Here is a 114,540-nt window from a genome sequence, read left to right on the forward strand (position 1 = left end):
GCCTCCGGCAGCCGAATACTCGCTTCGCTCGTTTCGCGCGTCCCCGCGCGAATTCCCGCCTCCGGCGGGCGGGTTATGGAATTGGCCTCCGGCCATTCCATAACCCTGCGTTCCTCCGGAACGGAAAGACGAGCGGAGATGGTTTGTGCCTCCGGCACAAATTGTGGTGCTGATTTTGGTTGTATGGGCGGGGAGTTCGGGTGTGAGTTGGGGTTTGAGTTGAGGGTTCGTCATGAGCCTTTCCCGAGGCCTGGTTTAGGTGAATCTCCGATTACCCTAAACCAGGCGGTACTTGATTGGTATTCCGTGAAAAAAAGTAAATCACGGAATACAAGGAATGGGCAACAGGGCCCCTCCGGGGCCCAGTTGCCCACGGAGGGAGTGCTGAGATCCCTGCCTTGGGCAAGAGACGGGAGAAGACGGGAGGTGGGGCCACAGGCTGAGGAGCTGACCGAGTACCGAGGACCGGTTGAGTGCTGACAAGCTCAACCCCCACATGTGGGCGGTACCGACAGGCTTGCCAACTTGCCTTAGAGCAGAGGGAGTTGAGTAGAACAGGAGAGGTTAGGGGGCCATGGTGCTTGGTGCACAGGGTCTTTAGTTAAGAGGAGCTCCGGGAAACAGGCGTCTGACCTGCGGTTTTGTGGATCTGAATGTCGGCCACCACCGACATTCAGATCGTCTGGGTGTCGGTGGCTGTCGGCCGCAGACAGTAAAAGATGCGCTTGCTCACAAGATTCGCCCGGAACTTGCGCCTATCCACAAGTTTTGCCTGCATGGGCTCCGCGTGCTCGCCTATGGGGAGGGCGGACGTTTCCGCCGCTTGGACTGCTTCCGGTGGAGAGGTCGTGGCAGCCGTGTGAGGACTTCCTCGACCACTGCCAGGCGCTGGGTGTCCCCAAGTTCACGGAGGATGTCAACGGCTTCAGTGAGCACCCACCGGGCCGCCTGGGGCCGGCGGCACTCCATCAGCACCCGGCCGAGGCCGAGCAGCACCTCCACCAACTGGTTTTCCAGGCCGGGTTGCTTCACCGCTTCCCCCAACGTGTCCACTGGGTAGGTGAATTCCCGCGCCAGCTGTTCCGCCTTTCGGAGCTCCTTCAGGGCGGCCTGTGGTTGGCCAGCGCGGTGGAACGCCATTCCGAGCTGGTACAGGCTGTCGATGTAGATGCTCAGATCCGTGTGTGATGCGTACTGCGTCGCGGTCTCGAGGAATTCGATCGCGTCCCGGTGATGTCCCGCCCCCGACTGTGCGACACCGAGCGAACCAAGCGCCATTGCTTCTCCGCGCTTGTCAGCGTTAACGCGGTAATACATCAACGCGTTTTGATAGGCGGATACGGCCTTGTCGAAACGGTTGCAGCGAACCCAGATATCGCCGATATGACGCAGGGTATCCGCTAAAAATAATGGTTCGCCGGCCCGATCAAAGACAGCGGCCGCCGTCTCATAGCAGTTCCTCGCCTCCTCAAGCCGATTTGCCCGTTCCAGGACCACACCCCGCTCCTGGGCCAGCAGCGCGCCAAGCCGGTAGTCGAGAGGTGCGGCAGCCTCGACGGCATCGTTCAAGGCGGTCAGGGCCTCATCGAAACGGCCCAGTCCTGTCAGCGCCTTCGCAAGGCCACGGAGCGCCGCCGCCTTCGTGCCTCGATCGCCTTGCCCAGACCGGCACGCGTCGACCGCAGAGGACGCAAGGCGTGCCCACTCCGCGTAGTAGCGACGGGTGCCGAAGAACTCGGCCAGTTCCAGGGCGAGATCCACCAGCCACGGGGAGGCAAGCGCGGAGGTGGCCGCTGCTACGACGTTGACTCGTTCCATCTCCAGCCAGACCACTACCCAGCGATGGAGCTTGAGCGTCTCGATCGGGTTGTCCGCTGGTGTGATGAGGGGGCGGGAGGCGGCTGCCTGGGCTATCTTGCGGTAACGGTGCAGAAGCCTGAGCACCGCGTCTTCCCGTTTGTCCTCGTCCGCGTGGGCGCGCCCAAGCTCGTCGGCGTACAGCCGGAGGAGGTCGTGCATCGACCAATGCTCGATTTCGGTCTCCGCCAGTCGGTCACTTCCCCTTTGGGATCGTTCGAGCAAGTGCATACCAGCGAGGCCGCGCAGAGCCAGACGGGCAGCGTCCGTGGAGACTCCGAGCAAGACCGACGCTGAAGCGGTGGACAGGTCGGGGCCGGGAGCCGCCGCGAGCAGCCGGAATGCCCGTGCGCGAGCTGGCGTCAGATGCCCGTAGCAGAAGGAGAAGCACGCCCGTACCGTCAGCGGACGTCCCTCGGCGTCGGTGTCGTCGTCCTCCATGCCGTCCAAGAGGGTGCGCGCCAGCTCATCCACCCGCTCGCGCAGCGATCGGTCGGGTTCGGTCCGCAGCACGGCGACAACGATCCGCAGCGCAAGAGGCAGCCAGCCACACAACTCTGCGACGCGGCGCACATCGTCACCGTGAGCGGCTTCAACCGCTCGGCCGCACTCCGCGACCTGGCCGTGGCCCGGTTCCGCGAGGCGGAGGCGGACGAACTGCTCAGCCTCCGCCGGAGGGAACGGGGACAGGACGATCCGGTGCCGGATCGCGTCGGTGTGCGTGTGCCGGGACGTAACCAGTGCCCGGTGCGGAAGGCACGGGAACAGCTCGGCGAGCTGCCCGGCCTGGCGCACGTTGTCCAGCACGATCAGCAGCGGTTTGTCCTGTCCGGCCAGTTCGTCCAGCAACGTGCGCCATCGACGGACCTTCTCGGCCGGCACCGATGGCGGCTCCTCCCGCGGCCGCAGCGTGCGCAGGAACGCATCGACCGCCTCCTCCGCAACGACGTCCTGGCCCGCACTGTGGCCCCGCAAGTCGGCGAAGAGGACGCCTCCCTCAAACCAGCCCTGCTTCGCTGCCCGCCGGGCAGCCTCCACCACCAGCGCCGTCTTCCCCACCCCGCCCATACCGGTGACTTCCAGAACGGACGCTGAACTCGACGCCCGGGCAGTCGCCTCACGCTCCCGCTGAGGGCCCGGAGCTCTCGTGTCCTGACCTGCCGGCGCCAACCAGCCCATGAGCCTGCGCAATGGCTCCTCACGGCCCACGAACACAGCACCAGCCGTCGGCAACTGCACCGGCCCAGCCACCGATCGCGGCGCCCGCTCGGCCCGCGCCGCGGTGAGGATCCGCTCCCACCACGCCTGGTCCCGCACGGTCCAGAAGCCGCCCCCACCCCTCGCCCGCTCAGCAGCACGTCTCTCCAGCTCGGCCACCATCAGCAGGAAGAACGCCCTGCTCGCCGGGCCGGGAATCGTTTTGCCCAACAACCAGTCGTTGACCGTGGAGGGCGACGACACCACCGGCGGATCGCCGGCCCTGCCCCACGCCAGCATTACCTCCAACGTGGGCGCCCCTGCCGCCCGATGCGTCCGCGACAACTCTTCCCAGAACCTGTCGGACTGACCGGCCATGCTGCCCCCCCGACTGCCGGGACACCCCGCCCGCACCCGGCCCTCGCGTTCCGCCTTCCGGCCTTAGGCATCCCCGGAAAACCCGGAAAAGACCCCTTTAGCAGGCCAGAGCCCCTGTCCCTCCTCAACAGGCATCGCCGGAAGGCAGGTTGATCTGCAGCACTGGAGGCCACGCCGACCCAGACCGCGGGCCGGCCCGTTCCTGGAGGCCCCCATGCCGAACCCCACCACCACCCCAGCCCCCCGGCCCGGACGCGGCCAACTCCTGCCGGCCCTCACCCGCATCGCCGCCGCAGCCGTCAGCGGCGCCGTACGCGCCTGGATCAGCTGGCTCCTCGACCACTAGACCGCAAGATGGCCCTCACAAACGCCATCTGGGCACGGTGCGGTGCGACGCCAGAGCAGACGTCCTCCAGTCGCCTACCTGCAAGGTGCCGGGGAGCCGTACGAGACGGACCACTCGGTGTACCGAGCCGCGTGATTTGCCGACCCAGACCGGCTTCTGCCCGTCGTGCGTGAGCGGCTGCGCCCGGGCGGCGGTACCGCACGCGGAGACCTCGTGGCCGAGGGTGGGGGAACGTGTGAGACGTCGGACCGTGCTGTCGACATCGTCCTCCTGGTCCGTGCATAGGACGAAGCGCGGCGGGCGGCCGTGTAGTGGGCGATCATCGCGCGGGTCCTCGGCACGCGGGGCCGCTGGCAGGGCGTTCATCCTCCTGTACAGCAGGTGTCCGGATCTGCGTGCCGCGCAGGACGGTAAAGCAGGCAGGTGCTGCGGCTTCCGCGCCCACTGGCCCTTTGGCATCGGACAGGGCGCAAGGTTCCTGCCAAGCCACCGCGGCCCAACGCGCAACCACGTAAGCCTCCTTGGCCGTTTTGATCGGCGGACTCGTGGTGCCGGGGTCTACTACGGTTTCCTAACGGGCTGCCGAGGGGGCGCTCGTCGGTGAGGAGTTGTCATGCTGCCGCATGTGGGGCTGTACTACCCGTTCATCCACTTCCGTGACGAGCGATGGCTGAAGACGGCCGCGCTGTACTGGCGGGAGCTGGCGCGCGTCGTGCCGCAGGGATACCCCCTGGCGGATTCGCGGACCGCCCGTGTGCTGCGTGAGGAGCTCAAATTCGTCACACCGGTGGATCCGACGGAGACCGCCAAGCAGGTGGCTCCCCTATTCCTCAGCGTCCTTACCCGTCACGGCGAGGCCCTGCGCGCCGCAGGATACGCAGCGTCGCCGGCTTGGGACGACCGGGACCACCACGCGACAGACTCCTTCAATCCCGCACCACCGCTCACACAGGGGCATACAACGAGGCACCACAGCGGGATGTCCGCGCGTGCGGGCGTTGCCGCCTCCTACGAGGAAGAATTCACCCCCGAGCTGCGCGAGACGCTCATGGAGTGCGGACTGGCGGCCGATGTGCGGCGCAGGCCCGGACTGCGAGAGCGGCAGTCCCTCGCCTACGGACGCTGGATGGCGATGGACGCCAGACTCACCTGGGTCTACAAGTGTGCCTTTGTCGAAGTCCTCGCGCGTCAGGGCCGCTACACGCCCACCACCGACCAGCCGGATGCGCATCTGGCGTCGGACGGCTGGGATGTGGACCGCATCGCCCAGAGCCTGCTCGACGCTCCAGACGTGGCAGCGGCCGCTCGGCCGGACGACCTCACCGACGCGGTGGGACTACTGGCCATCCGACTGGCTGTGCCGGCCGGACTGGACAACGTACCGGTCGAGAAGATCGTCAAGCTGCGCAAGGAGCACCGCGAGGAGTTCGCCGCGTTCAACGCCGTCGTGACGCAGACCGTAGAGGAACTGAGGCAGGAACTGAGAGGGGTGACATTGCAGGAGGCGCGCGTGCGCGATGTGCAGATCGCGGTCGAGGACCGTTTCGATCGTCCCTTGAGGGCCCTGCGGGAAGCGATGAAAGCACAGGGCATGGGTACGGCGTACGGGCTGGCCAACGTGAAGTTCGATGTCCCCGCCCTGATGAGCCTGGCCGGTACGGCCGCAGGCGGCTTCCTCGACCAGCCCGTGGCAGGTGCGGCAGCCGGAGCCGCTCTCGGCTTCATGAACGTCCGCCACACACACAAGCAGCAGGTCAAAGGCCTCAAGGCCGGGAACCCCGCCGCCTATCTACTGTCGGTGCAACGTGGCCTGAAACCGCAGTCCCTCCTGCGGCAGATCACCCGACGCGCCTGATCCGCCCGGCGGCACCGTGCTGGCCGCAACCAGCTCGTCCCGCGTGAACGTGCGCGGCCGTACAACCCGCAGCGCCGTCGTACGGGCGCCGCGTCAGGAAGAGACACGGCGGTCAGTTCCAGTCCGCCGCCCCGGTCCACCCAGACCCGGTCCCGCGCCGACACGAGGACGTCCGTCACCCACGGGTCGGCGAGCAACGACTCCAGCGGGCCACTGCCGACCAGTTCGGACCGCAACCGCTCGGCCGCTACCGTACCCCGTCCAGCAATCCCGCAGCCATGTCCGCACCGGCCGCCGAGGACCGGGACTGAAGCCGCAGCCCTAGCCGGCGTGCCCGGTCCGACGGCCGGTGAACGCGTGCGCCGCAGACCAAGCGGCTCGCCGCTGAGCAGCGCCGCCGCCCCCAGCAGACACAGCGACCGAGGCCGACCCCCCTAGCAGCCTCACCGGCGGACGAATGTCGGTGGCCACCGACACAAAGTTGCGGCGATCAGCAACTCTCCGGCGTGGAAGGGCGCAGCCGTGCCAGCGACTGGCGGACAGCCGGTCCTCGGCTGATGATCTGCGTATGGCTGTCGGAGGCGAGGTGGTCGAATGACTCGGGTGTGTCGTGTCCTCCAGTTCAGAACCGGGTGTCTGCGGCGGAACCATATGCGGCGCCGCCCACGGATCCGCAGGCTCGGGACATCCGCACGGCGTCCCTGGCGATGAACGAGGATCTGCACGCGGCCCTCGTCCTGGGGCGGGAAGCCGTCGATGAGTTCGTGACTGCGTCCCTGCTCATCACTGGCAAGTGGGCGGAAGAAACAGTCACTGACATTCTGTACACCAGGGCGGCTCCCCGGCTCCGCCCGGTTCCGTTCAATCGGAACCAAGAGGGGCTGATCGGCGCCGACTGGCTCTGGTGGTGGGTAGAGGAGAGCACCGGTATCTGCTTTGGAATGCTCTGCCAGGCCAAGAACCTCAAGCGGACCGGGACGACCTGGTCCATAGGCTATGGCCAGTCGAACCGGACCTGGGGTGCCCAGCTGCCCAACCTGCTCGCCGCAGCGGACTACTTCGAGGTGCCCGCCGTCTACATGCTGTACTGCGGGGACGCTGCCTACCGGCGGGGGCTGTCCTGTGGCGGCGACGCCTGCGACGCCGACGACCCGGACGCATCTAGCCCTTGCCCGGACTGCCCGAGGATGGGTGTTTCGGTGCTCAGCGGCCTGGCCGCGGCCTACCTGTACGGTCGCGATCCCCGCGCCGCGGCCGCGGACTCCTTCCGCTACGCCACCCCACTCGAAGACCTCGCCGACCCGGGGGTGTGGCAGCAGCGCTGGGACATCAACTTTCGCAGCTGCGGACTCGAACTGCAGAAGTTTCTCCTCACTCCCCAGTACGGGGCGGCATTGGCGGCAAAGAGAATCTTCATGCAGTTGTCGAGCATCCGCGAGATGCATTTCGCGGCAGCGGCCCCGGCGCCCGTGGTACCGCGCTTCGACGATGACCTACCGCGTGCCGTGTTCCCACCCAGTTCCGTGCCGCAGGACAAGGGACACTTTTCCGTCCCGTACTTCCTGCACGTCCTGCGCGGGCTGAGAACGGCACCGCCCCCGTATGTCCAGGCCGCCCTTGAGGGCGGAAGTGACGCCGTGCCGCGGCCGGTTGCCGACCAGTTGGCCGGCTTGGTGGTCATCCAGGTATAGCCCCGGCCAGCGAATTCCTCATGACTACGGCTTGCTCAGCCGCCGAACACCTGTCGCCCACTGGGCGCGGCGGGGCACGTGGCGGGGAAGTTGCTCGTGGACTCGGCAACGCTTGGTTAGGGCGCCTCGTAGACCTTGGGCATTTTGATCTCTCGAATGGTCTGTGGGTCGCGAGGAGTGGGGAGGGCTTGGGTGCTGATGATCTGTGTCCCGGTCATGTGGGCGGCACTGGCCATGTCTTTCAGGATTGCGCGGACGACGTCCGGTTCGAGTCCTTGCTGGTATGGGTTGTCGAGCATCAGCAGTCCGGGGAAGGCGCACTCTTCGTCCAGGTCTGCGGCGATGAAGAGAGTGGCGTAGCTGTATGCCAGGAAGAACAGGACTTTTGGCTCTGCTCCGAGGGCCTGGTTCCAGGGGCGGGTGCCGACATAGAAGGTGAGGTCGCTGTCGCTGATCGTGACGTCCCCCCTGACCCAGTTTTCGCGATAGCGCTGGAGGAAGCTGTTCATGCGGTCTGCGAAGACTGCACATCGTTCGCTCGGGGAGGGGCCGTGCAGCGCGGGGCCGGCGGGCTCGTTATCGATGGCGTCCAGGGCCTGTTGTGCTGCGGTGACGGCCTGGCTGGCTTCGACGCGGCGCTGCAGGATGTCTTCGATGGCTGGGAAGGCGGTCATTTTCTGTTCGAGCTGGGCGATCTGGGCGGCGAAGCGTTCCAGGGCGGTCATGAAGGGGGCCAGTTGAGCGGCTCGCTCTTCGTTGAGTCGTTCGGCAAGTTGTTCTTGTCGGCCTTGGAGTTCGTCGCGACGGCGCCGTGCAGTGTGAAGGTCGGCTGCGGTGCGCGCAATGACGTCCTGGAGGTCGGCCAGTTCGGATTTCAAAGACCGGATCTCGATCTGTGCTCTGCGGCGGCGCTGATCGTCGTCGACCGGCTGGAAGCACAGGTAGCAGGCGTCTTCGTCGTGCCCACGGCGTGGGTCGACGTGCTGCTCGCAGGCCGGGCACAGCCGTACGGGGAGCGCGTCGAAGAATTCCACCGAGGTGATCAGCCGCTCCATCCGGCTGATCTCCGAATTGACGGTCTTCGCCGAGTGGCTGTGCTCTTCGTGGAGCTGTTGGAGGGCGACTACGTCTTCGGCGGCATGCTGCAGGTGACGGGAGGTTTCTTCGTAGGTCGCCGTCAGCGATGAGTCGTAGCCTGCGGCCGCGGCCGATTCGGCGCCGCCTTGAACGATGCTGTTGATCTCGGCCGTGAGCTGCTGGCGCTGCTGGTAGATGGCATCGAGTTGGGTTCTGATCTCTTCCCGGGCCGTGTTCACCTGTTCCATGGAGCCTGCGGGCGGGAGCTGGAGGCGCTCGGCGATCGCGGTGACGGCCTGGCGGGTGCTTTCGTGCACCTCGCGCTCGATGGCCTGGGCCTCGGCCAGGCGTCGTTTGGCCTGGGCGAGCCTGAAGTCCTTGTTGGAATACCTGGTGCGGGCAAAGCCGAGGAGCTGGCTGACGACGGCGCGTCGGATGAACTCCATTTCCTTGTCGGCGAAGTCTGTCCAGGAGTCTTCGTTGCGGTAGATGTGTCGCAGAGTGTTACGGAACGACAAGGGGGTCAGTTCGGTCGCGGTCGCGGCGATGCGGCCCTTCGGGATGTGCAGGTTGGGCCAGCCCAGTTCGCTCAGGATCCAGTCAGAGAACGTGTCGACGGCGCGCTCGTCACCGTCGATGATGACTTTGTTCATGCGTCCGTACTGGAGCGACCTTGCCAAGGTGTGGGGAGTCCCGTTGAGTCTGAGCGAAGTGCTGATTTCGACGTATCCGTCGGCGACAGCCGCGCCCAGGGCGTCGGTCGGGCCGTCGCGGTCGCCCAGGCAGTAGTCGATGGCTTTCAGAGTTGTCGTCTTCGAACTGTTGCGGACGCCGGTGAGGATGTTGAGCATGCCGGAGGTGAAGGCGTACTCCTCGAACTCGCCGGAGTGGTGGACCATCGTGACCTTCTCGATCCTCAGCCCCCGGTTGGGATGTGCGGTCACGTTCTTGGTCATGGGCGGATCTCCTGACGGAAGGACGCGTTGCCGACCTCGTCCGGGAACAGGTCGTAGATCAGGTCTTTGAGCTCGGTGCCGGACATGGCGGCGAGGTTGCCGCGCATGGCCTCGCAGCGCCGGACCAGCGGCTGGAACTCGCTTGTTTGCATGAGCCGCTCTGCTGCTCTGTTGCCGGCGGCTTTCAGCTTTACCCGTTCGGGAGTGTGACTGGTCGTGATGGTGACCAGGTCGCGGGAGACGAGGAAGGCCAGGAACTGGCGGTAGCGGTGATCCCAAGGGCCGTACCTGTAGCGGATCATCGGTGCCTCGACCTCGCTGGCGTCCTCAGCGAGGAAGGCGTCGCGCAGCTCGACCACCTCAGGAAGCGCAGCGTGCGCCCGCTCGAGGAATCCCGGATAGCGCAGGAAGAAGTCGAGTTTGGCGAACTTGGTGCGTCCTGCGATGTAGGGGCCCGGTTCCTCGCCGCACAGATGGATCATCAGCAGCAACCGTGCGGCGTGAAAGTCCGGCGAATCGTCTGGATCCCAGGGCCGGTGCAGCGGGGGTACCACCCGGCTACCGATCTTCGCTCCGGGCGCGGGTGTTCGGGTACGCCTCGTCTCAGGCATCGGCGTACCTGTTCTGACAACGTGCTGTGATGTCGCACAGCACCGCCAAAGCGTCAGTGAGACTGACGTGACCGCCGGCTACTTCCGGCATCTCGCTGACCGCCGAAATTGTTGCGAGGTAGGCAGCCGGGCCGGCCTCAAGGAGACCGCCGCGGCGCTTGGCCATGGTGACCGTGCAGATCGAGTTGATCTTGTCAGCCAGATCGTCGAACTGCTGACGGCGTGCACCGATGCTTGACCGGCGCCTACGCCGGAAGGCGAGCATGGCGTCGTGCTGGCCTTCCGCTTCGGTGTCCGGGACGCCGGCGGGCCGCAGTTTTTGCTGCAACGGCATCAGCAGCTCCGTCGAACCGTCCTGCCTGCGACCGGTGACCTTGCGAACGCATTCTTCAAGTGCTGCCCGGAATTCGTCCGCTGTGAAGTGCCGGGGGCGAAGGGCTCGAGCCTGGCGAGAGATGCAGTCCGCGATGAGCCACGTCATCACGTCCACCACCTCTGTGATGCACGGCTCCTGCCCCAGACAGGCTCTGACCAACGGCGCCAGACGCTGGAGCACTTCCCCTTCGACATGCTCGATCGTGCGCGCCTCGACCAATACATCAAGGCGGTCGATGCACCACGCGACATCACGGCCGTCGGGCAGGCTCAGGCCCTTCAACCGGCTGATGGCGTCATCCCGGACAGCCGCGCTGACCGGCTCACGGGACTGACTGCGTTCCACGGCGAACTCAAACAAGTCCCGCTGGGGCGTCTCGTTGACGATGAACGTAAAGCGCGTGCCATCAGGCAGAGGCTTACCCAAGAAGAGCTTGCCCAGATAGCTCGTGTCCACCGACTTCTTCGGGCTTTCAGGCCGGCAGACGCTGGCCACGCTATGCCGCACGCCGGCTTCCTCGATCGTCTTGACCTGCCGGTAGACGGGCGCGTCACCCCGATGGCAGAGGATGTCCTCCAGGTCCTCCCACGAGACAGCCGTCCAACATCCATCCAGCATGTCCAGGCAGTCCAGGAGAGTTACCACGTCCTGGTAGGCAAACCCGCGTCGGCTTCGCCGCCCTCCATCAGCAGGTGCGAGGCTCACCGGCACCCCCGAAGCGCCACGGTTGACTTCCTTCCGCCGTACAGACGGCGCGAATGCCTATTCGCACAGCACCCCCAACCACACTCTGCGAGACGGCAGTAGATCACCACTCAACCCGAGACGGCAACGGTGCGCGCAGCACGCATAGCAGCGCGTGTTCGGGACCGAAGCCCTGCGGCACTCCGGCAATGAAGTTGATGGCCGGATCCTCGACTCGATCCTCGCCCAACAGCCGCTGGCCGCCGCGTTGGCCGAGATGCCGTGGGTGCCGGCCACACTGACTGTGATCGACTTCCCGGACGTCACCGGCCGGTGACACCCCGGTGCCGTTTCGTGTGTCGAGCACGCGGACGGGGCTGACGGGCGCGTAGGTGTGCCTGTACTGGGCGTGGCTGAAGATCCCGGCGGTATGGCTGCTGCTCAACCTGCGTTCCCCGACGGCCTGCACTGGCGACGTACGAGGTACCGACCTCTCGTGGTCTCGCTGTGAGACTGAGAGGTCGTCGGGCCACGGTGACCAGGCGGCGTGCAGCATTTCCGATGGTCGTGACGGTGTGATGGGAGTCCGGATTGTGCTTGAGGCCCTCTGGATTAGTTCGGCGCGCTGAAGGGGCGGTTGCTGGGTATAGTGCGGGTACGACCTCTTACTCAGGCACAGGGGCCCCGCCGATGCTTCGGCGGGGCCCCTGTTTTGTCTGCTCGGGTCAGGCGACCTGCAGGTTGGGCCGTCCGTCGGCCGCGGGCGGGACCGCGCGGTAGGCGGGCAGCTTGAGGTTGGGCATGTCGCCGGCCTTGATGCTGGCGATGGTTGCCCGGAAGGCGGCCTCCATGTCCTGGTGGCTGGCGTACTTCGCGGCCAGGGGGTGGAGACGGTAGGAGTTGCCCTTGCCGCGGTTGCCGTCCTCGTTCTGCGGGCGCAGGACGATGTTCAGTTCGCATAGCGGGGCCATGAGGTTGCTGATGGCCTGCGGGGTCACGCCGTACTCGGTGGCCATGCCCTTTTGCCGCACAGGCAGGTGGCCGCCGAAGTCTGAGCGGTAGAGCAGGTACTGCAGGAATTTGACGGTGGCCCCGGAGACGGGCAGGGCCCAGATGCGTTCGGACACGACCGGCGACATGACCTCAGCCATCGGTCTCCCTTCCTCGTATGGGCCAGCAGGACGGTTGGTGGTTGCGTGTCACCCTGTACGCCTTCCCGTTCCGTAGTCAGGGCGCTCGGTGAAGTCGAGGTCGAGCTGCTCCTGGTGGACATCGGGTCCGATGCCGTTCGGGAAGGCCTCGGGGTCACGTTTGTGCTGGACGGCGATCTGTTCCAGGACGGCATGCTGGGCGGCGCTGTTGCCGTGGAACCACAGGCGGACGTTCAGCTGGATCAGGCCGTTTCCGAGTTGCTCGACCCACTTGTAGCCGACCAGGGCCCTGATGGCTCGGTTGACCGTGGAGCGGGTGATGCGCTTGCCGCCCTTTTTCTCGGCGAGCTTGTTGAGGCCGTCGGTGATCTCCTGCTGGGTGTACTGGGCGATGCCGGTGCCGCGCTGCTGGCCGCCGGCGACGTAGAGGAACACGCACAGCTGGGACTTGGTGATGGAGTTGGCGACAGCGAGCTGGGCCAGGAGCTGGGTGAACCAGTTCGAGGCCAGGCTGTATCCGGCGTCGCCCGCCATGTCGTGGACGGCCGTGGGGTGGGACTCGTACTCGAACGTGACGTTCTTCAGCTTGCGGCGGCCGCGGGGGTCGGTGTTCTGGGGGACGTCGCCGAGCTGCTCTCCAAGGACCTGGAGGAGGTCGTCGAAGCCCACATCGTCCGATGCGGCGTCAGGGACAGCTCGGGGCCGTCGGCGTGCTGGTGGATCAGATGTCACAGGACCTCCTTCGTTACTCAGGCGATCCAGAGACTAGCCCAAATATCAACCAGGACTTGTCTTTTGCTGCAGCGGCGCGCCGGATGGTATCTCGAAGAGGTGTCTCTCGCATCGGGCGGTCGGAGAATCAACTGCAGCTTGAGATTCAGGACGAGCCCGCAGCAGAAATCAACCACAGCTTGATTTCATGTGTCGCAATGGAGGCACATTCCCTCGGTCAACCTCTCACTCCCCCAGCACCCTCACGCCGGGCGACCATGCCTGTGACCTGCGACGTTCCCCACGGGGATGCACCCGGGCAAGAATCAAGCACTGCTTGAGTTTCGGACTTTGATGTGCCCGCCAGGTTGACATTTCCGACCCTCAAATGTGCTCCCGAGAGCACTCCCGGACCCGCAAAACACCAGGTCAGAGGACTGTTTGCCCGCGCTCTTCTTAAAAAAGAGGGATGCCGGGTGCAACCGTGACGCCACCACTCAGAGGGCAGTCCGACGACCGTCGAACGACCAACTGGTGCTCCCACCCGCCAAGGTGACCACTCACTCAGCCCTCACGTCGCCGCACCACAGAACAGCACCCCTGCCAGCCTCGAGCATGCCCACTCTCAAGCGGAGGTACCCGCACCACCCACTCGATCAGCCACGCCTCTTCATTGAAGTCGTCACGGTCGTAACCACCCGAGACTCAGCACCGTTGATGCTGTCCACCACCTGCACAGCTACACAACGCCGCACGCGAAGCGAGCGAACCACCCAGTGGTTTCCCATATGAGCCGACAAGAGCTGCACTCTGCTATAGCCGCAAGACCGAGGCCGCGAAGCCCGCGCAAGCCACCGACTCGACCACCTGGGCAAGACGGCACGCTTACTACCCGCTTTGGGCGGGTTCGTGTGCGGTAGAGGTTGGCCCTCCAAGCAAGGTTCATGAACAGTCGACGGTGGACGACTCGCATGGCAGATACTCGGTAGACGGCCGGGACTCTGACGTCTGACTGCGTCTGAGCCCGGGGGACTCGGGGGGATCATGAGCGAGCTGGACCGGATCTTCGATCCGGAGTACACGGCGACCGACCTGTTCACAGACCGCGTGCCCGAGCACGCGGCGTTCGCTGCCGCGCTGCGCCACCAGCACGGCAACGTCGTCTGTGGTGAGGCAAAGGTGAGCACGTTGTTCCGCCGTCGCCGGCCGATCCGAGCGCGGCCCAGGTAATCGAGGATTCCGAGTGCTGGATCAGCCGTTCGTAGTCACGGGCGTGACGGCCACCCTTCAGTCAACCCAGCTCAGATTCCAGCCCTCGAAGCCACTGTCCGGGCCCACCGTCTTGTCGCTGGTGTTCCTCGCGACCACCGCTGAAGAAGCTGCGGGCGGCGAAGAAACGCGACTCGTCGCGGGTGGTGATCAATTCCTCTCAGTCCGGGCGGCCCGCAGGGGCTCGGAAGCGGTCCCAGCGCAGTGGACCGCGCACGTCCGGGCAGCAGGCACCGCGTCCTCACCGACGGCTAGGGCATCCCGTCGCGGTGTCGCTGACCGGCGGCAACCGCAACGACGTCCCCGAACTGCCGCACTTGCTCGACAAGGTCACGGCAGTAGCCGGTGTCGTCGGCCACCCGCGCCGGCGCCCTGATGCCCTGCTCGCTGATTGGGGCTACGACCGAGGCCGAGGGTGAAGTCCCAGCCGCCGAAACGGCCGATCTGCCCCTCGACCCCGCCCTTCCATGGGCGCCGCGGCTTCCGGGCCGGCAGTGGAGGGCTTCCCATTCGCAGTGGGAGCCGAATGCCGTTCAGCGCTCGGCCTCGACGCGATGCCGGGTGAAGCCCCACCTGGGCGACCGCCGCCCCAAGATTGTCGTAGCGGACCTTCCCGGTCGACGGCCCGCCCCAACCCATGAGACCGGCGCACGCGCTGCACGCCCCACCGGGCAGTGCCGTGGTCCCCGTAGCCGGTACGGAGCTCCTGTGCCCGGCCGGAAAAACATCGCCCACCCGCACAACCCTTTGATCACCCCAGGAGTCTTGCGAGCACTGTCCATGACAGCGCCATGTCACGTTCCGCTGCACGCTCCCTGGAGTAGCCCGTGCGTAAACGCACTCTGCTGATGTCTGCGACTCTGCTGGCCTCCGGCCTCACCCCCCTGGCCATGGCGAGCGCCGAGGCTGCCGTCGGCACACCGGGCGACGTGAACAAGGACGGGTACCGCGACGTGGTCGTCTCCGCCCCGAACGCCACCGTGGCAGGGCGCGCGAAGGCCGGTGCCGTGCTGGTGCTCTACGGCACCGCGCACGGCATCGATCCCTCCCGGCGCACCGTGCTCACACAGAACTCCACCGGCATCCCGGGCGCGGCCGAGGCCGGTGACCTCTTCGGCGCGGCCGTCGTCGTCTCCGACCTGAACCGGGACGGTTACAGCGACCTCGTCGTCGGTTCACCCGGCGAGGACGTCGCGGGCGACGACGGCGGAGGCTCGGTCACCGTCGTTTACGGCACGTCCTCGGGCCTGACGAAGGCGAAGCCGGTCCAAGACCCCTGGCCGTCGTCCCACGACGCGTACGGGCGGACGCTGGCCGTGGGCACCTACAACGGCCTCAACCCGGTCAACGACGGCAAGCTGTCGATCGCCGTGGGTGCCAACGACGCCGAAGTCGCCTTCGTACCGGCCGACCTGACGGCGCAGTCCGGGACTTCGGGCAACGGCTTCGCGTTCAACCCGGCCTACGGCATCGTCGCGTTGACGGCGATAGATCTGCCGAACACCGACGACGACCGCCTGATCGTCCACGGCCGGGGCGTCGGGGACGGCGGCTGGGGCTACGACGGGACGGGTGACGACCCCGGCACCCGCTTCGCGGACCCGGCCGGCTTCGAGGGCGGCGACCTGCCCGCGGGCACCACGTCCGCGGTGGGGGACCTGGACGGCAACGGCTCCCCCGATCTCGTCATCGGCAACCCCGAGGACCCTTCGCAGAGCCCGGACGCCTCCCTCGGCGGCGAGGTCACCGTCTATTACGACGCCGGCTCCTCGGGCTCGCCCAGCCGGGTCCAGACCATCACGCAGGACACGGCGGGCGTGCCCGGTGCCGGTGAGGCGAAGGACCGCTTCGGTGCCTCCGTCGCGATCGGCGACACCGACAAGGACGGTCGCGCCGACCTCGTGATCGGAGCCCCGGGCGAGAACGGCGCGAGCGGCGCGGTCACCGTCGTACGCGGCACGGCCGGACTGCTGGATGTCGCACACGCTCGCGTCTGGACGCAGAACACCGCGGGTGTGGCAGGCAGTTCGGAAACCGGCGACGCCTTCGGGTCGGCCGTGCGGATCGTCGACACGAACAAGGACGGCTACGGCGACCTCGTCGTCGCCGCCTCCGGTGAGAACGGCGGCGCGGGTGCGCTGTGGTCACTGCGCGGCTCGGCCGCGTCGGTCACCGCGGCCGCCTCCGTCAACGTCGGCACTGGCGGCGCGGGCCTCGGCTCCGCAGGCGCCGCCCGCCTCGGAAGCGTGGTGACCGGCCCGTGACCCGCCTCCGCCCCGCCCCGCACGCCCCCGAACCCGGAGCCGTCATGCCGCACCCCCCGCAGGTCCGCACCTCCCGCGGATTCTCCTCCCGCTTCCTGAGCGCCGCGATCGCCGTCAGCGCGACCACCACACTGACCGCGGTCGTCCTGCCGGCCGGCGCGGCGGCCGCCGCCGCGCCCTACCGCGGCGCCAACACCGCCGCCGTCCAGGATGACTTCAACGGTGACGGCTACCGTGACCTGGCCGTCGGAGCGCCCGGAGCGGCCGACGGCACGGTGGACGCCGCGGGTGCGGTCGTCGTGCTGTACGGCTCGGCGAGCGGAGTCTCGGCCGCCCGCCGCACGGTCATCACCCAGGCCACCACCGGGGTACCCGGAACGCCGGAGGAATGGGACGGGTTCGGCACGGCCGTCACGTCGGCCGACCTCGACCGCGACGGCTACGCCGACCTGCTCGTCGGCACACCCTCCGAGTCCGCCGGCACCATGGGAGGCGTCGGCTCGCTGACCGTGGTGTGGGGAGGCCCGACCGGCCTCAAGGGCGGAGCCTCCATCTCCCCGCCCACCGGGCTCGACGAGGGCTGCGGTTTCGCGGCCGGTCTGGCCGTAGGTGACGTCACCGGTGACGGTGCACCCGACCTCTCGGTCACCGGCAACTGTGGCGCCACCACCTACACCGGGCCGTTCACCCGTACCGGCGGCGCCGCGCAGCGGCACTTCGTCAACGAACTCGGGACCAACCGCGGTGTCGTCATGGGGGACGTCGACGGCGACGGACGCGCCGAGCGCTTCTGGCTGCCCGGCCCCACCGACGGGGACGTGAGCGGACCCGTCTACGCCGAGGGCGACGACGGCCGCTACACCGAACTGCCGCTCGCCGACGGTCTGTCCGGACAGATCGGCGACATCAACGGCGACGGCTACGGTGACCTGGTCACCGGAGTGCCCTACGACGCCTCCCTCACGTCCGGGGCCACCCCCGCCCACCGCGGCGGCGAGATCCAGGTGCTCTACGGCAGCGCGCAGGGCATCAACCCCACGCAGAAGCCCCAGACCATCCACCAGGACACCGCGGGCGTGCCCGGCGCCGGCGAGGACGGCGACCTGTTCGGGATCTCCCTCGCCGTCGGGGACACCAACGGCGACACGTACGCCGACGTCCTCGTCGGCACTCCGGGAGAGGCCATGGGGTCCGCCCACTACGCGGGCAGTGCGACCCTGTTGCGCGGATCGGCCTCCGGTCTCACCACGGCCGGAGCGAAGGGCTACACCCAGAACACCACTGGCGTGCCCGGGGCCGCCGAGAGCGGCGACAGATTCGGCGCCGCCACCCACCTCGTCGACGTCACCAAGGACGGCAAAGCCGAGGTCATGGTGGGCGCGCCCGGCGAAAACTCCGACGGTCTGCTGTGGACCGCCAGGGGATCCGCGGCCGGGCCCATGACCAGCGGCTCCACGGCCACGGGCGGAACCGGCGCCGGACTCAAGCGCAGGTACGCCGACATCGACTTCGGTGCGGCCCTGCCGGGAGCCCAGTCCACCACCTGACGGGCCGATCTGCTCTCTGACTCTCGCGGGCCGCTCACGCACTGCATTGCCGTACCGGCCCCCTGTTCTGACTGGGACTCACATGCGTATACGTGCTGCGGCGATGGCCGGGACCACGTCCGCCGCCCTGCTGCTGACCGCTGGGACAGGTGTTCCGGCGCACGCCGACGGCCAACCGGTCATCACCAAGGTCGTGGTCAACAAGGGCAAGAACATCGTGGTCGGCCCCACCACCGTCACCAAGTTCAGCGCCCAGGTCACCGCCACTGATCCGTCCGGCGTGATCGTGGCAGACGTGCAGCTGTGGCGCGGCCCCTCCTTCGACGACCGCACGGGCGCAATCTCCTACGACGCCCCCAACTGCCATGCCGACAGCTCCACGACCACCACCTGCACCATGAACTTCCAGGTCATGGCCGACACCCGCGACATGACCAACGCCCTGTCCAACGCGAAGGCCGGCACCTGGCACATCTACGCCAGCGCCTTCTCCAAGGACCGCGTCCAGACCACCATCGACTCCTGGGCGACCGTCAACGTCCAGCGAAGGTCCCAGCTGACCGCGAACGCGGCCCCCGAGCCGGTGAAGAAGGGCAAGACCCTCACCGTCACCGGCAAGCTCTCCCGCGCCAACTGGGACACCCGCAAGTACGCCGGCTACAGCGGCCAACGCGTGAAACTCCAGTACCGGCCCAAAAACAGCAGCACCTACACCACCCTCAAGACCGTCACCACCAGCAGCACCGGCGAGTTGAAGACCACCGTCAAAGCCACCGCCGACGGCTACTACCGCTACTCCTTCCCCGGCACCACGACCACCCCGGCCATCAACGCCGCCGGCGACTACGTCGACGTGACGTAAAACCCGCCTGAAGGGGTCGTTCCCGGGGCCCTCTCGTGACGGCCATCGAGGTAGGACCGCAGGGAAGCGAGCCCTGGACGTGCCATGGTCAACGCCCGATGAAGTGGCACCAGGGTGCCGCACAACTGAGTCGTGCCGGCCCTTGCCTCCGCTCCGCCTGGGGCCGGTGTCTTCGTGATGAAGACGGCCTGCCGGACCCAGGCACGCCGGCAATGCGCGCGGGGGTGGCACGACTGGGCCGTCTCTTCGCGCTGGTGTCAGTGCCGCGTGCCACACTGCCGGCCATGTCGCTCGCTGATCTCACTCTCGACCTGTGGCGGACCTTCGACGAGGTCACCGCCCGGCGGATCGCCCAGGATGCCGCTGCCCACGTCGGCGGCCGGGTATCGCTCGTCGAGGCCACGGAACACCTCGGCGCTTCACTTCACCGCGTCCGAATCGAACGGGACGGGCAGGAGTTCGCCCTGATACCCGGAGGCCGCGTGTGCGTGGGCTTGGACCTCAACACCTGGCAGCCGACCGCGCAGCAGGCCGCAGACTACGCCGGGAGCCTGGAACAGGGCTACGGCTACGGGCCAGATCTGCGGAGCCACCTCGAGCGGATCCTCAGCGCTCGCCGCAGCGTTGACCTGGCCACCGTCCTCATGGCCGTGGAGGACGAGAACCTGACCGAACCTCCAGCGGACATGCCGGCCGCCCTCTCCCTGCGTGGTCTGCGCATGCCGAGCTCAGACGAGTGGGAACACGCCTGCGGCGCCGGGGCGGACACCCTGTTCCGCTGGGGCGACGACTGTCCCCTCGACCGCATCCCCTACGGGGACGACACCGGCCCCCACAACCAGCTGAACGCCTTCGGTCTGCACATCGCCTACGACACCTACCGCGCCGAGCTGACCAGCGATGTCACCGCCGTCCACGGCGGCGACGGGGGCGAGTCGGTGTGCGGCGGCTACGGCCACCTGCTGGCCTGGCTCCCCTTGGCGACAGCCAACCGCAACCCCGACATGGCCGAGTTCGTGTACGGACCAGACGGAGAGGACATGTACGAAGACTTCTCCACGCGACCGGTGCTCACGCTCTGAGTAATCGCGTGCAGACGGCCCGATCGTCGACCATCTCACCTCTGGCGGGACGGGCTCGCTCCCCCGCCCCACGGTGAGGGCGAAGAGTCCGCGCTGCCAGGCCGACTTCCTAGGACAGGTGTGTAATGGGAGGTGAGGTGGTCCAGGCAGAGAGCAGAGCCATGAGCGACCGCACACACAAGCACCAGCTGCCGCCGGTGCACACCACGGCGGACTGGAGGACACCCCAGTGGGGTGCCAGCGTTCCGGCCCGGGAGGTGTTCCCCGGCTACGGCGGGCCCATCGATCCCGGGCAGCGGGAAGCGGAGCTGACGCGGTTTGTCGGCGCCATGACGGCGCGCGGGTGGACCGAGGTCCACCGCATGCCTGGCGCCGTCCTCCTCGCCCAGGTGCAGCGCCCCAACAGGGCGGCGGCCGCCGGTGTGGGCGCGACTGGCGTCGCAGCCGGCGCAGCGGTCGGCGGGGCTGGCATCCTGGGCGTGCTCGGCGGCATCTGCGTGATCATTCTGGGCTTGGTTCTGACCCTCACGATCATCGGTGCCATCATCGGCATCCCGCAGCTGGCGCAGCCATGATCACCGGGGGTACGGCCGCGGTCACCGCCGGCGGTGCGGTCGGAGCGACCGGAGCGGCGGTCGGCATCAGCGGTGTCGCCTCCCGCGACCAGACACAGCGCGTCCAGGCATGGGTCGACGAGACAGGGCGCATCTTCACCAAGGACATGCCCCCCGGTCCCTGACGGTGTCCGTCGCATCCTGCTGGGCCGTCAGACACCGGCTGGCCGTCGCGCCGTGCACCGGTCCCCCGACGACGAGGTCGAGCTGACAGACCTCGGCGGTAGGTCCGCGATCTCCAGGGCGGGACAACAACCGGCGTTCAGTTCCCTGACCGACCGGATCCTTGCAGTCGGAGTGCTGTTCACCGGTCCGGCTCGTACGGCGGGATGGTCCAGCGCAGCACCGCCTCGCCTGCGCGGGCTTCGAGGGTGGCGGGGTAGACCTGACCGTAGGCCCGCTCTCCGTGGTGGCGCATGGAGTGATCCCCGGGATCCCAGCCCAGGCCGAGGACTTGGCAGGCGTCGAAGTCGATGGTGCCGGCGAGCAGAGGGTGGCTCCATCCGGCCCGGGTGAACCGGTGGAAGTCGGTGTGAGGGTCGACGGCGACCATCAGGCCCTTGCCGGGCCCTTCGCGCATCCAGGTCCGCAGCCGTTCGGCGACGGCTTCGGCCTCCTCGAGCGGGAGGTCGAGCCATCCGCGTGGGCCGTGTCCGCTGGAGTGCTGCGGGATGCGGTCGCCGCCGAACTCGGCATGGACGGTGTCTTCGTACTTTCCCCAGTAGGTGACGTCCGCCAGGCCGTCGGTGGACGGGCCGCCCAGGCCGGTGAAACCGTCCAGCGCCCGGGCGTCGCCGAGGACCATGCCGCACCGGTCGACCGGCAGGTCTCCGAATTGCAGGGGCTCGCCCGCATCGGGGCCGGGCCAGGGCAGGCCGAGCTCTACCTCCAGGACGGCGATCGTCGGTGCCCCGTCGAAGGGTGAAGGTGAGGTCCGGGCCCGTACCTGCAGGGGCCGGTCGGCGGCTGCGGCTACGGCGATCGCCTCGCACATCCAAGCCGATGGCTCGGTGCCGTCAGGTCCGTGCAGGTGGCCGCCGCCGGCGGCTATCGCGGCCCGGGCACGCTCGGACAGCGGTCCCCCGACCTGCGGCCAGTAGTCGATCCAGCCCGCCATCCCCAGCACGAGCATCCCGGAGGGCGCGTTGACAGTGCCAAGGTCCACACCGGTCTCAGTCATCCGCTGATTCAACAGGCTCGGAACCGAAAGGATCAAGGTGCAGTCGCGTCCGACGTACGCGTGGAACCGCCATGCGGGGCGCGCGCCGGTAGCGGCGGGCGAGAGGTACGCAAGGAAGCACTACTAGGCGCTGCGCGGCCTGCGCCCGGTCGTCTTCTTCGCCGTGGTCTTCTTCGCGGCCGTCTTCTTGGCCGGCTGCTTCTTCGCCGTCTTCTTGGCGTTGGTCTTCTTCGGGAGTTCGTGTACCTCGGCGTCCTCGCCGCGGGAGGCCTTGGCCTTCTGTACGGACTCCTGCAACGCGGCCATCAGGTCCAGCACCTGCCCCTGCGGCGCTTCCTGCTCGGGTTCGGCGGGCAGAGGCTTGTCCTCCCGCTTCGCCTCGATCACCTTCGCCAGGGCCTCCGTGTAGGTGTCGCGGAGGTCGTCGCCGTCCAGGTCGTCGCGGGTCATGGAGTCCATGAGCGCCAGGGCGCCCTCGATCTCGTCCTCGTCCAGTTCGACGGCCGGCGGGAACAGCTCGGCCGGGGAGCGGACCTCGTCCGGCCAGCGCATGGCGTGCAGCACGAGCACGTCCCCGCGCACCCGCATCAGCCCGAGCCTCTCCCTTCCGGACCACGCGTACTTGGCGACGGCCACCTTCGAGGAGCGGCCGAGGGCCTGGACGAGGAGTTTGTAGGGCTTGGCTGCGACAGCGCCGTCGGGGGTGAGGTAGTAGCCGTCGCCGATGCGGAGCGGGTCGATGGACTCCAGGGGCACGAACGCGGCGACTTCGATCGCCTTCGCGGTGGGCAGCGGGAGGTTGCTGAGGTCCTCGTCTGTGATCGCGACGACCTGGTCGCGGGCGTACTCGTAGCCCTTGCCGATCTCCGCGTTGGCCAGCTCGCGGTCCTCGAGCTCACACACCTTCTTGACCCGCACCCGGCCCATGTCTTCGAGGTGGTACTGGTGGAACGCGATCGAGTGGTTCTCGGTGGCACTCACCACGTGGATTGGTACCGTGACCAGGCCAAACGAGATGGCGCCGCTCCACACGGTTCGGGGCATGGCTGACCTCCGCGACGACCCCGAGCCCCATCAGCCTACGAGTGCCACTCCTGTCCCGCATGCGCGCCGGCATCCCGGGGCGCACGCTGGTGGCATGGCCACGCCTCAGCCAGTGGTGATCTAACCGCCCGGTTCGGACGGCGGCCGCCGCGTCCGCGTAGACGATCGGTTCGTGGGGCTGGCGTACCGGGTGATCGATGTCGTCGAGTTCCTGCGCCAGGCGGGCCTGGACGACGTCGACGACGTGTGGGTGGAGCAGTCGGCGCTGATCGAGTGGCGTGGGATCGGCCCTGAAGAGTGGGGTTCGTGATGCCCCGGATGGCTGCCTTTCACCTGACCTGATCGAGCGTGCTCAGCAAGAGTCGGCAGTTGGTGACTGCCTCGTAGCTGCCGCCCAGGGGCTGAAAGCGATAAGAGTGGCGCCGGGCCGACCACAACCCTTTCCATGCGGCGTATGGCCGCATCGCGTCCACCCATGTGCACTGCCCGAGCCATGCCCGGGCATGCGCGGTACTGCGGAAGTATCGCCGCAGCTCGCGCTCCAGGACGCCATGGTCGAAGGCTGCGTTATAGATGAGGCAGCGGCGGTGGTGCAGGAGCTGGCCGAGGTGATGTGCAATCGCGGCGAAGGATGGCGCGTCTGCGACCTGCTGGCGGGTGATGCCGTGCAGTGCGGTCGCCGCGGGGGCGATGTCGGCGAGCGGGTTGAGGTGTTCGTTGAAGAGCACGGTGCCGTGGCGGTCCGTCACGCCGATCTGCACCGCCCACGGTTCGGTGAGCGCGGTGGTCTGCACGTCGAGCACGACCAGGCGGGGGTCGGCGAGGATGCCGTGGACCCACCGCCGGACCCGTTCGTGCTCCGTCCGCCAGGAGGCGGGGCGCCGCAGCGCGCGGACGGCGTCGTCCAAGTGGGTGTGCTGTTCCCGGAGTGTCTGGACGTGCCAGTTCCGGCCGGAGTCGAACTGGGCGTGGACGGTGCCGAGGTAGCGGGCATCTTCGTAGAGCGCCCAGGTCGGCCGGTCGGTGTCGCCGGGCCGGACGAAGCAGACGGCTCTGGTGTCGATGGTGCGGGTGAACAGATGGCCCAGGCTGGGTGTGAGGTCAGGCGAAAGCATGCGCAGGGGCCTTGGAGACGAAAGGGGTCAGGGGCAGGCCGTGCGCCATCCAGTTGTGGAAGGCCTCGGCGGTGTAGAGGACGCCGCTGCCCGAGAGGCGACCGGGTTGTTTGGGATGGCAGCGGTTGATCCGCAGGACCAGGTGCAGGCCGTCGGCCTGCTGTGACTCCCCGAGGTCGAGGTGGACCGGGCGGCGGCAGGCGTCGAGGGTCTCGCGGGGCCTGCTCCAGGCGAAGTTGACGTGTTCTCGCCCGGGTGTCATGGCGAGGCGCAGGCGACCGCTTCGGTGGGCGTCGCAGGCGTCGAAGAGCCAGACCATCGTGCCGTAGACGCGCTCGCGCAGTTCGATATCGACGCGGGACAGGTGCCCGTACTGCAGCTCCACGATGTGCCCGCACGGAGTCAGGACGTCGCCTTCCAAGTCGCCGCGCGGAACGAACTGCTGGTTGCTGCTCAGCCCGGCACGCCAGCCTTGGTTCCAGGGCCCCTCGCCGCGTACGCGGGAGGGGCCGAGGTGGGCCCCGCACTTGGGGCACCTGGTGTGGGAGGGCACTAGACCGCCTTGAGCTGGGTGTCCAGCCAAGTCACCGTGTCCGTGGTGAGACCGAGGTCCTCCGGTGACCGGCCGGCGGCGCGCAGCACTCCGGCGATGCTCGTTTCGGTGCGGTACGTGTTGATCAGGTCTTCCAGTACGGCGTCGGCTGCCTCGGCGCGGTCGAGGAAGTCCAGCTCGTCCTGCTGGACGCGCATCTGCCGGGACGCGTCCGACTGAATGTCGTAGAGGCGTCGGTGCTCGGTCCTGGCTTTGGTACGGCGTGCGGGGATGCTGGCCCTGAAGTCGGACCAGTGGACGATGAAGAGGGTCCCCTGGTGGCCGATGCCGGTGTTCTGGTCGTCCTGTGTGGTGCGGCCGGTGCCGCAGCCTCCGGTGACCGTCACGGTAGTGCCCGCCTTCCCGGTGGCCGGTCCGGGGCTGCTCGTGCCCGTCGTGTCCTGATCGTCTGTGCCGGGTGGCGTGGGGCCCGGCGTGCTGTCCTGGGCATCGCCCGTGCCGGTCTCGGCGTCGGTGGTGTCCGGGCCGGTCACGATGACCGCAGAGCGGGCCTGGTCGTACTTCTGGTACTGCTGCTCGAGGTACTTGCCGGCGGGCGCGTTCGGGGCAAGGTACTGCTCGGCCACCCGGAAGGCGTGGCCGATGCCGTCACGCAGGTTCATGAGGATCAGCTCGCCCATGATCTTGCGAAACTCGTAGGGGCTGTCGCCCGTTTTCGCGCTGGCCTGATCGCAGATGCCGGCCAGCCAGTGAGCGGTGTCGGGCGGGTAGCGGTCAAAAAAGAACGGCGCGTTGTCGCCGGGAACGTCGTTGGTCATGCGGTCGTGCTCTCTACGAGGCGCAGGCCGCCGGGCCTGCGCGCGTGGGTGATGGTGGCAGCCCACTGGGCCACGTCGTCGGCGAGGTAGGTGACAAGCCGGACAAGGTCGTCGTCGGCGTCGGCGGCGACCTTGTCGGCGGGGTACCAGTCGGTGACGAAGGCGTTGAAGCGACCGACAGCACGGGCGAAGTCCTGCCGCCATTCGGCCAGTAGCAGTTCGTCGCTGGGCCGGGTGCCCCCGAGGACCTGGACGAGCTCACGGAAGACGGCCTCTCCCGGCTCTTCGTCCGAAGCCTCGTCCGCTTCGTGCAGGGCCGCTGCGTGCGCCGTCGCCTGAAGCAGTTCGGGGTCCTCGCGCAGCACGGCGCGGGCCAGTGCGGGACGCTGGACGAGGTAGGCGGCGGTGACGGCGCGGGTCGCATCGTCATCGGCCCTGACTGCGCCGAGGATCGCCTCGCGGACCTCGGGCTGATGGGCTTCGAACTGATGGACTGTGGTGGTGAGCGCCTTGCGTTCGGACTGGGCACCGGGGCGGCGGCTGGGCGGGATTGCCTTGCGGACGGCCCTGAGGTAGTCGGCCTCTGTGACTTCGAGGACGTCGTTCTGCTCGGCCAGATCCATCAAGCCGCGTAGAACGGCGACCTTCTCAGCGAACTGCTCCTGGTCAAAGTCGCCCGGGCCACCGCCGAGGACAACCTGGTACAGCGTGGTGAACGAGACGTACACCTTGGAGTCCAGGACGGGCTGGCGCTGCTGCGGCTTCCACCGATGGGCCAGCAGGCGGCATTTACGCAGTGTGTGGGGCGACCACTCGAGCCGCGCGGTGAGCACATCGAGCTGCGCCTCGGTGACGTAGCGGGAGCCGGGCTTCGCCGGCGGCCCGTACTTCGCCACGAGCCAGTCGCCGACCGCGAAGCGCGTGGCCCGGAACTCGCGGCCTGTGGTGGAGCCGCGAGTGACGATGCGTACGATCTCCTCGAACTCCGCCGGCGTACAGCCTGCTTCGTCCGCTTGGGGCTTTGTCCAAAACGACGGGGACGGCGTGGTCATCCTCATGCGCTCCGTGTGGGAAGGCCACCCACACTGAGCAGCCGGGCACGGAGAGTAGCCACATTCGCGACTCGCCTACTTTGAGTGATGATCCGGTTGGGGCGGCGCAAGGGCGTCATCTTGCGCGCATGGCATCAACTCCGCGCGCGGGAAGATCACCTCCGAGGGTGAACCGGCGCCTCGGCGCCAGTGTGCGCCGCACGCCGCGCGTAGTCACAGGCCGTTGCCCAGAGCCAGCGCTTCGCCATGGGGTGCTCAACCGTCGCAGCCGCCTCCGCGTTCGCCGCGGCGTACCCCCATCGCTCCCGCCGCAACCCCGAGCACTGCTGCTCAACGGCACGCAGGCACATGGCAAGGTGCAGGATGCGCCCCCGCAACCCGCACAAAGGGTCCCCCGCGGAAGTGGCTGCGGAGTCAACGAAATCCTCGGACATAAGGGCAACCCTGCCCCACCGACGAGGCCACGCCGACACGGCCGGGCCCAACACCGGAGCCCGTGTTAGACCTACTGGCGGGCGTCGAGGCGGTGCTGGAGCGCGCCGTCCGGGCCAAAGACGTCCATCAAATAGCCCCGCCTCAGCGAAAGCCCTTCCTCCCGCTCCAAATACCCCGTGATGGACCCCTTGAGGTCATCGAAGATCTCGGCGTCTTGGTCCGGATCGTGCGTCCACACAATCAGCAGGGGCACGCCGTCCGGATCGGAGCTCCGCTGTATCCCGTACACATCTTTCTCTCCGCCGGACTTGCGGTAGCGCGCGGCCACCCGGACTGCGGCATCGGGCGCGACGGTAGAGGTGATCGTGGGACCAGGCGTGACGGATGAGCGACCTGGGCTCGGGGCGCCGACCGTGGTGCAGCCGGCCAGGAACGCGGCACTTCCGAGGCAGGCCAGTGCAGTTAAGCGGGTTGTCGGATTCATGACGCCATTCTCGTCGGTCCCCGAACGGCCGACTTCACCCCCCTGGGCGAGGCGGCGCACGGCTCTCTTGCCCACAGGGCTGAAGCAGAAGACTCGTGTGCGGGATCGGTGTCAGTGCTGCCTGCGAGCATACGGATCATGAAGCGATCCGACGATCTCCTGGCAGGGCTGGACGACATCAACTGGGCAGCCCTGGGCCACGCCTACGGCAGCGCCGAGGACGTGCCTGGCCAGCTCCGGACGCTGTGTGGACCTGCCCAGGAGGCCCGGGAGAACGCCTTCCGGAGCCTGTTCGGCAACATCTTCCACCAGGGCACCCGGTACTCGGCCTCTCCGTACGCCGTGCCGTTCCTCACCCGGATCGCTGTCGCAGGCCCGGCCGGCGCCCGAGTCGACGCCCTGAGGCTGCTGACCCGGCTGGCCGTCGACTGGCACGACGAATACGACCTCCCGCTCGGCATCAACACCGCCGCCTGGCGCGCCGCGGCCATCAGCCCGGAAGACACTCTGCGCTGGTACGACGCGCAAATAGCCGCCGAGACCGACGAGGAGCAGCTGAAAGGCTTGCGCGAGGGGCGGGCGTACTGCGCGGCCGGGCACCCCGTCGATGCCCGCGAGGGTGCGCTGCGCTCCTATGACGCGGTCCGCGCCCAGCTGCCCGTCCTGCTCGAACTGCTCGGCGACCAGGACCCGGAGATCCGCGCCAAGACCGCGTACCTCCTCGGCTGGTTCCCCGAGGAGGCCGCCGCCACCCTGCCCCCGCTTCTGGCCTGCCTCGACGGCGAGCGGGACCCCGTCTGCCTTGCCACGGTCCTCGTCGCGGTCGGGCTGCTCGCCGACCACGACCCGGACGGCCAACTCCGGCACCACCTCGACCACGAGCACCCCTTGCCGCGCTGGGCCGCCGCCACCGCACTGACCCGCCTGCTCGTCGCGCACCCGGTCGCCGAGTCCGGCATGCCGCCGGTGGAGCGCATCGCCGCCGAGCTGGCAGCCTTCGGCGCCGGAGCAGCCCCCGAGTCCGCCACCGCCCACCACGCCGGCGACCTGCACAGCTACACCGTCCGCAGCCTGCAGCTCCTGATGGGCTTCGCCGAGGACCCGAACGGGGTAATACGGGACATCGTCCGCGCCCTGTCCCATCTCGAGAAGACCGGAGTCGTGCCCCACCCGCTGGCAGCCCGCACCGCGAACCTGCTGGAAGCCCTGTTCGACCCCGCGGACACCGCACCGGCCTTCGCTGAACTCTCGTCTGGACGCCGGGAGTTGCTGAGAGCCCTGGCCGAGCTGCTCACCGCCGAGGACTTCCAATCGCTGCCGTTCGGCTCCGACCTCCACGAGCGGTTCACCCAGTACGGTCTACCCGGCACCCGCCCCGCTCTCCGCGCCTACGTCGGACTGTCCACCGAAGGGGAGGACCCGAGCTCCCCCCTCCCGGACCCCTGGGAGCCATTTCGCAACCACTGAGCTTGCCTGCCATCTCGGTCACAGCTCCAGGGCCCCTCCCACGGCCGGGCTCCCCCTCGCTCAAGGCCTTGGCGCGTGCCCGATGAGCTGGGCGACGTTGGGGGGAGTCACCGTCCAGTCGGATCCCCAAGCGATCTCTTGCATGATGTCCACCAGGCGTTGCCGGTCTTCTTCGGAAGGCGAGGCATCTTCCAGGTACACGACGAGGTAGGTAAACAGAGCGTCGTAGCTTGCCTGCAAGGTTTGCAGTGTGGTCGCCGCGTCACGGGCGGACAACCGACCGAATACCCTGAACCAGGCGCGGAACCAGGGCGCCAGCGACTCGTCGTCGATCCCGCAGGCTTGCAGGAAGGCGACGTACTGCCGGAGGTCTCGGGGAACGCGGCCGGTGGTAATGGCGTTGGCGGTGCTGCGCGGCAACCACCGTGAGGACAGCGCCATCGTCCGAGACTCCGGGCGGCCCTCCTGCGCCCAGGCGTTACGCAGCGCGTGGCTGAGACCAGCGACGTCTCCGACGCTCTGCAGGTCGGGCTGGACACCGGACCGGCGGAAGTCCCGCTTGGCCTGCTCAACAGCTCTCACAGCTCGTCCGTAGATGAGCTCGGTGTACATGCAATGCCTGGAGTCCCCCGTACATCCCCGCACGTACGCGAGCATCACCGGGCGGGCGGGCAAGGTCCTGCCGCTGGCGGCCCGCTTGAGGTGGGCAGCTGAGCATTTGCTTCGTACGGCGAGTTCGCCGTACGAAAGGCCTGCCGAGATTCGCAGTCGGCGCAGGTACTCGGCGAGCATGCCCAAGGCTGGCACCGTGTAGTCGACCGGCGATTCCGGACGTGCCATCATCGACCGCCCGTCAGCTGCCAGAACCGGGCGTCAGCGCGGCGTTCAACAGGCGCCGCAGCAGACCGCGTTTCCTGCTGCCGCTAGGGAAGGCGACAGTGAGCAGCACAGCGACCGCAACCGCGCCGGCGGCGGCCAGCAGGGTGACGGAGTCGCGCAAGCTCATGCCCGCGACCAGGCGCAGCACGACAGCGGCCGCGACGAAGCCCAGGACCACCATGGCCTGAGGCATACCGAAGCGCGCCGGAGCCGCTGGGTCTTGCGGCGCAGCGTTTTTCTGGGACATAGCCCTCCAAATCCAGGAGGCGCGGCCACGACGGCCGACACCCTGCAGCTGACATGGCGAATCCGGATACCGGAGCGGTTCGGCATGCCGCCCCGTGCGTGATCGGGATCCGGGCAGTCTGTACGGCTCGGGCTGTTGCTGCACAGCCCCGCCAGCGGCGTGCTGACCGCCCGGAACCAGACTTCCGTAAGGGAGAGTTGGCTCCAACTTCGTCCCAGTTGCCGCGTGCTGCTACCTGACTTCGACGGAGTACGAGGCGCCGGTGAACTCCCAGCCGTCAGTCCCTTCGCCGATGTCCTCGACGATGACGTCGTCGATGAAGTGGTCCTCGAACTCGTCGTCGGTCAGTTCGCCGGCGAGCCAGAGTTCCTCAATCGCGCCCCAGTTGCCCCGGCTACCGTCGATCCGCAGAGGCGCGGCGTCCACGGTGCCGCGCGTACGTACGTCATCGCCGGTTTTGACAACGCCGCTGATCTCGTACTGGCCGTCTGTGATGTGGTCGGGGAGCGGTTCGGCGGGGACGATGGCGACGTTCTCGTAGGCGGTGTGGATGAGGTCGCGGTAGGTGCGGCGGATGTTGTACTCGGCGTCGGACAGCCAGTTGATGAGGGTCTTGGTCGTGACGTTCAGGCCGGCGTCGGCGAGGGCCTGCTGGCCGCGGTGGGTCGCGGTGAGCTGGGAGAGCTGGGCGTGCCAGTGCTTGGCGCTGTAGGACGACAGGCGGTGGCGTGGGGTGACCTGGGAGCGCAGGAGGTCGTTGAGGGCAGCGCCGAGGGAGGTGCCGCGTCCGGTGGGGCCTGCCATCAGTCGTCACCTTCGAGGATGGTCTCGCCCGCTTGGACGAACTTCGCTTTGACTTCGCCGAAGCCGGTCCCGATCCGGTAGGTGGAGGGCGGGGTGCCGGGTGGGGTCCAGAAGATGGCCTGGTCGACGTTGCGCAGTGCGATGAGGGTGTGGCCTTCCTGGACGGCTTTGAACGCGACGGTCCAGTGCCGGACGGAGGCCTCGGCGACCATGCTCATGCGCCAGTCCGGCCGCCAGAACGGGGAGCGCTGGGAGGGACGTTTGGGCCACAGCAGGCGCAGCGCGATGGACAGGCGGGTCTTGTAGGCCTTGTAGGGGTCGCCGCCGATCTGGACGAGCTCGGTGCGGGCCTTGCGGGTGGCCTCGTAGAAGGTTTTGAAGAGGGACTCGTTGTACTTCCCAGTCCAGGAGTCGTAGATGGTCGGCATGGCGCCGAGGTGGTCGTCCCGGACGAGCTTCTCCAGCTGCTTGATGTGAGGGGTGGTGACCCACACCCGGCCGTCCTCGTCGGGACGGTCGATGATCCGGCCCAGGGGGTGCGGCACGTCGGTGCGGGGCCACTCGGGGATGTCGATGAGATAGATGCCGGCCTGCGTCTTGTCGTAGGCGTCGAGGGGGCCGGTGTGCAGGAGCTTGTTCGGGGCGAGCGGGACCGCCGAACAGGCCGAGGGGAAGGAGCCATTGCGGTCGATCAGGCACAACACGCCCTCTCCGAACGAGTCGGGTACCTCGATCTGGTCGCGGCGCACGCGCCTGCCGTTCGCCCGGATGTGGGGCACGCGGGTGGCGGTGACGTCGGGGTGGACCCAGCGGGGCTCGCCGTCCATGTGCTCGCTGATCAGCGGCCAGGGGCCGTGGTCGCGCTCCTCTTTGCGGATGACGCGGATCGGGTGCATCTTCGACCGGCCGACGGAGTCCTTGAGGATCTTCAGGGCGGGGAAGACGTGGCCCTCGGGCTCGTCCTCCTCATCCTCCGGCGTCAGGGGGTCCTCGTCCTCGTCGTCTTCCTCGTCCTCGACCACGTCGGCCGTCGCCTGCTGGTTGTCCGCCGGGGTCCGGCCAGCGGTACCGGCGGCACCGGTAGCGGGCGACTGTCCGGCCGCTGGGGTGGTGTCGGCGGACTCGGGCATGCCGTAGGGGCGCAGGGCGGCGGCGAGACGGTGCCCCTCAGGGGTGTCCGGCCACTGGGAGACCGTGGCGGCGGCCTGGAGGAGCGAGGGCAGGATCTCCTTCAGGGCCTCGTGGTCGCCGCCCGCGACCGCGGTCCGCCACGCGGCGAGCTCGTGGGTGAGGGCGGCGGGGATCCCCTGCTGCCCGCCGGACGTGTAGGGAAGGGCGGCTTCGGCCAGCTCGCGTGCGGCTGTGGCACCGGCGATCGCCGCGGGCCCCGGGCTTGCTGGGCTGTCGGCGCGATCGGCGGGCGCGGTTCCGGCGTCGAGGAAGCGGGCGTGGACCAGGTCGGGCTTCAGGTGCGCGGAGCCGATGGTGCCGAAGTCGCGTTCCGCGACGGTCACCTGGACCCGTGCGGGGTCGTCGGTCGGGATGAGGGTCAGTGTGATGTCGGCGTCCAGCAGGGCCAGGAGTGCGGGATCGTCGCTGTCCACGATGGCGAGGACCGGCACGTGCAGCGTCCGCGCGAGAGTGGCCAGGACCTGGGAGGCGTCCGGGAGACGGTCACCGGACAGCGGCAGACGGGCGCTGTGGGCGGCCTGTAGACGGTCCACGACCACGAGGGCCAGGCCCTGCATGTGCGGGGCGGTGTCCGCGATGTCCTCGGCCCGCAGATCACTACCGTCATCGATCATCAGCAGGTCCCCGGCCTGGACCAGTTCACGGGCTACCTGCTGTTCATGCTCGGTCAGGCGGCCCTGCTTCAGACGCGCGTACTCGCCGCCGGTTTCGGCGGAGATGATCCGGCGGAAGATGTCGTCCCGGTTCGGCCCCGAGGCCGCGTACAGAACCACGTGGTGGTCGACAAGCGCCGTCGTCCGTGCGGCCGCCAGCCCCAACAGGCTCCCGCCGACACTCGGACGAGCGGCCACCAGCGTCAGCTTGCCCCGCTGCAGACCGCCCGTGGCAGCGTCCAGGCCCGCCAGCCCGAAGGTGGGACCGCCGGAAGGCCCGTCGGTGAGGACGGAACCGATCGCGTCGCCGAGCGTGGCGAGCCTGCGGGGAATGCCGCCGCGGTCCTGGCTGCCTTGGCTGTTCACCGCACCTCCTGCGGTCGCCGCGCCGGGGTGCGCGGCCGTGTCGGACGAGGGGACATCAGGAGAGGGGTCGGCGGGGAGCAGCACCGCGACCGGAGTGGTGTTCCGCAGGAGCACCTGCGGCTGGCCCTGGGACGCCAGCGCGACAAGGTCGCCGAAGTCCCTCTGCGCCGTACTCAGCACGTGAGCCGGGAAGGCACCGATCTTCCGGGCTGCCGGAAACCGGTCCAGTGGCGCCAGCAGAGCGCGCACCTTGTGCTTGGTGATCACCGTGGCGCGCCCCTCGTCTTCGACGAGCTTCACGAGCGCGTACAGCGTGTTCCGCGCCGTGGTCGCGTTGATCGCGCCCTCTTCCTGTGGCGACTGACTCACTCACCCTCCCCGAGACTCAACTACCCATCAGCATAGCTGAATCCACCCTGTTATTTCGAATAGTCACTATTTTCCAGAGTAGTTTTCACTCATTGTTGGTTTCCCTGCTGTGTGGGTTGACGGGTCGGAGGTCCGCGTCCGATCGGTAGCGGAGAGCAGGAAGGCCGGGATCGCCGGCCCCGGCCTCCGCTCCGCACCGTCCGCAGATGATCACCCGCCGAACCAGCGGACTCAGCTTCCCGTCGTCACTCCTGCTCCTCGGGGCCGTCCTTGTACGCGACGTGCCCAATGGCGGAGTAGGCCGTGTTCAGCCTGCCGTGGAGCGCACCCACGAGGTCCTTCGCCGCGGCGGAGGACTCCGTGAAGCGCTGCAGGACGTCATCAAACGGTTCGCCCCGGGAGTCGCTCATCAGCCGACCCCGGTTCTGCAATTGCTGCACGGAGGCCTCGATCAACTCGACGGCGGTCCGCAACTCGCCGGCGCAGCGGGTGAGATAGCTGTGAACCCGGTACGCCTCCACCGGGCGCTCGATACCGCGGTCCTGAAGGGCGCGGACGAGTTCGACGAGGGAGCGGGCCGCGCCCTCCGCGTGCTGTTCGATGTTCTCGGTCATTGATCCGGTTCTCCTCGGAGGGGGCTGATCACATGCGGTCGGTGAACCGGCAGTAGGCGTGGACGGACACCAGCCGCTCCCAGTCGGGAGGCGTCGCTGCGCCCGCCTCCCACTCAGCAGGCGTAACTGCGCCCGCGTCGAGCGGGCCGTACAACAGGACCGTGTCCTGGCGGCGCGCGGCCTCCAGCCACTCGGCGGATGCCGACACCGGGGCTGGCACCGGTGCGCGCCACAGGATGCGGTCGTACACGTTCTGGCGCCATTCCCACGGCTGCCGTTCGGGCAGCAGGGTCGCGTCCAGCAGGCGGACGACGCCCAGCAGCGCGCCGCCCGTGCGGTCGATCTTCAGCACCCAGGCCGGATCCACGCTGGGCAGCCCCTGGAAGATGTAGGGCTCCCAGCCGCAGCGCCAACGCAGGTCGTCGTAGCCGGCCTCGGGAGACTCCGGGACCAGAGCCACCGACGGCACCAGGCCGGACCCCGTCCGCGTCATGTCGGTGCGCACGCTGTACGCGGCAGGGTGCGCGAGGGCGGAGAGGTCGACCACCACACCCGGGCCTGTCTGCGGATCGCTGCCCTCCACAGTCACGGTGACCGTCGACAAACCGTTGGGGCTGGGGTACCGCTCGCGCAGCAGAGCGGCGTCGACGTGCCCGTAGTACGTCCACAGGTCCAGCGTGTCCTCCAGGAGCTCCGCGCGGTGCTCCCGGGGCAGCATCTCGACCACGGGAGGCAGATGCCCCGGATCCCGGTATTCGCGGGCCTGCTTGACGAGCCCGAAGAAGGCCTGCGTGGCCCGGGATGCCTGGGCACCCGCGTCCGCCTCGCTCTCGGCGTGCAGGGTGTAGACGGACCCGGCAAGCACCGCGAGGACGACAGCGGCCTCGTCGAGGAGCTTGTCCGCCAGCAACTGCTGGCACGGTGCGCACCGTTCCATACACGCGCCGATCAGCGCCGACGCGGTCCGCATGTCCGGCGCGGTGTCGATGCCCCACCGCTTGGGGTCGGCCGGCTGAAGGTCCGCGGCCGACGGGCCGCTGCTGTGCTGATGAAGGGTGCCGGCGTTGGCGGAGGCGAACGCCGCCCCTCGGGTCCGGCTCGTGTTCCTCGCCCGGCTCTTGCGGCCATGGCTCTTGGTCATACGGCTCTCGCTTCCCGCGCCCCGGCCCCATGACCCGATGCGCGCGACGAAGAGCAGCATGCGGAAGGCTTCAACAGCTGTACGGTCGTTGGGAGTTGATGTTCGCCTCGCACTGATGCGCACAGTCCGGGCCCCGTTGTACGGGACCCGCGGGCACCTCTGCCGTCATGCGCCCCAGTCATGGGCCAGGCCGCTGGCTTGGGCCGATGCGACGGCCACTGCCAGCAGCCTACCGGTCGGCGGACCGCCCCCGTAGCCGGCGTACGAAAGTGCCCGCACTCGGCTGAACCAGTGGCGTGGCCAGGACACTTGCCAGCCTCCGGACTCGGCGAGCGCCGCGGGCGGAAGCGCGAGGTGCGGACTGCGGAAAATCCGTGCACCCCTCTCCGCGCGCGGGCCTACGCTCCCGTCATGTACAGCAGCGTCTTCGACCGCCCGCTCAGCGGCGGCCTCCGGATCGGAGTGTTCGACACCTCCGTTCTCACCCAGGACATCACGGCCACGCTCAAGCGTCGCCGGCCGTCTTCAATCCTGGACGGGATGCGTTACGGGACGCTGCGCGGCTTCATCCCCCACTACGTGTGGGCGGAAGTCCCGCGCGTACTCAGCGACCTCAAGAACGAGGGCCGTACCTTCGACCTCGCCGCAGCGGAGCAACTGTGGTGGCGCCACTACATCCCGCTCCTGCACGTCGTCAGCGTCAACGGACTGCCGATGACCCCGGCTGCCGACAAACTCGCCCAGGAGGACCTCAGCGACGTCGGCATCCTGCAACTGGCCGGCGTCCTCGCCCCCGTGGTGCTGTTCGCCGCCGACCCCGACCTGATCCGCCACGATGTCGCCGCACGAGACTGGGGCGCCCTGCGGGCCCTGCTCGGCAAGATCGGCGCAGCCGAAAAGGCCGTACGGAGCACCACCACCACGGTGGAACTGTCCGGCCGCTCCCTGCTCGCGACGGCCCGCCTGGCGCGCGCCCACCCGCTGGCCACCGGCGCCCTGGCGGCCGCCGCCGGACTCTACGCCTACCGCAACCGCACCCGGCTTCCGCAGGCCCGCACCACGCTCTCCCGCCTCGGCATCGAGGCCTTGATGGCCCTGAGCGAACCCTTCGACCGGCACCAACAGCACGTACGCACGTGGACGGACGCCGAACGCGGCACCGCAGGAGACGACGTACTCTCCCTGATCGCCCGCCTGCTCGCCCAGGCACCGGTGCCGATGACCCGCACCGACATTCTCGCGGCGCTCCCCCGCAGCGTGCGAGAACCCCACCGTCGGCAGATGGACGGGCTCGGCCGGCTCCTGCACCGCGTCCCCGCCTTCCACCAGCCCACCCCCGGCACATGGCAACTCGGCAGGACGAACATGCAGATCACAGCCCCGCCCTGGACGTAGCACGCCTGCCACCAGCACGTACACGAAATCGCTGACGTCCTGCCCGCTGTCGAGTTGAGGAGGGAGCATTCAGCGGAACGCACCCGTACGAGGTGCAGCGTTCAGGGGCCAAAGACGGCAGGCTCAAGAGGAGACAGAACAAGCTGATGCGGAACGAGCGAGGTGTTGGCATGGACGATGACTTCGGGCCTGTGGTCGCCTCCTACACGTGGGACGAGGCCTTTGAGGACGGCGCCTTCATCAAGGTCCCGCCCGCGGCGGCAACCGCGGCTGGCATCGACATGCCGCTGGCTATCACCCCCGGTGCGCGGAAGGAGTTCGTGGAGGGCGGCGACGGCGATGAGGACGACCGGCTACGGACGGTGCTGTCCGCGGTGGCGCGGGCCGTCAAGCGGGGACCCGACGACGAGGTGTGCTTCGTCGTACCGGCTGAGGAACTGCCTTCTGGGCAGACGCCCGGCTGCGGCAGTTCATCGACAGCCATGACTGGATCAGCCGCTACCTCCTGCCGGCCTATGCACCCGACCTCAACCCCGTCGAGGGCGTCTGGTCGCTGCTGCGACGCAGCCACCAGGCCAACACCGCCTTCACCGACCCCGACCACCTGCTGAGTGCCCTTCGGCAAGGGCTCCGGCAGATTCAGTACCGCAGTAACCTCATCGACGGATGCCTCAAGGAAACCGACCTCACCCTCACGACATCACGCCAGCAAGGTCAGTAATGTCTCGTGGCGCGGCCGTCGTACTCCTCACGGGCGGCGAGGACGTCCTCGATGTACCGCACCGACCACTCCGTGAGCGCCTTCAGGGGACCGCGCAGCGTCTGGCCGAGCGGGGTCAACTCGTACTCCACGCGGATCGGCACCTCCGGGTACACCGTCCGCAGGACCAGTCCGTCGCGTTCGAGGGTGCGCAGCGTCTGAGTGAGCATCTTCTCGCTCACTCCCGCTAGCCGCTGCCGCAGTTGGGTGAACCGGCACGCTCCGTGCTTGCCGAGTTCGCCCAGCACGAGAACCGCCCATTTGCTACCGATCTGGTCGAGTACGTCACGCGACGGACAGCCGCGCGCGTACGGGTCCCACGACGGTATGGGCTCGATCACATCCTTAGCGGTCGCCACACTACTCACCTCGATACTTTCTCCCGGGTTATCACCTTACCGCGAAGTGGTCCCTTACCAAAAGAGAGTGACCAGGTCATCCTGAGGTTCGTGCCGCGGGAGGTCCGCGGCAGGAAGGAGCGACCCCATGTCAATCGTTGTCACCGGAGCCTCCGGCCAGCTGGGCAGGCTCACCGTCGAAGCACTGCTGGCGCGCGGAGTGCCGGCCTCGGACGTCGTGGCGACCGGCCGGGACATCGCCAGGTTCAAGGATCTCGCCGACCGCGGTGTCGTGGTGCGTAGGGCCGACTTCGCGGACCCGGACAGTCTCGCGGCGGCCTTTGAGGGAGCGGACAAGCTGCTGCTGATCTCGACCACGACCGTGGACGAGCGGGTTGCCAACCACCGCCGCGCCATTGACGCCGCGGTGGCGGCGGGCGTGTCGCTGGTGGCGTACACGAGCATGTCGCACGCGGACACGGCCACCACGATCCTTGCCGACACCCATCGCGCCACTGAGGAGTACCTGCGGGAGCGCCCGGTCCCCAGCGTGATGCTGCGCAACAGCTGGTACCTGGAGAACTACACCGCCCAGCTGCCGTTGTTCCTCCAGCACGGCGCTGTCATCGGGGCCGCAGGCGAGGGAAGGGTCAGCGCCGCGTCCCGCGCCGACTACGCCGACGCCGCCGCGGTCGTGTTGTCCACCGAGGGTCATGCCGGCGCGGTGTACGAGCTGGGCGGGGACGAGGCGTTCACCCTGGCCGAGCTCGCTGCGACGGTGTCCGCCGCCACCGGAAAGCAGATCACCTACACCGATCTGCCGGCGGAGAAGCTCGTCGAGGCGCTCACCGGCGCGGGCCTGCCGACCGAGCTCGCGCAAGTCCTCGCCGACTCCGACCTCGGCCTGGGCCGCGGCGAGCTGTTCACCGGCTCCGGCGACCTGAGCCGTCTGATCGGACGGCCGACCACGTCGCTGGCCGAAGCGATCGCCGACGCGCTGCGCTGACGGGCCGACGACCACCGATTCGCTTCTTCCATTTGCCCACGTCCCTCCCGGTCCCCCGGGGGAAAGGTCCTTCACAATGTCCACCCGCACCACCGCGTACGCCACTTGGCGGTGCGCGCTCCTCACTCTCACCGCGACTTCCGCCGCTCTGGCGGCTCTCGCGCTTCCCGCCGCCGCCGCGCCCGCCCAGGACCTCGAGGGCAACAACCACACGATCACGGTCAACGGCAGCCGGGCCTTCCCCGAGAGCGTCGCGGCCGACCGCCACTACGTCTACACCGGCAGCATCGCCGACGGCACCGTCTACCGCGGGCGCCTGGGGGCGAAGACGCTCGAGCCCTTCCTGCCGGGCGGCCAGGACGGCCGTACCCAGGCCACCGGGATCAAGACCACCGGCAACCGGCTGCTGGTCGCCGGCGCCTTCACCGGACGCTTCTTCGTCTACACGAACACCGGCAAGCTGGTCTCCTCCTACACCGTCCCCGACACGGGCGAGAAAACCCTGGTCAACGACGAGACCGTCACCCCCGACGGGGACGTCTACATCACCGACTCCTTCCGCGCCGTCGTCTACCGGATCCCGGCCGCCGAGGTGAACGCCCCCGCCACCGGCGTCCATCGGACCCTGGAGGTCGCCTACCGCCTGCCGGACTACGTGGCCGGCCAGTCCAACGGCAACGGCATCGTCACCACCCCCGACGGCAAGTCGCTGATCATCGGCTACTGGTACAGCGGCGCACTCTACCGACTCACCCTCGCCACCGGCGAAGTCCGCAAGATCGCCGCACCCGCACTTACCAGCGCCGACGGCATCACACGGCGAGGGAACACGCTATACATCGCCCGTTCTGTGAACAACGAGGTCGCTACGGTGCGGCTCTCCGACCACGACACCCGGGCCAGCGTCTCCTCCGAGCGCACCTACCCGGGAGCCGACACGACCACCGGCGTCGCCGTGAGCGGAAACCGCCTCTTGATAACCGACTCCCAGATGGACACCTACCTGTACGGCACCCCCCTGACCAGCCCGACATTCACCATCGAAAGCCTGCCGCTGCACTGACCCCGCACTATCGGTTCGGTGCTGTACTTGCGGCGGGTGGGACATTTCGCGGCCCGGTCGGAGATCAGTCCGCTGTTCGCTCTCTGGGCCTGGGCGAAGGCGTCGCGGCGTCCGGTACCGCCGTATCGGGGCCCACTGCCCGAATTCGGAGTTGGCGTGCTTCACGCAGGTGCGGGTTGGTGTGGTGGCCGCGTGCGGCCGTGCGGAGCATCTCAGACGCCTGTTGCCGGCCCGGCTGGTGGTGTACTTCGTGCTCGCCCTTGCCCTGTTCTCGCCGGCGCCGTATCTGGAGGTGATGCGGCACCTGGTCGAGGGCCTGCGGAGCCAGGGGCTGCTGGGCGAGTGGCGCATCCCGGCGAAGTCGTCACTGTTTCGGGCCCGCCAGCGCCTGGGATCGGAGCCGCTGCGGGTGCTGTTCGCCACGACCGCGCAGCCGATGGGCACCCAGACCACCCCGGGCTGCTTCTGGCGTGGGCTGCGGCTGCTGGCGGTGGACGGCACCTGCTGGGACGTCGCCGGCAGCGCGGCCAACGAGGCCGCCTTCGGCCGCCCCGGAAACAGCCGCGGCCACGACAAGTCCGGCTTTCCCCAGGTGCGGATGGCCTGTCTGATCGAGGTGGGCACCCACCCCGTGCTGGATGCCGAGCTGGCCGGCTGCCGCACCGGCGAAGTGACCCTGGTCAGCCGCCTGCCACGCTCCTGCGGGCCCGGCGAACTGGTCCTTGCAGACCGGGAGTTCCTCGGCGTGCCCATGTGGAGAGCCTTCACCGACAGCGGTGCCGATCTGTTGTGGCGGGTGCCCGCCAACCGGATCCTGCCCGTGGAGCGGATGTTGCGGAACGGATCGTGGCTCTCGCGCATCCACGCCACCACCGACCGGGCGCACCGTGATCCGGTCCCGGTGCGGGTGGTGGCCTACCAGTTGCACGGCACCGGCCGCGAAAGCGAGGACTACCGGCTGGTGACCACACTGCTCGATGCCCGTCGTTATCCCGCCCGCCAGCTGGCTGCGCTCTATCAGGAACGCTGGGAGGTGGAGGCTGTCTTCGCCGAGCTCAAGAGCCATCAACGCGGAGCCCGCACCGTGCTCACCTGCAAGACGCCCGACGGTGTCCTGCAGCAGATCTGGGCTCACCTGCTGGTCCACCACGCGCTGCGCGAGCTGATGGTGAGAACCGCCGCCGCCCGCGGCCTGGGCCCGGACCGGGTTTCCTTCACCGAAACCCTGCGCTCCGCCCGGCGCAGCGTGACCCTCACGCCGGGCAGCTTTTCCCCCTGAGCTGCTGGTCAGAGCCCTCGTCCTGCTCCAGCACGACCTGCTCGAACGCCTCCTGCCACCCAGACGGCTGCGCAGCCAGCCCCGCGTCGTCAAACGCAAGATGTCCAACTACCGGCTCAAACGGGCCGAACACCACATCTGGCCCCAACCCACCCACACCGGCACCCGAGCCATCCGCATCCAACGACCCCAACCCGCAGACCCGTAAAGCAACAGCATTGGGTCTAAACCCTTTCGACATCACCTTCGACGGTCGCCTCTTGGCAGCCCGCCAGTAACCTTAACCGCCCCCAGTTACACCACGCGATTGACAGTCCCAATGTGAGACAGGGCCGAAAACTGTACAGACCCTTCGCGGTCGCTGTGGTCAGGCTCGGTCTCTACAGCGGGAGTTGTATGCCGAGCTCTTGCATGGCGGCCGAGGGCGGGCCGCCTTCGGAGCGTTCGGTCTTGTAGCCCTTGACGCGGGGTTGGAGGGTGCGGGGGTCGATAGCCTCGGCGGGGGCACTTTTGGCGTACAGGCCGTCCGGCTCTGTGTCGCGGTCGTGGGGCAGGAGCCAGAAGACGCGGCGGCGGAAGGTGCCCGACGCGCGGGAGGGTTTGGCGTCGGGGCCGAGGATGGCGTAGCCGACCATGCGGCCGTCGCGGTGGTAGGGCGGTTTGCCCCTGCGGGTGAGCAGGCGGTCCAGACTCTGGCGGACGTAGTCGAGCTGGTCGAGGTCCTCCAGCCACACGAATTCGGTCTCGTGGCTGATCTCGTCGGCGTCGATCAGGGAACTCATGCGCAGGTGTCCCTCTCCTCGTCGGTGAGCAGTCCGATACCCGGGTAGTACTTGCGCTGGTTGGAGACCTTCATCTCCTTCGGCGAGGCGAGCCCGACGAGTTCCCTCGTACGGGCGGCGAACGCACGCGAGGAGATGACCTGCGCGCCTTCATTGTGGCACCAGGATCGGTACGCGGCGTAGAGTGCCGTCTGTTCGGCCCGGAGGTCTGGGGAAAGAGAGCAGCATTCGTCGTAGAAGCGGCCGGTGTGGTCCTCGGTCTCGGCGTAGGCGGTCGTTGCGATGCGAACGCGTTCGGGACCGGTGAGGTCGCGGTCGCCTGCGAGGTAGCGGCGGGCGCCGTCGATGAGCCAGGCGAGGATGCCGGGGCCCTCTTCCATCACCAGGAGGTCGGCCAGGTTGTCGATTTTGCGGTCGTCGGAGACAACGCGCTCGAACGGGATCAGACGCATGCGGCGCCAGAACGCGAAGCCGCCGGTGCCGACCTCGGGTTTGTGGTTGCCCAGGAGCCAGAGCTTGTGGGTGGGCTGGAAGCTGAAGGGGTCTTGGCGCATGCGGCGGGCCTTGATGCGGTCGCCGCCGGTGAGGAGTTTGACGCGGGCTTCGTCGAATTTGTCGTTAGGTTTGATCTCTGAGCAGACGTAGACACGCCGGCCGTGGAGTTCGGCGAGGTCGGTGGGGTGGCCTTCGAAGGGCTTGGCCATGAGGAAGCCGGGCGGTGCGGCGTCCGCGTAGTCGCCGAGGAGCTTCATCAGCACGTCCAGCAGGACGCTCTTGCCGTTCTTGCCCTCGCCCCACAGGAAGGGCAGGACCTGGGCACCGACGTCGCCGGTGATCGAGTATCCGAGGAGCAGCTGCAGGTAGGCGACCATCTGCAGGCCTTCGGCATCCTCGCCGAACGTGTCGGTCAGGAAGCGCAGCCAGCGGGTGATGGGCATCTGCTGGGGGCCGACGGTGGTGGAACGGGAGTGGAAGTCCTTGTTCGGGTCGGGGGCACTGAGCATGCCGGTGCGCAGGTCGACGACGCCTTGCGGGGTGCACAGGGCGTAGGGATCGGCGTCCAGGCGGTCGGGTTTGAGAACCATGCCGGGCGCGGACTTGGCCTGGGAGAGCATGGCGTTCATGCCGGTGGTCGACATGGCACGGGTGCGGTGCTTGTGCAGGGCGGTGGTGGTGAACAAACCGCGCGGGTCGTGACTGGCGATGTTCTCGGCAAGGTCGCCGGCCGCCCACAAAATGGTGTCGTCTTCGTCGATCTGCCAGCGGGTGGTGTCCCACCGGTACCAGCCGATCTTGGGGACGTGGCGGTAGTCGTTGGCGTAAAGCTTGACGAAGAGCTTGGCGTTGCCGCGGTCTGTGAGGGTGTCGGGCAGCAGGCCGTTGGCAGTTGCTTCGCCGACAGGCCTGTGGGTGGCGGGACGTTCTGCAGCGGCTTGGACGGGGAGCGGTACGGCAGCGGCTTGGCTGCGGATCTGCTCGGCGACGGCTTCAGGGTCGAAGTCGAAGAGCGCCTGTGTCTCGTTACCGGGGGACGTCACGGGCGCCTCCCACTGGTGTAGAGCGGCTTTTGCAGGCCTGCGGTGAGACCGCTGCGGATGATCTGCTCGCTGCGCAGTTCCTGTCCCGGGCGAGCTGCGGCCGCGGCGTCTTTGAGGGCCTGCTCGGCCTCCTGGCGGTCGAGGCGGCCGGCGGCGACGAGGCCGCCGAGGGTGTAGGCGGCGCGATTGAGGATGTCGGAGAAGCCGGCGCCCTCGGCGATCTCCCCGCAGGCCTCGACAGGGGCGAGGATCGCAGCGAGAGTGCGTGCATTGCGGTCGCGTCCGCCGCCCGCGGCGAGGACCGCCTGCTGGGCACGCGGCGGGACAGGACGGGGAGCGGGGATGGTGGGTGCCGGCACGTGTGCGGTGCGGTCAAGTTCCTGGGCAAGCCAGAGGGGCAGGGGAGCGGGTTCGAGGGCCTTGCCGAGGGGGGTGTACGTGCCGTGCTGGGTGGTGGTGCCAGGGGCAACGATGTAGCTGCCGTGGGCGCGGATGTCGACCTGCCAGGCCAGGGCCCGGCCGGGACTGGAGCCGACCGAGGACAGCCAGCGGCGGTTGCCGGTGGCCCGGTACCACACGTGCAGCCCGCCGGAGGGGGTGCGGACGCGCAAGGTCGTGGTGTCCTCCGCGGGGCTTCGCTGGCCGCGGAGTGCGGCCAGGACAGCGAGGGTGTGGAAGCCGTTGGCGAGGCCGGTGAGATCGATCTGGTCGCCAATCGGAATGCCCGGCAGGATCCGGTCGCGTGCGGGCGGCTGGGCACCGTGGGCGTCGATGTCGATGACCACCAGGTTGGCGGGACCGCAGGAGACGCCGATCCCGAAGTGGGGGTGGCGTCCCCACCAGTCTCTGATGCGGTCCTGGTTGAGGGTGGCCGCATGGAAACTGTGGCACCAACGACCGGCTCGGATGCAGGCGCAGTCGGCTGGGGAGTGGGGGTGGTCACGGCATTGACCGCAGTTCGCGGCTGGCGTCTTCCGGCCCGCAGCGAGCGGGTGAACAGGCCAGCCGCGGCGGGCGCACCACTGCGCAGTCACCAAAGACGCAGCGACTGGATACGCCGCAACCGCGGGCTCTGTTGAGTCGCTGAGGGAAGACTGCAGCTCAGAAGGCACTTTGTCTCCCTCTCAGCGACCGAAGCGACTCAACGATGGACACAGACTAGCGAACGGGGGCGGTGTGGTCGTGCAGTACATGCGGAACATCGGTGACGCCGTGTCGACGGCAGGGGCGGGCGAGCATGCTGTGAGCGACCGAGCGGGAGGGGCAGCGACTGAAGCACCATGGGGCGCTACTCCTCCCTTTTTCACAAAGTGCCTGTCCAGGAGCCTACAGCGGAGCGAAAAGCGACTGAAGCGACTGAAGATGGCAGTCTATAACGCACACGTGCACAGCTAAGGGGTGCTCATATATGCCGAGCCCGAGTCGCTTCAGTCGCTCCCCTTGCGGGAACACCGGCTTGGCCTGCGGTTTTGTTGGCTCAGACCAGCAGTGACTGAACCCGGCGTTGGTCGCTTGTCGTTCAGTCGCTGCCCTGGTCTGGCACAGCTACCGAAGCGACTGGAGCGACCGAAGTTCAGACAAGCCCCGATGGGTCATGCCTGCAGGGCAGGCCGGTCTCAAACCCTTCTGGTCGACTGCCCCGGACGATCTGATCGGAAAGGGCACGTTGCGGAGACGCCGGCACTGCGGGAACCCATCCACAGGTCACTCCGAGTGGATCAACGGCTATGTCAGGCATCCACTGAACATTCGCGAAATATCCACATATCAGGGTCGCCACCGTCTCCGCCGTCAAGAGCGGCCCTGTTAGCCCTGCGGGCTGTATCCCGGTTCTGGTGGTGGTCAAAGAGGCAAATGATGCGGGCGCTGGGACAACTGTCGGCCAGTACGGCGATAGCCCGGGGGTCGCGTCCATAGGCTCTGCCAGTGAGGCGATGCGGAGCCGACGGGGCTTCCCCCTGGACTGAGTGGCCTCCGCAACGGAGAGGACATCCAACGTGCGGACGGTGCTGGATGACGAAGTCGACGTGTCCTACAGCCAGATCTACGTGAAAAGCGAGGACGCGTCCCCGTTCGGTGACATGGGGGACATGTTCGGCGGCCAATGCAATGGGCTGTGTGGTGCGGCCTGGCAGGGCACCCTGTGGTTGGTGACCGGACTGTTCTACGGCCGGGTCGGTTTCCGGGTCGAAGTGCACGACGAACGGCCGGATGTGGACGAGGGCTGGGAGGAGATCGTCGAGGCACCGTACCGTCCGGTAGGGAGCGCCTCGCTGGTGGAATGGGGAGGCGGGAACTCCTGGGACCTGGGTCTGGCGGATACGGACTACAGGGTTCGGTACTCGGCCTCTGGGATGGACCGCGCGGCCGACGCGCACAGTCGTGGCGACGATGAGCCGATGATCGACCGTTACCTGCTCCAGTTCTGGCCTTGCCCGCCGGAGCCGGACCGGGTGGTCAAGCAGACCAGCCCAGCTGCCGCCTACTGGCATAAGCACGTCCGCACGCTACCGCCCCCGGCACTGTCCGATCCGGACGAGGAGGTCCGGTGGAAGGCGGAATTGGACAGCTGGGGGGAGCTGGGGAAACGTATCGCGGCCGAGATGGCCGCCGAAGAAGCCGCCGAGGCCGCGCTGTGGGACGGCGCACTGCCCAGCCCGGCCCTGATGGGGGTGCGGGGGGAAGCCCGCGACTTGGCCTTGGCGGAACAGGAGTTGACCAGGGCACTCGTTGCCGTGGGCCCGGACAGACAGCGCAGGATCGCCGGCTGGGTGGCGCGCCGTGCCTACCAGGAGATCGGCATCGCCGAGCTGGACTGGGTGGCGCCCGCGCTGGATGCCGTGGAAGCAGGCGAGGCACTTCCCCCGCCTTTCGACTTGGTGGGCGGGGCCTGGAAACGGTTGCAGTCCGAACCCCGTGTGCCGCCGCGGATCGCGCCCATGTTGCGGGCCGGAGTCGACCAAGACTCCCCGGTGCGCCGGGCCGTGGGGACCCTCTATGCCGCGTTGCTACGTACTCCTCTCCACGCGGTGTTGGCCGCCTTGGCGGAGGCTGTCCAGGCGTTCGGCGCCGATGCCCGTTTCCCGCTGGCCGAGCTCAAGGAGCAGTTGGGCGTCGATTGAGATGGGGCGGGCGCGCTGTGGGACCCTTCCTCGTACCCACGTGCCGTACCGCCCGGCACTCCTCCGCGGCGTTCGGGTCACACAGTGCACGCCGGGTTCTGTCCCCGGTGGCTGGGGACATCTTTGGTGAAGCGATTGCGAAGACGGTCCGTAGACACATGTCCGGGCGCCGGGGTGGCGCCGGTCGCTACGGATGGTGTGACCCGTCGCGCTTCACCGGTCCCGACGAGGAGAGGCAATGGAGACAGTGGTGCCGAGCGTGCTGACCAACCTTGTCTACTGATTTCCTCGGATTGTTGCCGGCTGGTGGGTGAGGCTGAGTCCGGTGCCGGCAAGGCAGCCGTCGATGAGGTCTGGCCGTAACTGGATATGGCGAAGGCTGCGGCGGAGGGCGCGTTCGAGGTGGTCGTCGTCGGTGAAGGCGGTGTTGGCCAGTGGGCCGCGCCGTAGCAGCGACCAGACACCTTCCGCCGGATTCAAATCCGGTGCATAGGAAGGCAGTTGGACGATGGTGAGCCAGTCGTGTTCGTCCGCGTACTGGCGCATGCCGACGGCGAGATGGGTATTGAGATTGTTCCATACAAGCACGATCGAGGCCTTGGGCTGGAGGTGCGCGCGCACCTCCAGGTCGCGGTAGTCGCGCCAGGAGAAGCTGTCGCGCCCTTTGCCTTTGTGCTTGCGGTGGCGGCGCGGCCGGTGGATCAGCCGGGAGGTTCCTCCTTGCTTGTAGCAGCACATGGCGGCGATCGACCAGCGGCGCCAGGAGCGGGCGCGCACCCTACCCACCGGCGTGTGCTCACGTCGGCCCCAGGTGCGGGCCCGAGGCGGCGTCATGGAAAACCCCGCCTCGTCCTCGAAGACGATGCAGACCCCCAGCGCCGCCGCGGTCATTCCACCTGGGGCCACACATCCTTCTTCCACAGTTCGACCGCATGCTCGTCGCGTTCCAGCGCGCGGCGGGCCGGGCACTGCCAGGACCAGCCGTGCCGGTGCAGCAGCCGCCAGACGGCCGCCGAGGAGCAGTCGATGCCGAACTTCCAGGCGATCAGCGCTTGGACCCGCGACAGGGTCCACCGCTGGTCCTCCCAGCCGTGCTCGGCCGGCCCGAGGGCCAACTCTTCCTCCAGCACGATGAACTGACCGTCGGACACCTTGGGAAGTTTGGCTGGTCCCGTGGAGGCGAGAGCCTCCATCCCGCCCTCCTGCCAAGTGCGACGCCAGCCCTCCACCGACCGCTCACTCACCCGCAGACCCCTCGCGATCACCGCGGTTCTCTCACCGCGTGCGAACCGCTCACCTGCCTGGTACCGGATCCGCTCACGAAACTGCCGCCGCTCAGCGCAGCCCACCACCCTGCGCATACCGCATACCGCATACCGCATGCCACCGGCCTACCGCAGGGATCAGCGTCCGACAACAGTCCGAAGAGATCAGTAACTGGTCTCTCCCTACGGTTCGGCCCTGTCGTGTCCGGTTTGAAGTATCTTCCGGGGGAGCCAGCGACGGGCAGGTACTCGGTCTCCTGAACACGGCCGCTTGCAGGCCGAGCGCCCGGCACTGCTCAGGACTTCGCCGCCGCCGGGAACCTCGCAGGCCCCCGTTGGGGTGACCCGGAGGACGACCTGCCCGGCGATTTCGAGCACGCTCGCACCGTGCACTACGCCGCGACCCGCCGGCCGACGGACCCGCAGGAGTTCATTGCCGACCTCAAGCGGCGCATGACGGCCAGTCTGCACCGGCTCTGGTCTGCCCTGGCGGATGGTTCCGCGGGCGGGGTGAAGTTCACCACCCGCAAGGGTGAGCCGTGGATCGCTGGTGGCCGCGTACGAGCGCATCGACAGGCCCGGACAGGGCACGCCGAGACCAGCATGCCTGCGCTGCATCTGCGCCTGGACGCGAACAAACGCCTCGACCTGGGGCGCCCATCGCCAGGGGGGGGTGGACCGCGGTCTCCACCCCCCGCCCTCGCATCCCCACCCCGTGACCAGCCCGGAGGCCGATGGCAGGAGCGGGCATCGCGGCGAGGGTGGGGGGCATGACAGCGAACATCGTGATCATGCAGCTGGTGATCCTGGCCGTGGTGCTCGAGTCCGATCTCGGCCGCCGCAAGATCGGCTGGTTCCGGGTGGGACGGCCGATCATCGGCGTCGGCCTCATCGTGCCGTTCTTCTTCACCTCACTGCCCACCGGCGGCAACGACCTGCTACTTCAGAGCGCTGGCACGCTGGCCGGGGCAGCGCTCGGGCTGTTCTCGGTCTGCCCGCTGCTGGTGTCCGTCGACTACCATCCGGATTGGCGACGGCGCTGGCCGCGCACCTCGCGTACTCCGGGCAAACCCGCTGCGGTCAGCCGCTCGGGGGCTGGTTACGCGGCGGTCTGGATTGCTGTGACCGCCGCCCGGCTCGGCTTCGCCTACGGCGCCCAGCACATCTTTCCGGTTGGGCTCGGCGTGTTCATGACCACCCACCATCTGAGTGACACCGCTCTGACGAACGGCTTCATCTTCCTGTCTGTGAGCATGAGCCTGTTCCGCAGTCTGGGACTGTGGGTGCGAGGCCGCGCGTGCCGGGCCCGGGCCGTCCCGGTCGTGAGCGTCGCGCATACGGTGGGCGTTGCACGATGATCCTCATACCGCTGCTCATCCGGATCATCCGCACTGTCCGCGCGCTTCGGGCACGCTCCTCAGGCACGCAGTCCTGGGATAATCAGGACCGATGAGTATCACCCACAGGTTCAGGCCGGCCGCGGACCATCCCGGGATTGGGCTAAGCGGCATGATCCCCGACCCGCGGGCGCGCGTCGCGGTCATGCTGGCGGGGCTGGGGGTGTCGATCTGGATCAACGTCGTCACACTCCCCGCCGACCCGGGGATCGTGGCGCCCCTCGCTCTGGCCGTCGCGTCGCTGGCGTGGCTTGCCCTGATCGCCGGCACCCGCGGAGGCCACGTGGCCGTGGTCGCCGCGGTGATGTGCGCGGCCGGGGCGGTGATCGCCGTCACCGATACCAACGGGCTGATCTTCACCGGCGTCGCGGCGAGCATGGCCGCCGTCGCATTCGATCCGGTCGCCGCTCTCGTGCTGTCCACCGTCGGCCCCGTCGCCCACTGTCTCGCAGCGATCCCTCACGGGCCGTTTCCCGGGCGCCTACTGGCCACCGCCGCTGTGGCCCTCGCCGGACTGGTGGCCGGTGCGAGCCGACGCGAGATCGACCAGCGAGCCCGGCGCAGCACGCTGGTCGCCACGGAACGCCGGCGTACCGAGCTCGCTCGAGCCGAGGCGGAACTCGCCGGTGAGCGCAACCGTCTCGGCCGCGAACTGCATGATGTGCTCGCCCATACCCTCGGCGCCCTGTCGATCCAGCTCACCGTTATCGACACCCTCGCCCGCAACAACGCGCCGCGCGAGAAGCTCATCACACAGATCGAGCTCGGTCACGAGCTGGTCAGCACGGGCCTGGACGAGGCACGCCAGGCGGTCCTCGCGCTGCGCGGTGAGAGCGCACCGCTGGCCGCGCAGCTCGAACGGCTCTGCGAATTCCATCAGGCAGAGCTCGAGGTGGATGGTGGCTGGCATGAGCTCGAAGCCGACACCACGCTCACGCTCTACCGACTCGTCCAGGAAGCGCTGACCAACGCCGTCAGACATGCCCCCGGCGCGCGCGTGGGCGCGCGGGTCGGCTTCGGTCCGCGGGACGTGACCGTACGCGTCAGCAATACCAGACCCGCCCCGGGCCCGGACACACCCCCGACGCTGCGCGTGAGCGGCGGCGGTTTCGGGCTCCGGGGCATGAGGGAACGCGTCGAGCAGGCATGCGGCGATCTTCAGGCGGGTCCTACGCCCGACGGCGGATGGCAGGTCACCGCACGAATCCCCTACCGACAGGCCAACCCGGGCAACCGCAGCGACGGGAGTGACCGATGAGCCCCACACCGACCTTCGTGATCATCGCTGACGACCACCAGGTCGTCCGCGAAGGCCTGGCCACCATTCTCGGCGCCGTCGACGGGGTGCATGTCGCCGGGATGGCGGCGGACGGCGCGCAGGCCGTCGATCTGGCCGTCGAACATAAGGCCGACGTGGTCTTGATGGACCTTCACATGCCTGGCACTGACGGCGTCGAGGCCACACGCCGGCTGAAGACCGAGCGTCCGGCCACGGCCGTCGTGGTACTTACCACCTACACCGACGACGACTCCATCCTCGCCGCACTCGAGGCAGGCGCCACCGGGTACCTGACGAAGAACGCCTCCGCCGCGGATATCCACCGCGCCATTAAGGCCGCCGTTTCCGGCCACACTATGCTCGACCCGCTCGCCGCCGCCCGCCTGATCCACGCTAGCCGCCGCAACGACCCGGGCCACCCCGGGGAGGACGCCCCCCTCCCCGACGGCCTTACCGAACGTGAGGGCCAAGTGCTCAGCCTGATTGCGCAGGGACTGTCCAACGCGGAGATCGCCGCCAGGCTGTACCTGAGCCGCTCCACGGTAAAGAGCCACATCAACCATATCCTCACCAAGACCGGCAGCCGCGACCGCCCGCAGGCCATCGTGTACGCGCACCGGCATGGAATCCATACCGAGGAGGACTCAGCCCAGCGGAACACATGACGGGCCGGCCCCGTGAAGGCTTCAAGATCAACTAATTGCCCCTTTGACGCCTTACCAGTTCTCACACCCCTGGTAGCCGTTGACGTCCCGGATCATCCACGCGTGCTCATACGCCGCGTCTTCGGCCGATCGGCATCCGCGGCGGCCGGTTTCTCCAGCCCGACCACGTCCGCGACAGCGCAGGCGCTGGTAGCGGGGGCGCTGGCGGCGTACAACCGGCTGACCAACTCCTCCAGCTCCTGTTGCGGGCGGCCCGGCCGGTCAGTAGCTCGCGCAGTGACTCGGCCGCCACGACGGTGGACAACCCGTCGGAGCACAACAGATATCGGTCACCGGCTGCGGCCCCGTGCAGCGACAGGTCCGGCCCCTGTGGCGCAGACGGTCAACAGCGGACCCATACGTATGGGGCTGATGATTGGCGAACGAGAAGTCACGCTAAGGAGCGCGGGTGATGCGGCTTAGCGTGACTTCTCGTTTTTGAGCCACTGACCGGGTGTTTCATAGGTGTTCGCCTGTGAAGCGGCGCTACCGTCGCCGACCCCGACATGCTCGCCATGATCCTCCACCTGCGCGAGCAGGGCCTCAGCCTGCGCGACATGGCCGCGAAGCTCGTCATCACCACCGGCAAGAAGAAGGGCCAGCATCCCTCACCCGCCACCGTCATGCGCATGCTCCGCGAACACGACGAGGCAGGCCGCTACGACCGCTGGTTCGTGATCCACCTCTACTTTTCGGCTGGTGTCTCAGCCAGGACTCCAGGGCCGAGTTGCTTGGTGCGTCGTGCCTGTTCCTGAGCCCGACATGACAGGACGTCGGCTGTGACAAGGTCGGCGAAGGGCTCGTTGGGCTGGCATGAGTAAAGGCATGGCCAGGACGGCATGCGGGCTGGTCCGCGTCGGTGAGGATGTCAGCCATGGGTCCGCGCCTCACTGCATCCATGGCAGACACCTCAGGTGCTCAGGCCGGCGCTGGTCAGCCAGATGTGTTCGCAGGTCGCGGATGCCTCTTGCAGCTGCTCGCGGGACTCTTGCGAAGCGTGGTAGAAGGTCCGCTCGATCATCCAGCACAGGGCGCGTGCCATCGCTGAGGCCTGTGCTGGTTCGGTGCCAGCCTGGATGCCGGCTCGCTCCAGGACAGCGGTGATGGCCGTGACGAACAAGTCGGCTGTGTGCTTCCACAGTTCGCCGATCTCCGGAACGGTCAGCGACAGGTCGATGGCCGTGCGCATGATCAGGCCGTGCTCGTTCCACAGCTCGACCGTTCGTTGCATGGCTGCTGCGATGGCCTGGCGTGGATCGTCGGTCTGCGCGGTGGCCCGGGACCGTTCCCACAGGTGCTCGACGGTCCGCGCCACGAGTGCCGTGACCACTTCTTGTTTGGAGCCGAAGTAGAAGTACAGGGCGCCCCGTGTGATGCCAGCGCCCTGGGCGATGTCGCCGACGGTCATGGCGTCGTAGCCCTGTTGCGCGAGCAGGGTCGCGATCTGAGCCTCGCGCAGGCCCAGCAGTGGACCGAACTGAACACCGCACTACGCCAGATCGCCGGCGCAGCCGCCGCCCAGCAACTCGATCTGCCCGCCCGCCAGACCGCCCCCGCACGATCGAAGCCCCGCTACACTCCCGCCCCCTGGTCAGAGGTGTCGGGAGTGTAGTTGGCTGCCGGCATGTCAGGGGCGGTCTTGCCGGACCGCCCCTCCAACGAATGACAGTAGACGGTCTGCCACGGCCCATACTGCTCGGGCAGATCAGGCCAGGGCACCCCGGTACGGGCCCGGAACAACCCCGTTGACCACTGTGCGGTGATCGGCCCACTGCCCACCAGGATTGCCGTTGGCGGACAGTAACGGCTCGACCTTCTGCCATTGCACGTCCGTCAGTTCATGCCGCAGCACCATAAGACGCCCCTGCCCAGACGGAACACTGATCCACCCACGCAAGCAAGAGCCATCAGAAGCGCCCTAACCCCCAACCTCATCCATCCACGCCCCCCGGTCAGGACGAGGCTGTCGTCAAGGTCTGTAGTTCGGTGTCCGACAGATGCAGGTCCTGCGCGGCGAAGAGCGCCGGCAGCTGTTCGACGGTGCGTGCGGAGGCGATCGGCGCGGTCACGGTCGGCTGCTGCGCGAGCCAGGCCAGCGCCACAGTGGCCATCTCCACCCCCCGCGCCGTCGCGATCTGCTCCAGCGCGTTGAGTACCTTCACGCCGCGTTCAGTGTCCGCGTAGCCACCGGCGAGTCCGGGAAGGTTGCGCGCGTTCTCGACGCTCTTCCCGGGACGGTACTTGCCGGTGAGGAAGCCGGAGGCGAGTGCGAAGTACGGAACGCAGGCCAGCCCTTCGCGCTGCACGACCTCCCGGCGCGCACCCTCGTAGGTGTCGCGCGAGACGAGGTTGTAATGCGGCTGCAGAGCCACGTAGCGGGCCAGCCCTTCGCGATCGGAGAAGGCCAGTGATGCAGAAAGCCGTTCGGGGCTGATGTTGGAGGTCGCGATGGCACGCACCTTGCCAGCCTTCACGAGATCGTCGAGAGCGGTGATGATCTCATCTACGGGGATGGATTCGTCCCGGTCGAAATGAGTGTAGTAGAGATCGATGTGGTCGGTACGCAGCCGCCGTAGTGACTCCTCGGCAGCGGCCTTGATGTTGGCGGGTGCAAGGCCCATGAACTTCGGGTGGTCGCCGACCTTGGTTGCGACGACCACGTCGTCGCGGTTGCGTCGGGTGGCGAGCCAGTCGCCGATGATGCTCTCAGACTGTCCCGGCTCGTTGCCGGGAAAGTAATTCATGTACGAGTCGGAGGTATCGATGAAATTGCCGCCTGCGGCAAGGTAGGCGTCGAGTACCGCAAACGACTGGGTTTTGTCGGCGGTCCAGCCGAAGACGTTGCCGCCCAGGCAGAGACGGGAAACGAGGAGGTCGGACGAGCCGAGGGTGCGAAGTTCAGTCACGTCAAAACCAACGTGCGCCCGGTTGCCGGAAGTTCCGCGCGGGCCGCATCGCCGATTTCTGCGCGCGCACTTCAGAGCGGGCATCTGAGGAGTACTGCGATGGGCCCCGAGAAGCCGTGGACCACACGGTCCCGGCGCGCGCGGACTTCCTGCGTTCCTGCAAAGCCCCTGCCGGCATGACCTATGAAGATCCTCTGTCTTGAAGCCGCTGGTCACGGGGCTGATGTGAGTAGTTCCTCCACGACCCTCCCCTGCTCGTTCCCACGCTGGACCGCCTGAAGGACCTGGGGCCACTGCCCGACGACATCACAGTGCACTTGGACGCCGGCTACGACTCGGACAAGACCCGCACCGAACTCGCCGCCCGCCGCCTGCACGGCCGCATCGCGCACAGGGGACCGAGGCCATCGATGTCCTGGCCGCCGTCGCCCTGTACCCGGTCATGACTTTGGTGACAGTCGGGTGATCGGTGGCTGGCTGCCGAGCGCAGTGTGTCGGCGGACAGTGTTGTAGAAGTGGACCCAGGGCGCGAGTGCGTCGGCGCGTTCTGTAATGCTGGCAAAGACCTGGTGGTAGGCCCACTCGGCCTGCAGAGTCCGGTTGAAGCGTTCCACCTTGCCGTTGGTCCAGGGGCAGTGGGGACGGGTTCGTGGGCCCGCCGCAGCAAGGCTGCGGCCGCAGCCGCGATTGTTCCTCGATGCCACCGAGGACCTGGGCGCGAGCGTGGTCCCAGGCCAGCTCACCGAAGGGGACGCCGACGCGGTGCAGGTGCTTCCAGAACACGGTGATCCACCGATCAGTGCGTGAGTCGCGTACCCAGATCCGGGAGACGTTGTAGGGGTCGTAGTGGACCTCCCACAGGCCCTTCTTCGTCGTCACCCCAGACCGTTGACGGCGCAGGGGGTTCAACTCGGGGCTGTCGTAGGTGCGGTGCTTGATGCGGATTCCGTAGGCGTTGATCGCTTGCCAGCGCGCGGGCAGCAACTCGACGTAGTCCTCGCCGCTGAGCGGCACTGGCACGTATCCGCAGGACTCGAGCAGCGTGGCGTACTTCTCGTTCGGCGAGAACGCCCGCGCCGGTGCGTCCGGGTCGCGCAGAGAGTCGTGGGGCCTGGTCTGCCAGACGGCAATGATCCACTCGTCGAGAAGGTTCTGAAGTTCGGGCAGCGACCACAGCGGCCCGCCTTCCAGGCCTCGGCCGCGGCGGTCCGTCGTCGAGCCGGTGTATCCCGCGACGAACTGGGCGAACAACGTGGCCACGGAGCCCAGGGTCTTCTCGATCGTGCCCTTGTCGGTCGGCGTCGCCTTGTGCGCTGCTTGCAGGTTGATGCCCAAATGGCGGCAGGACGCGCGGAAGGCGTGCAAGATGAAGACGCTGCCGTGGTCGCAGACGATCGTCTCCGGCACGGTCACCGGGCGAGCGGCCGCGTGTTCCAGGCGCTTGTCAATGCTCAGCAGCCGCCGGTGCGGCAACCCTGACCGAGACAACCGCAAAGCTTCCGCCCAGCCAGGACGCATCGCCTCAGGGGTAACACTGCGTAGCCAGTAGCGTGGAGGCGTCCGCAGCCTTTGTGGAGGGCCGCAGCACAGCTGCGGTGATCGATCTGGTGGCGATGTCGACATGCCCGTCAGCTCGACCTTCTCGGCGACACCGTCATCCAGTCTCAGTTTGTCGAACAGCCGGTAGAGCGTAGTCCGAGACGGCAGCTCAACCTTGGCGGTCCCCTCCCTGTGGGACAGAATCTGTTGGGTCCGCCAGAGAGTGAAGCCGATGGTCCTCGACGACGCGTGGGCGGTCTCGGCGATCGCCTGCCGTATCGCCTCCACCACAACAGGGTCGGCCTGGCCGAAGGCATGCATCTGCTTGGCCGACCGGCCGTCCGCCAGCCCGACCAGCCCGTCCCGCTGGTAACGCTGGCGCCGTTGCTTGATGCCGCTGGACGGCCCGCCGCCGTCAGCTCGGCAGCCTTGGCCCGCTCGCGCTGGGCCAGCGAGTGCCGTTTCGGGTCGAATCCCGGCCGCGGCTTGGTCCCTTCCGGAGCATCGGGCGGCAGACCGTGCAGGACCTCCAGGCTGTGCCTCTCCCACCAGCGGGCCTGCTCGGCGGCAGCCTCGGGGAACTCCGCGATCCGGGAGCTCGGCGGCAACCGCCTCTTGCCGGTCACCGGTCAGCTCCACTGGCCAAGTGCACGATCGTGCGAGCTCCCAGCAATTCGACCGTCATGTCCTCGGCGGTCAGCACATGAAGCCAGAGGAGGTGGAACAGCACCGGCAGCGTCGACAGCCGGTCCCCTGCCGTATCCGCCCCCACGATCAGTGGCCCCGGGGTTGAGAGGACCTCCCGGAGCCTGGCCGCGGCCGGGTCGTGCAGACACCGCGGGTGCCGGTAGCGCGACAGCCACCGGATATTCGCGAGCAGCACCGCGTCCGGTATCCCCAGCCGGTCGAACCTCCACCCGGCCTGGGCACAGACCAGGCGCGTCACCTCGAATGCTTCGGCGTCCTTCGGCTCGATCCGCTCGTCCGCACGGACATCGGCGACCATGGCGGAGCCGTCCGCGCGGCGCACGAAGTAGTCCGGGGCGTGCCGACGCTCCCGCTCGCCGTCATGCCAGTGCAGCCAGAACGGCTGCGAGCTGATCCCCACCACGCTTGGGTCGAAGTCCATGAGCAGCAGCCGGTCCCACTCCAGCCACGACTCGAAGCCGACGTGCCGCCCGGTCGTCGCCGCCCAGTACCAGCCCGGGAAGTGACGCTCACCGCGCGACCAGCGAAACGTACGTACCGGAGCGACATCCTCGAACCGGCCCGTCAGGCACTCCCGCAGCGGACGCCGACAGTGCCCGTGTACCGCGTCCACGTACAACAACTCGACGCACGGCCCTGCCTGATCCACCCCAGCGGGTACAGCCATCCAGCACCCCCAGCGCGCTCAACCGCGCGACTAGGTTCGCTGAGACAGAAGCCCGAACGACTCGGTTCGTTGAGAAAACGACTCGACTGAGTGAGACGGGACACGGGTTCTCTGACGCGGCTTGGGTCTGGCCGCACCTTCTCGAGGGTGATTACGGCGTAATCACAGAAGCGCCTCCCTATGGCCCTGGCCTGTGCCAGTGGGCAGTTGTCCGTGCCGCTGCACTGCGCGTATTTCTTCCTTGCTGGCCCGCCCGGAGTTGAGCTGTTGCAGGGCTGCATCTTGCTGGTCGACGAGATGGATGAGAGGGTCTGGGGCTTCGCCAAGGGCAGCAAGTGAAGTGTTCAGCGGGCCTCGGCTGACTCGTCAACCGCAGCCGTGTGCTGCAGCACGGTCAGTGAACCTTCCTGGTGAGCGATCATGGCGAAGGAGAATCGGTCCGCCTCCAGGCACAGATCGACGTCGTCGGGATGAACACCCTGGTATCCGCGTCACACGCCGTCTGCGAGTTCGTTGGAGGCCGGGAGATTCTCGCTTGGAGGAGATAGGGGGTCACGGCGGCATCGGTGCCAGCGAGGTGCTGACTGATGTACTGCGCGCAGGCGAGATCCTCAGTGGCCTTGCCGCCGTCACCGGTCACCACGAATGTCACCTGCTCGCAGCCCCCGCCCTGGACAAAGCGTGCTGTCGCGCGTGCCACGACGAAGCTCGCGCACAAGACCAGCGGCGCATTCGCGACGGCCAGTGCGCCCACGGTTCCGGCCGTCGTCTTCTGCACCACTGTGCGACCGGTCAGATCGAGCGACCTGATGAGACCAGGTGAGTTCACCGTGGCGAAGCCCGGTGCTGGGGCGCCGTCCTTCACGGCCAGCCACTGCGGATGGCTCTCCTTCAAGGCGAGTGCCTCCGTGTCAGACGCAGCGAGCACGATTTTCTCGGCGCCTCGTGAGAAGGCCCAGGCTGTGACGGTGAAGGCCCGCATCACGTCTACGACGACCGCGACGCGCGGCACGTCAGTCAGTTCCGGAATGCCGACGAAACGATGGTCCATCTCGTCATTCTCGACGAGGCCGTTCGGCTGGGGCCTTGGTAGCCGCAGATGGTCAGGCCGCTGCGCTCCCGGGCCGGCCGTGGGGCGTGCCAGCGGCAGACGGCGTGACGTTTTCACAAGAGGCGGCAGGCCGGGCGCGGAGGGCTGCTCGAGGTGTCAGTGCGGCAGCGTGCTCTCGTCCTACTCGATTAGTGGGCTCTGCGTTGGCATATGGTCGCGCCAGCCGTTGAGGGTCGGACCCTTGCATGGGTCCGACCCTCAACGGGAGGTGATTCGCGGCTTAGCCAGCTTCTGCTTGCTCGATCGCGGCTTCCGCGAGTTCACGGAGCCAGACTCGGTCGCGTCGCAGCGCCACCTTGTTGAGGGCTCGTAGGAGGGTGAAGAAGGTTTCGTCTTCCCTGATTCTCTGGTCCAGAAGCACGGCGAGTTGCCCGGGGTGGTCATAGGGCATCAGCCGGGGTTCCTTCTCAGAACCCGGCTTTCGACGGTGTTGAGTATGAGAGTCGGCGCGTGGTTCAGGGATCGTTTCCGGTGCTGCGGTGGTTGCAGCGGGCTGCTGTGAGACGTCGGCGGGGCCTGCCGGTCGCGGGGTAGCTGGCCTTGCCGGGCTCTGGACCGAGGTCGTGGGGTCTGCCGCTTCTGCGTGAGTGATTACGGCGTAATCACTGGAGTCCACCTCTGTGTGGCCTTGCACTGCGTCAGCGGGTGGTTGTTCCTGCCGCTTCGCTGTGCGTGCTTCTTCCTTCCGGGCACGCTCGGCTTTGAGCTGTTCTAGGGCTGCTTGTTGCTGGTCGACGGGCTTGTTGCCGACGGCGCGGAGCAGGTCGATGGGTTCTTCGCCGATGCGGGCCTGGAGTTCGGGTGCGAGGTGGAGCAGGGCGAGGCGTTGGGAGATCCAGCCCTGGGAGCGGTGGAGTCGTTTGGCGAGGGCTCGTTGGCTGCCGTAGAGGTCTAGCAGGCGTTGGAGGGCGCGGGCTTCGTCGAGTTCCTCGAGGTCTTGTCGGTGGATGTTGGCGACGAGGGCGGATTCGAGGAGTTCTTCGGGTGTGGTGCCCTGGTCGTCGCTGACCATGACCTTGATGGTGGGGAGGTCGGCTTCGCGGGCGGCGGCGAGGCGGCTGCTGCCGTCGACGACGACGTGGGTGGTGTCGGGTTCGAGGTCGGCTTCGCGTTCGGGGTTGGCCTTGAGGTAGGCGTCCCGGTTCATGACCGTGATGGCCTGCTTCTGGCCGTGGGTCTTCAGGCTGCCCGCGAGGTCGGTGAGGTCGCCGAGTCTGGAGCGGGGGTTGTCGGGGTTGGGGCTGATCCGGTGGACGGGGAGTTCGGTGGGTGGGGCGATTCCGTCGGTGGGGACGCCGGTGGCGGCGGCGACGGCCTGGCGGCGGGCGCTGACCGGGCGCACTCCCCCACCGAAGCGCCCGGCACCGAGCTGGTCGGCCTTGCTCACGAGACCTCCCGTGCCAGGGCGCGCATGCCTACCGCCTGCTGCGACTTGGGGGCGTAGGACAGCAGGGGCTGCTTCACGCGGACAGCTTCCTTTTGTTCCTTGAGGTCTCCGATGAGTCCGACGACCCGCGGATCCTTTATGTCGACCCAGCCCTGGAGGGATGAGGTGGCGATGTATCCGCGGCGGGAGTCGTAGAGGTTGACGACGATGCCGAGGTAGTCGATGTCGACCTGGAGGTCGCCGCGCAGGTCGTCGATCTGGGTGGTGAGGAGCTCGTAGGCGTCGGCGGAGCTGTCCTCGGCCTGGACGACGATGAGAGCGCCGGACTGGCCGGGCTTTTCGCCGTCGCGGCGGCGGCCGTAGTAGGCGGCGGCGTCCATGGAGAGGCCGAGGCTGGGCGGGCAGTCGACGATGATTACGTCGTAATCAGCTTCGAGGGGAGCCAGCGCCCGCTCGAGGGCGGCCTCCCGGGCCCGTACGGCGGACAGGCGTACGTCGAGGAGGAAGGCGTCGTTGCAGGCGGGCAGGAGGTGGAGGCGGCTGTCGAAGGTGTCGTCGTCGACGGAGACGATGAGGTCGCGGAGGTCGCCCTTGGGGTCGCCGGCCATGTGGTTGGTGAGGCTGTCGCCGTTCATCGGCAGCGGGCTGCCGCCCAGTTGATTGGTGAGGTGACACTGCGGGTCGAAGTCCACGAGGAGGACGCGCAGTCCGAGGCCGGGAAGGTTCTCGACGTCGAGGGGGGCGCTGTCGGGTTCGGTGTCGTCGTGGGATTCGCTGGCGCGTAGGGCTTTGGTGAGGGCCTTCGCAACGCGCACGGGGTGCACGCGGTTGGGGTCTTCGGCGAGTGCTTCGCCGAGGCCTGCGGTGACGGCGGTCTTGCCGACGCCGCCCTTCTGGTTGCAGACGATGATGCGGCGGGTGATCGTGGGGCGTTCGATGTCCGGGGCGGGGTTGGCGTCGAGCCACAACTGGACGGACTGGGCCAGGCCTTGGATGAGAGAGACGCGCCGGTCCGCGGCGATGCGGCGGAACTCCTCCCACTTGCCGGATGGGAGGAAGGTGGAGAACGAGTCGGCGCTGGCGGTGTCGATGGTGGCAGGGGTGGCCGCCAGATCGCACCAGTCGCTGATGCCCTGTTCCACGGCGGCCTGGATCTCGACGCCGTGCTGGGCGGCTCTGATTTTGAGGTTCTGCCGGAGCCATCCCGGCAGCTTGGAGACGACCTTCTCGCGGTCGCTGGAGGTGGCTGGCGAACTCATGGAGGAAACCATACTAACGCGCTAGATCATCTACACCATCGACACGTTAGCTAAACCAACTTGATGATGGCAGCTTGTCCTGTTCAGCCGATTATGGCGAAATCACCCGGCTCCCGCTACAGGCGCTCCCCCATCGACCGCGTAGATACAGCACGTTGACCGGAGAATAAGTTCGCCTCTCCCCACTCCCAGGGTTTCCCTCTCATCCCTCTCCCGTCCCGTTGATGAGCCGCCTCCTTGTCCGGCGCATCGCCAGGCCCGCGCTGCCATGGGAGCCCCTGCCAGGAGCCCCTGCCAGCGCGATGGTTGCGGCCCCCGAGACAGCCAGCACCTGCCGCAGCCGCCCTACCCGCTGGTGAGGGAGCTGGCCGGGGACGGGGTGCCCGTCACGGTTGCGTGTCGGGTGCTGAAGCTCGCCAGACAGCCCTACTTCCGCTGGCTGGACCAGCCGATGCCCGACGCCACGCTGGAGGAGGCATACCGCGCGAAGGCGCTGTTCGACGCGCACCGCGACGACCCGCATTCGGCTACCGCTTCCCGGCCGACGAAGCGCGCGGCGCCGGGGCGGTGATGGCGGACCGGACTGCCTGGCGGATCTGCCGGGACAACCGCTGGAGAAGCGTGTTCGGCAAGTAGCGCGCCAAGGGAAAGAAGGCCAGCCCGCCGGTGCATGACGATTTGGTCCGCTGTAGCTTCACCGCCCACTCGGCGAACCGGCTGTGGCTCGCCGACATCACCGAGCATTCCACCGCTGAAGGCAAGCTCTTCCTCTGCGCGATCAAGGACGTTTTCAGCAACAGAATCGTGGGCTACTCCATCGATGGGCGGATGAAGTCCCGCCTGGTGGACACCAGCCGAGGTCTTCGAAGAACAGCTACGCTCGCTACAACAGCCCAGTGTTGCAACGACCAGTTGAACTCACCCAGTTCCGCTCACGGAAGTTCGTGTCCGTTCTTGCAGGTCACGGCCTGTTCGGCTCCATAGGTCCGGGCGAGCACCGGTGGTGGCCGCGAGGATCGTGCAGATCCCAGCCGAGACGGCAGCGAGGAGCGGCGTGGTTCCCGTGGTCGGCGCCCTGTCGGAGTAAGGCCCTTGCCCCGTCCTGGTCGCCCGTCCTCTTTCGCATCATGGCCAGGTAGCACAGGGCATCGGTGTTGCCGTGGTCGACGGCCTGCCGAGCCAGGGTTTCCGCGCCCTCCCGGTCCCCGGCCCCCTCCCGCATCCCAGCCAGGCGCACAAGGGCGTCGGCGTCGCTGTGCCCGACGGCCTGCCAAGCAAGAGCCTCTGCCTCGTCCCAGTCCCCGGCCTCCTCCCGCATCACGCTCAGGTCGATCAGGGCCTTGGTGTCGCCATGCTCGGCGGCGTGCCGCAGGAGAGTCTCCACACTGTCCCTATCGCCAGCCCTCTGGCGAGGGGAGTCCGGGGGGTGGTGCGGCGCAGGGGTGCCTGCTTGCCATGGGCCTGCTCGGCGAGTTTGGTGGAGGCCTGTTAGGCCCAGCTGCCAGCACGAGCTGTTCGTAGTCGTCATCGCTGAGGTAGTCGGTGGCGGCCGCGGTCAGGAAAGCCTGGGAAAGGTAGAGGCCGACACCAAGCCGGCGGGCGTCCATCGCCGCTTCCAGCACGTCACGCGCAGCCGGCAGACGAGGTTGTTCAAAGCAACGCAGGAGTTCGGGATCTCCGGCCACGGATGCGATCCCAGGAGAGGGCACCGACCCTGAGGCCGACGGTGTCCGACCACCACCCGCAGCCGGGGCGTTCGCAACGGACAGTTGATTCTGGCAGGCGGACTTTGTCCTGTCAGAGTCAACCGACGTGCCGCGTCCATGTCGCCTGGGCCACTTCCACCTCGTACGGCACCGTCCACGGCTCGAAGCCGTCGCGACGGCAGGTGAGGACCAGGCGCATCGGTTTGCTTAAAGGTCCTTTTCTCCTTTTGTTTCATCCCGGTATGCGAATTTGATCCGATGATGTCGGGTCGTGCCAGGAGACGGTGCACTCTCCGGTGAGGCGGCGTGCCATCAGGTCGGTCATGGCCAGGTGGATCATGGCTTCCGAGCGGTGCGGATGGGCTTCGTAGTCACGCGCCAGACGCCGGTGCAGCATGAGCCCCCCGTAGGTCCGCTCGACCGTCCACCGTTTCGAGATCGGGGCGAATCCCCTGGTCCCATGTGTGCGTTGGACGATTTCGAGGTTGATGCCGAGGGTGGCGGCGTGTACGACGAAGTGCTTGCGGTAGCCGCCGTCGACCCAGACCTTGCGCAAGGTGGGGTGGTCGGCGGCCACCTGTCCGAGCAAGGTGCGGCCAGCGGTGAAGTCCTGGACGGCGCTTACCTGCTGGCAGGAGAGCCGATTGCTGCCGGATGGCGCCCTGACGCCGGCCTCGCCTATTACGAGGCGCGGATGCACTCGTTTGTCGAGGCCAACCTGGAGATCGGCCGGTTGAACGCCCGCAGTCGCGACGTCACCGGGGCAGACGCCGAGCCGAGCCTTGAATTCGCCAGCGCGTGATTTGCTGAGCTGGTCGGGCGTGTGATCAACGGTGTCGAGTTGCTCGACTATGCGGGCGTGCCGGACTCCGGCGCGCTGGCCGGATCGCCGAGCAACTCGTCGGCTCAGCCCTACGTTCACCAGCCCCGGCGCCCGAGGGGCCGTACGAGAGAATCCGCGCTCCGGGATGGCAAGATCCGTGAACGAGGCGGTTGTGCTGACGTTCTGCGCCATCATGAGGCCCTGCGTCCCGGGCGGAACTCCGGGATGCAGGGCCTCACGTTCTCAGCGCTGGAAGTCGGCTTGCCTCGGGTCAGAGACGAGTATGCAGTGGCCGAGACATTCCGACGTCATACCGCCCAGTTGGCGACAGGCCGGTGACCCGTGGACGTGGCATTGCCCACGCGAGGCCGAACGGTGTCACTGTCGTGGCGCAGCCTTGTGGCCAGGCTTTTTCTGTTGAGGGCAGCCAGGTGGCAGGTCTCGGAGCGGGCGTTGCCGCGATCGGTTAAGGGTCCATAAAGCATGGATTCACAGAATGTGAATCGCTTCCTCTTCACGGGCACAATGACGTCATGGCACGACCACCTCGCCGATCGGCCGACCCTAAGAAGCCCCTGCAGAAGACTCCTAGCCGGATTGGAACCTTCGATGCGGTGGCTGCGATTGCAGGTATCCGGCGCCTCCACGAAGCAGCAGAGGATCCCAATATTGACCGCATGCCGGCCGACGACGAACTCTTCCAAGCTCTTCTCTATCTCGAAGCGCACGCTGGAGCCTTGAAGGACGAGAACGCACGGCGCACCGCTGCGATCCAACGCGTCACGCTCTGGGAGTATCTTCGGGAGCAGACAGACCTTCATCAGGCGAAGGCAGTCGCGGACGCTCGAGCGGCCAACGCCGAGTGGGTGCAGCTGGCGTCCGCTCTGGCGGTGAATGCGCCCAGCGCGGCGTACAACAAGGCCGCACGACTCCGTGCCGCCGCCCTGGTCGGCGACGGCCAGCCTGTTCGCAGGACTCCCGAGGCCGTGCGGGAAGCTGAACGGCTCGTTGCAGCGCAGGCAGCAGCCGACCGTCGCGCGGCTGCGCACGCTACACAACGACACCGTCTTCTGGCACCTGTGGCTATGCGCCTCCTGGAGCATCGTGACGGCCTGGACGACGGCGATGAAGTGACCTACTGGCTCGATGAGATCGCAGAAGTCCTGCCCAACTGCCGCACTCCCATCCAGTTCGTCAGCCTGGAGACCTACGTCAAAGCTGCTATCCGCGAACTCGAGAAGGCGGCGCGAAGGAACGCCGGATCGGCCGGAGCCACCATGGAGGCGAACCAAGCTTACGCAGCAGCTGCTGAACTCATCGCAGGAAGCTGATCAGCAGCGCGGCTCTCCCTCACTCCCCCACTCCCCCGGATGTACTTACCGACAGCGGCGCGAACCACTGGCGTGTCCTCATGGGGTCTCCCTCGCTCCGGGGCAGCGGAGGAGGAGAGGCGGCAATTCGAGCATGCAGTCCCTCCCGGGCCTGCGTGCCTCACAGCCTCTGGACGTCTCTCCTGCTCGAGGCCAAGTCACGCGGCCATCGCAGAGCACCCTTCCCGAACTGTACCCGCGCGCATAGACACATCGAGGCGACATCGGCCCTTCCCGTACTTGGGAGGCAGCCCCGGCACCGCAGAGCGGCGTTCGGCCAGCAGCATCGGTCATGTCACACCTCACTCTGTGTGTCACGTAAGAGCGTTCCCGCTGACGGCTCGCCGTGCGCCGACCGTCAGCGGGACAGGGACAGGGGCAGGGCTACTGGCGAGAGAGGTCTATGGAGTTCACGGGGGTCAGGTCGGTCCAGTAGGCCACTCCCGGCTTCATGTCGAAGTAGCAGTCGCGTCCGTTGTAGGACGTGCACAGGTAGGCCTGGGCCCCGCCGGTGTGGTTGTTGTAGACCCAGTGATAGCCGTATTGGCCGCTGAGGTTGTGGGGCCCGTAGCTCCAGTAAGTGTTGGTGGGGCTGGTCTGGGTGGTGCCGGCGTCGACGCCTTCCGGGAAGACGCACACCGCCACCGCCGGGCACGTACCCCAGGAGTCTGCGGCAGGCTTTGCCTCGGCCGTACCCATGTTCAACATGGCCGAGGCCGCGTCTGCGAGCGTGAAGGCTGTGGTCAGTCTGATGTCGTTGCGCATGTCGGTTCCCTTCGGTCACTGCCGATGTGTGGCGAGTGCCGGGAGCGTACCGATGCTCTAGGGGGTTCTGGCCAGCTCTTCGACCCGGTTCGAAAGGGAGGGTTACCTCTGGCCAGACGCCTACGGCGAGGCCGGTGGGAGGTGGGGGTCGGCTGGCGAGCGGAGCTTTTGTGGGATGGGCAGGTCGGCGGCAGTTGCCGGTCGGAGCGGGCCATTGAGTGCATGGTGGTACGCATCATGACCGTTACTGCTTGTTGACTGGAGGGACAGTACTGGCGTGAGGCTGGCTCGGCTGTATGTCACGACGCTCGGACGACCATCACCTGCTCAAGAGTGTTGCCCGCGTCCTGGTGGCGTCTGAGCGGCGGGCGCACTGAAGTGGCGCTCATGGTCGAAGCGGCTTGAGGTGGCAGCCAGGTGGGGCCGTTTTCTCAGGATCTTGGCGGAATAGGCAGACTTCCGCGGCTGTGGTGAGTTGAGTCGCTTCATGGGCGAACCGGTGTTGTGACGGGTAGGTGGCTGCGACAATGGAGTGTCGTGCGGTCGGCCCTCCCTGTACGAAGGAGGGCCTTGACCGTCGAGGCGCTGATTGCGCCGCAATCACGCTACTTGCGGGTGAACCCCAAGGCCTGAGTGACGAGGTAGTAGTCGTCCGTGGCGGATAGGGCGTTCGCCGACGTGAGCTTCGAGGGGTTCTCCGTCACAGGGTCGTAGTAGCGCAAGACCTTCTGCGCGGCGTATGCCTCGGGAATACGAGGGCTCCTACGCACCGTGGGCAACACGAGCTCTTCGTAGGCTTCCTTGGCTTGCTGCTGGCTGTCGTCGTACACGGCCCCCTGGTTGCGGGTGGTGGGGCAGTCGACAATCAGAATGTTGGAGAGCTCAGCAGATGCGCCCATGACCGAGAATGTGTCCCGGATTTCGTCGATCTTGTTCTCCATACGGGTCAGGGCCCGAAGTTCCTTCCATCCCGGCTTGACGCAGGCAACGACCTCGTCCGAGGCGACGATGGCGTTGACGACGATCAGTCCGAGGTTGCCGGGGCAGTCGATGAGGATCAGGTCGTAGGTGTCGCGGATCCTCTCGATCTGGGTGCGCAGCCAGAACTCACGTCCCGTCTTCGGCGCGAGAAGCTGCTCGGCCTCCTCCAGGGCGCTGGATCCGAGTACGACGAACAGGTTGGGGATCGGCTTGGTGCCGTCCTCCCCCATCGGTCCCGCCATGGCCGCTACGACGGCATTCTCGATTTTGGCGGCTCCCGTCAGGACGTCGTAGAGGTTCGCCTGGTTGGGAATGTCGTCTGGGGCGTCGTAGCCGAGGGCTGCCGAGGCGTCGCACTGGGCGTCGGCGTCAATGACGAGTGCGGTGAGACCAAGGTCTGCGGCACAGGCGCCGATGTTGACTGCTGACGTCGTCTTGCCGGCGCCACCGCTCTGATTGGTGAGCGCGAGGACGCGTGCAATACGCCCAGCAGTTGCCGTAGCAGCCGCGTGGTTCTGGGACGAAGTCATGAGTGAGCCTCCACGATTGATTGCGGCGCAATCAGTCCCGGGTGGGGATCGCGCTCGTTGCCTCGCATGATCAGCGATGGCTGTAGGGCGGACGCCGGTAGGTATGGCTGTCTGGCAGCGGATCCGCAGTGGGCGAATGATTGTGCCGCAATCACAGACCGTTCGAGTCGGTGCCGTGCTCCCGGCCAGACCCGAAGTGACGAAAGTACCGGGCGGCACGTTACAGGGGAGACCTGCGCAAAAACTAGTCGCCCCACCGGATAGACCGGTGAGGCGACGATGGCATCAGTCGTCAGAGGGCGAGGAGATCCCTCAACGCCTCGATCTCTTCAGGGTCGAGGAGCTCTGCGATGTTGAGCGCCAGGTCTTCGATGCTGCGCACCACGATCACACCGCGGGGTTCGGCTTGCTGCGTGGCCACTGGAGTCGCGGCAGGTTGCCTCTGGGTGGCTGGAGCCCGGTCAGCAGGCCGCTTGTCAGCGGCGCCATCCGGACGCGTGAGCGGCGTGGCTGGTTGTGCCGGGGCCGAGGGGCTCGGCACGCTGGGAGCGGGTGACTCGCTTGGGCGGGGTACCGGCAGCGACGTCGCTGTGTCGGTGGGCGGCTCGTTGATTGCGCCGCAATCATCGAGCTCCTCGGCGGTGGGAAGGGCCTGCTGTTCGGTCGGGAGCTTGCTGACGCTGGCGGCCTGTGCCGACGTCAGCTCACCGCGCAAGAAGGCCTCTTGCAGGTCGGGGCGGAGGCGTGCGAAGACGGTGGCGGCCTCCCGGACCGGCAACAGAATCCTGCTGCTCGACGTCTCATCCTCCTCGGCCTCGAGCAACTGCTGCTCCTTCAGCCAGTGATCGATGGTCGCCTGCTGGAGCGCCGGAACGAGCCGAAGAAGCGCGACGCGATGCGATACATACGTCTGCGAACAGCCCACCCGCTTGGCCAGCTCCCGCTGCGAAAGCTGCCGGGCGTCGCCGTCCCTCTCATCCAGGGCCTCTTGAAACTCCCGGGCCTCCTCGATCGGGTTGAGGGCCATCCGTTGGAGGTTCTCCTGGATGGCCGCGATGCGAAGGCTCGGTACCTCTCGGCGCACCAGGATCGGGACCTCAGCGAGCCCGGCCTTTACTGCTGCGGCCAGACGACGGTGCCCGTGGTGAACGACGAAGAGAATCCCTTCCGCGACCTGGGCGTCCACCGCCTCCTTGTGCTGTGGGTAGATCTCCACATATACATCCGGTGGGATCACCGTCATGGCGGTGTTCATCCCGTCCGTACGAAGAGTCTCTGCCAGCTCGTCGATCTTGAGTAGCTTCTTGCGCCCGTTTTCCGGGCTCGGCATCAGCTGATCCGGTCGGACCGTCGGCAGTCCCTGCGGTACGAGGCGCGCCTGCTGTGTGGCCGCCTTGCGCGCAGCCCTCTCTGCGGAGAGGTCGCGCTTGAGACCGGGTTTCTGAGGCATGGGCTTCTCCGGTGGATGCTGTTACTGACGCGGACGTGAGCTTATCGGCCAGCGGTCCAAGAGCTGCGCTGTAGGGAGTGATTGCGGCGCAATCACTCCCTACAGCTAGCTAAGTGAGGGCGTTTTGCCCCATTCGCGGCGAACCGGCAAGAGTCAGCGTCATTCGGCTGCGGGACGATCTTGCCAGATGCAGGCAGGCGGCGATGACTCGCAGCACGCGGCGGCTGGTCTTCTGCCGTACTGAGGGCCCGTCAGCGTCGGTATGCACCGGCCCGCACGCAGTCGTCGGGCCTCCTTCCAGCTCTGCGGGCGGTGACGCATGTCGTAGCGACCAGTTCTGTCGTCGCACGCCGCTGGGCTCATGCGCGAGGGGCGAGAGGAGAACCGTCGCTACGCCGCCTGCGCCGAGCGACTGACGGCGCGGGCGGTTACTATTCGCTGACGATCTCAGACGAAAGACCGTCGGCCCGGTCCAACTAATGCCACATCATGCGAGGGTAAGCGCTGCACAGTCGTGATGCTTGAGTAGGGGAGTGGGACGTGGCTGCGGGGAATGAAGCGAGGCCCCAGCTGACCTGAGCGGTTCTCATCGGCGTCGTCGTCACTCGTGCTGTGATCATCGCCGGTATCGGCTTTGTCGGCTCATACGCGGCCGTACGTGAACTGGCGCTCAAGAAGGGCTTCGGGACCTTCGCCTACGTCTTTCCGATCGGCATCGACGCCGGTATTTGCGTGCTCCTCGCCCTGGACCTCCTCCTGACCTGGATCCGCATCCCCTTCCCCTTGCTCCGGCAGACGGCCTGGCTGCTGACGGCCGCAACGATCGCCTTCAATGGCGCAGCCGCCTGGCCTGACCCTCTGGGTGTGGGTATGCACGCGGTGATCCCGGTTCTGTTCGTCGTCGCGGTAGAGGCCGCCCGGCACGCCGTCGGTCGCATCGCCGACGTCACCGCGGACAAGCACATGGAAGACGTCCGCCTCGCGCGCTGGCTCCTCTCGCCGGCCCCGACCTTCCTGCTCTGGCGCCACATGAAGCTCTGGGAGCTTCGCTCCTACGAGCAGGTCATCAAGCTCGAGCAAGAACGCCTCGTCTACCAGACCAGCCTCCATGCCCGCTTCGGCCGGCCCTGGCGTCGCAAGGCTCCGGTGGAGTCACTGATGCCGCTCCGTCTGGCCCGCTACGGCGTTCCCCTGGCCGAGACGACCCGCGCCGGTCTGGCCGCCGCGGGGATCGACGAGCCGCCCATCCAATTCACCGTCGAGCGGGCCGCGGTCCCGGAGCAGCGCCAAAGCCTTGAACTCGAGACGCTGTTCGGGAAGGAGAAGCAACTCGCGCCGGCGACGCAGGCGGAGCTCCAGCCGCCAGCGCGGGCACAGGCCGCATGTCCCGAGCAGCCCCACCAGCTCGAAAGCGAAGGCAACGATCAACGCCTCGATGGCACCTACCAGGACTGGATCGTGGCCTTCGAAGTGGAGCCCACCAGCGCCCAGTTTGCCTTGTGGCTCCAGGACCAGTACGGCATCGCCACTGCGGCTGGCCGGCCCCTCTCAGATGAGCAACTCGAACCCCTGCTCAACCTCTTCAAGCACCGTCATACGTCCTCAACTCACAGCGACGCCGCACCCCATGACCTCCCAGACGCGGAGGACGCTGGCGCCGCGGATGACGAGTGGGATGACTACTTCTACAACGCCTGGATCACGTACACGCAGGAGCACGGGACGTACCCCGACCCGGCCGCCCTTGCCGCCTATGTCTACGAGCGAGACAAGATCACCGGCGGCAACGGTCAGCCCATCACCGGCGCAGACCTGGAGTCCTTCGTAAACCAGGAAGCGCAGGAGGAGACTCCGGCTGACGCCGGTGCGCACCCAGCGATGGAGGTGCGCAGCCCCCGGGTGAGCGCTCCCATCAACGAGCCGTCGTCAGGCGAGGACGGCGCGCCGGGGGAGAACGTTGTACTCAGCACCGTCGACCGCTATTACCTGGCTTGGACCGAGTATCAGAACGAACATGGCGAAGAACCCAAGGCCGAGCAACTCTCCGTCTACCTCGCCAAGAGAGGCATGAGCGGCCGCGGTGGAAAGCCCGTGAGCCCTTCCACCCTGCGCCGCTACCTCCTGCCGTCCCGTGTCTACACCTTCTGGTCGGAACAGCGCTTGCGCAATGAGGCTCCCTCTCCCGACGCCATTGCGCAGGAATGCGCAGCCCATGGGATCATGGGATCACTGCGCAGCACTACCTGCCCCTGACAGCCGAGTACATCGCCGAACAGGCTGCCTACTTCGAACGGCGCTGACAGGCGCTGACCCGTCACCACGCACGGCCCCAGCAGTAGGAAGCCAATCTGCTCGTCACTGCGCACCGGGGTCCTAGCCAGTGAACACGGCTGCGCAGTCGGGGAAAATCGCAGGTCAACCAGACAATGCGCAGCCATGCTGCCCATTGCGCAGCGAGAGCGCGCTTCCTGGCCTCCGTTACCCCGCGTATCAGACGGTCACGGCGAGGCCGCATCGGGCATCTCTACCAAGACGTCGTAGAGTCTCCTCGACACGCACCCGGCCGCGGACAGGTCCGTCCATCAGTTCACGGACCCAAGGGGCGTCATGAGCAAGTAGCAGCAAGCACTCGAATATGACGACTGGAGCACTGATACGAGCGAGAACTACCCCCCCAGTGATGCTAAGAACCGACGCAGCTGGTCCGTTTCTGACGCGTCTCGCGCTGCTCAGCTCGCAGGCGGGGGAGGAGGGTCAGTGATCAAGGTCCGATCAGGGTGTCAGAGATGCTGCGCGAGAGGGACTTCGGTGCTCTTTGCCCAAGCGGTGTCCAACTACTCGAGGGCGCTGGTGTAAAGGAGACCGGGTGCGCGTGCGTACAGGCAGGGAGAGTTCCTGCCGTGACCGTGGTCACTGTAGAAGGTGAGGTAGCAGGCCCTGTCAGTGGCGATGACGCGGAAGGTCTTGGGCAGGTTGTAGCGGTGCAGCCGGAGGCCGGGTTGTGCGTGTGAGGCCCTGGTGAGGTAGTCGATGTTGGCTCGGACCTGGCTTCTGAGGAGCTCTGGAGTGAAGTCCGGATCCGAAGTGGGCGACGTTGTGGGAGCGGCGGTCGAGCCAAGACTCGTGTGGTGCGTCGGGGCCGGGGAGCAGGATCTGTACGGAGGCGGGGGAGAGGGCGCCAGACCACAGGGGGCGAAGGGCGGCCAACAGCAACGTCCGCAGGCTCCCCGCCACGCGCCCGGGCACGGCGCCATACGGGTCGTGCAACTAAGGTCCACACAGCGGTGGGTCGCCCGGACGATGGCATCCGGGGCGGGCCCTTCTCCCACCACGCTGCTGGGTGCCGCCGTGGCCTCTGCTGGTACTGCGCCTGCCGCACCGCTGTGCTTGACGGGTACGCCCGTGCAGCAGGTGGATGCGGCAATCGAGGCAGAGGCAGCCAGCGACGGATCCGAGGCGGATGACGATCCCCACCGTGACGCCTCGATCGCATCTCCAGGACGTGGGCACGACCGGGACGACAGCGCTGGCCCGGCACGGACGGATCCCGCGCTGGGCCGCCGGTTGGCGCGGGAGTCCATTTCTGCGGCTCAGGTCCGGGGAAGACGTGCGTCGTCGGTGCTGGTGGTGGGCCGGAAGAACACGGTCGATGAGAGCCGGACCTTCGACCCGGGGGTGAGGGGTTCCACCGTCCGGAGCCAGGCTGTGGGTTCCGGAAGGTCGAGCGTGGCTGACAGCCGTCCGGCGAAGCGGGGCATCACCGGAGCGGCCCCTGAGGCCAGCAGGCGGGCCACTGCAAGTTCCAGGGCGAGGGCCGTGCGGCTCTCGCCGTGCCAGTCGTCGGTGTCTTCGACCAGCCCTTCCGCCGTGGTGAAGCGCACCACGTCCTGGACGATGCCGTCGAGTTCGGCGGCTGCCTGGCGTAGTGAGAACCCGTCCGGCCTCAGACTTCCGGTGAGTGCGGCCAAGCGCGAGCCTAGGCGGCCGAGGAAAGCCGAATGTTCGGGTGTCCAGTTGCCGGCGTCCGGGGCGGTGCCGTTGTAGCGCTTGGCGACCCGTTCGCCGAGGTCTGTGAGCCACTTCCGCCGGGTGCCGATGAGGACGTCGTGCAGCACCGCTCCGTAGGCGGAGCGCGTGAAGTCAGTCCATGCCTTCCGGGCGCGTGCGCGACAGGTAGTAGCGCACCGCGTCGACGCTGTCGGGCCCGAGGATCTCCTATTCCACACGGCGTGCCTACGGCTGGTGGAGAACTTGCTGCCGTCCAGTAAGTAGAACTCGTTGACGTGGTAGTCGATGTCCGGTGTCCATCGCGGGAACGCGAGCTTGTAGAGCACCGTGCACGGCGTCGGCGCGCTGTCGTACAGCGGTTGAAGCGGCAGCCGTCCGCTGAGTTGTACGAGCAGGCAATCCGCCTGGTCAGGGACCGTGACGCCCCGGAAGAGGAGAGGCAGATCGTTGCTGCTGCCGAAGTCCACGTGCGGCGGGTTCAGGAACAGGCGCGAGAGGCTAGAGAGCGCACGATGGCCCAGTGGCGCGCGGCCGAAGAACGTAAGGGACCGAGAGGCAGGGAGCTCAGCAGCGTGAATGGGCGCAGGCCAGGGAGCGTCACACGCACCAGGCTCGCGTCGAGAGGGTGGAGAAGTTCGTCTTGGCTGTCCGGGGTGCGCTGAAGAAGGCGGCCCGTGAGCAGTGCACCACCGCCTGGCCGGAAATCCAGCGCAAGACCGGGCTGCGCCAACTTGGACGCCTTGATGACCAGGACAAGGTGGAACTGTTGGTACTCGTAGAGAGCGGCACCAACTCCGACGGTGCCTTATGGACGGCCCTCCTGGCCGCTACTGGCGACAGCGCCGGGCTGCGCCTGTAGCGCGAGGTCGCGAACCGTCTCAACCGACCCTTTCCCAACGGCGACGCCCACATCAAGCTCTACCGACCCTGGTAGCCCGAGCCAAGGGGCCGAGGGATGGCTTCTGTTCGCGGATCGCAGAGGCGACGTCGAGCAACGCGTGGGCGACAGCGGCCAGTCTCTCCCCGATGGCAGCGGTCCGCATAGTTGCCCCACACGCTCTCCGCGCGCGGCGAATACGCGCACTAGTACTGCAACGGTGCTTGCCGTGACTGCTGGCCAGCTCGTTCGTTGGTGTGGTTATGGGTGGGGACCTTGCTGAAGTCAGGTTGTGGGCCGGAGAGCTGGACGTACTGCATGAGCGGTTCGTGCACCGGTTCAACCGGGAAGAGCCGCGTCAGTCGGCACTTGCTTATATGCGGGGGCTGGTTGCGCCGCTGGAGCGGAAGAACGGCTGGACGCTTGCGGAGAAGGCCGGTCACGCGGGCCCCGATCGCATCCATCGGCTGCTGAACCGGATCGAGTGGGATGCCGACGAGGTCCTGGACGACGTACGCGACTACGTGGTGGAACACCTCGGAGAGCGGGACGCCGTCCTGATCATCGATGACACCGGGTTTCTCAAGAAGGGCGTCTGCTCGGCCGGCGTGCAAAGGCAGTACTCCGGAACCGCAGGACGCACCGAGAACAGCCAGATCGGTGTGTTCCTCGCCTACGCCACCGGCCGTGGACGCACTCTGATCGACCGCCGTCTGTATCTGCCCACCTCCTGGACGGATGACCGGGCCCGCTGCCGCCGGGCCGGCATCGACGACAGTGTCGCCTTCGAGACGAAGGTGGCCATGGCCAAGGCGATGGTCCGCCGGGCCATCGCCGACAAGGTCCCGTTCAGCTGGGTGACGGCGGACGCCGCTTACGGTTACAGCAAGGGCTGGCGGTTCGAGCTTGAGCAGGCGGACGTCTTCCACGTCATGGCCACCACCCGGCACGACACCGTCGTCACCCGCTGGTCCATCGATCACCCCGTCCATGACCTGTTTCCCGGCCTGCCACGGCAGAAATGGAAGCGCCGTTCCTGCGGTGAAGGAGCCCATGGCCGGCGGATCTTCGACTGGGCACGCGTCGAAGTGAGGCCCTGGCACCGCGAGGACCGTCGGCACTGGGTTCTCGCCCGCCGCAGCGTCAGCAGGCCCGAGGAGATCTCCTACTACGTCGCCTACTGTCCCGCCGACACGACGCTGGACGAGCTGATCCGCATCGCGGGCAGCCGATGGGCAGTCGAGGAATGCTTCCAGACCGCCAAGCAGGAATGCGGCTTGGACGACTACCAGGTCCGCCGCTACCCCGGCTGGCACCGCCACATGACCCTGGCCATGGCCGCCCACGCCTGCCTCACTGTCCTGCGGGCCCGCCTGCTGGACACGGACAAAGCAGAAACGGATCCTCCCAGCTCATCCACCTCAGCATCGCAGAAATCCGACGCTTGATCCACCGCCTCATCGACCGCCGGCCAGCGCCCGTCGAGCACATTCTGCGATGGTCAACGTGGCGCCGACGACGCCAATATCAAGCCCGCCTGAGTCACTACAAACGACGCGGACACAGCCCCTGAAGACTGCCCAGCACTCAGAACAAGCACCGTTGCAGTACTAGGGTCCGTCTTCCCCGCCCGTACCGGCGCTATGAGCACAAGTCCGAGCACTTCCTCGCCTTCGTCGGCATCACCGCAGCCCTCATCTGCTATCGCAGACTCGTCGGGTGACGACCGAGATCAGCGCCGTTTTGCAGGATGCCAGCCCGTCGATGAAGCAGGGTTCAGCTTGGCCCGCCGGGTCAGAGGGATGCCAGCCATTGCCGCCGTGTCGCGGGGGTGGCCGAAGCGGAGGGTGTCGAGCGGGGCGAAGCGGGGATCGCGGACACGGCGCTCGACTTCACGGCGGCGGGCCCCGTGTTGGGACCAGGCCCACCAAGCGGGGTGTTGCCGGCTCAGCCAGTCCGTCCAGGTTTCCCTGTTGCCGCCGAAGAGGACCTCGCGTGTGACGGTGCGCCGGATGGACCGGCGCAGTACGCGAGGCATGATGACGCGTTTTGGATAGTCAAGCCATATCACGGTGTCGGCCCGTTCCCACAGTAGGTCACGGACTTCCGGATAACCGAGAGAGTCGATGATCCAGCGAGGCTCGGCGGTGAGACTTGATACGTCTTCGGTCAACTTGTTGTTGATGGCCCAGTTGGGGCCGTTAAGTACAGCGCGTCCAACTCGTGGTGAGGCAGGCCCAGATGACGGCTCAAGTTTGGGCGAGCGTGGATTTGCCTGCACCGGTGACACCCACCACCAAGATCCGTTTCACGAGTGCACCCTATCCTGGCGCCCAGGGAGGAACGCTCCTGCGCTCCTCACCCGCCACCACCGACTGACCAAATGTAACGGCGTCACAGAGGGCGTCGAGGAGGGTGCTGGGAATGTCGCACAGGCCGAAGCCGCCGACGGCGAGCGAGGCGCCGTGGCCTATGTCGGCCACGGCATGGGCCGCGCAGGGGATGGCCTTGTCCATGGAAAGAGGTCCTCGGGTAGGTCAAGGGGTGTAAGGCGTCCGGGTCGTGCGGCAGCTGTGGCAGGGTCCGGACGCTGTACGGTGCTCCCGGTTTCGTGCCGGGGCACGGCGGCGGACGGACCTGTGCGGGGTCCGTCCGCCGCGTTCTTGGGGCGCGCTGTGTGCAGGTGAGAGGGGTGCCCGGCTACTGCTTCCCGGTGGTCAGCAGCGGCTGGGCCGGACGAGCTGTCGGGGCTGCAGGCTGCTGTAGTTGCTCGCGCAGCTGCCCGATCAGGTCGCGCAGCCCGGCCCCGTCGCGCGCGGCGCCGAAGAGGTAGAAGTCGGGGCGGACGATCGCGGCGACGTGGCCGTGCTCGCGCATGTGGGGCAGGTAGCCGTCGGGGGCGTCGAGGTAGCCCTCCGGCGGTGCGGTGTCCTCGTGCAGGGCGACGATGTGGCCGCCGATGCCGGCCAGGAAGGCACGGTCGGTGTCGGCGAGCATGGCCAGGGGTGCGTCACCGTCGGTGAGGACGATGAAGCCTCCGCCGGTGAGGTCGTCCAGCAGGGCGGTCCGCCCCTGGTGGGTGAGCTGGTACTGGGGGGTGAGGTGCCCTACACCGGGCGCGCGCTTGCCGTCCGGGGACCGCTGGAGAAGGCCGTCGCCGAGGACTGGCGGTGGGGTGGGCGGCAGTGCGTGCTGCGGGTCGGCGCCGGCGGCGATCATGCGGGCGTCGCGGGCCGCGGCGTCATTGTGGTCGAGGACGCAGATGACCTGACCCAGGGCCATCGACATGCCGATGGCGTGCTGGACGTGCTCGCTGCGCTCGGAGGTGTAGGTGTCCAGCAGATCTGCGTCGGCACGGTCGGTCAGGACGAGGTCGAGCTTCCAGGCCAGGTTCATCGCGTCACGCATCCCGGAACACATGCCCTGCCCGGCGAAGGGCGGCATCTGGTGGGCTGCGTCGCCAGCCAAGATCAGCTGTCCCTCCCGCCAGCGGTCCACCCAGCGAGCCTGGAAGGTGTAGACAGTGTGCCGCTCGATGGTGGTGTTGGCCGGGGTGCGGCCCCAGGGCTCCAGGAGCCGCCAGGCGGTCTCCAGGGTGTTGAGTTCCTCAATGCTCTCGTGGGGCAGGCGCAGGAACTCCCAGCGGCGGCGCCCGGGGCCGCCGGAGACGATGGTGGTGGGTCGGGCGGGGTCGCACAGCTGCCAGTTCATCGGCGACCAGGTCGTCTGCTCGCGGGGCAGGGTGTCGACGATCAGCCAGTCGTAGAAGTACCCGAGGTCGGTGACGGTGGTGGCCATCCCCGAGCGGACGAAGCTGTTGGCGCCGTCGGCGCCGATGACGTAGCGGGCGCGGATCTCCTCCGGCACGCCGGCACCGTTCGCGGTCAGGCGGACGTGGTCCTCGCCGTGGACGAGGTCGACGGCCTCGCAGCCGCGGCGAACGGTGACCGTGGGCAGGCTCTGCGCGGCCCCGGCGAGCACGGCTTCCAGTTGAGGCTGGCAGAAGAAGCTGGCGGTCGGCCAGCCGGACGGGCCGAGACCGGACCAGTCGATACGGACGAGCGCCTCGCCGGCATGGTTGCGCCATTCGTAGTGGTCGGGCACCGGTTCGGTGACCGCGCGGACCTGTTCGCTGACACCGGCGGCCTGGAAGATCCGGCCGATCTCGTGGTCGAAGTGCACCGCCCGGGGCAGGTCGTACGGGCTGGGCCAGCGCTCGATCGCGATGACGTCGTGGCCCTGCCGGCCCAGCAGCAGGGCCAGCATCTGCCCGATGGGACCGAAGCCCACGATGGCGACGTCGTGCATCGGCGTTGAGGTGTCTGTCATGGTTGCTCTACCTTGTCGAGCTGTGGGTGCTGGTCATCAGGTCGGCGAGATCCTCGGGGGCGAGGAAGGACGGCGGGGGCGGCGGACCCCAGTTGAACAGGCCCTTGGCGCCCTCCAGGACCTCCGGCGTCCACAGCTGGTCGTCGACGATGCAGTCCATGTCGGAGTAGTACTCGCTGAAGTTGCCGGCCGGGTCTTTCAGATACCAGAAGAAGTTGGAGCCAGCGTGGTGGCGGCCCAGGCCCCACACGTGGCGTTCGGGGTGGCCCTGAAGCATGGCCGCCGCACCGCGGCCGACCTCGTCGACGTCGTCGACCTGCCAGGAGGTGTGGTGCAAAAAGGTGACCGGCGCGGCCAGCACCAGGATGTTGTGGTGGTCTGTGGAGCAGCGCAGGAACGCCCCGTGGTCCTTGATGTAGTCGGACGCCTTGAAGCCCAGGCCGTTCCGGAAGAAGGCGGTGGTGGCGTCGAAGTCGGTGGTGCCGACGACGGAGTGCCCGAGCTTGCGGGGCTGCACCGGGTCGGTGCGCAGGACACCCGGGGCGCGCGATCCGGTGCGCTCGGGTCGGCCGGGACCGTTGTAGACGGTGGCCCTCACCGGATTCTGGGTCAGGCGGGGGAGGGTCTCGAGGACGGCGCGTACGGCAGTGGCCTTGTCGTAAGCGGACAGGGTGCTGCCCTCGACGATGCTTTCGATGCCGAGGCGCTTCAGCCGCGAGGCGGCCGCTGCGAGGTCGTCGGGTGTGTCGACGCCGATGCGGACCTCCACCAGGCGGCGGGTCGGCGCGTGGACGATACGCAGTTGACGCCCGCCGTCCCGGGTCGCGAACCAGCCGTCGGTCTCGGGGCTCAGGCCGAAGTCGGTGTAGTAGGCCGCCGTCTCGGCGACGTTGGGGACCCCCATGGTGATGGAGGTCAGACGGTGCAGTGCCATGGGGGACTCCTCGACTCCTTTGTCTCGCGGGTCCTGCCGGGTCAGGCGACGAAGGTCTGGCGCAGTTCGCCGATGCCCTCGATGGTGCTGACGAGTTCGTCACCGGCCGCCAGCCAGCGCTGAGGGTCGCGGCCGAGCCCGACACCGGCCGGGGTGCCGGTGAAGATGACGTCTCCGGGCAGCAGCGGCAGCACCGCGGACATCTTGGCGATCAGTGCGGGCACCGAGAAGATCAGGTCGCGGGTGCGGCCTTTCTGGACCTCCTCACCGTTGATCACACAGCGCAGTTCGAGGTCATCGGGGTCGGCGAACTCATCCGGAGTGACCAGCCACGGGCCGATCGGCGCGAAACCGGGGAAGGACTTGCCCAGGCTGAATTGAGGCACGGGACCCGCCAGCTGGGACACACGCTCGGAGATGTCCTGGCCTACGGCCAGCCCGGCGACGTGGCTCCAGGCATCCGCTTCCGCCACGTTCTCGGCGTGGCGGCCGATGACGGCGACCAGCTCGACCTCCCAGTCGGTGTTGCCGCCCTCGGGCAGCTTCACCTCGGTGATGGGGCCACTGATGCTGGTGACGAACTTGGTGAACACCGGCGGCAGCCCTTCGGGCGCCTCGAATCCGGACTCCGAGGCGTGATCGCGGTAGTTCAGGCCGATCGCCAGTGTCTGCCGCGGCGCGGGGGCCGGCGAGCCCAGGTCGGCCGGGTCGAAGGCCACGCCCTCGGGCAGGTCTGCGGTAGCGGCCCAGGAACGGAACACCTCCCAGCGCTCGTAGACGGTCTGTGGGTCGGCGGTGAAGCTGCCGTCACTGGCGTTCTCGACGTCGACGGCCTTACCGTCCACGATCAACGCCAGACGGCCGGAGATGTTGGCGATACGCACGATGTGTCTCCCGGGAGAGGTGGGAACGGGGCCGCCAAAACCAAGGCGGGTTGCGGCCACTCGATCCGCTGGGGCAACGCAGGAACCGCCCGTCAGCGACAACGGAGCCCTTGCTCACCCACCGGTAATTCAGCATGATGATTACCTCGATGTTGCGACCGCATGGCTGGGGCGTCAAGGGTTCGAGGTAAAAAGAGCATGATGAATATGAGTCTTGAGGAGCCGTCGTGACCACCACGCCCAAGCGCACCGCGCCCGCAGCCGCCCCCGGAGGGGCCCGGCCTGCTCGGCGGCGAGGTGGTTCCGCGTCGTTGCCCGCCAGTGCCTCCCGGGGAGGGCAGAACTTTGACGCTAGCGGGCGCGGGTCGGCCTCCGGCCGGGCCGAAAGCGCTGCACAGCGGGTCACCGAGCTGATCGAGAGCCTGCCACCCGGCTCCCGCCTGGGCACCAAGGAGGAGATGCGCACACTGTGCGAGGTCTCAGTCGGCACGTTCAACGAGGCGCTGCGCCTGCTCCAGTCCCGCGGGCTGGTCACCGTCAAGCCGGGCCCTGGCGGCGGGCTGTTCAGCGCCGAGCAGTCGCCCATGGTCCGCCTCGGCAACTCGGTCCTCGCACTGGATGCCCAGCAGAACGACGTCGCCGACGCAGTACGCATCCGCGACGCCCTCGATCCGCTGCTCATCGAGGACGCCCTCTGGCACGCCTCGCCGGCCGACATCGCCGCACTGCGCGAACACATCACCGCCATGGAGCGTGCCCTCGACGACGCCGACCCCGTCGCCTTCGTCCACGCCAACTGGCGCCTGCACGCCGCCATCGCCGCCATCAGCCCGAACGTACTGCTCGGCTCGCTCTACACCAGCCTCCTCGATCTCATCGAGGGACACACGCTGTCGGTGCTGCCCACCGGCGAGCAGCCGCTGGCCGAATACATTGCTCAGCGCCACGAACTGCACCGTGCCCTCGTCGACGCCCTCGACCGCCGCGACCGCGACGAAGCGCTCCGGCTGATCCACGAGCACAACACGAGCCCCGCCGAAACGCACTGACCTGTCGCTTCCTTCCGCGACACAAACTCGTACCCGACGCACCGCACATCGGACGCGCCGTTGACCTCCTGCAGGGGGGCTGACAGGCGCCCCGGCAGGGCCCCGGTATCGCTGCCGAGTTCGCCGCGGATGCCAGGACGCGTCGTCTGTCCGTCCGGAGTGCGCCCGCACCGCATGTCCGCGACGACGCCCAGCGACGCGTCTTCGACGACGTCCTCGGTATCCTCGCTGTAGACGTCTACCAGAACGCCGCTTTGACCCGCGTGCCCACCTGACTGCCCCGGCACCCTCTCGGCCCGCCGTCTGTCGTGCGGCATGTCGACGGCCTTCTGCACCATTCCGGGCTCGGTGGAGGCGCCGGACTGTGCCGGGTTGGGGGGCGGGTTGCTTGGTTTCACGCTACTGGCGGGGTGCGGAGTTCGTACTCCACCCGGCTGGGCATGCCCGGTGCGGAGTGCCTGCGCTGTCGGTTGTGGATTCCAGATAGTCGAAGAGCGTGGTGGACAGCTCCATACGGGTCCGCCATCGTCCACGGCTGTGTAGTTCGGCCTGGCCCCGGGCCCAGAAGGACTCCATCATCGCGCTGTTCCACGCGGTCGCCGATGGAGCCCATGCAGGGCGGCAGGCCGGAGGCTCTCCCATGGGCTGGGTGAATGCCCAGGCCCCGAACTGCACTGCGTGCTCGGAGTGGATAATGGTGCCGCCCGTCCGAGGAGAGCGGTTGCCGATGGACAGGGCCAGGGCGTTGGTGGTCAGGCCGCCGTGGGCGAGGCGTCGATCGACCAGCCCAACAGGCGCCCGGAGAAAGTGCCGAGGACGACCGCGCAATACACCTTGCCCTCCAGTGTGGGATGTTCGGTGATGTCCGCGGCCCACAACTGGTCCCGGGCATGACGCGTGAAGTTCCGTTCCGCCAAGTCGGCGATCCGACGGGCGGCATGCTGGTGTCCATCAGGGTCACATCAGGGCGCAGTTCCCGGCCGAGCCGAACCGCCTGCTCGCCGTCGGCCGCCTCGCCGACCACCTCGATGCCGGGCTGGTCCTGGAGGATGAACCGGAAGCCGGTGCGCACCAGTTCCTGATCATCGGCGAGCAGCACCCGAATGGTAACGACGACGCCTCCGTGAGGAACCGCGGCACCGGACCGCCTGAGGACAGGGGAAGACGTGCGGTGACTCGCCACCACCGTCCGGGCTCAGGGCCGGTACGTCCCGTATCGCCCAGCGCGCGGACGCGCTCGCCCATGCCCGCCGGCCGAACCCGCGCTCGCCACGCGTTACGGCCCTGTCACGCCGTCGTTGACCACCTCCAGTACCAACACGTGCCTCACAGCGTCCTGTTCGATTCGCAGCGCGACGCTGATGTACGTCGCTTGCGATGCGTGGTGGCGGGCGTTGTTCAGCGACTCCAGGATCACGCGGTGGACGGTTGTGGCCAGTTGGGGGGTCCGGGCCACCCGGTCGAGGTTCTCGGGCAGATCGAGACACACCCGGCGGTCCTCCCCGACCGCCTTGAGCACAGCCTCACGGAGGCTGGTGAGGGGGTCGGTGGTGTCTTTCCGCAGCATGCCGACCAAGTGCCGCATCGCCTTCACCGCCTTCGCCCCGGCCTGTTCGATCTCGTCGTAGTAGGTCGCCTGGTCCTCCGGACTGACACCGTCGGGGAACATCGAGGCCACCACCCGGGCGCCGTCTGGGTCCGCACGACAATGCCCGTGACGTAGTGGATGACCAGGTCGTGCAGGTCCCGGGCCAGCGCGAGCCGCTCCTCGGTGCGGCCCAGTTCGGCCACCGCCCTGCGGTCGGCGTCCCGCAGCAGCAGCCCGGCAGGCGGCCTACCATGCGACTCTCCCTGGCAAAGGGCCAGTTCAACCAGGAGGTGCACGGTGGCCCTGTCCCAGCATGACTTACTCCGGCTGCTCAAGGTCAGAGCTGCTCCCGAGCTAACCATGACAAGTTTGTCCTGTTGGGCAGATTGGACCGGCCCGAAGTGCAGATGCAAACTCCGCGCCTGCCGTGCTGCGCTTCACCCTTGATACAACTCGGTCTCCAGCTCGGCGATGTGTTTGCGGGCCACGACGAGTTCGGAAGTAGCGAATGTCGGGCTCGGGCCGCTGTGGATCCGAGTGCCGTCCGGAAGAAGGGAAATAGCTTCATGAAGAAGCATCTCAAGGTCGTCCTGGGTGTCGCTGCAGCGGGTGCGGTGGCGGCGCTGGCGTTCCCCGCGTCGGCGCAGGCCGACACCAACAATTTCGTGGCATGCAACACCTCTGGCAACTACGCCTATGTCGCATTTCCTTACCGCAACGCTGCGAGCTACGTCCTCAACCCCGGCGAGTGCTGGCAGGCCTCGCTCAGCGGTCTGAGCAACGATGAGGCGGTCGCCTACGAGGACATCAACGGGTCTTTCCAGGCCGTGAAGTACATCTACTTCAACGATTCCTCCCACGTGCTCTGGAACTTCTGACCGGAGCCGGGCCGTCCCCTCGGCTGCGCTGAAGCGCGATAGATGTCACCAACAGGCTCCGTTCGCCTGCGGCTTCAAGCAGGCGAAGCATGGCGGTTGGCGCCGAGTGGGCAGGCGGCCTGACACCTGCAGGGCGCGAAGCACGACTGGTGTCACCGGCCTTGCCGTGGTACTGCGTACACAGCGTCAAGAACGAGAGCCAGAAGCCGGTGGGCTGGTTCGGTATCTTGGTCGCGGGCCGTGGACAGCGCGATTCCGGTGATGAACCGAAGCAGGTCGTCGGCGGTCAGGCCGGAACGGGCGGTGCTGTGCTGCTGTGCCCGGGTGAGCAGACCGGCTGGCGCATTAAGGATCAGCTGTTGGCAGTGCAGGTCCGGCGTACCGGGTTCGTTGACCATCAGGGCGCTGTCCACGCCGTGGTTGGCACGGGCATGGGCCAGGAAGGTGCGCAGCCATTGAGTCAGGGTGTTGTCGGTGGAGTCCGTGGTACGAGGTTCTCTGCGTGTTGGCACAGGGCCTGAACGCGGTCTTTGAGTACTGCGGTCAGCAGGGCCTTGCGGTTCAGGGAATGCCGGTACAGGGTCCCTGGGGCCACGTCGGCGCGGTGGGCGATCTCGTTCAGGGATGCTTCGGGGCCCGGCTTCGGTGCACACTGCGTGCGCGGCGGCTACCAGGCGCTCCCGGTTGAGGCGTCTGCACGCCTCACCTCGTGAGCGCGTCCGGTTGTCATCGTCTTCTGGCTCCGGGTGGCTCCGGGTGGCTCGGGGGACAGTAAAGCGGAGAAGTTCTCCGTACAGAGCGGATTCAAACCGGAGAACGTCTCCGGAATGGTTGTCACAGGAGTGCCTATGACGGTCAGCCCCTCGGCAGAGCTTGGCCGGGTCGGGATCTGGACCTTTGCTTTCGACTCGCAGCCTGCCGGACGCGTCCGGGAATCGGCCTCGGAAATCGAGGAGTTGGGGTACGGAGCCCTCTGGTACGGAGAGGCCTTCGGCCGCGACACGGTAGGGCAGGCATGGCTGCTGCTGTCAGCGACCCGCCGCCTCGCTGTCGCATCCGGCATCGCCAACATCGCCTTCCGGGAACCGATTGCCACTGCCGCGGCAGCACGCACACTCGGCGAGGCGTTCCCGGGACGCTACATACTCGGCCTGGGGGGACACCGAGTCGACGACACCGTTAACACAGTGGACGGCTTCCCCGTGCCGACCCGCAGCAGGGCGGTGACCACCATGCGCTCCTACCTGGAAGCCATGGACGCCTCACCTGCCCACAGCCCGATACCGCCCTCTGCCCCGCACCGCCTGCTGGCCGCCCTGGGGCCGAAAATGCTGAAACTGGCCGCCGAACGCACCTGGGGCGCCCACACATCCTTCGTGCCTGTCGAGCACACCGCACGGGCACGCCAGATCATGGGACCGGACGCGTTTCTCGCAGTCGAGCAGGCCGTTGTGCTCGACCATGACCTCGACCGAGCCCGGGAGGTGGCCACGGCGCATGTCGCCGGATACCTGGCAATGGCACCGCACCAGGAGGCGAACGTGCGCCGGCTCGGCTTCGGAGACGAGGACATCGTCGGCGGCCCGAGTCGCAGGCTAGTGGATGCGATCGTCGCCTATGGGGACACGGAAGCGATCCGTCGACGCGTTCGACACCACCTCCAAGCGGGAGCCAGCCACGTCTGCCTGCAAGTAATAACCGCTACGCCGGACCGGCTGCCACGGCGAGAATGGCGCGAGCTCGCCCCCGTTCTGCTACCCCGCCATACCCAGGTGGCCGCCTCACGCCGAAGCACCTGACCACCGGACGCGGAAGACAGCGGACCCGCCAACCGCAATGCGGGCGGGACACTGCATGCAGGTTCGGGGTTGACCTGCCCCACACCTGTCCCCGCGCGGGGAACGTACCGAGCTGCTGGAGCAGGTGGTCATGGTCGATTCGGTCGAATGCTGCTGCCAGGTCCGCGTTCAGGACCCACCGGCGGCGGGCTTTGCTGCCCTTGGCCGTCCAGTAGATCGCCGCGATCGCGTCCTGACAGCTGCGGCCGGGCCGGAAGCCATACGACTTCGTCTCGAACCGTGCTTCCCACTCGGGTTCCAGTACCTGGGAGACCCGGGCTTGCTCAACCCGGTCCAAAATCACGGGAATGCCGAGTGGGCGTCTCTTGCCGCCTGACTTGGGGATATACACCCGCTTGACGGGCCGGGCCGTGCCCGGGCTGGACCGGTGCTGGACCCGGTGGACCAACTCCGCTTTGCCCGAGGCGGTCAGGACCACCTGACCATCGATCCCGGCCGTCTTGCGTCCTGCGTTGATCTCCGTGACCCACCGCACGCTGACCAGCGTGTTGGCCCGGGAGCGGAGGATCAGTTTCTGCAAGTTGCGGACCCTTTTCAGGTCCCCTGCCTGCGATGCCGTGAAGATTCTCTGCCGCAGTCGCCGTACTGACTCCTCCTGGGCCTGCCAGTCGAGGGCATCCCAGTCGAGAGCTGTGCCCTCCGGTCCGTTCACCAGATCGGTGCTGTTTGCCGCCGTATCGGCAGCGGATATGACCGTCACGGTGTCCAACTTGCCCTTCGGTTCCGGTTCCTTGCTCGGTCGAGCCCTTCACAGGCTCACCCGGCCCACGTCAGCACCCTTTCGGGTCAGGGCATCCGCCCGTATCCGGCCAGTTATGCGGGACTCGGCGGAGGTGTCGATGTCTGTCCCGTTTTCCTGCTGCCTTTCGGCTGCCGGCCTTGGCTTCTTGGACCGTCCTGCACCCGCTGGGGAGCTGGGCCTTCCTTGCGGTCGGCTGACCAGACCAACAGATCTGGACCCCAACGGGGTTGTCGCGTTCCACACGTGTGAGATGCGACCGGGGTGGGCGCCCTCATTACCCCGGGACGGTGGTGTCCTCCCAGCCGACTCGGTGTCTTCGACCGGCACCCGCCGCTTTCTCAGCGGCCAGTCCTGCACCTCGCTCTTGCTTCCCATCTGCGAGGCTTGCCATGACGGAGCATCGTTGAGGGTTCAGTGAGCTTCACCCGTCCGGTCTTCCCCTTGCCTGTGGTCCCCGGATGGAACGGGGGCTCTTGGGCTTCTTCCCCGAGCTTCGCACCCCGCCGTTACCAACGACGCACGTCGGGGAGGGGACGGGCCTTGGACGCTGGCCCGGGTTACGTCATCGGCGTCATGCCGACCTCCTCCCTACGTAACCACTCACAGCGTGCGACCTCGCGTCGCACCACCGATCTGTCAGTTCTCGGTGCGGCCTGCGGTGCCGGAGTACTGCCTTTGCACCCCGGCCGACCGGACGCCCTTCTTCAGGAAGCCGGTGTCGTCGACGATCAGGACGGCATCGCGGTCGCCGAGGTGTTCCACGACGTAGGCACGGACGTCGTCCAGGACCTCGTCGGCGTCCCACTCGATCCGGTTCAGCATCCGCTGGATCCGGTCCGGACCGTCATGACCGGCCTCCTCGGCCAGCGTCGTGAAGTACACCACCGCGCTCCGCCTGGGGACCGCCGAGGCCGAGCAGGTCCTGCGCCGCTTCACCCGCGGCGGCCCTAAGCACCCCACCTACCAGGCGATCGAGGAGCTGGGCCGGGCGGTGCGTACCTCGTTCGTCTGCGACTACCTCGCCGACGTCGAGCTACGCCAGGAGATTCACGAGGGCCTGCAGGTCGTGGAGAACTGGAACAGTGCGAACAAGGACCTCTTCTATGGCAAAGACGGCGACCTGGCAGGGCAGGACAAGGAGTCCCAGGAGGTGTCCATGCTCGCCCTGGACCTGCTCCAGTCCGCCCTGGTTCACGTCAACACGCTGCTGATGCAGCAGATCCTCGCCGATCCGAAGTGGGCCGACATCCTCACCGACGCGGACCGGCGGGCACTGTCACCGCTGTTCTGGACCCACGTGAACCCCTACGGCCGATTCGAGCTGGACATGAGCAGCCGCCTGGAACTGGACCTAGGTATCAGGGCGGCTACAGTGCCCAACCCTCGCATGGCGCAGGATGAGACAGCCGCCGCCTCGGGGTTGTGAGTCGAGTGTCACCGGGTGTACCTGCGGATGCGGTAGCGCAGTCCGGACACGGAAGACTGCCAGCTTTTGTCCTCGGTGACTCTCCACGTCGGGCCCAGCGGCGGCGCATAGGTGTCGCCGTCCACCGTCCAGTCGATCTCAGTCACCGAGAGCGTTGTGGCGTACCCCAGGGCGGCCCGGTAAATCTCCGCCTCCGATCACCCATGCTGCAGCAGGGGCAGCTCGCTCCGACGGCTCGGCTGCCAGCTCCAGAGCCTGGGCGACAGACCCGGCGCGTTCGGCACCACTGGCCACCCACTGCGGATCACGGGTCACCACGATGTTGCGCCTGCCGGACAGCGGGCGGAATCGTGGAGGCAGCGAATCCCACGTCTTGCGCCCCATCACGACGGGATGGCCGAGGGTGGTTGCCTTGAAGTGTGCCATGTCCTCAGGCAGGCGCCACGGAATCGCATTGTCCGCGCCGATCACGCCATCAAAAGTCTGCGCCCAGATCAGCCCGACGTTCATACCGCGACCGGGGCTTTGATGGCCGGGTGGTGCTGGTAGTTGTGCACGTCCACATCGGCGTAGGCGTAGTCGAACAGTGAGTTGGCTTGGCGCAGACGCAACCCGGGAAACTCGAACGGGGCGCGCGACAGCTGCTCGGTCACCTGCTCGACGTGATTGTCGTAGATGTGGCAGTCGCCGCCGGTCCAGATGAAGTCGCCCGGCTTGAGGCCGGCCTGCTGCGCCACCATGTGCGTGAGGAGGGCATAGCTGGCGATGTTGAACGGTACACCGAGGAACAGGTCCGCGCTGCGCTGGTACAGCTGGCAGGAGAGCTTGCCGTCGGCGACGTAAAACTGGAAGAAGGCGTGACAGGGCGTGAGAGCCATCTTGTCCAGCTCGGCGACGTTCCAGGCGGAGACGATCATCCGGCGGGAGTCAGGGTCGCGGCGCAGAGTGTCGAGAACCTCGCTGATCTGGTCGATGTGCCTGCCGTCCGGGGCGGGCCAGGACCGCCACTGTGCGCCGTAAACCGGACCGAGTTCGCCGTTCGCGTCGGCCCATTCGTCCCAGATGGTGACGCCGTGCTCCTGCAGCCAGCCGACGTTCGAGTCGCCACGCAGGAACCAGAGCAGCTCGTACACGATGGACCTGAGATGCACCTTTTTGGTGGTGACCAGCGGGAACCCCTGCGAGAGGTCGTAGCGCAGTTGGTGCCCGAAGACACTTCGGGTGCCGGTACCCGTCCGGTCGGCTTTGGCCGTCCCGGAGGTAAGTACCAGCCGCAACAGGTCTTCGTACTGGGTGTCCGCCACGGCGGTCGAGTCTACTGGCCGCCGACAGGCACGCACTCGACGGTCACGTCTCCCCGTACACCGAGGCACCGGCGTGAGGCTCAGCGCCGGCGGCGGGCTGCGGAGTCGCGTTCAGCGACATGCCGGGCGACCGCGTCAACGCCAGGGCGGGCGTATCGCTCCAGGGAGCGGACGGAGGCGTGCCGGGAGCGGGCCAGCAGCATCGGGGTGGAGGTGCCGCCCTCGGCGTCGTGGGTGAGCGCGGAGTGCCGCAGCCGGTGCAGGGTCCAGCCGTCCAGGTCCTCGATGCCCTCGGGCGAGGCCAGCGGGTTGGCCAGCAACCGGGTGTTCTCCTCGAAGATCTCCTCGGCCCGGCGGTAGGAGAGCCGGGCCCGGCCGGTCTCCGGGCACACGTCGAGCGTCGGTGTCCCGGCCGGGGCCTTGCGGTCGGTAAGGAACAGCGGGCCGTGGGTGCGGCGGGCGATGAGTCGGGGCAGGAGCTGGGCGGTGCCGGACTGCCAGTGGATCCACTCGGTCGCCCCGCCCTCGGCGGTGATCCTGCCGCGCTTGTTCTGCGGGTACAGGTCTTCCACGTTCAGGCACAGCACCTCCTCGGCGCGGGCGGCGGACTCGTAGAGCATCTTCCAGAACGTCTTCTCCCGCAGGGCGACGTCCAGGCGCCACAGGGCGGCGATCTGGTTCTCCGCGAGGGATTTGGTGCGGTCCGGCGGGGCCGGCCGCCGCTCGATGCCGATCGTCGGGTCGCTCATGATCCAGCCCTGGCACTGCCACCAGCCGATCGCCTTGCGGGCGATGGACAGTTCCCGGTTGACGGTGCCGGCGTCCATCTCGTCCGCCCGCGCTGCCGCCAGTTCGGCCAGCGCCTCGGGCAGTGCCGGGTCGTCGATCGCGGTGACCGGGAAGACGGGCGGCTTCGCGCCCCGGCGGGCGGGTCCGGTCGGCGCCGGTTCGCCGGCGAGCATCCATCCCCACGTCGTCAACGAGATCCGGTAGACCCGCGCGGAGGACTTGGCGATGCCCGCTCCGGTGAGGTACCGCTCGATGGCCGCGGTGTACGAGGCGGGCGGGACGGACAGGGGTACGACCCGGGCGGGCGGGAGGCGGAGCGCGCCCCCGTTCCCCAATTCGGTCGCTGGTTCGATCGTCACGCCTGCCCCGCCCTTCTGGCGCTGCCGCAGTAAATGCGTACACCTCGCCTGCGGCGGCCGGAGAGTCCACCACAGGTCGCGAAGATCACCGTAGAGGCTCTGCCGCAGTAAATCCGGTATTTACTGCGGCATCGTCCTGACGAGTCATCAGGCCAAGGAAGTCCGATAAGTCGACCTCGAAACGGAACCGAACCTACTGCCAACCGCTGCACCGCCGGCCTTCACGGCGAACGCAGCCCCGAGCGTTACCCAGCGCTACATGTCCGTTCGCCGTAGCTATACGAGAGCAGGGCCTACACGGCGTTGGTACTAGAACTGGAACCCGACAGGTAGGGCAGGTCAAGATGTCACCCGACCGTGCAGCAGACCCAATCGAGCGGCGCCCGCCGTCTGCACTTGCGTATATCAGCCACCTGGCCCTGGAGAGATGAACTCGCCACGGCCTTCTGTCGCCTCGCCACGCTGCCCCGCCCGGTCGGCTGACCAGCATCATCACCTGCCCGCCCACGACTCGAAGGAGCTGGAGAACCCGACCACCGCGCCGGGACTCGACGATGCCCGAGCACTGAAATCGCGTCGCCCACCCGACATCTGACGATCAGCGACTTTTTATCGCCCCAACCGAAACAGCGAGGTTAGGGTGTCGGCCGATTGCGCAGGCTTGCCGGGTCACGTTCGTTTCATGCGGGATGCAGACCGACGTACCAGTGGGGTCGAAGCCCACGTTCGTGCACTCTCAGGGCCATCCTGCACCTCGAGCGTTGAACTTCCCGTCTACTAGGGAGGGTTGCATGATGGCCCACCTTGCGGACAGGGAGCGAAAACCCATCGGTATACGCCCCGGCGCACTCCCTCACCTTGATCGGCTACACCAGGTCAAGGGGCGCCATCGTGATCTCGGGCGTGTGTAGTTACGGAACCGGAAGTGCCGCTGAGATTGGTCATGGTTGGCAGCACACCGGCTGAGGGCTTCGCAGGTGTTCGTGGAAGGCCCGCTGGGCGGGCCCGGGGCTGGCTACGGGGTGGAGTTTTTGACTGACGAACAGGCCGAGACGTACGGGACTTTGCCGAGGTTCCGACGTCCTGAGCTGGAGCATTTCTTCTTTCTCGACGATGACGACCGGGACCTGATTGCGCTGCGTCGTTCGGACGGGCACCGGTTCGGCATGGCGGTGCAGATCGGGACGGTCCGCTACATCGGCCGATTCCGCAGGTGTGTAGCTCCGGCGATGCCAGCAGGTCGACGAACGCCACGCGCTCCCGGGCCTCGGACTGGCGTAGCACGAGCCGCTCGGTCTTGATCGGACCAGACGGCCAGGCGACGGATCCCAGTTCAGCCACGATGGAAAGTCCACTCATGAGCGAGGAGGCTGAGGACGACTTTTCGCCTACCAGCAGTCCTCGCCGGCAGATGACGGGGCAAAGCGGCACGGAGTGGTGCGCATGCGGGCCGCAGCCCCCATCGCGCACCGCCCCGCCCTTTCAAGATGCCGGCGTCCTCAGAAGGCGTTCAGCCCGTTCGGCGTCCCGTTGCCGGTGGGGCCGTCGTACCCCTCCACAGCCGTGCACAGGTAGTCGCCGTCGCAGTTGCCGTTGCTGCCGCCGACCACGTCGTTGAGGCCGGCCGCCGCGCCGTCGGAGTAGAACCGGGAGGCGTCGGGGAAGGCCGAGGGATTGCCGGCCAGGCCGATCAGCCCGGCGACGAACGGAGAGGACGCACTCGTGCCGCCCACCACCGCCCATCCCGCCCGCCGCCCGGTGGTGTTGTACGTCGCGACCCCAGTCTGCGGGTCGGCGACGGCGGACACGTCCGCTACGGTGCGACCCGGGCAGTCGGTGTCCTGCTGCCAGGCCGGTTTGGCGAACCACGCGGAACAGCCGCTGCCCGCCCCGGCCCAGGCTGTTTCCTGCCAGCCTCTGTCGTTGCCTGCCCGGGTCAGCGTGGTGCCGCCCACCGCGATGACTCCTGGATAGGCCGCCGGAGAGTTCGGCGCTCCGTAACCGGCATCGCCGGAGGATGCCACCACCGCCACTCCGGGGTGGCTGTAATGCTGGGCGAAGGCGTTGTCTCCGTTCCGTTCGGTTCCTCCGTAGCTGTTGGACACCTCGTTCGCGCCCAGGGCGACGGCGGTGTCCTCGGCCTGCGCCAGGTCCGCCGGTGTGGGCTCGTCCCCCTCGACGAGCAGGATGTGGCACTCGGGGCAGGCCGCGGACACCATGTCGAGGTCGAGCGCCGTCTCGGTGGCCCAGCCGGTGGTGCCCGCCGACTGCGGCAGCGGGCTCGGCTGACCGCTCTGGTTTACCTTGCGGAAGCAGCCGTTGGCGGTGGTGCAGGGCGGCAGCCCGTAGGTGGCGCGGTAGACGGCGAGGTCGGCCTCGGCGGTGGGGTCGTCGTAGGCGTCGACGAGCGCGACGGTCTGGTCGGCACCGCCAGTGGTGGGCAGGTGGTACGCCGAGTGCAGGTCCGCCGGACCGTACCCGGCGGGGAGGGCCGAGTCGGCGGCACCCGCTGCGGCGGCGGGGCCGCGCACGCCCCGGCCGCCGGAGACGTCGGTGCGGACCTCCGTCAGGCAGCGGACCTCGCCGGCTGGTACCGGTCCGCAGGCGTTCTCGACGTTGGCCGGCAAGATGGTGTGCGCGCTGCCGGAGGTCGTGCCGGGCGCGGCCGCCTGGACGGCGCCGGCGGCGCCTATCGTCAGGGCGAGCGGCAGCAAGAGGGTTGCGGCGGTCCGCAGGGTGCGGCACGCGCGGCTACCGGTTCTCATCGCGGAAGGTGTCTCCTTGTGGGGAGGTACGGGGTTCATGAGGTGGTGGCGGCGACGGTGTAGGCGTGCAGCACCGTCTGGCTGAGGGTGTCGCCGGCGGCATCGGCGGCGGTGACCCGGATCGAGGGGTTGGTGCCGCGCGCGGCGGCCGGGTTGGTCCAGTGGGCCTGGTAGTGGCCGACGGAGCCGGTGACCGTGGCGTTGTGCCAGGTCTGGCCGGCGTCGAAGGAGACCTGGACGGTGGCGGAGGTGATCGCGGCCCGCGAGCCGGCGCCCTGGTAGGTCACGTGGCCGATCTCCACACCCATGCTCTGTTCGGTGCAGTGGCTGGTGCCGGTGCCGTCGGTGGCCAGGTCGTAGTGCGCGGTGAGCAGCGGCAGGACCAGGCAGGGCGTGCTGTCGGACTGGCCCGCGCAGGACAGCTTGTCCGGCAGCAGGGATTCGGTGTCCGCCGCCGAGGGTAGGCCGAAGGTCAGCTCGGTGTGGCTGCTGGTGGATTGGCTGACGGAGGTTTCCGCGCTGGAGTCCTGGTCGGCGACGAGTCGGTAGCGGGCGCCGGGCGCGTCCTGGCCTTCGGCGTAAACGCCGGGGCCGTCCTCGCTGTCCACCAGGGTGCCGTCGCGGTAGAGACTGGCCTGGTCCACGGGATGGGTGTCGGCATAGGCGCTGGAGCCGCCGGTGTGGCCGGGATCGCTGTCGGTCGTCTCCAGGAGGGCCAGCAGGTCGCCGTCCGCGACGCATGCCTCACAGATCCCGGCGGGGATCGTGTCCGGGTACTGGCCCAGGCCCAGAGCCAGCGGTCCGTGCGCCCAGGCCACCGAGTAGTTGTCTCCGGACTGCACGGTGCGCTCCCCTATGAAGACAAGGCCACCGGTGAACGACTCCTGGAGCCAGTCACCTCCGTTGAAGGTGCTCAGGTAGTCCGTGAGGCGGGCGGGCATGGTCTGGGTCGCGACGGCCGACCACATGGCGGGTGTGTTCGAGGTGAGTTCGTTGCTGGCCACCTGGCCGTCCGCGGGGCTGGCCGGGTCGCGGTCGTAGCGTTGCGTCACGGCGGCGAGTTGCCCGGTGGTGACGTGGATCCGCTGGTCGGCGGGGACGTTGTCGGCGGCTGCCGAGTCGAGGTCGTAGCGGTAGCTGCCGGTGGCGTCGGGCGCGTGGCCGGACCACTGCTCGGTGTAGCCGACCGCTCCGACGGCGGCCGCCGGCTGGGCGTTGACGTAGACCGGGGTGCCGTCGGCGGTGGTGGCCCAGACGGTCGGGGCGTACTCGAGCGCTACCTGCCCGGTGGCGTCGGTCCGGGCCCAGTTGGCGCTGATGAAGTCGGCGTCGGCCGGGCGGGGGGTGCCGGCGGTCAGCGACGCTGTGGCCGTGCGCGCGTCCAGGTCCTCGGTAGTGGCCCCGGACACGGTGAAGTCGGTGAGGGTGACCAGGGACTGTGCGGTGACGTCGCCCGCCGCGTCGTATGTCGGCACCGGTATGGCGGCGCTGTAGTGGCCGTCGGGGACCGCCACCTTCTCGACGCCGTCGACGACCGGGAGCGCGGCCGTGAACGTGGTCGCGTCGTCGGTGTTGGTCAGCAGTACCGTGCCGGTGGCTCCGGCGCCGGAGCGGTCCTCGACGTTCAGGGTGAGGATATTGAGTTTGTAGCCGTTTGAGGTGCCGCTTCGAAGGCTGTCCGCGGAGGTGCCCGCCGACGCGGTCGTGTGGGCCGCGCCGGTCCTGCCGACCGACGCCACTCCCTGGAACAGCGGAGTGGTGCCGGGCTTGCGGCCTGCTTCGACGTCGGCGCCGATGCGCTGCTTCAGCAGCCGCGCCAGTTTCCTGCCCGAGGTGGCGGTGGCGTAGCCGTGTGCCGAGGCGCCCTGTCCCGCCGGGGCGCCGGCGGGTGCCGGGGTTGTGGTGGTCAGCGTCAGCCCGGTCGGCGCGGTCGGCCGGGTACCGGCGGTGAAGGACACGGTCACCGGCACCCGGTCGGCGGCCGAGGGATCCTTCACCAGCGCGGTGACGTCGAACAGGGACAGGTCCAACTGCCGTCCTGCGTACGGTTCGGCGGACGCCGGAATCACGTACCGGTCGCCGGAAGCGTCTTGGAAGGAGGCGAACGCGCCGTCTCCGGCCGCGCGCGAGGCCGGACGCACGGCCAGGACGTCCCGGCCGGACGCAGTGGTGGTGACGGCGACCCGGTCACCGGTCACCAGCGTGACGTACTGGGTACGGGTTTTCGCCATGGCCGGGAATGCACTGCCCGGAGCGGCGGCGAGCGCGGTGCTGCCCGTCACCACCGCGGTGCAGGCGACGAGGCCGAGAGTGGCGGCTGCGGTGAGCAGCGTACGGAAGGTCCGGCCCCGTTTCCGGAGCGATGGGGCCTCTTTCGGTGGAACGGGCCACTCAATCGTCGATACATCCATGCGTGCGCGTGTCTCCTTGGTCGAGGTTGTGTTGCGCAAGGGGGCCTTCTTTGCAGGACAGTGGCGGCGACCTTTTAGGATCTTGCTGTCAACGTGCAAAGCCTTGGTCATTTCGGTGTGGTGGCCATGCTCCCGCGGTGTACAAAAGTGCAAACCCCCGCCGGACCGCGGGCGGCGAAAAGCCCCCTGAACCTGATGACCCTCGACGTCGCGTCATCGGATTCCGGAACGTTCGGGATATGCCGTCGAATTCGGCCAGATGGTGCGCTGCGACGGGTCGTTCTCGTAAGAAGTCCCTCGATCGTGGATTGTGTACGGTCAATGACTAAGCTTGACGTTTATCGTCCGTGGTCGAACACGGCCTCGAACTTGCTGACGTCTTCGTCTGAGTGTCTGACGTGAGAGCGGCCTTCGCCTGATCCTGTGCTCCGTCACAGAGGCACTTGACCAGTACGAAGGCCGTAGCAATGAGTCTGCTGCAGCGGGATGTCCCGGGGGATGCGTTTGCCGAACTGTCATGCTTCCGGTCGGAGTTCTATGCCTGCCTGACCCAGCGGCCTGACGCCTTGTTCGAGCTGGGTGACGCCTTGCTGTGTTCGGACGGCCCGGTGAAAACGCTGGTCGAACTGTCCCTGGCACCTGAACATCGGCGCGGGCATGGCGCGTTGTACGGCGGGTTGAACCGTGGGCGTCTTGATGTGTCTCGGTTGCGCCGGGCTCTGACACGATTACCGCTTCCCCGGACGGCGGAGGGGCGGCTGGTCCTGGCGGTCGATGTGAGCAACTGGCTGCGGCCGGATGCAAATACCGGCCCGGACCGGCTGTTCTGTCACACATACGGTCGAGGCAGGGGCTCGGCCCAGATGATTCCCGGGTGGCCCTACTCATTCGTCGCTGCCCTGGAGCAGGGTCGGACGTCGTGGACCGCCGTGCTGGACGTGGTCCGGCTGTGTCCGTGGGACGACATCATCGCCGTCACCGCCGCCCAGTCCGGGAAGTATTCCAGCGGTTGTATGTGGCAGGCCAGTGGCGGATCGGCGACCCGCCCGTCCTGGTCGTTGTCGATGCCGGCTATGACGTGACCCGCCTGGCTTTCCTGCTCGCGGACCTGCCCGTTGAGCTGCTGGGTCGGATGCGTTCGGACCGCGTCCTGTGCTTCCCGCCCGCGCCGCAGCCGGCGGGCAAACGCGGGCGCAAGCCCAAGCGCGGGGCGGAGTTCGCGTTCGAGGATGCAGCCACTCAGCCGGTCCAGTCTGTGACCACGGTGACCGAGACCACCCACTACGGGAAGGCCGTCGCTACTGCCTGGGACCGCCTGCACCCGCTGCTGGTTCGGCGCTCGGCCTGGGCCGACTGTCCCGATGGGGAGCTGCCGGTCATCGAAGGCACCGTCATCCGTCTTCAGGTCGACCGTCTCCGTGGAGAGCGCTGTCGTCGCGGATCTCCCAGCGGATGCGCAGTCGGCGGAACCAGTGCAGCAGTGCAAAGCTCTGCTCGACCACCCAGCGGTGCACGCCCAGTCCCGAGCCGTGCTGGACGCCGCGCCGCGCGATGACCGGGGTGATTCCCAGGGCCCGCACCTGATTTCGGTACTTGTCGTGGTCGTAGCCGCGGTCGGCGTAGAGCGCGACCGGTCGTCGTCGGGGCCGTCCTCGTCGGCCGCGTATGGGCGGGACGGCCTGGAGCAGGGGGATGAGCTGGGTGACGTCGTTACGGTTTCCGCCGGTCAGCGATACCGCCAGCGGGATGCCGTGCCCTTCGGTGATCAGATGGTGCTTGGAGCCTGTTCGGGCACGGTCGACCGGGCTCGGTCCTGTTTTGGGCCGCCTTTGAGCGCCCGGACGTGCGAGCCGTCGATCACCGCCCTCGACCAGTTCAGCGCGCCGGCGGCGTTCAGCTCGGCCAGGAGCGACTCGTGCAACCGCCGCCAGACGCCCGCGTCGTTCCAGTCACGCAGGCGCCGCCAGCAGGTCATGCCCGAGCCGAAGCCCAGCTCCTGGGGCAAGAACTCCCACGGAATGCCGGTGTACAGCACGAACAGGATGCCCGAAAGCACCTTCCGGTCGTCCAGACGCTTGCGACCGGGGTGATCCGTACGGCGCGGCACAATCGGCAGCAAAGGCTCGATCCGCTCCCACAGCCCATCCGGCAAGATCCGCGGCGGCCGCCCACCCCTTCTCATGTCCAGGCTAACAACCCATCAGACACCAACATCCAAGGCGAGTTGCAACATTCTGTTAGGAGTTCTTAGAGGGCATCTGATCAACGTTCAGGTCGCTCTGCCCGATTCGCCGGTTTCGATTCGCCAGGTTGGTGTGGATTCTCCGGTGAGCTCACGGCTAGTTTTGTTAGCCATGGCCCGTTGGGCGGGATCGCTGGGGCAGTGCTTCGTAGTCCCTGACGAGGCGCCGGTGCTGCATCAGCCAGCCGAACGTTCGCTCGATCACCCAGCGTTTCGCCTGGGGTTGGAACCCTTTGGTGGTGGGCCGTTTCACGACCTCGACGTCGATGCCCCTCGCGGCTCCGTGCTGGAAGACGCTGTTCTGGTATCCGCCGTCGGCCCAGACCTTCGTCACGCTGGGATGCGAGGCGGCGAGCTCGTCGAGCAGGCGTTTTCCGCCGGTGGAGTCGTGCACCGAGGCGGCCGTGACGAGGACGGCCAGGACCAGGCCGAGCGTGTCCGTGGCCACGTGACGCTTACGCCCTTTGATTTTCTTGCCGGCGTCGATGCCCTGACTGGCCTCAGCGACATTCGCGGAAGTCTTCACGCTCTGCGCATCGATCACCGCAGCCGACGGGGCCGCAGGCCGGCCCTGCGCACGGCGGGCCTTGTCGCGTAGCAAATCGTGGACCCGCTGAGTAGTGCCGTCCACTTCCCACTTCGCGTAGTAGTCATAGACAGTCTTGTACGGAGGGAAGTCGTGCGGCAGGTACTCCCACGGGATACCCGTGCGGTTGACGTAGAGGATGGCGTTCACGATCTCCCGCAGATCATGCACCCGTGCCGCGGTTCCCGGGCCGGTGCGAGCGGCCCGCCATGCCACGAACACAGGCTCGATCAACGCCCAGCGGGCATCCGAGACGTCACTGCGATAAGAGCGCCGAGAACTCACGAGTCACGCAACGACCCACCGTCGCCACAGTCACTGCGAACACCCCAAATCACCTGCAAACCAGATCAGTTGCCCTCTTTAGCCGGGTCCGTGGCGGGTTTGCGGCGCACCGGCGCTCGGGCGCTCAGCTGGGGATGACCGGCAAGATCAGGTATGACGCCTGCGCGGGGCTGGTGTGCAGGGTGACGGTGCCCGCGAACACGTCGTCGGGCCGGGTGGTCGGGTCCGTGTGCAGGAACGGACCGGAACCGGTGAACACGGGACGCGGGTTCGGGTGGGCCCTGGCCGCCTCGGCCGCGGGCAGATGCACGTAGTCGTGTGCCTGGACGTCGAGCGTAAGCGTGTAACCGGCCGGCAGGTTGAGGCTTGTCGGCAGGATCTCGACGTCGACCTCGTAGACCATGCCGGGTTCGAGCGGCTCGACGCGGTCGTGTGGGTGCACCGGCAGGAACGGCCGCGACCGTTCCCGGTCCAGAGCGCGGTGCGAGGCACGCAGCCACCCATGGCTGATCGGCACGTGCGGGTCGTTGGCACCGGGGTACGTGATCTCGGTGCCGTCCGGCGTGAACGCGCGCAGCACGAGGAACAGGTCGGTGTCAGTGGTAGACGACTCCACGAACAGCTTCGCCCCCACCGGGCCGGCGAGTTCGGTGTCGTAGGGGACGACGTAGCTGAATCCGGTCCGACCTTCGGTACCGGTGTAGGACACGCTGGAGTGACTTGAGGCCAGGGTTGTGGCCATCGAACCGTCGGCCGCGTCGAGGTAGAGCCGGGTCCAACGCGTCTCGGGCAGCGGCCAGTCGCTCGACGTGCGCTCGCCGACATGCCCGTCGGCATGACGGGTCCGCAGGTGCACGCGGGGCTGCTCGTCCCAGCCGTTCTCCTCGCCCTTGAGGAAGTGGCCGAGGAAGCGCTTCTGCAGGTCCACACCGTAGTCGGCGTAGAAGAGCGAGAAATGCGTCTCGTCGTGCATGGTGAGCCACTTTTCTTCGGATCCGGCGAGTTCGAATCCGCGCGTGTTACCGCGCAGGTGCAGGCCGAGACCACCCCAGTTACCCGCGGACAGCAGCGGCACGCGGATCTTCGACAGGTCTGGGATGCGTGCGCGGTGGTAGTCGTCGATCAGGGGATGGCTCCTGTCGACGGTCGGCAGGTCCACCCGGTTCGCGGCGAGCTCGTGCGGGCTGAGGGTCACGTCGCCGCAGACCAGCCGACCGGTCCAGGGGTCACGCCCGCCACGCGCGCCCAAGCCGTGCTGTGCGCCCCCGGTGATCGCGCCGTACCAGGAGTTCTCGAAGACCGAATAGATGCCACCGTGGTGGGTGACGTCGCGGTACCAGTCGGCGGCGCCCTCCCAGATGACGACCGCGGCCAGGTGCGGCGGTTGCAGCGCGGCCACCCGCCAGGCGTTCATCGAGAAGTACGAGATGCCGTTGAGCCCCACCTTGCCGTTGCTCCACGGCCTGCTCCCCGCCCATTCGATGCACTCGTACAGGTCGCGGATCTCGCGTTCGGAGAGCGGGTCGAGCAGGCCCGGCGAGCGTCCCGCGCCCCGGGAGTCGACGCGGACCAGGGCGTAACCGTCCGGCACCCATTTGCCCGGATCGACGAGTTCGAACACCTGGTACTCGCCGTCCGTGCCCTCGGTGATCTCCGGGTGCATGGCGATCATCTCCCGGTACGACTCGGCCCGGTACTCCCGGAAGGGCCTGCCTTTCCCATAGGGACCGTAGGTGAGCACGACGGGGTGGTTCCCGGGCGCGGTGGGGCGGAAGACGTCGGCGCGCAGTACGTTTCCGTCGTCAGCCGTGATCGGCACGTCCCACTCGATGGTCATGTCTCCGACCACGTCCACACGGAACGGGCCGTCCGGAATCGCTGTCACCGTCTCTGTCATTCCGTGCACGCTTCCTCTCATTTTCCCTGCCGGAGTTCCTGGCGGCGCGTGGCGTGGGCCGCACGCCGCCAGGAGCTGCTCAACGCGCGGTGAAGTACTCGGGCCGGTCCAGGTCGGTGAGCAGGTCGGGGCCGGTCGGACGCCAGCCGAGTTCCTTGCGTGTCAGCTCGCTCGAGACGTGGTTGTCCCGGGCCACGAATGGCGCGAGCCAGCCGAAGTGGTCGGCCGCTTCCTCCTTCGTCAGCGACCGCGCCGGCACATTCAGGCGCTTGGAGATGACGTCCGCGATCGAGCGCATCGGCACGCCGTCCTCCGCAACCGCGTGGTACCTCGATCCGGCCGCCCCGTCCTCCAGTGCCAGCCGGAACAGCCGAGCGACGTCCTGTTTGTGCGCGGCGGGCCAGCGGTTGGAACCCCGGTCCACATAGCCGGCCATGTTCTTCTTGCGGGCCGCGGTGATCAGCCGCGGAACCATGGCCTTGTCCCCGTCGCCGTGCACCGTCGGTGGAATCCGCACGATCGACGCTCGCACCCCCTGTGAGGCCAGGGCCAGTGTCGCCGTCTCGGAGCCGATGCGGGCCGCGCCGGGCGAGGTCGGATCCGGCGCCTCGCGCTCGGTGACGAGGGAGCCGGATGCGAGCGTCATTGTCGGGAATGCCACGACCAGAGGTCCGCCGGTGGCCGCGAGGACGGACCCGAACGTGTCGATCGCCATGCGGTCCGCACCCGCACCCGCCGCGGCGAACCGGCCGGTGATCCCGCGAGGGCTGCCGCCCAGCAGGATCCCCACCTTGGTGGCGAACGGCATGTGCCCCATGCCGTGCAGGTAAGCCAGGTGGATCACGCCGTCCGCCTGGGCCGCGCCCTTCCGCAGGCTGTCGAGGTCCGCCAGGCTGCCCCGGTGCACTGCGGCTCCGGCTGCCGCCAGCTTCGCGGCGCCGTCGTCCGTGCGGGCCATGCCGAGCACCTCGTGGCCGTTGTCCAGCAGGTCCTTCACTAGGGGCGTACCGATGAATCCGGTCGCGCCGGTCACGAAAACACGCATGAGGAAACTCCCTTCCCAACTGACTGGCAGAGCATGGCCGTACCGAGTCCGTACACAGCCGCACGCACCGGAAATCCAGTGCGACGACATCCGATGTCATCACCATAGCCGTGATGACACTTGATGTCATCCCAAGTGTAAGATCGCCGTTGAGGCGCCACGTGATCCGCACCATCGTCGGGTCATCGGCAGCGCCGAGCTGCCCGTTCGGAAAAATTCCCCTCCCCGCTACACTATGACAGTGAGTGTCGTAAAAACGTCGGTACATCCGGAGGGATAGGGTGGCGGACGGTGGTAGAGGCGAGGAGCCGTAGATGGGACGATGGGAGCCGGACACCCGCGGCCGCCTGGAACGGGCGGCCATCGAGCTCTACTTGGAACAGGGGTTCGCCCAGACCACCGTGGCGCAGATCACCCGGCACGCCGGACTGACCACCCGCACCTTCTTCCGTCACTTCCTGGACAAGCGCGATGTGCTGTTCGTGGGCATGGACGAACTCACGGAACGCGTAGCAAAGGCCATCGCGGCAGCGCCAGCCGCCTGGCCCGCGATCAAGGCCGCCGCTTCGGGGATGAACATCGCGGCTGCCGCTCTGCAGTTGCGCCGCGACGAGGCGCAGGATCGGCGGAAGCTGATAAACACCACCCCTGAACTGCGCGAGCGTGAATTGATGGCGTTCGCTGCCGTCGCCAAGACCGTCGACGGCGCGCTGAGCGAACGGGGGACCGACGAGCGCGTCGCGCGCGTGACCGCAGAGGCCGTCCTCGCCGCGTTCAGGGTCGCGTTCGAGTACTGGGGTGAGCACCCTGACCGGGAACTGCCCCAACTCGTCGACGAGACACTCGACGAGCTCAAGCGCGCACTCGGCTCTGACGCCTAGGTGTTCTGTCTACGGAGTTTGGTGACGCGAAGGATCTTGAAAAGTGAGAGCCGTGCCGCCTTCTGGCCTGTGGATGGCAGCCGAGCGGGCCGTCACTCGTAGCGGACATCGACCGAAAGCTGCACCACCTGCGGCCGACCCCTTCCAACCAGCAGAACCAGAACCTGACGAAGGACGAACAAGGCCCGGGCCCAAAATGGGTCTGCCGGCGGCGACGTGCTCCTTCCTCCTGCGCGGTCCGCGGTCCGCCGTGGCACGGCGGACCGCGGGTCGATCGCCCTGTCGTGTGACGTCCGTACGGATGCCTCTCTGCCCTTGCCTGTCCTTGGCGAAGCGGAGCTGCCTCGGGCCGACCCGGAACCCTCGCGTCCGATTCTGCGTCTGTTTTCCTGTCGGACGCTTTTAGGTTGCCCTGGAGACAGAATGTTCGGGCGGTGTAGAAGTGTCTATTCAAATGTCTGTCCCTGGTGGGGGAAGGATTGATCGTTTGCCGCGACACCGGTCCACTCTGGTGGGGAGAGACGACGAAGTCAGCGCGGTGGTCGAGACGCTGAGCGGCGTCGGCCACGCGCGGACGCTTGCGCTCGCCGGGGTCGCGGGAGTGGGCAGGACGGCCGTGCTGAAGGAGGCCTGGCGGATCGCGACGGGCGACGGCGTCAAGGTGCTGCGGCTGGCCTGGGAGTCAGCGGAGGGCGAGCCCGGTGTGCCCGCCCTGGTCCACGCCGTCTGCCAGGTGCTCGTCGGGATCCGCGACGGCCGACTTCCGGTGCGGATCACCGAGATCCGCCGGGCGGAGCTGCGGACCGCCGGACGGGACGGCGATCTGACCGTGCTGTCCACGATGAGCCGGATGCTGGCCGACGCGGCTCACTACGTCCCGTTCGCACTCGTCATAGACGACTGCGAACGGATGCCCGCGCCGACCGCCTCGGCGCTGGGTCTGATGCTCCGCGCCTTCCGCCCCGCCGGCCTGCCGGTGGTGATGGCCTACGGTTTGGAGGCGCCCGGTCACCCTGGTTCGGAGGCGCCGGGTCACCCGGGTTCGGAGCTGCTCGCCGCCGCGGACCGGGTGCTGGACCTGGTGCCGCTGACCGAAGGCGACGTGCCGGCACTGGTTGAGCAGTGGCTCGGCCGTCCCACCGAGCCGGAGGTGGCGCAGGCGGTCATGCGCTCACTCGGGCCGTTGGCGGGCAATCCCCGGGCGCTGCTGTCCGTCCTCGGCGCGCTGGTGGAGGACGCCGGGCTGCTGGAACTGGACGGCCGGATCCTGCTGGTGAGCGGGCAGGATGCCCTCCGCCTGGGCGGGACTGCGGCGGAGGCGTGCCGCGTCGCCTGCCCCGGCCTGCCGCTGGAGGAGGAGGTGCTGGTCCGGATGGTGGTCTTCGCGCACCTGGTCGCCGCCGCGGAGTTCCGGTTGAGCGATGTACAGGACATGGGGGAGTGGACGCCGGGGAAGGCCGTCACCAACGTGCAGATGGTGGACTGGCTGGTGACGCATCGCGTGCTGACCGTCGACCGGGCCGGAGTGCTGGCGTTCGCCGTACCGGCCTTCGCCGCGGCGCTGCGGACGACGCCACCGCCGTCCCTCGGCCTGCCGGCATCGCACGCCGGGATCGTGACGTCGACGGTCGGGCGAATGGGCCTGGCGGCGAGCGCCGACCAGCCGCGGCTGGCCGAACACGTGGTGGCCGCTGGGGAGTTGATCGAGGACGAGAACGCCGCTCGCTTACTGCTGACGGCTGCGGGCGCGTACGCCGGGGTTGCGCCCGGCCGCGCGGTACGGGCCTATCTGGCGGCGCTTCGGCGGCTGCCGACGGACTACCCCGGCCGTGTGCGCATCCTGCGGACGGCAGCCGTACTGGCGTGGAGCGCTGCCGGTCCCGCCGGAATGCTCGCGCTGGGCGAGCCGCTGTGCGCCACCGTCGATGCCGGTCCGGGCGCCGTTTCGGCCGGTCTGGCGGACCCCGCCACGGCATGGGGCTTGGCCGCGCTGTACCAGCACATCTGGGCGGACGGCGAAGGCGCGGAGCCATGGAGGGTGGTACGGAGACTGCCCGGGAGCGCCGAACTGGCCGAGTTGGGCAGCCGCTACGGGATCGGACCGGCCATGCCCGAGCCGCACCGGGGCACGAGGGCGATGGGTGCTACGGCACCGCAGGCCGACCGGGACCGGGCTGCGGGCAGGGCTTCCGCTGCAGCGGCGCGGCTCACCGACGCGGGCGGCCCAGAGCCGCACGCGATGCCGGCGGCAGGCTGGCCCGGCGCCGTGGCGGCGACCGTTGACGGTCCGACGGGCGGGCGAGATCCGGCGCTCATGGGGACGGCGGCCCGGCCCGATGCGGCGGAGACGGACATGTGGCCGGCCGGTGACGGCTCCACGGACGGGATCGCGGTGGTGGCCTGGACTGAGGCGGGCGTCGACGGACCGGGGGATGGCCTGAGCTATGGCCTCGCGCGCGGCCCGGTCTGGGCTCCTGCCCCCGAACCTCCCTCTCCCGCGCGCCTGCGGCAGCTGGCCTCTCCCGCGCGCCTGCGGCTGCTGGCCGCGGTCGTCAGCGGCGGCGACGCGCTGCGGGCGGCCCGCGCAGACCTCCCGCCGGACGGGTCCGGCGACAGGGTCCTGGAGTCCATGCGTACCGCGGCAGGCTACGGCGACCTGGCGGGCGCGTTCGCCGCGGTTCTGGAGGACTGGTGCCACACCGGCTGGGGCAGCGTCGCCGAGCGCTACCGCGCCATGGTCAGCGCGTACACGGCCGGGCGGTGGGACGAGGCCCTGTCGTGCGCCCGCCGGATCGAAGCGTACGTCCGCGGCCCGCGGGTGGCCGGCCCCAGTATGCTGGCCCGCGTGCTGGCGGCCGAGATCCACTGCACGTCAGGGGAGCAGCAGCGGGCCCTGGCCTGGCTGGGCCAGGTTCCCGACACCGTCGTGCACCCGCTGGGCGGCTGGGTCCGGCTGGGGGTGCGTTATCGGTCGGGGAACCCGGACGAGGCGTTCGAGGGTGGCTGGCGCGATGTGCGCCGGGCGCGCGAGAGCGGTCTGCTGGAGGGCCTGGAACGACTCCTGGGGCGGCTCTTCCAGTACGGCGGCTATGAGGACCGGCCGGAGGTCACCCACCGGGCCGTGTCGGAACTGGAGGCGCTGTACGAAGAGTCGGCCTCGCCGAGAGCGGGTGAAGCACTGCTGCTGGCCCAGTCGGTGCTGCGCCGCGATCCGGACCATGTCCGCGAGGTGCTCGACCTGGCCGCGGAACGGGGTGACAAGCCCCTGAGGCTGCTGTGCCTCGAAATGGGGGCCATGGCCGACAAGGCTCCGGAGCCGTGGCTGGCCGCCGCGGTGGAGGAGGCGTACGAACTGGGCGTCCGGCACATCGAGCGGTCCCCGCTCGGGCACTGGGCGCGGGCGCACGGGCTGAGCCTCTCGGCACCCAGGCGGCGCACCGCCGGAGGGGGAGCGAGCGAACTGGACCTGCAGTTGGTCGAGTTGGTCAGCGACGGCGCGACGAACCGGCAGATCGCCGTGCGGCTGGCGTGCAGCGAGAAGACGGTGGAGCAGCACCTGACCCGGTTGTTTCGGCGAACCGGCTGCCGCTCGCGGTCGGAACTCGCGGCGGCCCGGCTGGACGGTCGACTCGACTGGCTCGGGCTGCCGCCGGACTCGCAGAGGCGGAGGCGAACCGCCTGACCGCGGTGCTGTCAGCCGGCGGTTATGGCCCAGTCGTCCGAGGCGGACTTGCACGTCTCCACGATCAGACTCACTCCGTGCGGGGTCCCCGCGCCGCCGGCCACCCCCAGGCACATGCTTCCGGAAACGTAGTTGCGGATGCGGTAGTGGTCACCCTTCCCGGGCGCCAGGTACCAGAGCTGGTTATCGTCCGTGGTGGCGTCGCAGGTGTACTCCGTCACCCTGGTGCCGACCGGCTCGACGCCGTACCAGGGGATGTCCATGCACAGGTGGTCGGTGTCGTTGCTGATGGTGAACAGGCGCGCGCCGTGCGGCCCCTTGGGGGTGCCGACGACCTTCAGGTCCCACTCCTGGTTGTCGCTGACGCCGGCCTGGCAGTCGTATTGGTCGATCACCCCGCCGACGCTGCCCTTGCCGTACTGGGGCAGATCCGCGCACATGCCGGTCGCGAGGTTCTTCAGCAGGACGCGGTTCGCGCCGCCGAACACCTCGGCGAAGGTGGGCTTGTGGGTCGCGGGCGTCCTCACCGGGGGCGGGGCCTCCTTGGTGTGCGGCGCGGTGTGGCTGGTGGCGGGTGTGACGGACGGCGACGGCGCGTGCGACGGCTTGTGGGAAAGCGAAGGGGAGGACGAGGCCATCTGGGAGGGCGGGAGCGGGGCCGCCACGGTGCCGGGCACGGCGGGCGCCGGCCGGTAGTCGTCGGCGAGCGTGGTGTGCTCGGTGCCGTGCGGCTTGTCGCTGTGCGAGCCGGCGGCGACCACCACGAAGGGCACGGACAGCAGGGCCACGCCGCAGACGGCGGCCCACACGACCGTGCGCGTGGGACGGCCGGGCCGTGTCGAGCCGCCGCGGGGACCGGAGGGCCCGGTGACCTGGGCGGGCAGGACGTGGATGTCGCGTTCCCATATGGCGGGCGAACCGAGATCCGGCCGCCGGCTCACCTCCGTCCGGGGGCGCTGCAACAGCGAACGGACCGCCGTGCCGACACCGACACCGCCGCCGGGCGGGGCCGCTGCCCCGCCGCTTTCCGGACGGGTCTCCGGACGCGGCGCGCCGACCGGGGCTCCCGTGGGCTCGGCTCCACCGACGGGCTCTCGCTGCTCGGACGACGACACGGCACGCCTCCTTGGGAAGGGGTCGGGAACAACCGGGCGCAGGCCGGAACCGGCGGGGCCCAGGCTCGTCCGGTGACGGATGCTAGTCGTCCGAAACGGTGCGCCCGACCTGCCACGGGGTCCGCGCGTCACCTTCGTCCCCGCCGTACAGGAGATCCCGTACAGACAGGCAGTACGCCACCCGCCGGTTTCCTGCGTACGGCTGGCGGCGAGGATAATCCCGAACCGGAGGAGCCCGATCCTGCCGCTGCGATCGCGGCCGCGTCCTGCCGCCGTCACGGCCGGCCGCTATGCCGTGGAGGCGGCGGGTTGGCCTCCCGGGTCGCGCCGATGCGACACCGCCTTCGAAACGGCGCCGCGTCAGATGCGGCCCGGCGGCGCGGAGGCCGTGCCCGAACGATCAGAGGAACAACGGCATGCCATCGTATGGGAGGACCCCGGCGGGTCGCCGTGACGCAGCAGCTCCCGGCCTTTGCCGGCCGGTGGTGTACGCGACCGGCTGTCGACACCCGGGGGAGGTGCGGTGACGAGCACTGCCTCGAGCGAGCCGCCGGTCGGCGGTGGGCCGAGGGCGGGCGCCGACAGCGGCGAGTCCCTTACCGGCAGGGACAGGGAGGCGGCCGACATCGACCGCACCTTGAACGACCCCGACGGGCCGCGCATCATCTTCGTCGTCGGCGAACGCGGCGCCGGGCGGACCGTCTTCCTGCGGGCCGCCGCCCGCCGGCACGGCGCGGCAGGCGGCGCGGTGCTCTCGGTGGACTGCGTGCCCGGTGACGCCCTGCGGCCTTACCTGCTGGTCCTGCGGCTGGTCAAGACGCTGGAGCAGCACCGGCCCTCCCCGTATGGGCCGCGGCGCACGGGTGACCCGGTGGCGGAGATGACGGCCGCCGTCGAGCAAGGCGACCGGGCGGCGGCGGCCGAGGCGCTCACCAGGGCACTGGCTCACGCCGCACCGGCGATCGTCGTTGTGGACGACGTGCAGTACGCGGACCCCGCCTCCGTCGACCTGCTCGGCGGGCTCGACATGACGCAGGCCGCGCCGGGCGTGCGCCTCGTGCTGTCGCTGCTCCGGCCCGGTGGGGTGGCGGGGCGGAGGGAGGCGCCGAGCGGCGCCGACGCGGCCGGGCTGCTGCCGGTCCGCCATCCCGCCGCGCGGGTCATCGAAATGGCGCCGCTGGCCCGGGGGGAGGTGGCCGCCCTGCTGGCGCAGCGGTTGCAGGCGGTGCCCGACGGTGCGCTGACCGGGCTGGTGCACGAGACGAGCCGGGGTCTTCCCGCCGCGATCGACATCCTGCTGGCCGAGTGGGCCCGGCACGGTGAAGTCCTGACGGCCGGAAGGCTGGCGCTCCTGTACGGCGGCAGGTTGCTGCCCACCGCGCCGCGGGACAACCGTTTCACCGAGGCGCTGCGCGCGCTGGGCGAGCCGGCGGAGAAGGTGGCCTCGGGGCTGAGCGTGCTGTGGCCGCTGGGCCCCGCGGTGTGTGCGCTGATCGCCGAGGTGTACGGACTGTCGGCGGCGGACGTGCAGGCCGGGCTGCGCGAGCTGCTGGACGCGGGGATCGTCGAGGAACTGCCGGTGCGCGAGGACGGCGCCACCCGCGGCTGGAGGTTCAGGGTCCCGCTCACCGAGTACGCCGTGCGGGAGCGCCTCGGACCGCTGGAACGGGGGCGACTGGCCGCGGCGGCGGTGCAGGCGCTGTGGGCGGCCGAGGACCGGACGGGCGGTGGGGACGAGCGGGGCGGCTGGATCGTTGGCGCGGAACCGGCCGCGTATCTCGTGGCGGAGGCGGACGCGGGCACCTACTTGCCGGACCGGATCGTCGAGGCCGGCCCGCTGATCGATCCCGAGCGGGCGGTGACGGAACTCGTCGCCGCCACCGAACGGATGGGCCGAGCCCCCGGGCGGCGCTTCACGCTGCGTTGGCTCATGGCTGCCGCGCAGTTGGCCGGCAAGACCGCCACCCGCGACGAACTGCTGCTCGCACGGGCCATGCGCGCCCTTGTGGAGGCCGACCACCGCAGCGTCCGGGGAGCCGTCGAGGAACTGCTGCAGTCGGCCGCCGGGCGCGGGGGCCCCAGCGAGGAGTCGCTCCAGATCGGCATCAGCGCGCTGGTCGGGGCGACCTCCGGCGCGGGCCTCTTCCTGGAGCTGTCGCACATGACCGAGGCGCGCTGGTGGTGGCCGCTCGGACTGCCGCCCGCGGCCGTCGCGCTGGGCCGCGCGCTGGCGTTGCGCTGCCTGGGCCGGTGGGGGGCGGCCGAAGATGTCCTCGGGCAGTCCGAAGCACAGTGGAGTGCGGGTGCGGCCGGCGTGCTGCCGGAGGTCTACCGGGGCATCGCCGAACTGGTGCGGGGCCGCCCGGAGAGGTTCCGGCGCAGCCTCACCCTGCCGGAGATCGGCGGCCTGAGCGAGCAGGGCCGGCAGATGGTGACGCTGGTCCAGGTGCAACAGCTCCTCAACTCCGGCGACCTGCGGGAAGCGGCGGACCTGCTGGCCGCCCGGCGGATGACCGTCGAGGAGACGCCGGCCTTTGTTCGGTTCCAGTGGCGCCGGTTGGAGGGCCGGTGGGACGAGGCGATGGGGCATCTGCGCTGGCTGCGGGCGAACGGCCATCCGGTCGCGTCCAGCCTGGACATCCATCTCTATCCCGAGCGCGCCACGGTGCTACTTCTGGCCCGCGGCCGGATCGGTGCCACCCGGCGGCTGATCGCCGACATCCGCGAAGGCCTGGGCCCACTGGCCGAACCCCGCCACCTGCTGGACCGTGCGGAGGCCGAGGTGGCGCGGGTGCTCGGCGACCCGGCGGAGGCCGTACGGGTGCTGCGGCGTGGCGTGGAGACCGCCCGGACCCACGGCGAGGTCTTCGCGACCGACGAACTCCTGGCCGAGCTGGCCGGGCTGCTCGTGCAGGCGGGGGACTTTCCGGGTGCAGCGGAGTGCGTGCGGCGGCTGGAGGAGATCGCGGCGCGGACTGAAAGCGGCCGGAGCCGCCTGCTGTGGCTGGTGGCGTCCGCCCGGCTGCACGCGGCGGGCGACCCGGACGCCGCGCGCAAGCACCTGACGGACGCCGTCGCGCTGGCCCGCAGCCGGGAGCAGCCGTTCGAGACCGCGACGACGCTGCGGGCCGCCGCGCGGCTCGGTGAGAACCCGTCGGCACTTCTGACCGAGGCGTACGAGCTCCTCGGCCAGGTCGGCGCCCCGCTGTGGCGCTTCCGCACACGGACCGACATGCGGCGGGCCAGAGTACCGGTGCCCGACCACGACCAGGCCATGGCGGAGGGCGACCAACTGCTGGCCACCCTGGTTTCCGAAGGGCTGAGGAACCGCCAGATCGCCGCGGTGCTCGGGCTCAGCCCCGACGCGGTCGCCAACCGGCTGACCCGTCTGTTCGCCCGCACCGGAGCGCGGTCCCGTACCGAACTGGCCACGGCCGTCCTGCGCAGGAGCATGCCGGCGGCGGACTGGTGACCGGCGGGGGCGGAGCGCCGTGCGGCCGGTGGATGCCATATTTCCCTGCGGCTAGCCGCAGGGAGCCGGATAAGTCCGTCATGACCCGATGTGCACGTGGCAGCATCCCCTTGTGGTTTAGACCTCGAACAGGGAGGGTGCACATGCAACAGCAAGTGCTCGCGGAGACCGTGCGTGTGGCGGTTCATTCGTCCGATGAACTGACGCGGGTCGGGCTGGTCAGCTACCTGCACCACGACCGTCGGCTGTCGCTCACGGAAACCGCGGGCGACGCGGATGTCATGGTGGTGGCAGCCGACGTCGCCAACGCGTCCACTCTGGGCCTGCTGCGCAGACTTGCCGAGGACACCGGGGTCGAGCCGGGCACCATGAACTTCGTGGTGGTGGTGGGCCGGCGCTGGGAGGCCGATGTCTCGGCGGCCGTCGACTGCGGGGTGCGCGCGGTGGTTTCCCGTGGTTCATGCGCCGCTGCCGAGTTCGTCCAGACGCTGATCGCCGTGGCCCATGGTGGCGGCAGCCTGCCCGCTCCGCTCCAGGGTGCGCTGATGGAGCAGGTCCGGATGATCCAGCGTGAGGTGCTCGCCCCTCGCGGGCTGAGCGCCTCCGGAGTGAGCGCCCGCGAGGTGGACGTGCTGCGGCTGCTCGCCGAGGGCTGGGAACTGGCGGATATAGCAGAGAAACTCTGCTTCTCCGAGCGCACCATCAAGTACGTGCTCTACGGGTTGATGAAGCGGCTGGATCTGCGCAACCGCGCGCACGCGGTGTCGTACGCCATCCGCACCGGCCTCATCTGACCGCCCTGGCTTCGTCGCTGGGCGACGCCGACCGCGTCCACTCCCTGGCCGCGCTGCCGGGTTCCAGGCCCGACTCTCGAGGACTCGCGCCCGGGCATTGAACGGCCCGCCTCGCGGCCGTACAAGGCTGCCCAGGCCCATCTAGGCTCCTGCCCAAGCGGTCACCAACACTTCCGAGGGCGGGCCGGCGTTCGGCGCCGATCTCGATGAACCGTGGAGGAAAGACATGGCCCTGCCCGCAATCCCGCGGTTGACACCTGGAGAAGTGCCGTGGGTCTGCGCGTGCTACGAGGAGGGCGAGGCGTGCTGGGGCGCGCAGCTCGACACGATCGGGGATTGGCGCCACGGCGATGTGGTGGACCTCGAAGTGGACGGGGTACGCCTTCGAATGGTCGAGAACCCCGCCTGGGCAGGGCTGCGCGCGGGCAACATTCCTGCGCTTCTGCCTGTCGGTTGCCCCATCCCGCCGGTCGCCGTCATGGCGGACGTTCCCGCGGTGTACGGAGAGGGCGGGCCGCTGCTCGTGGATCTCAAGCAGATACCCGGGCGGGGGGTACGGGTCCTGGGCGACTGGCTTCGCGGAATCCTGGCCGCCCTGCAGGGCGGTGGGCTCGACTTCGACGACCTGGTGCGCGGAATGGACAGGTACGGCATGTATCAAGGGGATGGCGGCCAGCCGGCATTCCCCACTCCGACAACGGCAGCATCCCGTGCCTTTCCCGCTCTGCCCGCCAGCGAGGAGGCCCTGCTCGTCCGCACCTGTTTCGAGGACGAGGACGGCTGGCGCGCCCTGCTCGACCAGTTCGGCGGGGTAGACGAACGGGGGAGAATCGGCGCTGGCGTTGAGATGAACAGCCACAACATGAATGCTTTCCCGTTGCGGGCACTGGCCGTCGACGACTGGCGGTTTCAGGGCCTGTGCCCCGGCCAGGTCCCGGCACTGGTCGCGCCGACGGATTCCACGGCAGACGAGGGTGTGGAGAGCTCCCCCCTGGTCCTGCTGGCCGACGCGCGGACCTTCTCCGAGCCAGGCGGCCCCCTGACAGCCGTCGACCTGTGCGACACCCCGGGCATGTCCACCGCGGTCCCCCGCGGCGCTGTTGCGACGATGGTGTGCGACGTGGAAATCAACAACTTGGACTTCTGCGATTTCGTCGCCATCGGCGACCCGCAGGTGTTCTGGGGATGACAGGCGAATTGCGAGTCCTCTCGGTCTCCGGCAGGACGCGCACGGGCGGGGTGCTCCTTCCGGCGGGCGGCGTCGGACACCGCGCTGACGGAGGGCTGGCGGGCCCCAGCATAGGGGCGGGATCCCGCCCGAGTCCGCCGTCGCTGGATGGCCGGGCAGAGTGCACTGTCTGCATGGACAACCCGCCGCTCGGGAGAGCCAGCTCGGGCGCGCCGCTCCATAGCCTGGGGCGCGAGGCAGAAGCGCGGCCCCGCCGAAGGGCCGCGCTCCGCGGAGGTGCCCACGTACGTAAAGGACAGCCCATTGAGCACTGTGGTCGTGAAGCGCTCGCCGCGTGCCTCCGGCCCGCAAGCCCCCGAAGGGCAGATCGAGCTGGCCGAGCCCCCCGCGCTCGGCGAACCGGCCACCGCGGACTTCACCTCCGCACTGATGTACATCCCGATGGCCCTCGGCATGGGCGCCATGGCGATGATGTTCACGGTCGGCACCCGGTCGCCGTACACGTTCATGATGTCCGGGATGATGGGCACCGCCATGATCAGCATGGGCCTCAGCCAGCTCGGCAGGAGGGGCGCCGAGCGCAAGCGCAGGATGCGCTCGGAACGCCGCGACTACCTGCGCTACCTCGCTCAGTTGCGCACACGGGCCCGGCAGGCGGCGGCCGAGCAGCGGGCCGCAGCCTCCTGGGACAACCCGCGCCCCGAGGCCCTGTGGGCGGTTGCCGCGGGCCCCCGGCTGTGGGAACGACGGGGCGCCCACGACGACTTCGGGCGGATCCGGATCGGCGTCGGCACCAGCCGCGCCGACCTGCTGCTGGTGCCGCCGGAGACCAAGCCGGTCGAAGACCTCGAACCGCTGACAGCCGTTTCGCTACGGCGCTTCACCAAGGCGTTCCAGTCCGTCGGCCACGTGCCGGTGCCGGTGCCGCTGCGCCAGTTCACCAGCGTCGAGTTCGCCGGCGACGGTCCGGCCGCGCTCGGCCTGCTGCGGGCCATGCTCGGCCAGCTCGCCGTCCTGCACGCCCCGGACGAGCTGCACATCGCCGTCCTCACCGACGCGGTGGGCCGCAAGGAGTGGGACTGGCTGAAGTGGCTGCCGCACAACGCCCATCCGCAGCAGGAGGACGAGGCGGGACCGCTGCGGCTGGTGGCGGAGGACCCCGACGCGCTGTTCGACCTGCTGGGCCCGGAGGTGACCGACCGCCCCGAGTACGACCCCGGATCGCCGCCGCGGCCCACCGAGCCGCTGGTGATCGTCGTCGCCTACCGCGTGCTCATCCCGGAGACCTCCCGGCTGCTCACCGGCGGGATCCGCAACCTGGTGCTGCTCGACGCCACCGGGGCGATGACCGGTGGCCCGCACGTGCTGCGGCTGACCGTGCGCGACGGCGAGGTGGAGTACCCGGTGGCCGACGGCTCCGTCACCGCTCAGGCCGACGCGCTGACCCTCACCGCCGCCGAGAACCTGGCCCGCCAACTGGCTCCGATGCGCACCGGCGGCGGCGTCGAACTCGTCGAGGAGCCGTTGGAGACCGACTTCGACCTCAGCACCCTGGTCGGCATCCGCGACCCGCGCTCCTTCGACGTGGCCGCGCTGTGGCGCACCCGCGCCGCGCAGAGCGCCCGCCTGCGCGTGCCGATCGGCATCACCGAGGACAACGAGGTGCTGGAGCTGGACCTGAAGGAGTCCGCGCAGACCGGCATGGGCCCGCACGGCCTGTTGATCGGTGCGACCGGTTCCGGCAAGAGCGAGCTGGTGCGCACCCTGGTCATCGGGCTCGCGGCCACGCACTCCTCGGATGTGCTCAACTTCGTGCTGGTCGACTTCAAGGGCGGTGCCACATTCCTCAACATGGACCGCCTGCCGCACACCTCCGCGGTGATCACCAACCTCGCCGACGAACTCCACCTCGTGGACCGCATGCGCGACTCGCTCAACGGCGAGATGATCCGCCGCCAGGAGGTGCTCCGGGAGAGCGGCCACGCCTCGCTGTTCGAGTACGAGAAGGCCCGGCTCGGCGGCGCGCCGCTGACGCCGCTGCCCTCGCTGCTGATCGTCGTCGACGAGTTCTCCGAACTGCTGGCGAACAAGCCGGAGTTCGTGGACCTGTTCGTCACCATCGGCCGGCTCGGCCGTTCGCTCGGGGTGCACCTGCTGCTGGCCTCCCAGCGGCTGGACGAGGGGCGCATCCACCGCGTCGAGGGCCACCTGTCGTACAAGATCGCGCTGCGCACCTTCTCCTCGATGGAGTCCCGCAGCGTCATCGGTGTGGGCAGCGCCTACGAACTGCCGTCCGCGCCGGGCAACGGCTACCTGAAGGTCGACACCACCAACCTGGCCCGCTTCAAGGCCGCTTACGTCTCCGGGCCGTGCCCGGTGTCCGCCACCGCCGCCCGGCCCGCCGAAGCCGCACTCGGCGCCGAGCACGTGGTGGTCTTCGACCTGGACCAGCGCCTGGCGGACACACCGGACGTCCCCGACGCCCCGGAACCGAGCGACGAGCGGTCCGCCCCGGGCCCTGAGTCGCGCCCGGAGCCTGCGGGCGACGACGAGGAGAGCCTGCTGGAGGTCCTGGTCAACCGTCTGGAGGGGGCGGGTCCGCCAGCCCGCCAGGTGTGGCTGCCGCCGCTGGAATCCCCGCCCAGCCTCGATCAGTTGCTGCCGGGCATCGTGCCCGACCCGCGCCGTGGCATGACCGCCGGCGACTACCCGGCGCTCGGAGGCCTGCGGGTGCCGCTCGGCATGGTCGACCGGCCCTTCGAGCAGTTGCGCGAGCTGCTGATCGCCGACCTGTCCGGAGCCGACGGACACCTGGCGGTGGCCGGCGCCCCGCAGACCGGCAAGTCCACCATGCTGCGCACCCTGATGCTGTCACTGGCCCTCACCCACACCCCGCGCGAAGTGCAGTTCTACTGCCTGGACTTCGGCGGCGGCGGCCTGCAGTCCACCGGCGGCCTGCCGCATGTCGGCTCCATCGCCACCCGCATGGAGCGCGACCGGGTGCAGCGCACCGTCGAAGAGCTGACCCAGTTGCTCGAGGTGCGCGAACAGCGCTTCACCGAACGCGGACTGGAGTCGAT

Annotated in this window: 88 protein-coding genes and 17 pseudogenes (1 of these 105 only partly in view); 42 read left to right on the forward strand and 63 right to left on the reverse strand. The window is 68.2% G+C overall.

Annotated features, from left to right (window positions below):
* Positions 1–795: 795 nt before the first annotated feature.
* Positions 796–3,354, reverse strand: coding sequence for a tetratricopeptide repeat protein (locus AQJ54_RS39905; RefSeq protein WP_248845565.1), 2,559 nt, complete (start codon positions 3,352–3,354; stop codon positions 796–798).
* Between the two features lie 292 nt (positions 3,355–3,646).
* Between AQJ54_RS39905 and AQJ54_RS47525 the strand changes: the two genes are divergently transcribed.
* Positions 3,647–3,778 carry a hypothetical protein gene (locus AQJ54_RS47525; protein WP_282959650.1) on the forward strand — a complete coding sequence of 44 codons (132 nt, stop codon included), beginning with the start codon at positions 3,647–3,649 and terminating at the stop codon, positions 3,776–3,778.
* 613 nt (positions 3,779–4,391) lie between these two features.
* On the forward strand, positions 4,392–5,633 hold the full coding sequence (locus AQJ54_RS39910) for a DUF6236 family protein (protein WP_062246146.1): 1,242 nt from the start codon (positions 4,392–4,394) through the stop codon (positions 5,631–5,633).
* Here AQJ54_RS39910 and AQJ54_RS47130 read toward each other — a convergent pair.
* Positions 5,634–6,040: pseudogene (locus AQJ54_RS47130) on the reverse strand (TadA family conjugal transfer-associated ATPase); the annotation flags it as partial.
* Between the two features lie 300 nt (positions 6,041–6,340).
* Between AQJ54_RS47130 and AQJ54_RS39915 the strand changes: the two are divergent.
* Entirely contained in the window at positions 6,341–7,324 is a 984-nt protein-coding gene (locus AQJ54_RS39915; RefSeq protein WP_159055620.1) for a DUF6615 family protein, read from the forward strand.
* A 116-nt stretch (positions 7,325–7,440) separates the two neighbouring features.
* On the opposite strand, the gene AQJ54_RS39920 is transcribed toward AQJ54_RS39915, so the two are convergent.
* The 3 genes from AQJ54_RS39920 to AQJ54_RS39930 all read right to left on the reverse strand — a co-directional run bounded on the left by AQJ54_RS39920 (position 7,441) and on the right by AQJ54_RS39930 (position 11,055).
* Positions 7,441–9,357: a coiled-coil domain-containing protein gene (locus AQJ54_RS39920; RefSeq protein WP_062246150.1), complete on the reverse strand. Its 1,917-nt coding sequence runs from the start codon at positions 9,355–9,357 to the stop codon at positions 7,441–7,443.
* A complete protein-coding gene (locus AQJ54_RS39925; protein ID WP_062246152.1) occupies positions 9,354–9,848 on the reverse strand; it encodes a hypothetical protein in 495 nt (164 codons plus the stop codon). The genes AQJ54_RS39920 and AQJ54_RS39925 overlap by 4 nt, the downstream gene beginning before the upstream one ends.
* A 112-nt stretch (positions 9,849–9,960) precedes the next feature.
* On the reverse strand, positions 9,961–11,055 hold the full coding sequence (locus tag AQJ54_RS39930; protein WP_079070252.1) for a dsDNA nuclease domain-containing protein: 1,095 nt from the start codon (positions 11,053–11,055) through the stop codon (positions 9,961–9,963).
* A 148-nt stretch (positions 11,056–11,203) separates the two neighbouring features.
* On the opposite strand from AQJ54_RS39930, the gene AQJ54_RS45900 reads away from it, so the two are divergent.
* Positions 11,204–11,365, forward strand: coding sequence for a hypothetical protein (locus AQJ54_RS45900; RefSeq protein ID WP_159055622.1), 162 nt, complete (start codon positions 11,204–11,206; stop codon positions 11,363–11,365).
* Positions 11,366–11,753: 388 nt separating this feature from the next.
* Here AQJ54_RS45900 and AQJ54_RS39935 read toward each other — a convergent pair whose 3' ends face one another.
* Positions 11,754–12,179, reverse strand: coding sequence for a hypothetical protein (locus AQJ54_RS39935; protein ID WP_062246156.1), 426 nt, complete (start codon positions 12,177–12,179; stop codon positions 11,754–11,756).
* A gap of 48 nt (positions 12,180–12,227) precedes the next feature.
* Positions 12,228–12,848: a hypothetical protein gene (locus tag AQJ54_RS39940; RefSeq protein ID WP_248845555.1), complete on the reverse strand. Its 621-nt coding sequence runs from the start codon at positions 12,846–12,848 to the stop codon at positions 12,228–12,230.
* A gap of 1,086 nt (positions 12,849–13,934) precedes the next feature.
* Here AQJ54_RS39940 and AQJ54_RS39945 point away from each other — a divergent pair.
* The 7 genes from AQJ54_RS39945 to AQJ54_RS45905 all read left to right on the forward strand — a co-directional run bounded on the left by AQJ54_RS39945 (position 13,935) and on the right by AQJ54_RS45905 (position 20,653).
* Entirely contained in the window at positions 13,935–14,120 is a 186-nt protein-coding gene (locus tag AQJ54_RS39945) for a hypothetical protein (protein ID WP_062246160.1), read from the forward strand.
* Positions 14,121–15,007: 887 nt separating this feature from the next.
* Positions 15,008–16,423 (forward strand): integrin alpha, encoded by a 1,416-nt coding sequence (locus AQJ54_RS39950; RefSeq protein WP_062246162.1) that lies wholly within the window; start codon positions 15,008–15,010, stop codon positions 16,421–16,423.
* On the forward strand, positions 16,420–17,970 hold the full coding sequence (locus tag AQJ54_RS39955) for an FG-GAP-like repeat-containing protein (protein ID WP_248845556.1): 1,551 nt from the start codon (positions 16,420–16,422) through the stop codon (positions 17,968–17,970). The genes AQJ54_RS39950 and AQJ54_RS39955 overlap by 4 nt, the downstream gene beginning before the upstream one ends.
* Positions 17,971–18,052: 82 nt before the next feature.
* Complete coding sequence (locus tag AQJ54_RS39960; protein WP_062246165.1) at positions 18,053–18,832, forward strand: hypothetical protein; 780 nt, start codon at positions 18,053–18,055, stop codon at positions 18,830–18,832.
* A gap of 284 nt (positions 18,833–19,116) precedes the next feature.
* Positions 19,117–19,914 carry a hypothetical protein gene (locus tag AQJ54_RS39965; RefSeq protein ID WP_062246303.1) on the forward strand — a complete coding sequence of 266 codons (798 nt, stop codon included), beginning with the start codon at positions 19,117–19,119 and terminating at the stop codon, positions 19,912–19,914.
* 161 nt (positions 19,915–20,075) lie between these two features.
* The gene (locus tag AQJ54_RS39970; RefSeq protein WP_159055623.1) at positions 20,076–20,489 is read left to right on the forward strand and encodes a hypothetical protein; all 414 of its coding nucleotides are present in this window, start codon (positions 20,076–20,078) and stop codon (positions 20,487–20,489) included.
* Positions 20,486–20,653, forward strand: a complete 168-nt coding sequence (locus tag AQJ54_RS45905; protein ID WP_159055624.1) for a hypothetical protein — start codon at positions 20,486–20,488, stop codon at positions 20,651–20,653. The genes AQJ54_RS39970 and AQJ54_RS45905 overlap by 4 nt, the downstream gene beginning before the upstream one ends.
* 179 nt (positions 20,654–20,832) lie before the next feature.
* Here AQJ54_RS45905 and AQJ54_RS46505 read toward each other — a convergent pair whose 3' ends face one another.
* Together AQJ54_RS46505 and ku are read right to left on the reverse strand one after the other, a co-directional pair.
* Positions 20,833–21,708: a hypothetical protein gene (locus AQJ54_RS46505; protein ID WP_211278640.1), complete on the reverse strand. Its 876-nt coding sequence runs from the start codon at positions 21,706–21,708 to the stop codon at positions 20,833–20,835.
* 123 nt (positions 21,709–21,831) lie between these two features.
* Positions 21,832–22,752, reverse strand: a complete 921-nt coding sequence (gene ku, locus AQJ54_RS39985; RefSeq protein WP_062246169.1) for a non-homologous end joining protein Ku — start codon at positions 22,750–22,752, stop codon at positions 21,832–21,834.
* Between the two features lie 172 nt (positions 22,753–22,924).
* On the opposite strand from ku, the gene AQJ54_RS47675 reads away from it, so the two are divergent.
* On the forward strand, positions 22,925–23,062 hold the full coding sequence (locus AQJ54_RS47675) for a hypothetical protein (RefSeq protein ID WP_346265486.1): 138 nt from the start codon (positions 22,925–22,927) through the stop codon (positions 23,060–23,062).
* Positions 23,063–23,081: 19 nt separating this feature from the next.
* Here the strand turns inward: AQJ54_RS47675 and AQJ54_RS39995 are convergent, their stop codons facing one another.
* The 5 genes from AQJ54_RS39995 to AQJ54_RS40020 all read right to left on the reverse strand — a co-directional run bounded on the left by AQJ54_RS39995 (position 23,082) and on the right by AQJ54_RS40020 (position 27,209).
* Positions 23,082–23,867, reverse strand: a complete 786-nt coding sequence (locus AQJ54_RS39995) for a 3'-5' exonuclease (RefSeq protein WP_062246171.1) — start codon at positions 23,865–23,867, stop codon at positions 23,082–23,084.
* On the reverse strand, positions 23,854–24,420 hold the full coding sequence (locus AQJ54_RS40000) for a hypothetical protein (RefSeq protein ID WP_062246173.1): 567 nt from the start codon (positions 24,418–24,420) through the stop codon (positions 23,854–23,856). Before AQJ54_RS40000 ends, AQJ54_RS39995 begins: the two co-directional genes overlap by 14 nt.
* A complete protein-coding gene (locus AQJ54_RS40005; protein WP_062246174.1) occupies positions 24,420–25,238 on the reverse strand; it encodes a hypothetical protein in 819 nt (272 codons plus the stop codon). The genes AQJ54_RS40000 and AQJ54_RS40005 overlap by 1 nt, the downstream gene beginning before the upstream one ends.
* Positions 25,235–26,290, reverse strand: a complete 1,056-nt coding sequence (locus AQJ54_RS40010; RefSeq protein WP_062246176.1) for a hypothetical protein — start codon at positions 26,288–26,290, stop codon at positions 25,235–25,237. The genes AQJ54_RS40005 and AQJ54_RS40010 overlap by 4 nt, the downstream gene beginning before the upstream one ends.
* A gap of 505 nt (positions 26,291–26,795) precedes the next feature.
* The gene (locus AQJ54_RS40020) at positions 26,796–27,209 is read right to left on the reverse strand and encodes a hypothetical protein (RefSeq protein ID WP_062246313.1); all 414 of its coding nucleotides are present in this window, start codon (positions 27,207–27,209) and stop codon (positions 26,796–26,798) included.
* A gap of 138 nt (positions 27,210–27,347) precedes the next feature.
* On the opposite strand from AQJ54_RS40020, the gene AQJ54_RS40025 reads away from it, so the two are divergent.
* Complete coding sequence (locus tag AQJ54_RS40025; protein ID WP_062246180.1) at positions 27,348–28,676, forward strand: HEAT repeat domain-containing protein; 1,329 nt, start codon at positions 27,348–27,350, stop codon at positions 28,674–28,676.
* Positions 28,677–28,736: 60 nt separating this feature from the next.
* Here the strand turns inward: AQJ54_RS40025 and AQJ54_RS40030 are convergent, their stop codons facing one another.
* From AQJ54_RS40030 to AQJ54_RS40055, 6 genes are all read right to left on the reverse strand, one after another.
* Positions 28,737–29,468 carry a helix-turn-helix domain-containing protein gene (locus AQJ54_RS40030; RefSeq protein ID WP_248845566.1) on the reverse strand — a complete coding sequence of 244 codons (732 nt, stop codon included), beginning with the start codon at positions 29,466–29,468 and terminating at the stop codon, positions 28,737–28,739.
* Between the two features lie 61 nt (positions 29,469–29,529).
* The gene (locus tag AQJ54_RS40035) at positions 29,530–29,736 is read right to left on the reverse strand and encodes a hypothetical protein (RefSeq protein WP_159055626.1); all 207 of its coding nucleotides are present in this window, start codon (positions 29,734–29,736) and stop codon (positions 29,530–29,532) included.
* A gap of 297 nt (positions 29,737–30,033) precedes the next feature.
* A complete protein-coding gene (locus tag AQJ54_RS40040; RefSeq protein ID WP_062246184.1) occupies positions 30,034–30,606 on the reverse strand; it encodes a hypothetical protein in 573 nt (190 codons plus the stop codon).
* Complete coding sequence (locus tag AQJ54_RS40045; protein WP_248845557.1) at positions 30,606–33,185, reverse strand: type II toxin-antitoxin system prevent-host-death family antitoxin; 2,580 nt, start codon at positions 33,183–33,185, stop codon at positions 30,606–30,608. Before AQJ54_RS40045 ends, AQJ54_RS40040 begins: the two co-directional genes overlap by 1 nt.
* Before the next feature lie 245 nt (positions 33,186–33,430).
* Positions 33,431–33,799, reverse strand: coding sequence for a hypothetical protein (locus tag AQJ54_RS40050; RefSeq protein WP_062246186.1), 369 nt, complete (start codon positions 33,797–33,799; stop codon positions 33,431–33,433).
* Positions 33,800–33,827: 28 nt separating this feature from the next.
* Positions 33,828–34,940: a hypothetical protein gene (locus tag AQJ54_RS40055; protein ID WP_159055627.1), complete on the reverse strand. Its 1,113-nt coding sequence runs from the start codon at positions 34,938–34,940 to the stop codon at positions 33,828–33,830.
* Between the two features lie 411 nt (positions 34,941–35,351).
* On the opposite strand from AQJ54_RS40055, the gene AQJ54_RS40060 reads away from it, so the two are divergent.
* Together AQJ54_RS40060 and AQJ54_RS44440 are read left to right on the forward strand one after the other, a co-directional pair.
* Positions 35,352–36,335, forward strand: a complete 984-nt coding sequence (locus AQJ54_RS40060) for a PIN domain-containing protein (RefSeq protein WP_062246191.1) — start codon at positions 35,352–35,354, stop codon at positions 36,333–36,335.
* Between the two features lie 451 nt (positions 36,336–36,786).
* Positions 36,787–37,056: pseudogene (locus AQJ54_RS44440) on the forward strand (transposase); the annotation flags it as partial.
* Here AQJ54_RS44440 and AQJ54_RS40070 read toward each other — a convergent pair.
* Positions 37,050–37,454: a winged helix-turn-helix transcriptional regulator gene (locus AQJ54_RS40070; RefSeq protein ID WP_062246194.1), complete on the reverse strand. Its 405-nt coding sequence runs from the start codon at positions 37,452–37,454 to the stop codon at positions 37,050–37,052. The pseudogene AQJ54_RS44440 and the gene AQJ54_RS40070 overlap by 7 nt on opposite strands.
* A gap of 127 nt (positions 37,455–37,581) precedes the next feature.
* On the opposite strand from AQJ54_RS40070, the gene AQJ54_RS40075 reads away from it, so the two are divergent.
* The 3 genes from AQJ54_RS40075 to AQJ54_RS40085 all read left to right on the forward strand — a co-directional run bounded on the left by AQJ54_RS40075 (position 37,582) and on the right by AQJ54_RS40085 (position 40,781).
* The gene (locus AQJ54_RS40075) at positions 37,582–38,439 is read left to right on the forward strand and encodes an SDR family oxidoreductase (RefSeq protein ID WP_062246196.1); all 858 of its coding nucleotides are present in this window, start codon (positions 37,582–37,584) and stop codon (positions 38,437–38,439) included.
* A 76-nt stretch (positions 38,440–38,515) separates the two neighbouring features.
* A complete protein-coding gene (locus tag AQJ54_RS40080; RefSeq protein ID WP_062246198.1) occupies positions 38,516–39,502 on the forward strand; it encodes an SMP-30/gluconolactonase/LRE family protein in 987 nt (328 codons plus the stop codon).
* Positions 39,503–39,653: 151 nt separating this feature from the next.
* Positions 39,654–40,781, forward strand: coding sequence for an IS4 family transposase (locus tag AQJ54_RS40085; protein WP_159055628.1), 1,128 nt, complete (start codon positions 39,654–39,656; stop codon positions 40,779–40,781).
* A gap of 380 nt (positions 40,782–41,161) precedes the next feature.
* Here the strand turns inward: AQJ54_RS40085 and AQJ54_RS40090 are convergent, their stop codons facing one another.
* Genes AQJ54_RS40090 through AQJ54_RS40100 form a run of 3 tightly spaced genes read right to left on the reverse strand, consistent with a single transcriptional unit; the run spans position 41,162 to position 44,135 of the window.
* Complete coding sequence (locus tag AQJ54_RS40090) at positions 41,162–41,563, reverse strand: DUF6009 family protein (RefSeq protein ID WP_062246202.1); 402 nt, start codon at positions 41,561–41,563, stop codon at positions 41,162–41,164.
* Entirely contained in the window at positions 41,560–43,101 is a 1,542-nt protein-coding gene (locus AQJ54_RS40095; protein ID WP_062246203.1) for a DNA primase family protein, read from the reverse strand. Before AQJ54_RS40095 ends, AQJ54_RS40090 begins: the two co-directional genes overlap by 4 nt.
* Positions 43,098–44,135, reverse strand: coding sequence for a bifunctional DNA primase/polymerase (locus tag AQJ54_RS40100; protein WP_062246205.1), 1,038 nt, complete (start codon positions 44,133–44,135; stop codon positions 43,098–43,100). Before AQJ54_RS40100 ends, AQJ54_RS40095 begins: the two co-directional genes overlap by 4 nt.
* A 972-nt stretch (positions 44,136–45,107) precedes the next feature.
* Between AQJ54_RS40100 and AQJ54_RS40105 the strand changes: the two genes are divergently transcribed.
* On the forward strand, positions 45,108–46,223 hold the full coding sequence (locus tag AQJ54_RS40105) for a hypothetical protein (RefSeq protein ID WP_159055629.1): 1,116 nt from the start codon (positions 45,108–45,110) through the stop codon (positions 46,221–46,223).
* Between the two features lie 276 nt (positions 46,224–46,499).
* On the opposite strand, the pseudogene AQJ54_RS47905 reads toward AQJ54_RS40105, so the two are convergent.
* Positions 46,500–47,591 (reverse strand): annotated as a pseudogene (locus AQJ54_RS47905) (IS630 family transposase).
* 667 nt (positions 47,592–48,258) lie between these two features.
* Here AQJ54_RS47905 and AQJ54_RS40120 point away from each other — a divergent pair.
* The 4 genes from AQJ54_RS40120 to AQJ54_RS47140 all read left to right on the forward strand — a co-directional run bounded on the left by AQJ54_RS40120 (position 48,259) and on the right by AQJ54_RS47140 (position 51,623).
* Positions 48,259–48,846 carry a hypothetical protein gene (locus AQJ54_RS40120; RefSeq protein WP_062246211.1) on the forward strand — a complete coding sequence of 196 codons (588 nt, stop codon included), beginning with the start codon at positions 48,259–48,261 and terminating at the stop codon, positions 48,844–48,846.
* Between the two features lie 151 nt (positions 48,847–48,997).
* Positions 48,998–50,143, forward strand: coding sequence for a sensor histidine kinase (locus AQJ54_RS40125; protein WP_062246212.1), 1,146 nt, complete (start codon positions 48,998–49,000; stop codon positions 50,141–50,143).
* A complete protein-coding gene (locus AQJ54_RS40130) occupies positions 50,140–50,829 on the forward strand; it encodes a response regulator (RefSeq protein WP_062246214.1) in 690 nt (229 codons plus the stop codon). The genes AQJ54_RS40125 and AQJ54_RS40130 overlap by 4 nt, the downstream gene beginning before the upstream one ends.
* A 545-nt stretch (positions 50,830–51,374) precedes the next feature.
* Positions 51,375–51,623: a hypothetical protein gene (locus tag AQJ54_RS47140; RefSeq protein ID WP_062246216.1), complete on the forward strand. Its 249-nt coding sequence runs from the start codon at positions 51,375–51,377 to the stop codon at positions 51,621–51,623.
* A 155-nt stretch (positions 51,624–51,778) separates the two neighbouring features.
* Here the strand turns inward: AQJ54_RS47140 and AQJ54_RS40140 are convergent.
* The 3 genes and pseudogenes from AQJ54_RS40140 to AQJ54_RS40145 all read right to left on the reverse strand — a co-directional run.
* A pseudogene (locus AQJ54_RS40140) lies at positions 51,779–52,303 on the reverse strand (TetR/AcrR family transcriptional regulator); the annotation flags it as partial.
* Positions 52,304–52,536: 233 nt separating this feature from the next.
* Positions 52,537–52,723 (reverse strand): annotated as a pseudogene (locus AQJ54_RS47145) (transposase); the annotation flags it as partial.
* A gap of 97 nt (positions 52,724–52,820) precedes the next feature.
* Complete coding sequence (locus tag AQJ54_RS40145) at positions 52,821–53,774, reverse strand: aldo/keto reductase (RefSeq protein ID WP_062246220.1); 954 nt, start codon at positions 53,772–53,774, stop codon at positions 52,821–52,823.
* 239 nt (positions 53,775–54,013) lie between these two features.
* Between AQJ54_RS40145 and AQJ54_RS44460 the strand changes: the two are divergent.
* Positions 54,014–54,178, forward strand: a pseudogene (locus AQJ54_RS44460) (IS5/IS1182 family transposase); the annotation flags it as partial.
* Positions 54,179–54,214: 36 nt separating this feature from the next.
* On the opposite strand, the pseudogene AQJ54_RS44465 reads toward AQJ54_RS44460, so the two are convergent.
* The 3 genes and pseudogenes from AQJ54_RS44465 to AQJ54_RS40155 form a co-directional block, all read right to left on the reverse strand.
* Positions 54,215–54,418, reverse strand: a pseudogene (locus AQJ54_RS44465) (integrase core domain-containing protein); the annotation flags it as partial.
* 202 nt (positions 54,419–54,620) lie between these two features.
* Positions 54,621–55,634 (reverse strand): annotated as a pseudogene (locus AQJ54_RS47150) (integrase); the annotation flags it as partial.
* 301 nt (positions 55,635–55,935) lie between these two features.
* Positions 55,936–56,688: a TnsA-like heteromeric transposase endonuclease subunit gene (locus AQJ54_RS40155; protein WP_062246225.1), complete on the reverse strand. Its 753-nt coding sequence runs from the start codon at positions 56,686–56,688 to the stop codon at positions 55,936–55,938.
* 180 nt (positions 56,689–56,868) lie between these two features.
* Here AQJ54_RS40155 and AQJ54_RS45910 point away from each other — a divergent pair, with 180 nt between their 5' ends.
* Positions 56,869–57,027, forward strand: coding sequence for a hypothetical protein (locus AQJ54_RS45910; protein WP_159055630.1), 159 nt, complete (start codon positions 56,869–56,871; stop codon positions 57,025–57,027).
* A 5-nt stretch (positions 57,028–57,032) separates the two neighbouring features.
* On the opposite strand, the pseudogene AQJ54_RS40160 reads toward AQJ54_RS45910, so the two are convergent.
* From AQJ54_RS40160 to AQJ54_RS40170, 3 genes and pseudogenes are all read right to left on the reverse strand, one after another.
* Positions 57,033–57,739: pseudogene (locus tag AQJ54_RS40160) on the reverse strand (2-phosphosulfolactate phosphatase).
* 280 nt (positions 57,740–58,019) lie between these two features.
* Positions 58,020–59,186, reverse strand: a complete 1,167-nt coding sequence (locus AQJ54_RS40165; protein WP_062246227.1) for a ParB/RepB/Spo0J family partition protein — start codon at positions 59,184–59,186, stop codon at positions 58,020–58,022.
* A complete protein-coding gene (locus AQJ54_RS40170) occupies positions 59,183–60,445 on the reverse strand; it encodes a ParA family protein (protein ID WP_062246229.1) in 1,263 nt (420 codons plus the stop codon). Before AQJ54_RS40170 ends, AQJ54_RS40165 begins: the two co-directional genes overlap by 4 nt.
* Positions 60,446–60,848: 403 nt before the next feature.
* Between AQJ54_RS40170 and AQJ54_RS46510 the strand changes: the two genes are divergently transcribed.
* Positions 60,849–61,016 (forward strand): hypothetical protein, encoded by a 168-nt coding sequence (locus AQJ54_RS46510; protein ID WP_211278641.1) that lies wholly within the window; start codon positions 60,849–60,851, stop codon positions 61,014–61,016.
* 390 nt (positions 61,017–61,406) lie between these two features.
* Here AQJ54_RS46510 and AQJ54_RS40180 read toward each other — a convergent pair whose 3' ends face one another.
* Together AQJ54_RS40180 and AQJ54_RS47690 are read right to left on the reverse strand one after the other, a co-directional pair.
* Positions 61,407–61,829 (reverse strand): hypothetical protein, encoded by a 423-nt coding sequence (locus tag AQJ54_RS40180; protein WP_062246231.1) that lies wholly within the window; start codon positions 61,827–61,829, stop codon positions 61,407–61,409.
* Positions 61,830–62,383: 554 nt separating this feature from the next.
* Positions 62,384–62,773, reverse strand: a pseudogene (locus AQJ54_RS47690) (transposase); the annotation flags it as partial.
* A gap of 734 nt (positions 62,774–63,507) precedes the next feature.
* Between AQJ54_RS47690 and AQJ54_RS44480 the strand changes: the two are divergent.
* Positions 63,508–64,305 carry a hypothetical protein gene (locus tag AQJ54_RS44480; protein ID WP_107121250.1) on the forward strand — a complete coding sequence of 266 codons (798 nt, stop codon included), beginning with the start codon at positions 63,508–63,510 and terminating at the stop codon, positions 64,303–64,305.
* A gap of 423 nt (positions 64,306–64,728) precedes the next feature.
* Here the strand turns inward: AQJ54_RS44480 and AQJ54_RS40200 are convergent, their stop codons facing one another.
* The 3 genes from AQJ54_RS40200 to AQJ54_RS40210 all read right to left on the reverse strand — a co-directional run bounded on the left by AQJ54_RS40200 (position 64,729) and on the right by AQJ54_RS40210 (position 68,070).
* Positions 64,729–65,109, reverse strand: a complete 381-nt coding sequence (locus AQJ54_RS40200) for a hypothetical protein (RefSeq protein WP_062246236.1) — start codon at positions 65,107–65,109, stop codon at positions 64,729–64,731.
* 605 nt (positions 65,110–65,714) lie between these two features.
* Positions 65,715–66,620, reverse strand: coding sequence for a ParA family protein (locus tag AQJ54_RS40205; protein ID WP_062246237.1), 906 nt, complete (start codon positions 66,618–66,620; stop codon positions 65,715–65,717).
* A 292-nt stretch (positions 66,621–66,912) separates the two neighbouring features.
* Complete coding sequence (locus AQJ54_RS40210; RefSeq protein WP_062246238.1) at positions 66,913–68,070, reverse strand: ParB/RepB/Spo0J family partition protein; 1,158 nt, start codon at positions 68,068–68,070, stop codon at positions 66,913–66,915.
* A gap of 612 nt (positions 68,071–68,682) precedes the next feature.
* On the opposite strand from AQJ54_RS40210, the gene AQJ54_RS44485 reads away from it, so the two are divergent.
* Positions 68,683–70,323, forward strand: coding sequence for a DUF2637 domain-containing protein (locus tag AQJ54_RS44485; RefSeq protein WP_248845559.1), 1,641 nt, complete (start codon positions 68,683–68,685; stop codon positions 70,321–70,323).
* A gap of 1,337 nt (positions 70,324–71,660) precedes the next feature.
* Here AQJ54_RS44485 and AQJ54_RS40220 read toward each other — a convergent pair.
* Positions 71,661–72,545, reverse strand: coding sequence for a methionine--tRNA ligase (locus AQJ54_RS40220; RefSeq protein ID WP_211278642.1), 885 nt, complete (start codon positions 72,543–72,545; stop codon positions 71,661–71,663).
* Between the two features lie 158 nt (positions 72,546–72,703).
* Here AQJ54_RS40220 and AQJ54_RS40225 point away from each other — a divergent pair, with 158 nt between their 5' ends.
* Together AQJ54_RS40225 and AQJ54_RS40230 are read left to right on the forward strand one after the other, a co-directional pair.
* Entirely contained in the window at positions 72,704–72,937 is a 234-nt protein-coding gene (locus tag AQJ54_RS40225; RefSeq protein ID WP_062246242.1) for a hypothetical protein, read from the forward strand.
* Between the two features lie 281 nt (positions 72,938–73,218).
* On the forward strand, positions 73,219–74,403 hold the full coding sequence (locus AQJ54_RS40230) for an IS701 family transposase (protein WP_062246243.1): 1,185 nt from the start codon (positions 73,219–73,221) through the stop codon (positions 74,401–74,403).
* A 284-nt stretch (positions 74,404–74,687) separates the two neighbouring features.
* Here AQJ54_RS40230 and AQJ54_RS44490 read toward each other — a convergent pair whose 3' ends face one another.
* From AQJ54_RS44490 to AQJ54_RS40250, 5 genes are all read right to left on the reverse strand, one after another.
* Positions 74,688–75,128: a P-loop NTPase family protein gene (locus AQJ54_RS44490; protein ID WP_346265487.1), complete on the reverse strand. Its 441-nt coding sequence runs from the start codon at positions 75,126–75,128 to the stop codon at positions 74,688–74,690.
* Positions 75,129–75,276: 148 nt separating this feature from the next.
* The gene (locus AQJ54_RS47165; RefSeq protein ID WP_062246245.1) at positions 75,277–75,471 is read right to left on the reverse strand and encodes a CoA-transferase; all 195 of its coding nucleotides are present in this window, start codon (positions 75,469–75,471) and stop codon (positions 75,277–75,279) included.
* Between the two features lie 184 nt (positions 75,472–75,655).
* Positions 75,656–77,284, reverse strand: coding sequence for a bifunctional 3-(3-hydroxy-phenyl)propionate/3-hydroxycinnamic acid hydroxylase MhpA (mhpA, locus tag AQJ54_RS40240; RefSeq protein ID WP_062246247.1), 1,629 nt, complete (start codon positions 77,282–77,284; stop codon positions 75,656–75,658).
* A gap of 7 nt (positions 77,285–77,291) precedes the next feature.
* Positions 77,292–78,218 (reverse strand): VOC family protein, encoded by a 927-nt coding sequence (locus AQJ54_RS40245; protein ID WP_062246249.1) that lies wholly within the window; start codon positions 78,216–78,218, stop codon positions 77,292–77,294.
* Between the two features lie 41 nt (positions 78,219–78,259).
* Entirely contained in the window at positions 78,260–79,102 is an 843-nt protein-coding gene (locus AQJ54_RS40250; protein ID WP_062246251.1) for a fumarylacetoacetate hydrolase family protein, read from the reverse strand.
* A gap of 227 nt (positions 79,103–79,329) precedes the next feature.
* Here AQJ54_RS40250 and AQJ54_RS40255 point away from each other — a divergent pair, with 227 nt between their 5' ends.
* Complete coding sequence (locus AQJ54_RS40255; RefSeq protein ID WP_248845560.1) at positions 79,330–80,151, forward strand: FadR/GntR family transcriptional regulator; 822 nt, start codon at positions 79,330–79,332, stop codon at positions 80,149–80,151.
* 752 nt (positions 80,152–80,903) lie between these two features.
* Here the strand turns inward: AQJ54_RS40255 and AQJ54_RS47170 are convergent.
* The 4 genes and pseudogenes from AQJ54_RS47170 to AQJ54_RS47910 form a co-directional block, all read right to left on the reverse strand.
* Positions 80,904–81,068 carry a hypothetical protein gene (locus AQJ54_RS47170; RefSeq protein ID WP_248845567.1) on the reverse strand — a complete coding sequence of 55 codons (165 nt, stop codon included), beginning with the start codon at positions 81,066–81,068 and terminating at the stop codon, positions 80,904–80,906.
* Between the two features lie 17 nt (positions 81,069–81,085).
* A pseudogene (locus tag AQJ54_RS47175) lies at positions 81,086–81,256 on the reverse strand (response regulator); the annotation flags it as partial.
* Positions 81,257–81,427: 171 nt separating this feature from the next.
* On the reverse strand, positions 81,428–81,820 hold the full coding sequence (locus tag AQJ54_RS40260) for a sensor histidine kinase (protein WP_159055631.1): 393 nt from the start codon (positions 81,818–81,820) through the stop codon (positions 81,428–81,430).
* Positions 81,742–82,101, reverse strand: coding sequence for a histidine kinase (locus AQJ54_RS47910; protein WP_107121252.1), 360 nt, complete (start codon positions 82,099–82,101; stop codon positions 81,742–81,744). The genes AQJ54_RS40260 and AQJ54_RS47910 overlap by 79 nt, the downstream gene beginning before the upstream one ends.
* Before the next feature lie 204 nt (positions 82,102–82,305).
* On the opposite strand from AQJ54_RS47910, the gene AQJ54_RS40270 reads away from it, so the two are divergent.
* Entirely contained in the window at positions 82,306–82,617 is a 312-nt protein-coding gene (locus tag AQJ54_RS40270; protein ID WP_062246260.1) for a hypothetical protein, read from the forward strand.
* A 152-nt stretch (positions 82,618–82,769) separates the two neighbouring features.
* On the opposite strand, the gene AQJ54_RS47695 is transcribed toward AQJ54_RS40270, so the two are convergent.
* Positions 82,770–83,270 carry an SbtR family transcriptional regulator gene (locus tag AQJ54_RS47695; protein ID WP_346265488.1) on the reverse strand — a complete coding sequence of 167 codons (501 nt, stop codon included), beginning with the start codon at positions 83,268–83,270 and terminating at the stop codon, positions 82,770–82,772.
* A 195-nt stretch (positions 83,271–83,465) separates the two neighbouring features.
* On the opposite strand from AQJ54_RS47695, the gene AQJ54_RS40275 reads away from it, so the two are divergent.
* Positions 83,466–84,416, forward strand: a complete 951-nt coding sequence (locus tag AQJ54_RS40275; protein ID WP_062246262.1) for a TIGR03620 family F420-dependent LLM class oxidoreductase — start codon at positions 83,466–83,468, stop codon at positions 84,414–84,416.
* Here the strand turns inward: AQJ54_RS40275 and AQJ54_RS44505 are convergent.
* Positions 84,319–85,176, reverse strand: a complete 858-nt coding sequence (locus tag AQJ54_RS44505; protein ID WP_107121254.1) for a reverse transcriptase N-terminal domain-containing protein — start codon at positions 85,174–85,176, stop codon at positions 84,319–84,321. The genes AQJ54_RS40275 and AQJ54_RS44505 overlap by 98 nt on opposite strands.
* Positions 85,177–85,857: 681 nt before the next feature.
* Positions 85,858–86,178, reverse strand: a pseudogene (locus AQJ54_RS40280) (transposase); the annotation flags it as partial.
* Between AQJ54_RS40280 and AQJ54_RS40285 the strand changes: the two are divergent.
* Entirely contained in the window at positions 86,090–86,644 is a 555-nt protein-coding gene (locus tag AQJ54_RS40285; protein WP_248845562.1) for a transposase, read from the forward strand. The pseudogene AQJ54_RS40280 and the gene AQJ54_RS40285 overlap by 89 nt on opposite strands.
* Before the next feature lie 8 nt (positions 86,645–86,652).
* Here AQJ54_RS40285 and AQJ54_RS44510 read toward each other — a convergent pair.
* The 3 genes and pseudogenes from AQJ54_RS44510 to AQJ54_RS44515 all read right to left on the reverse strand — a co-directional run bounded on the left by AQJ54_RS44510 (position 86,653) and on the right by AQJ54_RS44515 (position 89,096).
* A pseudogene (locus tag AQJ54_RS44510) lies at positions 86,653–87,154 on the reverse strand (dihydrofolate reductase).
* Positions 87,151–87,948 (reverse strand): thymidylate synthase, encoded by a 798-nt coding sequence (locus tag AQJ54_RS40290; protein WP_062246266.1) that lies wholly within the window; start codon positions 87,946–87,948, stop codon positions 87,151–87,153. The pseudogene AQJ54_RS44510 and the gene AQJ54_RS40290 overlap by 4 nt, the downstream one beginning before the upstream one ends.
* 80 nt (positions 87,949–88,028) lie before the next feature.
* The gene (locus tag AQJ54_RS44515) at positions 88,029–89,096 is read right to left on the reverse strand and encodes a tyrosine-type recombinase/integrase (protein ID WP_248845563.1); all 1,068 of its coding nucleotides are present in this window, start codon (positions 89,094–89,096) and stop codon (positions 88,029–88,031) included.
* Positions 89,097–90,118: 1,022 nt separating this feature from the next.
* Between AQJ54_RS44515 and AQJ54_RS47185 the strand changes: the two are divergent.
* Positions 90,119–90,304: pseudogene (locus AQJ54_RS47185) on the forward strand (DUF4158 domain-containing protein); the annotation flags it as partial.
* A 4-nt stretch (positions 90,305–90,308) separates the two neighbouring features.
* On the opposite strand, the pseudogene AQJ54_RS47190 reads toward AQJ54_RS47185, so the two are convergent.
* The 3 genes and pseudogenes from AQJ54_RS47190 to AQJ54_RS40305 all read right to left on the reverse strand — a co-directional run.
* Positions 90,309–90,455: pseudogene (locus tag AQJ54_RS47190) on the reverse strand (GNAT family N-acetyltransferase); the annotation flags it as partial.
* Between the two features lie 140 nt (positions 90,456–90,595).
* Positions 90,596–91,861 (reverse strand): S53 family peptidase, encoded by a 1,266-nt coding sequence (locus tag AQJ54_RS40300; RefSeq protein ID WP_079070261.1) that lies wholly within the window; start codon positions 91,859–91,861, stop codon positions 90,596–90,598.
* 35 nt (positions 91,862–91,896) lie between these two features.
* Positions 91,897–94,092 (reverse strand): hypothetical protein, encoded by a 2,196-nt coding sequence (locus AQJ54_RS40305; RefSeq protein WP_159055633.1) that lies wholly within the window; start codon positions 94,090–94,092, stop codon positions 91,897–91,899.
* Between the two features lie 647 nt (positions 94,093–94,739).
* Here AQJ54_RS40305 and AQJ54_RS47195 point away from each other — a divergent pair.
* A pseudogene (locus AQJ54_RS47195) lies at positions 94,740–95,695 on the forward strand (transposase); the annotation flags it as partial.
* Here the strand turns inward: AQJ54_RS47195 and AQJ54_RS44535 are convergent.
* From AQJ54_RS44535 to AQJ54_RS40335, 4 genes and pseudogenes are all read right to left on the reverse strand, one after another.
* Positions 95,664–96,454, reverse strand: a protein-coding gene (locus AQJ54_RS44535) for an IS5 family transposase (protein ID WP_107121253.1) whose coding sequence is annotated in 2 segments (ribosomal slippage) — positions 95,664–96,094 and positions 96,094–96,454 — 792 coding nt in all. Because the reading frame shifts where the segments join, the coding sequence is not laid out codon by codon here. The pseudogene AQJ54_RS47195 and the gene AQJ54_RS44535 sit on opposite strands and share 32 nt — an antisense overlap.
* 87 nt (positions 96,455–96,541) lie before the next feature.
* Positions 96,542–97,385, reverse strand: a pseudogene (locus AQJ54_RS40325) (IS5 family transposase).
* Positions 97,386–97,509: 124 nt separating this feature from the next.
* Entirely contained in the window at positions 97,510–99,282 is a 1,773-nt protein-coding gene (locus AQJ54_RS40330) for a CocE/NonD family hydrolase (protein ID WP_062246276.1), read from the reverse strand.
* A gap of 79 nt (positions 99,283–99,361) precedes the next feature.
* Complete coding sequence (locus AQJ54_RS40335) at positions 99,362–100,327, reverse strand: SDR family oxidoreductase (protein ID WP_062246278.1); 966 nt, start codon at positions 100,325–100,327, stop codon at positions 99,362–99,364.
* 314 nt (positions 100,328–100,641) lie between these two features.
* On the opposite strand from AQJ54_RS40335, the gene AQJ54_RS40340 reads away from it, so the two are divergent.
* Positions 100,642–101,208, forward strand: a complete 567-nt coding sequence (locus AQJ54_RS40340; protein WP_062246280.1) for a TetR/AcrR family transcriptional regulator — start codon at positions 100,642–100,644, stop codon at positions 101,206–101,208.
* 454 nt (positions 101,209–101,662) lie between these two features.
* Positions 101,663–104,890, forward strand: a complete 3,228-nt coding sequence (locus tag AQJ54_RS40345) for a helix-turn-helix transcriptional regulator (protein WP_079070262.1) — start codon at positions 101,663–101,665, stop codon at positions 104,888–104,890.
* Between the two features lie 11 nt (positions 104,891–104,901).
* Here AQJ54_RS40345 and AQJ54_RS40350 read toward each other — a convergent pair whose 3' ends face one another.
* Positions 104,902–106,005, reverse strand: a complete 1,104-nt coding sequence (locus AQJ54_RS40350) for an RICIN domain-containing protein (protein ID WP_062246283.1) — start codon at positions 106,003–106,005, stop codon at positions 104,902–104,904.
* A gap of 523 nt (positions 106,006–106,528) precedes the next feature.
* Here AQJ54_RS40350 and AQJ54_RS40355 point away from each other — a divergent pair.
* From AQJ54_RS40355 to eccCa, 4 genes are all read left to right on the forward strand, one after another.
* Positions 106,529–109,477, forward strand: coding sequence for a LuxR family transcriptional regulator (locus tag AQJ54_RS40355; RefSeq protein ID WP_062246284.1), 2,949 nt, complete (start codon positions 106,529–106,531; stop codon positions 109,475–109,477).
* Between the two features lie 143 nt (positions 109,478–109,620).
* A complete protein-coding gene (locus AQJ54_RS40360) occupies positions 109,621–110,271 on the forward strand; it encodes a helix-turn-helix transcriptional regulator (protein WP_062246285.1) in 651 nt (216 codons plus the stop codon).
* 226 nt (positions 110,272–110,497) lie between these two features.
* Positions 110,498–111,460: a DUF6924 domain-containing protein gene (locus AQJ54_RS40365; RefSeq protein ID WP_062246286.1), complete on the forward strand. Its 963-nt coding sequence runs from the start codon at positions 110,498–110,500 to the stop codon at positions 111,458–111,460.
* Between the two features lie 303 nt (positions 111,461–111,763).
* Positions 111,764–114,540 carry the 5' portion of a type VII secretion protein EccCa gene (gene eccCa / locus AQJ54_RS40370; protein ID WP_062246287.1) on the forward strand. 1,198 nt of this gene lie beyond the right edge of the window, so the window shows 2,777 of its 3,975 coding nt (coding positions 1–2,777); it begins with the start codon at positions 111,764–111,766; the stop codon falls past the right edge of the window.

Origin of the sequence: Streptomyces griseorubiginosus (genome assembly GCF_001514195.1) — a bacterium.
GTDB classification, from domain to species: domain Bacteria; phylum Actinomycetota; class Actinomycetes; order Streptomycetales; family Streptomycetaceae; genus Streptomyces; species Streptomyces griseorubiginosus.

What these genes read in the sequence shown, in the direction of transcription:
- AQJ54_RS39905 (WP_248845565.1), bottom strand. Translation starts at nt 3,354, where the DNA reads ATGCTGGCGTGGGGCAGGGCCGGCGATCCGCCGGTGGTGTCGTCGCCC.
- AQJ54_RS47525 (WP_282959650.1), top strand. Translation starts at nt 3,647, where the DNA reads ATGCCGAACCCCACCACCACCCCAGCCCCCCGGCCCGGACGCGGCCAA.
- AQJ54_RS39910 (WP_062246146.1), top strand. Translation starts at nt 4,392, where the DNA reads ATGCTGCCGCATGTGGGGCTGTACTACCCGTTCATCCACTTCCGTGAC.
- AQJ54_RS39915 (WP_159055620.1), top strand. Translation starts at nt 6,341, where the DNA reads ATGAACGAGGATCTGCACGCGGCCCTCGTCCTGGGGCGGGAAGCCGTC.
- AQJ54_RS39920 (WP_062246150.1), bottom strand. Translation starts at nt 9,357, where the DNA reads ATGACCAAGAACGTGACCGCACATCCCAACCGGGGGCTGAGGATCGAG.
- AQJ54_RS39935 (WP_062246156.1), bottom strand. Translation starts at nt 12,179, where the DNA reads ATGGCTGAGGTCATGTCGCCGGTCGTGTCCGAACGCATCTGGGCCCTG.
- AQJ54_RS39945 (WP_062246160.1), top strand. Translation starts at nt 13,935, where the DNA reads ATGAGCGAGCTGGACCGGATCTTCGATCCGGAGTACACGGCGACCGAC.
- AQJ54_RS39950 (WP_062246162.1), top strand. Translation starts at nt 15,008, where the DNA reads ATGTCTGCGACTCTGCTGGCCTCCGGCCTCACCCCCCTGGCCATGGCG.
- AQJ54_RS39960 (WP_062246165.1), top strand. Translation starts at nt 18,053, where the DNA reads ATGCGTATACGTGCTGCGGCGATGGCCGGGACCACGTCCGCCGCCCTG.
- AQJ54_RS39965 (WP_062246303.1), top strand. Translation starts at nt 19,117, where the DNA reads ATGTCGCTCGCTGATCTCACTCTCGACCTGTGGCGGACCTTCGACGAG.
- AQJ54_RS39970 (WP_159055623.1), top strand. Translation starts at nt 20,076, where the DNA reads ATGAGCGACCGCACACACAAGCACCAGCTGCCGCCGGTGCACACCACG.
- AQJ54_RS45905 (WP_159055624.1), top strand. Translation starts at nt 20,486, where the DNA reads ATGATCACCGGGGGTACGGCCGCGGTCACCGCCGGCGGTGCGGTCGGA.
- AQJ54_RS46505 (WP_211278640.1), bottom strand. Translation starts at nt 21,708, where the DNA reads ATGACTGAGACCGGTGTGGACCTTGGCACTGTCAACGCGCCCTCCGGG.
- ku (WP_062246169.1), bottom strand. Translation starts at nt 22,752, where the DNA reads ATGCCCCGAACCGTGTGGAGCGGCGCCATCTCGTTTGGCCTGGTCACG.
- AQJ54_RS39995 (WP_062246171.1), bottom strand. Translation starts at nt 23,867, where the DNA reads ATGCTTTCGCCTGACCTCACACCCAGCCTGGGCCATCTGTTCACCCGC.
- AQJ54_RS40005 (WP_062246174.1), bottom strand. Translation starts at nt 25,238, where the DNA reads ATGACCAACGACGTTCCCGGCGACAACGCGCCGTTCTTTTTTGACCGC.
- AQJ54_RS40010 (WP_062246176.1), bottom strand. Translation starts at nt 26,290, where the DNA reads ATGACCACGCCGTCCCCGTCGTTTTGGACAAAGCCCCAAGCGGACGAA.
- AQJ54_RS40020 (WP_062246313.1), bottom strand. Translation starts at nt 27,209, where the DNA reads ATGAATCCGACAACCCGCTTAACTGCACTGGCCTGCCTCGGAAGTGCC.
- AQJ54_RS40025 (WP_062246180.1), top strand. Translation starts at nt 27,348, where the DNA reads ATGAAGCGATCCGACGATCTCCTGGCAGGGCTGGACGACATCAACTGG.
- AQJ54_RS40030 (WP_248845566.1), bottom strand. Translation starts at nt 29,468, where the DNA reads ATGCTCGCCGAGTACCTGCGCCGACTGCGAATCTCGGCAGGCCTTTCG.
- AQJ54_RS40035 (WP_159055626.1), bottom strand. Translation starts at nt 29,736, where the DNA reads ATGGTGGTCCTGGGCTTCGTCGCGGCCGCTGTCGTGCTGCGCCTGGTC.
- AQJ54_RS40040 (WP_062246184.1), bottom strand. Translation starts at nt 30,606, where the DNA reads ATGGCAGGCCCCACCGGACGCGGCACCTCCCTCGGCGCTGCCCTCAAC.
- AQJ54_RS40050 (WP_062246186.1), bottom strand. Translation starts at nt 33,799, where the DNA reads ATGACCGAGAACATCGAACAGCACGCGGAGGGCGCGGCCCGCTCCCTC.
- AQJ54_RS40055 (WP_159055627.1), bottom strand. Translation starts at nt 34,940, where the DNA reads ATGACCAAGAGCCATGGCCGCAAGAGCCGGGCGAGGAACACGAGCCGG.
- AQJ54_RS40060 (WP_062246191.1), top strand. Translation starts at nt 35,352, where the DNA reads ATGTACAGCAGCGTCTTCGACCGCCCGCTCAGCGGCGGCCTCCGGATC.
- AQJ54_RS40075 (WP_062246196.1), top strand. Translation starts at nt 37,582, where the DNA reads ATGTCAATCGTTGTCACCGGAGCCTCCGGCCAGCTGGGCAGGCTCACC.
- AQJ54_RS40080 (WP_062246198.1), top strand. Translation starts at nt 38,516, where the DNA reads ATGTCCACCCGCACCACCGCGTACGCCACTTGGCGGTGCGCGCTCCTC.
- AQJ54_RS40090 (WP_062246202.1), bottom strand. Translation starts at nt 41,563, where the DNA reads ATGAGTTCCCTGATCGACGCCGACGAGATCAGCCACGAGACCGAATTC.
- AQJ54_RS40120 (WP_062246211.1), top strand. Translation starts at nt 48,259, where the DNA reads ATGACAGCGAACATCGTGATCATGCAGCTGGTGATCCTGGCCGTGGTG.
- AQJ54_RS40125 (WP_062246212.1), top strand. Translation starts at nt 48,998, where the DNA reads ATGATCCCCGACCCGCGGGCGCGCGTCGCGGTCATGCTGGCGGGGCTG.
- AQJ54_RS40130 (WP_062246214.1), top strand. Translation starts at nt 50,140, where the DNA reads ATGAGCCCCACACCGACCTTCGTGATCATCGCTGACGACCACCAGGTC.
- AQJ54_RS47140 (WP_062246216.1), top strand. Translation starts at nt 51,375, where the DNA reads ATGCTCGCCATGATCCTCCACCTGCGCGAGCAGGGCCTCAGCCTGCGC.
- AQJ54_RS40155 (WP_062246225.1), bottom strand. Translation starts at nt 56,688, where the DNA reads ATGGCTGTACCCGCTGGGGTGGATCAGGCAGGGCCGTGCGTCGAGTTG.
- AQJ54_RS45910 (WP_159055630.1), top strand. Translation starts at nt 56,869, where the DNA reads ATGGCCCTGGCCTGTGCCAGTGGGCAGTTGTCCGTGCCGCTGCACTGC.
- AQJ54_RS40170 (WP_062246229.1), bottom strand. Translation starts at nt 60,445, where the DNA reads ATGAGTTCGCCAGCCACCTCCAGCGACCGCGAGAAGGTCGTCTCCAAG.
- AQJ54_RS44480 (WP_107121250.1), top strand. Translation starts at nt 63,508, where the DNA reads ATGGCACGACCACCTCGCCGATCGGCCGACCCTAAGAAGCCCCTGCAG.
- AQJ54_RS40200 (WP_062246236.1), bottom strand. Translation starts at nt 65,109, where the DNA reads ATGCGCAACGACATCAGACTGACCACAGCCTTCACGCTCGCAGACGCG.
- AQJ54_RS40205 (WP_062246237.1), bottom strand. Translation starts at nt 66,620, where the DNA reads ATGACTTCGTCCCAGAACCACGCGGCTGCTACGGCAACTGCTGGGCGT.
- AQJ54_RS40210 (WP_062246238.1), bottom strand. Translation starts at nt 68,070, where the DNA reads ATGCCTCAGAAACCCGGTCTCAAGCGCGACCTCTCCGCAGAGAGGGCT.
- AQJ54_RS40230 (WP_062246243.1), top strand. Translation starts at nt 73,219, where the DNA reads ATGGGTGGGGACCTTGCTGAAGTCAGGTTGTGGGCCGGAGAGCTGGAC.
- AQJ54_RS47165 (WP_062246245.1), bottom strand. Translation starts at nt 75,471, where the DNA reads ATGGACAAGGCCATCCCCTGCGCGGCCCATGCCGTGGCCGACATAGGC.
- mhpA (WP_062246247.1), bottom strand. Translation starts at nt 77,284, where the DNA reads ATGACAGACACCTCAACGCCGATGCACGACGTCGCCATCGTGGGCTTC.
- AQJ54_RS40245 (WP_062246249.1), bottom strand. Translation starts at nt 78,218, where the DNA reads ATGGCACTGCACCGTCTGACCTCCATCACCATGGGGGTCCCCAACGTC.
- AQJ54_RS40260 (WP_159055631.1), bottom strand. Translation starts at nt 81,820, where the DNA reads ATGTTCCCCGACGGTGTCAGTCCGGAGGACCAGGCGACCTACTACGAC.
- AQJ54_RS47910 (WP_107121252.1), bottom strand. Translation starts at nt 82,101, where the DNA reads ATGGTTAGCTCGGGAGCAGCTCTGACCTTGAGCAGCCGGAGTAAGTCA.
- AQJ54_RS40270 (WP_062246260.1), top strand. Translation starts at nt 82,306, where the DNA reads ATGAAGAAGCATCTCAAGGTCGTCCTGGGTGTCGCTGCAGCGGGTGCG.
- AQJ54_RS40275 (WP_062246262.1), top strand. Translation starts at nt 83,466, where the DNA reads ATGACGGTCAGCCCCTCGGCAGAGCTTGGCCGGGTCGGGATCTGGACC.
- AQJ54_RS40300 (WP_079070261.1), bottom strand. Translation starts at nt 91,861, where the DNA reads ATGAGAACCGGTAGCCGCGCGTGCCGCACCCTGCGGACCGCCGCAACC.
- AQJ54_RS40305 (WP_159055633.1), bottom strand. Translation starts at nt 94,092, where the DNA reads ATGGCGAAAACCCGTACCCAGTACGTCACGCTGGTGACCGGTGACCGG.
- AQJ54_RS40330 (WP_062246276.1), bottom strand. Translation starts at nt 99,282, where the DNA reads ATGACAGAGACGGTGACAGCGATTCCGGACGGCCCGTTCCGTGTGGAC.
- AQJ54_RS40335 (WP_062246278.1), bottom strand. Translation starts at nt 100,327, where the DNA reads ATGCGTGTTTTCGTGACCGGCGCGACCGGATTCATCGGTACGCCCCTA.
- AQJ54_RS40340 (WP_062246280.1), top strand. Translation starts at nt 100,642, where the DNA reads ATGGGACGATGGGAGCCGGACACCCGCGGCCGCCTGGAACGGGCGGCC.
- AQJ54_RS40345 (WP_079070262.1), top strand. Translation starts at nt 101,663, where the DNA reads ATGTCTGTCCCTGGTGGGGGAAGGATTGATCGTTTGCCGCGACACCGG.
- AQJ54_RS40360 (WP_062246285.1), top strand. Translation starts at nt 109,621, where the DNA reads ATGCAACAGCAAGTGCTCGCGGAGACCGTGCGTGTGGCGGTTCATTCG.
- AQJ54_RS40365 (WP_062246286.1), top strand. Translation starts at nt 110,498, where the DNA reads ATGGCCCTGCCCGCAATCCCGCGGTTGACACCTGGAGAAGTGCCGTGG.